The 112790-nt window shown below is 48.1% G+C and carries 126 protein-coding genes and 2 pseudogenes (1 of these 128 running past the window's edge); 93 read left to right on the top strand and 35 right to left on the bottom strand.

Annotation, left to right across the window (positions count from 1 at the left end):
• From fba to AVZ68_RS08715, 9 genes are all read left to right on the top strand, one after another.
• Positions 1-90 carry the end of a class II fructose-1,6-bisphosphate aldolase gene (gene fba, locus AVZ68_RS08755; RefSeq protein ID WP_059104161.1) on the top strand. Its footprint begins 774 nt before the window's first position, so the window shows 90 of its 864 coding nt (coding positions 775-864); the start codon falls outside the window, past its left edge; its stop codon occupies positions 88-90.
• A gap of 479 nt (positions 91-569) precedes the next feature.
• Positions 570-1205 carry a fructose-6-phosphate aldolase gene (gene fsa, locus AVZ68_RS08750; RefSeq protein WP_059104248.1) on the top strand — a complete coding sequence of 212 codons (636 nt, stop codon included), beginning with the start codon at positions 570-572 and terminating at the stop codon, positions 1203-1205.
• A 157-nt stretch (positions 1206-1362) separates the two neighbouring features.
• Positions 1363-2646, top strand: coding sequence for a UDP-N-acetylglucosamine 1-carboxyvinyltransferase (gene murA / locus AVZ68_RS08745; RefSeq protein ID WP_059104160.1), 1284 nt, complete (start codon positions 1363-1365; stop codon positions 2644-2646).
• Between the two features lie 38 nt (positions 2647-2684).
• Positions 2685-3035, top strand: coding sequence for a hypothetical protein (locus AVZ68_RS08740; protein ID WP_059104159.1), 351 nt, complete (start codon positions 2685-2687; stop codon positions 3033-3035).
• A gap of 53 nt (positions 3036-3088) precedes the next feature.
• The gene (glpX, locus tag AVZ68_RS08735) at positions 3089-4054 is read left to right on the top strand and encodes a class II fructose-bisphosphatase (RefSeq protein ID WP_059104158.1); all 966 of its coding nucleotides are present in this window, start codon (positions 3089-3091) and stop codon (positions 4052-4054) included.
• A gap of 339 nt (positions 4055-4393) precedes the next feature.
• Positions 4394-5668: a transcription termination factor Rho gene (rho, locus tag AVZ68_RS08730; protein WP_059104157.1), complete on the top strand. Its 1275-nt coding sequence runs from the start codon at positions 4394-4396 to the stop codon at positions 5666-5668.
• 121 nt (positions 5669-5789) lie between these two features.
• Complete coding sequence (locus AVZ68_RS08725; RefSeq protein ID WP_059104156.1) at positions 5790-6032, top strand: type B 50S ribosomal protein L31; 243 nt, start codon at positions 5790-5792, stop codon at positions 6030-6032.
• A gap of 75 nt (positions 6033-6107) precedes the next feature.
• Entirely contained in the window at positions 6108-6692 is a 585-nt protein-coding gene (locus AVZ68_RS08720; RefSeq protein WP_059104155.1) for a thymidine kinase, read from the top strand.
• Between the two features lie 80 nt (positions 6693-6772).
• Positions 6773-7201 carry a hypothetical protein gene (locus AVZ68_RS08715; protein WP_059104154.1) on the top strand — a complete coding sequence of 143 codons (429 nt, stop codon included), beginning with the start codon at positions 6773-6775 and terminating at the stop codon, positions 7199-7201.
• A 32-nt stretch (positions 7202-7233) separates the two neighbouring features.
• Here AVZ68_RS08715 and AVZ68_RS08710 read toward each other — a convergent pair whose 3' ends face one another.
• On the bottom strand, positions 7234-8547 hold the full coding sequence (locus tag AVZ68_RS08710; protein ID WP_059104153.1) for an FAD-dependent oxidoreductase: 1314 nt from the start codon (positions 8545-8547) through the stop codon (positions 7234-7236).
• 321 nt (positions 8548-8868) lie between these two features.
• Between AVZ68_RS08710 and AVZ68_RS08700 the strand changes: the two genes are divergently transcribed.
• A complete protein-coding gene (locus AVZ68_RS08700) occupies positions 8869-9120 on the top strand; it encodes a GlsB/YeaQ/YmgE family stress response membrane protein (RefSeq protein ID WP_059104151.1) in 252 nt (83 codons plus the stop codon).
• 84 nt (positions 9121-9204) lie between these two features.
• Here the strand turns inward: AVZ68_RS08700 and AVZ68_RS08695 are convergent, their stop codons facing one another.
• Positions 9205-9429, bottom strand: coding sequence for a DUF2651 family protein (locus AVZ68_RS08695; protein ID WP_059104150.1), 225 nt, complete (start codon positions 9427-9429; stop codon positions 9205-9207).
• Positions 9430-9687: 258 nt separating this feature from the next.
• Here AVZ68_RS08695 and prfA point away from each other — a divergent pair, with 258 nt between their 5' ends.
• The 35 genes from prfA to AVZ68_RS20175 all read left to right on the top strand — a co-directional run bounded on the left by prfA (position 9688) and on the right by AVZ68_RS20175 (position 40592).
• Entirely contained in the window at positions 9688-10758 is a 1071-nt protein-coding gene (gene prfA / locus AVZ68_RS08690) for a peptide chain release factor 1 (RefSeq protein WP_059104149.1), read from the top strand.
• Positions 10759-11610 carry a peptide chain release factor N(5)-glutamine methyltransferase gene (gene prmC / locus AVZ68_RS08685; protein WP_059104148.1) on the top strand — a complete coding sequence of 284 codons (852 nt, stop codon included), beginning with the start codon at positions 10759-10761 and terminating at the stop codon, positions 11608-11610.
• Between the two features lie 73 nt (positions 11611-11683).
• The gene (gene spoIIR, locus AVZ68_RS08680; protein WP_059104147.1) at positions 11684-12286 is read left to right on the top strand and encodes a stage II sporulation protein R; all 603 of its coding nucleotides are present in this window, start codon (positions 11684-11686) and stop codon (positions 12284-12286) included.
• Positions 12287-12353: 67 nt separating this feature from the next.
• Positions 12354-12797 carry a GNAT family N-acetyltransferase gene (locus tag AVZ68_RS08675; protein WP_059104146.1) on the top strand — a complete coding sequence of 148 codons (444 nt, stop codon included), beginning with the start codon at positions 12354-12356 and terminating at the stop codon, positions 12795-12797.
• Positions 12798-13002: 205 nt separating this feature from the next.
• Complete coding sequence (locus AVZ68_RS08670) at positions 13003-14034, top strand: L-threonylcarbamoyladenylate synthase (RefSeq protein WP_059104145.1); 1032 nt, start codon at positions 13003-13005, stop codon at positions 14032-14034.
• Between the two features lie 249 nt (positions 14035-14283).
• A complete protein-coding gene (locus AVZ68_RS08665) occupies positions 14284-14826 on the top strand; it encodes a manganese efflux pump MntP (protein ID WP_059104144.1) in 543 nt (180 codons plus the stop codon).
• A 51-nt stretch (positions 14827-14877) separates the two neighbouring features.
• Positions 14878-15324, top strand: a complete 447-nt coding sequence (locus AVZ68_RS08660; RefSeq protein WP_059104143.1) for a low molecular weight protein arginine phosphatase — start codon at positions 14878-14880, stop codon at positions 15322-15324.
• A gap of 129 nt (positions 15325-15453) precedes the next feature.
• Complete coding sequence (rpiB, locus tag AVZ68_RS08655) at positions 15454-15903, top strand: ribose 5-phosphate isomerase B (RefSeq protein WP_059104142.1); 450 nt, start codon at positions 15454-15456, stop codon at positions 15901-15903.
• A complete protein-coding gene (locus AVZ68_RS08650; RefSeq protein ID WP_059104141.1) occupies positions 15900-16457 on the top strand; it encodes a TIGR01440 family protein in 558 nt (185 codons plus the stop codon). Before rpiB ends, AVZ68_RS08650 begins: the two co-directional genes overlap by 4 nt.
• Positions 16458-16564: 107 nt before the next feature.
• Positions 16565-17818, top strand: coding sequence for a serine hydroxymethyltransferase (glyA, locus tag AVZ68_RS08645; protein ID WP_059104140.1), 1254 nt, complete (start codon positions 16565-16567; stop codon positions 17816-17818).
• 189 nt (positions 17819-18007) lie between these two features.
• Complete coding sequence (gene upp, locus AVZ68_RS08640) at positions 18008-18637, top strand: uracil phosphoribosyltransferase (protein ID WP_059104139.1); 630 nt, start codon at positions 18008-18010, stop codon at positions 18635-18637.
• Positions 18638-18741: 104 nt separating this feature from the next.
• Positions 18742-19236 carry a glutathione peroxidase gene (locus AVZ68_RS08635; RefSeq protein ID WP_281176604.1) on the top strand — a complete coding sequence of 165 codons (495 nt, stop codon included), beginning with the start codon at positions 18742-18744 and terminating at the stop codon, positions 19234-19236.
• Between the two features lie 274 nt (positions 19237-19510).
• Entirely contained in the window at positions 19511-21793 is a 2283-nt protein-coding gene (locus AVZ68_RS08630; RefSeq protein WP_059104138.1) for a S8 family serine peptidase, read from the top strand.
• A 409-nt stretch (positions 21794-22202) separates the two neighbouring features.
• The gene (locus AVZ68_RS08625) at positions 22203-22427 is read left to right on the top strand and encodes an AtpZ/AtpI family protein (RefSeq protein ID WP_059104137.1); all 225 of its coding nucleotides are present in this window, start codon (positions 22203-22205) and stop codon (positions 22425-22427) included.
• Positions 22428-22832, top strand: coding sequence for an ATP synthase subunit I (locus AVZ68_RS08620; protein ID WP_059104136.1), 405 nt, complete (start codon positions 22428-22430; stop codon positions 22830-22832).
• A gap of 4 nt (positions 22833-22836) precedes the next feature.
• Positions 22837-23559 carry a F0F1 ATP synthase subunit A gene (gene atpB / locus AVZ68_RS08615; RefSeq protein WP_059104135.1) on the top strand — a complete coding sequence of 241 codons (723 nt, stop codon included), beginning with the start codon at positions 22837-22839 and terminating at the stop codon, positions 23557-23559.
• Positions 23560-23626: 67 nt separating this feature from the next.
• Positions 23627-23857, top strand: coding sequence for a F0F1 ATP synthase subunit C (atpE, locus tag AVZ68_RS08610; protein WP_059104134.1), 231 nt, complete (start codon positions 23627-23629; stop codon positions 23855-23857).
• 101 nt (positions 23858-23958) lie between these two features.
• Positions 23959-24444 (top strand): F0F1 ATP synthase subunit B, encoded by a 486-nt coding sequence (gene atpF, locus AVZ68_RS08605; protein WP_059104133.1) that lies wholly within the window; start codon positions 23959-23961, stop codon positions 24442-24444.
• On the top strand, positions 24441-24980 hold the full coding sequence (locus tag AVZ68_RS08600; RefSeq protein ID WP_059104132.1) for a F0F1 ATP synthase subunit delta: 540 nt from the start codon (positions 24441-24443) through the stop codon (positions 24978-24980). The genes atpF and AVZ68_RS08600 overlap by 4 nt, the downstream gene beginning before the upstream one ends.
• Positions 24981-25020: 40 nt before the next feature.
• Positions 25021-26535: a F0F1 ATP synthase subunit alpha gene (atpA, locus tag AVZ68_RS08595; protein ID WP_059104131.1), complete on the top strand. Its 1515-nt coding sequence runs from the start codon at positions 25021-25023 to the stop codon at positions 26533-26535.
• A 40-nt stretch (positions 26536-26575) separates the two neighbouring features.
• Complete coding sequence (gene atpG / locus AVZ68_RS08590; protein WP_059104130.1) at positions 26576-27442, top strand: ATP synthase F1 subunit gamma; 867 nt, start codon at positions 26576-26578, stop codon at positions 27440-27442.
• Positions 27443-27537: 95 nt separating this feature from the next.
• Positions 27538-28950, top strand: a complete 1413-nt coding sequence (gene atpD / locus AVZ68_RS08585) for a F0F1 ATP synthase subunit beta (RefSeq protein WP_059104129.1) — start codon at positions 27538-27540, stop codon at positions 28948-28950.
• 21 nt (positions 28951-28971) lie between these two features.
• Positions 28972-29376, top strand: a complete 405-nt coding sequence (locus AVZ68_RS08580) for a F0F1 ATP synthase subunit epsilon (RefSeq protein WP_059104128.1) — start codon at positions 28972-28974, stop codon at positions 29374-29376.
• Positions 29377-29687: 311 nt separating this feature from the next.
• Complete coding sequence (locus AVZ68_RS08575) at positions 29688-29924, top strand: DUF1146 family protein (protein WP_059104127.1); 237 nt, start codon at positions 29688-29690, stop codon at positions 29922-29924.
• A gap of 98 nt (positions 29925-30022) precedes the next feature.
• On the top strand, positions 30023-30772 hold the full coding sequence (locus tag AVZ68_RS08570; RefSeq protein ID WP_059104126.1) for a YwmB family TATA-box binding protein: 750 nt from the start codon (positions 30023-30025) through the stop codon (positions 30770-30772).
• Positions 30773-30813: 41 nt separating this feature from the next.
• Positions 30814-32115 carry a UDP-N-acetylglucosamine 1-carboxyvinyltransferase gene (gene murA, locus AVZ68_RS08565; RefSeq protein ID WP_059104125.1) on the top strand — a complete coding sequence of 434 codons (1302 nt, stop codon included), beginning with the start codon at positions 30814-30816 and terminating at the stop codon, positions 32113-32115.
• A 420-nt stretch (positions 32116-32535) separates the two neighbouring features.
• Positions 32536-33603, top strand: a complete 1068-nt coding sequence (gene spoIID / locus AVZ68_RS08560; protein WP_059104124.1) for a stage II sporulation protein D — start codon at positions 32536-32538, stop codon at positions 33601-33603.
• A gap of 438 nt (positions 33604-34041) precedes the next feature.
• Positions 34042-34989: a stage II sporulation protein SpoIIQ gene (gene spoIIQ / locus AVZ68_RS08555; RefSeq protein ID WP_082676422.1), complete on the top strand. Its 948-nt coding sequence runs from the start codon at positions 34042-34044 to the stop codon at positions 34987-34989.
• A gap of 502 nt (positions 34990-35491) precedes the next feature.
• Positions 35492-35779 (top strand): sporulation transcriptional regulator SpoIIID, encoded by a 288-nt coding sequence (gene spoIIID, locus AVZ68_RS08550; RefSeq protein WP_059104123.1) that lies wholly within the window; start codon positions 35492-35494, stop codon positions 35777-35779.
• A gap of 201 nt (positions 35780-35980) precedes the next feature.
• Positions 35981-36985: a rod shape-determining protein gene (locus AVZ68_RS08545; RefSeq protein ID WP_059104122.1), complete on the top strand. Its 1005-nt coding sequence runs from the start codon at positions 35981-35983 to the stop codon at positions 36983-36985.
• 17 nt (positions 36986-37002) lie between these two features.
• Positions 37003-37791, top strand: coding sequence for a flagellar hook-basal body protein (locus AVZ68_RS08540; protein ID WP_059104121.1), 789 nt, complete (start codon positions 37003-37005; stop codon positions 37789-37791).
• A 15-nt stretch (positions 37792-37806) separates the two neighbouring features.
• Positions 37807-38607: a flagellar hook-basal body protein gene (locus tag AVZ68_RS08535; protein WP_059104120.1), complete on the top strand. Its 801-nt coding sequence runs from the start codon at positions 37807-37809 to the stop codon at positions 38605-38607.
• 30 nt (positions 38608-38637) lie between these two features.
• Positions 38638-39441: a DNA-directed RNA polymerase subunit beta gene (locus AVZ68_RS08530; RefSeq protein WP_059104119.1), complete on the top strand. Its 804-nt coding sequence runs from the start codon at positions 38638-38640 to the stop codon at positions 39439-39441.
• Positions 39442-39576: 135 nt separating this feature from the next.
• Positions 39577-40002 carry a 3-hydroxyacyl-ACP dehydratase FabZ gene (gene fabZ, locus AVZ68_RS08525; protein ID WP_059104118.1) on the top strand — a complete coding sequence of 142 codons (426 nt, stop codon included), beginning with the start codon at positions 39577-39579 and terminating at the stop codon, positions 40000-40002.
• A gap of 437 nt (positions 40003-40439) precedes the next feature.
• Positions 40440-40592 carry a hypothetical protein gene (locus tag AVZ68_RS20175; RefSeq protein WP_157404612.1) on the top strand — a complete coding sequence of 51 codons (153 nt, stop codon included), beginning with the start codon at positions 40440-40442 and terminating at the stop codon, positions 40590-40592.
• A gap of 245 nt (positions 40593-40837) precedes the next feature.
• On the opposite strand, the gene AVZ68_RS08520 is transcribed toward AVZ68_RS20175, so the two are convergent.
• The 3 genes from AVZ68_RS08520 to AVZ68_RS08510 all read right to left on the bottom strand — a co-directional run bounded on the left by AVZ68_RS08520 (position 40838) and on the right by AVZ68_RS08510 (position 43923).
• Entirely contained in the window at positions 40838-41833 is a 996-nt protein-coding gene (locus AVZ68_RS08520; RefSeq protein ID WP_245628096.1) for an NERD domain-containing protein, read from the bottom strand.
• 179 nt (positions 41834-42012) lie between these two features.
• Positions 42013-43275, bottom strand: a complete 1263-nt coding sequence (locus AVZ68_RS08515; protein ID WP_059104116.1) for a putative glycoside hydrolase — start codon at positions 43273-43275, stop codon at positions 42013-42015.
• A gap of 9 nt (positions 43276-43284) precedes the next feature.
• Positions 43285-43923, bottom strand: a complete 639-nt coding sequence (locus tag AVZ68_RS08510; protein WP_059104115.1) for a YkyA family protein — start codon at positions 43921-43923, stop codon at positions 43285-43287.
• Between the two features lie 194 nt (positions 43924-44117).
• On the opposite strand from AVZ68_RS08510, the gene AVZ68_RS08505 reads away from it, so the two are divergent.
• A complete protein-coding gene (locus tag AVZ68_RS08505; protein WP_059104246.1) occupies positions 44118-45059 on the top strand; it encodes an agmatinase family protein in 942 nt (313 codons plus the stop codon).
• A gap of 169 nt (positions 45060-45228) precedes the next feature.
• On the opposite strand, the gene AVZ68_RS08500 is transcribed toward AVZ68_RS08505, so the two are convergent.
• Positions 45229-46170, bottom strand: coding sequence for an alpha/beta hydrolase (locus tag AVZ68_RS08500; protein WP_059104114.1), 942 nt, complete (start codon positions 46168-46170; stop codon positions 45229-45231).
• A gap of 299 nt (positions 46171-46469) precedes the next feature.
• Here AVZ68_RS08500 and AVZ68_RS08495 point away from each other — a divergent pair, with 299 nt between their 5' ends.
• Both AVZ68_RS08495 and AVZ68_RS08490 read left to right on the top strand, forming a co-directional pair.
• The gene (locus AVZ68_RS08495) at positions 46470-47759 is read left to right on the top strand and encodes a C40 family peptidase (protein ID WP_059104113.1); all 1290 of its coding nucleotides are present in this window, start codon (positions 46470-46472) and stop codon (positions 47757-47759) included.
• A 484-nt stretch (positions 47760-48243) separates the two neighbouring features.
• Positions 48244-49209 carry an alpha/beta hydrolase gene (locus AVZ68_RS08490; protein ID WP_059104112.1) on the top strand — a complete coding sequence of 322 codons (966 nt, stop codon included), beginning with the start codon at positions 48244-48246 and terminating at the stop codon, positions 49207-49209.
• Between the two features lie 108 nt (positions 49210-49317).
• On the opposite strand, the gene AVZ68_RS08485 is transcribed toward AVZ68_RS08490, so the two are convergent.
• On the bottom strand, positions 49318-50619 hold the full coding sequence (locus AVZ68_RS08485) for an alpha-glucosidase/alpha-galactosidase (RefSeq protein WP_059104111.1): 1302 nt from the start codon (positions 50617-50619) through the stop codon (positions 49318-49320).
• 162 nt (positions 50620-50781) lie between these two features.
• Here AVZ68_RS08485 and AVZ68_RS08480 point away from each other — a divergent pair, with 162 nt between their 5' ends.
• The 6 genes from AVZ68_RS08480 to AVZ68_RS08455 all read left to right on the top strand — a co-directional run bounded on the left by AVZ68_RS08480 (position 50782) and on the right by AVZ68_RS08455 (position 57607).
• Positions 50782-51654 carry an AraC family transcriptional regulator gene (locus AVZ68_RS08480; RefSeq protein ID WP_059104110.1) on the top strand — a complete coding sequence of 291 codons (873 nt, stop codon included), beginning with the start codon at positions 50782-50784 and terminating at the stop codon, positions 51652-51654.
• 223 nt (positions 51655-51877) lie between these two features.
• The gene (locus AVZ68_RS08475; protein WP_059104109.1) at positions 51878-52924 is read left to right on the top strand and encodes a LacI family DNA-binding transcriptional regulator; all 1047 of its coding nucleotides are present in this window, start codon (positions 51878-51880) and stop codon (positions 52922-52924) included.
• A gap of 185 nt (positions 52925-53109) precedes the next feature.
• Positions 53110-54402 carry an ABC transporter substrate-binding protein gene (locus tag AVZ68_RS08470; RefSeq protein ID WP_059104108.1) on the top strand — a complete coding sequence of 431 codons (1293 nt, stop codon included), beginning with the start codon at positions 53110-53112 and terminating at the stop codon, positions 54400-54402.
• Positions 54403-54434: 32 nt separating this feature from the next.
• Positions 54435-55316 carry a carbohydrate ABC transporter permease gene (locus AVZ68_RS08465; RefSeq protein WP_059104107.1) on the top strand — a complete coding sequence of 294 codons (882 nt, stop codon included), beginning with the start codon at positions 54435-54437 and terminating at the stop codon, positions 55314-55316.
• A 31-nt stretch (positions 55317-55347) separates the two neighbouring features.
• Positions 55348-56190 (top strand): carbohydrate ABC transporter permease, encoded by an 843-nt coding sequence (locus tag AVZ68_RS08460; protein ID WP_059104245.1) that lies wholly within the window; start codon positions 55348-55350, stop codon positions 56188-56190.
• A 172-nt stretch (positions 56191-56362) separates the two neighbouring features.
• Complete coding sequence (locus AVZ68_RS08455) at positions 56363-57607, top strand: DNA polymerase IV (protein ID WP_059104106.1); 1245 nt, start codon at positions 56363-56365, stop codon at positions 57605-57607.
• Positions 57608-57802: 195 nt separating this feature from the next.
• Here the strand turns inward: AVZ68_RS08455 and AVZ68_RS08450 are convergent, their stop codons facing one another.
• The 4 genes from AVZ68_RS08450 to AVZ68_RS08435 form a co-directional block, all read right to left on the bottom strand.
• The gene (locus AVZ68_RS08450; protein ID WP_302466624.1) at positions 57803-58084 is read right to left on the bottom strand and encodes a GNAT family N-acetyltransferase; all 282 of its coding nucleotides are present in this window, start codon (positions 58082-58084) and stop codon (positions 57803-57805) included.
• Between the two features lie 18 nt (positions 58085-58102).
• Positions 58103-58693 (bottom strand): NADPH-dependent FMN reductase, encoded by a 591-nt coding sequence (locus AVZ68_RS08445; RefSeq protein ID WP_059104104.1) that lies wholly within the window; start codon positions 58691-58693, stop codon positions 58103-58105.
• Positions 58694-58802: 109 nt separating this feature from the next.
• On the bottom strand, positions 58803-59015 hold the full coding sequence (locus AVZ68_RS08440; protein ID WP_245628093.1) for a hypothetical protein: 213 nt from the start codon (positions 59013-59015) through the stop codon (positions 58803-58805).
• On the bottom strand, positions 59008-59577 hold the full coding sequence (locus AVZ68_RS08435) for an RNA polymerase sigma factor (protein WP_059104102.1): 570 nt from the start codon (positions 59575-59577) through the stop codon (positions 59008-59010). Before AVZ68_RS08435 ends, AVZ68_RS08440 begins: the two co-directional genes overlap by 8 nt.
• Positions 59578-60036: 459 nt before the next feature.
• Here AVZ68_RS08435 and AVZ68_RS08430 point away from each other — a divergent pair, with 459 nt between their 5' ends.
• From AVZ68_RS08430 to AVZ68_RS08370, 13 genes are all read left to right on the top strand, one after another.
• Complete coding sequence (locus AVZ68_RS08430) at positions 60037-60648, top strand: RNA polymerase sigma factor (protein WP_059104101.1); 612 nt, start codon at positions 60037-60039, stop codon at positions 60646-60648.
• Positions 60645-60902 carry a hypothetical protein gene (locus AVZ68_RS08425; protein ID WP_059104100.1) on the top strand — a complete coding sequence of 86 codons (258 nt, stop codon included), beginning with the start codon at positions 60645-60647 and terminating at the stop codon, positions 60900-60902. Before AVZ68_RS08430 ends, AVZ68_RS08425 begins: the two co-directional genes overlap by 4 nt.
• Before the next feature lie 254 nt (positions 60903-61156).
• Positions 61157-62434: a CYP152 family fatty-acid peroxygenase CypC gene (gene cypC, locus AVZ68_RS08420; protein WP_059104099.1), complete on the top strand. Its 1278-nt coding sequence runs from the start codon at positions 61157-61159 to the stop codon at positions 62432-62434.
• A gap of 69 nt (positions 62435-62503) precedes the next feature.
• Positions 62504-63349 (top strand): hypothetical protein, encoded by an 846-nt coding sequence (locus AVZ68_RS08415; protein ID WP_059104098.1) that lies wholly within the window; start codon positions 62504-62506, stop codon positions 63347-63349.
• A gap of 238 nt (positions 63350-63587) precedes the next feature.
• Entirely contained in the window at positions 63588-63947 is a 360-nt protein-coding gene (locus tag AVZ68_RS08410) for a DUF4870 domain-containing protein (RefSeq protein ID WP_437182686.1), read from the top strand.
• A 236-nt stretch (positions 63948-64183) separates the two neighbouring features.
• The gene (locus tag AVZ68_RS08405; protein WP_059104097.1) at positions 64184-65083 is read left to right on the top strand and encodes an ABC transporter ATP-binding protein; all 900 of its coding nucleotides are present in this window, start codon (positions 64184-64186) and stop codon (positions 65081-65083) included.
• Positions 65076-65906, top strand: a complete 831-nt coding sequence (locus AVZ68_RS08400; RefSeq protein ID WP_059104096.1) for an ABC transporter permease subunit — start codon at positions 65076-65078, stop codon at positions 65904-65906. Before AVZ68_RS08405 ends, AVZ68_RS08400 begins: the two co-directional genes overlap by 8 nt.
• A 5-nt stretch (positions 65907-65911) precedes the next feature.
• Complete coding sequence (sigY, locus tag AVZ68_RS08395) at positions 65912-66460, top strand: RNA polymerase sigma factor SigY (RefSeq protein WP_082676409.1); 549 nt, start codon at positions 65912-65914, stop codon at positions 66458-66460.
• Entirely contained in the window at positions 66441-66758 is a 318-nt protein-coding gene (locus tag AVZ68_RS08390) for a YxlC family protein (protein ID WP_059104095.1), read from the top strand. Before sigY ends, AVZ68_RS08390 begins: the two co-directional genes overlap by 20 nt.
• Complete coding sequence (locus tag AVZ68_RS08385) at positions 66755-66964, top strand: CGNR zinc finger domain-containing protein (RefSeq protein WP_059104094.1); 210 nt, start codon at positions 66755-66757, stop codon at positions 66962-66964. The genes AVZ68_RS08390 and AVZ68_RS08385 overlap by 4 nt, the downstream gene beginning before the upstream one ends.
• A gap of 160 nt (positions 66965-67124) precedes the next feature.
• Complete coding sequence (locus AVZ68_RS08380) at positions 67125-68705, top strand: BCCT family transporter (protein WP_245628092.1); 1581 nt, start codon at positions 67125-67127, stop codon at positions 68703-68705.
• Positions 68706-68725: 20 nt separating this feature from the next.
• Positions 68726-69430 (top strand): TetR/AcrR family transcriptional regulator, encoded by a 705-nt coding sequence (locus tag AVZ68_RS08375; protein WP_059104093.1) that lies wholly within the window; start codon positions 68726-68728, stop codon positions 69428-69430.
• Between the two features lie 14 nt (positions 69431-69444).
• On the top strand, positions 69445-71496 hold the full coding sequence (locus AVZ68_RS08370; RefSeq protein ID WP_059104092.1) for a CocE/NonD family hydrolase: 2052 nt from the start codon (positions 69445-69447) through the stop codon (positions 71494-71496).
• Positions 71497-71619: 123 nt separating this feature from the next.
• Here AVZ68_RS08370 and cbiQ read toward each other — a convergent pair whose 3' ends face one another.
• Genes cbiQ through AVZ68_RS08350 form a run of 4 tightly spaced genes read right to left on the bottom strand, consistent with a single transcriptional unit; the run spans position 71620 to position 74347 of the window.
• Positions 71620-72363: a cobalt ECF transporter T component CbiQ gene (cbiQ, locus tag AVZ68_RS08365; RefSeq protein ID WP_059104091.1), complete on the bottom strand. Its 744-nt coding sequence runs from the start codon at positions 72361-72363 to the stop codon at positions 71620-71622.
• 20 nt (positions 72364-72383) lie between these two features.
• Complete coding sequence (locus AVZ68_RS08360; RefSeq protein WP_157404611.1) at positions 72384-73277, bottom strand: DUF4198 domain-containing protein; 894 nt, start codon at positions 73275-73277, stop codon at positions 72384-72386.
• A gap of 31 nt (positions 73278-73308) precedes the next feature.
• On the bottom strand, positions 73309-73734 hold the full coding sequence (locus AVZ68_RS08355) for a hypothetical protein (RefSeq protein ID WP_059104089.1): 426 nt from the start codon (positions 73732-73734) through the stop codon (positions 73309-73311).
• A complete protein-coding gene (locus tag AVZ68_RS08350; RefSeq protein WP_059104088.1) occupies positions 73724-74347 on the bottom strand; it encodes a CbiM family transporter in 624 nt (207 codons plus the stop codon). The genes AVZ68_RS08355 and AVZ68_RS08350 overlap by 11 nt, the downstream gene beginning before the upstream one ends.
• A 180-nt stretch (positions 74348-74527) precedes the next feature.
• Between AVZ68_RS08350 and AVZ68_RS08345 the strand changes: the two genes are divergently transcribed.
• On the top strand, positions 74528-74725 hold the full coding sequence (locus tag AVZ68_RS08345) for a hypothetical protein (protein ID WP_059104087.1): 198 nt from the start codon (positions 74528-74530) through the stop codon (positions 74723-74725).
• A gap of 79 nt (positions 74726-74804) precedes the next feature.
• On the opposite strand, the gene AVZ68_RS20580 is transcribed toward AVZ68_RS08345, so the two are convergent.
• Positions 74805-75179, bottom strand: a complete 375-nt coding sequence (locus tag AVZ68_RS20580; RefSeq protein ID WP_059104086.1) for a hypothetical protein — start codon at positions 75177-75179, stop codon at positions 74805-74807.
• 123 nt (positions 75180-75302) lie between these two features.
• On the opposite strand from AVZ68_RS20580, the gene AVZ68_RS08335 reads away from it, so the two are divergent.
• The 3 genes from AVZ68_RS08335 (at position 75303) to AVZ68_RS08325 (ending at position 77939) form a co-directional block, all read left to right on the top strand.
• Entirely contained in the window at positions 75303-75770 is a 468-nt protein-coding gene (locus tag AVZ68_RS08335) for an Hsp20/alpha crystallin family protein (RefSeq protein WP_059104085.1), read from the top strand.
• Between the two features lie 123 nt (positions 75771-75893).
• Positions 75894-77048, top strand: coding sequence for an agmatinase family protein (locus AVZ68_RS08330; RefSeq protein WP_082676404.1), 1155 nt, complete (start codon positions 75894-75896; stop codon positions 77046-77048).
• A gap of 63 nt (positions 77049-77111) precedes the next feature.
• Positions 77112-77939, top strand: a complete 828-nt coding sequence (locus AVZ68_RS08325; RefSeq protein ID WP_059104084.1) for an ATP-binding cassette domain-containing protein — start codon at positions 77112-77114, stop codon at positions 77937-77939.
• On the opposite strand, the gene AVZ68_RS08320 is transcribed toward AVZ68_RS08325, so the two are convergent.
• The 4 genes from AVZ68_RS08320 to AVZ68_RS08305 all read right to left on the bottom strand — a co-directional run bounded on the left by AVZ68_RS08320 (position 77936) and on the right by AVZ68_RS08305 (position 79315).
• Positions 77936-78466: a bZIP transcription factor gene (locus AVZ68_RS08320; RefSeq protein WP_059104083.1), complete on the bottom strand. Its 531-nt coding sequence runs from the start codon at positions 78464-78466 to the stop codon at positions 77936-77938. The two genes, AVZ68_RS08325 and AVZ68_RS08320, sit on opposite strands and share 4 nt — an antisense overlap.
• Positions 78467-78503: 37 nt before the next feature.
• A complete protein-coding gene (locus tag AVZ68_RS08315; protein ID WP_059104082.1) occupies positions 78504-78713 on the bottom strand; it encodes a hypothetical protein in 210 nt (69 codons plus the stop codon).
• Positions 78714-78736: 23 nt separating this feature from the next.
• Entirely contained in the window at positions 78737-78958 is a 222-nt protein-coding gene (locus tag AVZ68_RS08310; protein ID WP_245628091.1) for a spore germination protein, read from the bottom strand.
• Between the two features lie 129 nt (positions 78959-79087).
• Positions 79088-79315 (bottom strand): spore germination protein, encoded by a 228-nt coding sequence (locus AVZ68_RS08305; protein ID WP_059104080.1) that lies wholly within the window; start codon positions 79313-79315, stop codon positions 79088-79090.
• 162 nt (positions 79316-79477) lie between these two features.
• On the opposite strand from AVZ68_RS08305, the gene AVZ68_RS08300 reads away from it, so the two are divergent.
• The 7 genes from AVZ68_RS08300 (at position 79478) to AVZ68_RS20170 (ending at position 84231) form a co-directional block, all read left to right on the top strand.
• The gene (locus tag AVZ68_RS08300; RefSeq protein WP_059104079.1) at positions 79478-79816 is read left to right on the top strand and encodes a hypothetical protein; all 339 of its coding nucleotides are present in this window, start codon (positions 79478-79480) and stop codon (positions 79814-79816) included.
• A gap of 241 nt (positions 79817-80057) precedes the next feature.
• Positions 80058-80711, top strand: coding sequence for a BRO family protein (locus AVZ68_RS08295; RefSeq protein WP_059104078.1), 654 nt, complete (start codon positions 80058-80060; stop codon positions 80709-80711).
• 217 nt (positions 80712-80928) lie between these two features.
• Complete coding sequence (sda, locus tag AVZ68_RS19770; protein ID WP_082676400.1) at positions 80929-81072, top strand: sporulation histidine kinase inhibitor Sda; 144 nt, start codon at positions 80929-80931, stop codon at positions 81070-81072.
• 258 nt (positions 81073-81330) lie between these two features.
• Entirely contained in the window at positions 81331-81630 is a 300-nt protein-coding gene (locus AVZ68_RS08290; RefSeq protein WP_059104077.1) for a hypothetical protein, read from the top strand.
• A gap of 103 nt (positions 81631-81733) precedes the next feature.
• The gene (gene galE / locus AVZ68_RS08285; RefSeq protein WP_059104076.1) at positions 81734-82738 is read left to right on the top strand and encodes a UDP-glucose 4-epimerase GalE; all 1005 of its coding nucleotides are present in this window, start codon (positions 81734-81736) and stop codon (positions 82736-82738) included.
• A gap of 290 nt (positions 82739-83028) precedes the next feature.
• Complete coding sequence (locus AVZ68_RS08280) at positions 83029-84039, top strand: nuclease-related domain-containing protein (RefSeq protein ID WP_059104075.1); 1011 nt, start codon at positions 83029-83031, stop codon at positions 84037-84039.
• Positions 84040-84069: 30 nt separating this feature from the next.
• Positions 84070-84231, top strand: coding sequence for a hypothetical protein (locus AVZ68_RS20170; RefSeq protein ID WP_157404610.1), 162 nt, complete (start codon positions 84070-84072; stop codon positions 84229-84231).
• Positions 84232-84277: 46 nt separating this feature from the next.
• Here AVZ68_RS20170 and AVZ68_RS08275 read toward each other — a convergent pair whose 3' ends face one another.
• A complete protein-coding gene (locus AVZ68_RS08275; protein ID WP_059104074.1) occupies positions 84278-85747 on the bottom strand; it encodes an MDR family MFS transporter in 1470 nt (489 codons plus the stop codon).
• Positions 85748-85841: 94 nt separating this feature from the next.
• On the opposite strand from AVZ68_RS08275, the gene AVZ68_RS08270 reads away from it, so the two are divergent.
• The 3 genes from AVZ68_RS08270 to AVZ68_RS08260 all read left to right on the top strand — a co-directional run bounded on the left by AVZ68_RS08270 (position 85842) and on the right by AVZ68_RS08260 (position 87866).
• Positions 85842-86057: a hypothetical protein gene (locus tag AVZ68_RS08270; RefSeq protein WP_059104073.1), complete on the top strand. Its 216-nt coding sequence runs from the start codon at positions 85842-85844 to the stop codon at positions 86055-86057.
• A 31-nt stretch (positions 86058-86088) separates the two neighbouring features.
• On the top strand, positions 86089-86553 hold the full coding sequence (locus AVZ68_RS08265; RefSeq protein WP_245628090.1) for a YndM family protein: 465 nt from the start codon (positions 86089-86091) through the stop codon (positions 86551-86553).
• A gap of 302 nt (positions 86554-86855) precedes the next feature.
• The gene (locus AVZ68_RS08260; RefSeq protein WP_059104072.1) at positions 86856-87866 is read left to right on the top strand and encodes an Rpn family recombination-promoting nuclease/putative transposase; all 1011 of its coding nucleotides are present in this window, start codon (positions 86856-86858) and stop codon (positions 87864-87866) included.
• 241 nt (positions 87867-88107) lie between these two features.
• Here the strand turns inward: AVZ68_RS08260 and AVZ68_RS08255 are convergent, their stop codons facing one another.
• The gene (locus tag AVZ68_RS08255) at positions 88108-88374 is read right to left on the bottom strand and encodes a hypothetical protein (protein ID WP_059104071.1); all 267 of its coding nucleotides are present in this window, start codon (positions 88372-88374) and stop codon (positions 88108-88110) included.
• A 382-nt stretch (positions 88375-88756) separates the two neighbouring features.
• Here AVZ68_RS08255 and AVZ68_RS08250 point away from each other — a divergent pair, with 382 nt between their 5' ends.
• The 3 genes and pseudogenes from AVZ68_RS08250 to AVZ68_RS08245 all read left to right on the top strand — a co-directional run.
• Positions 88757-89398, top strand: a complete 642-nt coding sequence (locus tag AVZ68_RS08250) for an HD domain-containing protein (RefSeq protein ID WP_059104070.1) — start codon at positions 88757-88759, stop codon at positions 89396-89398.
• A gap of 22 nt (positions 89399-89420) precedes the next feature.
• Positions 89421-89576 (top strand): PD-(D/E)XK nuclease family transposase, encoded by a 156-nt coding sequence (locus AVZ68_RS21035; RefSeq protein WP_082676398.1) that lies wholly within the window; start codon positions 89421-89423, stop codon positions 89574-89576.
• A gap of 10 nt (positions 89577-89586) precedes the next feature.
• Positions 89587-90036: pseudogene (locus tag AVZ68_RS08245) on the top strand (Rpn family recombination-promoting nuclease/putative transposase); the annotation flags it as partial.
• Between the two features lie 86 nt (positions 90037-90122).
• Here the strand turns inward: AVZ68_RS08245 and AVZ68_RS08240 are convergent.
• Together AVZ68_RS08240 and AVZ68_RS08235 are read right to left on the bottom strand one after the other, a co-directional pair.
• Positions 90123-91262 carry a thiolase family protein gene (locus tag AVZ68_RS08240; protein WP_059104068.1) on the bottom strand — a complete coding sequence of 380 codons (1140 nt, stop codon included), beginning with the start codon at positions 91260-91262 and terminating at the stop codon, positions 90123-90125.
• Positions 91255-92676, bottom strand: coding sequence for an AMP-binding protein (locus tag AVZ68_RS08235; protein ID WP_059104067.1), 1422 nt, complete (start codon positions 92674-92676; stop codon positions 91255-91257). The genes AVZ68_RS08240 and AVZ68_RS08235 overlap by 8 nt, the downstream gene beginning before the upstream one ends.
• Positions 92677-93174: 498 nt before the next feature.
• Between AVZ68_RS08235 and AVZ68_RS08230 the strand changes: the two genes are divergently transcribed.
• Positions 93175-93399 (top strand): hypothetical protein, encoded by a 225-nt coding sequence (locus tag AVZ68_RS08230; protein ID WP_059104066.1) that lies wholly within the window; start codon positions 93175-93177, stop codon positions 93397-93399.
• Positions 93400-93701: 302 nt separating this feature from the next.
• Here AVZ68_RS08230 and AVZ68_RS08225 read toward each other — a convergent pair whose 3' ends face one another.
• Both AVZ68_RS08225 and AVZ68_RS08220 read right to left on the bottom strand, forming a co-directional pair.
• Positions 93702-94073, bottom strand: coding sequence for a hypothetical protein (locus AVZ68_RS08225; RefSeq protein ID WP_059104065.1), 372 nt, complete (start codon positions 94071-94073; stop codon positions 93702-93704).
• On the bottom strand, positions 94054-95232 hold the full coding sequence (locus AVZ68_RS08220; RefSeq protein WP_059104064.1) for a ParM/StbA family protein: 1179 nt from the start codon (positions 95230-95232) through the stop codon (positions 94054-94056). Before AVZ68_RS08220 ends, AVZ68_RS08225 begins: the two co-directional genes overlap by 20 nt.
• 627 nt (positions 95233-95859) lie before the next feature.
• On the opposite strand from AVZ68_RS08220, the gene AVZ68_RS08215 reads away from it, so the two are divergent.
• The 4 genes from AVZ68_RS08215 to AVZ68_RS08205 all read left to right on the top strand — a co-directional run bounded on the left by AVZ68_RS08215 (position 95860) and on the right by AVZ68_RS08205 (position 99756).
• On the top strand, positions 95860-96969 hold the full coding sequence (locus AVZ68_RS08215) for a hypothetical protein (protein ID WP_059104063.1): 1110 nt from the start codon (positions 95860-95862) through the stop codon (positions 96967-96969).
• A 126-nt stretch (positions 96970-97095) separates the two neighbouring features.
• The gene (locus AVZ68_RS20165) at positions 97096-97245 is read left to right on the top strand and encodes a hypothetical protein (protein WP_157404608.1); all 150 of its coding nucleotides are present in this window, start codon (positions 97096-97098) and stop codon (positions 97243-97245) included.
• A gap of 435 nt (positions 97246-97680) precedes the next feature.
• The gene (locus AVZ68_RS08210; protein ID WP_059104062.1) at positions 97681-98664 is read left to right on the top strand and encodes a S8 family peptidase; all 984 of its coding nucleotides are present in this window, start codon (positions 97681-97683) and stop codon (positions 98662-98664) included.
• Positions 98665-98811: 147 nt separating this feature from the next.
• Positions 98812-99756 carry a patatin-like phospholipase family protein gene (locus AVZ68_RS08205; RefSeq protein ID WP_059104061.1) on the top strand — a complete coding sequence of 315 codons (945 nt, stop codon included), beginning with the start codon at positions 98812-98814 and terminating at the stop codon, positions 99754-99756.
• Between the two features lie 380 nt (positions 99757-100136).
• Here the strand turns inward: AVZ68_RS08205 and AVZ68_RS08200 are convergent, their stop codons facing one another.
• The gene (locus tag AVZ68_RS08200; protein WP_059104060.1) at positions 100137-100745 is read right to left on the bottom strand and encodes a TetR/AcrR family transcriptional regulator; all 609 of its coding nucleotides are present in this window, start codon (positions 100743-100745) and stop codon (positions 100137-100139) included.
• Positions 100746-100899: 154 nt separating this feature from the next.
• Between AVZ68_RS08200 and AVZ68_RS08195 the strand changes: the two genes are divergently transcribed.
• Positions 100900-101814, top strand: a complete 915-nt coding sequence (locus tag AVZ68_RS08195) for an ABC transporter ATP-binding protein (protein WP_059104059.1) — start codon at positions 100900-100902, stop codon at positions 101812-101814.
• Positions 101811-103406 (top strand): ABC transporter permease, encoded by a 1596-nt coding sequence (locus tag AVZ68_RS08190; RefSeq protein ID WP_059104058.1) that lies wholly within the window; start codon positions 101811-101813, stop codon positions 103404-103406. Before AVZ68_RS08195 ends, AVZ68_RS08190 begins: the two co-directional genes overlap by 4 nt.
• A 54-nt stretch (positions 103407-103460) precedes the next feature.
• On the opposite strand, the gene tatC is transcribed toward AVZ68_RS08190, so the two are convergent.
• The 8 genes from tatC to AVZ68_RS08150 form a co-directional block, all read right to left on the bottom strand.
• On the bottom strand, positions 103461-104210 hold the full coding sequence (gene tatC, locus AVZ68_RS08185) for a twin-arginine translocase subunit TatC (RefSeq protein ID WP_059104057.1): 750 nt from the start codon (positions 104208-104210) through the stop codon (positions 103461-103463).
• A gap of 70 nt (positions 104211-104280) precedes the next feature.
• Positions 104281-105111: a glycerophosphodiester phosphodiesterase gene (locus AVZ68_RS08180; RefSeq protein ID WP_059104056.1), complete on the bottom strand. Its 831-nt coding sequence runs from the start codon at positions 105109-105111 to the stop codon at positions 104281-104283.
• Positions 105112-105239: 128 nt separating this feature from the next.
• The gene (locus tag AVZ68_RS08175) at positions 105240-106169 is read right to left on the bottom strand and encodes an endonuclease I family protein (RefSeq protein WP_059104055.1); all 930 of its coding nucleotides are present in this window, start codon (positions 106167-106169) and stop codon (positions 105240-105242) included.
• Between the two features lie 25 nt (positions 106170-106194).
• Positions 106195-106419, bottom strand: coding sequence for a twin-arginine translocase TatA/TatE family subunit (locus AVZ68_RS08170; protein ID WP_059104054.1), 225 nt, complete (start codon positions 106417-106419; stop codon positions 106195-106197).
• Between the two features lie 25 nt (positions 106420-106444).
• On the bottom strand, positions 106445-107887 hold the full coding sequence (locus tag AVZ68_RS08165) for an alkaline phosphatase PhoX (protein ID WP_245628089.1): 1443 nt from the start codon (positions 107885-107887) through the stop codon (positions 106445-106447).
• Positions 107888-108245: 358 nt separating this feature from the next.
• Positions 108246-109325 (bottom strand): hypothetical protein, encoded by a 1080-nt coding sequence (locus AVZ68_RS08160; protein WP_059104052.1) that lies wholly within the window; start codon positions 109323-109325, stop codon positions 108246-108248.
• A gap of 88 nt (positions 109326-109413) precedes the next feature.
• Positions 109414-109752 (bottom strand): YolD-like family protein, encoded by a 339-nt coding sequence (locus AVZ68_RS08155; RefSeq protein WP_059104051.1) that lies wholly within the window; start codon positions 109750-109752, stop codon positions 109414-109416.
• Positions 109753-110066: 314 nt separating this feature from the next.
• Entirely contained in the window at positions 110067-111095 is a 1029-nt protein-coding gene (locus AVZ68_RS08150) for a nuclease-related domain-containing protein (protein WP_082676394.1), read from the bottom strand.
• A gap of 207 nt (positions 111096-111302) precedes the next feature.
• Between AVZ68_RS08150 and AVZ68_RS08145 the strand changes: the two genes are divergently transcribed.
• Together AVZ68_RS08145 and tnpB are read left to right on the top strand one after the other, a co-directional pair.
• Positions 111303-111491, top strand: coding sequence for a hypothetical protein (locus AVZ68_RS08145; protein ID WP_059104049.1), 189 nt, complete (start codon positions 111303-111305; stop codon positions 111489-111491).
• A 66-nt stretch (positions 111492-111557) separates the two neighbouring features.
• Positions 111558-112605: pseudogene (gene tnpB / locus AVZ68_RS08140) on the top strand (IS200/IS605 family element RNA-guided endonuclease TnpB); the annotation flags it as partial.
• Positions 112606-112790 lie beyond the last annotated feature (185 nt).

The following is a 112790-nucleotide window of genomic DNA, read 5'->3' as shown; positions in this document are numbered from 1 at the left end:
CCACGTAAATATCTTGGACCTGCACGTGATGCGATTAAAGCAACCGTTGCCGGCAAAATGAAAGAGTTCGGTTCTTCAAATAAAGGCTAATGGTTACTTTGAAAGTTATACTAAAAAGCAGTTCAGTACTGGACTGCTTTTATTATCATGTGTCTAGCTCTGGCGCCCACTCGCTTGAGGGTTCTTCACGCCGCCAGATCAAACCAAAACGGGCTTGATCCTGCCGTCGCTCCAGAACTTGTTGTGAAAAGGGACGCCTGCGCTTTTCGGATTGTCTAGCTCCAGCGGGTAGAAGCTCGGGATTTTTCAGTCCTGAACCGAAATCCAAAACCGGGATTTCTAGTTCAGGCCTTCCAAAATCCTCGCTTCTGTTCAACCCGCCTGCGCTTTTCTTGTCTAGCTCTGGCGGGTAGAAGCGTCAAGATTTTTCGCCCTGACAACGAAATCCAAGATCGGGATTTCTTATGTCAGGCCTCCAAAATTTGTGCTTCTGTTCAACCCGCTTGCGCTTTTCGGGTATAATTGAAACCGTTTCACATCACTTGAACAGGAAAGGTTAGGTGTTTCTTTTGAAATTTTTTATTGATACCGCCAATCTAGCAGAAATCAAAGAGGCTAAAAATCTTGGAATTCTTGCGGGGGTCACAACAAACCCTTCGCTTGTGGCAAAAGAAGGTGCAGATTTCCATGAGCGCATTCGTGAAATTGCCTCACTTGTCCCGGGTAGCGTCAGTGCGGAAGTGATTGCCTTAGACGCGGAAACCATGATTGAAGAAGGAAAAGAGCTAGCGGCCATTGCTGAAAACATCACGGTGAAAGTGCCAATGACGGAAGACGGGTTAAAGGCGGTCCATGCGTTTTCAGAGCTTGGAATAAAGACAAACGTGACGCTCATCTTCTCTGCTCCTCAAGCCCTCCTAGCTGCTCGTGCCGGAGCTACATACGTTTCTCCATTTTTAGGAAGACTTGATGATATCGGTCAGGATGGGATGCAGTTAATTGCGGACATCTCTAAAATTTTCAATGTCCATGAAATTGGTGCTGAGATTATTGCTGCTTCCGTACGCCACCCCGTTCACGTGACAGACGCGGCCAAGTTAGGGGCGCATATTGCTACGATTCCGCTTAAAGTAATTCAGCAGCTCACGAAGCATCCTTTAACCGATCAGGGGATTGAGCGGTTCTTAGCAGACTGGAACAAGTAGGGGCAGACGGGAGAATGGCCTTTTGCACCGCATAAGTTCTCGGCACCAAGCTCGACGCAGAGAGAATTCTGTCGAAATTTGTTCCGATTTCGTTAGTTTTAGTGACACTCTGGCTATACTGGATGCTAGGTATTCAGCTATGAAGGAAGGGATTGCAATGGATAAATTAATGATCGAAGGTGGTCATAGGCTTGAAGGAAGTGTACAAATTAGCGGGGCGAAAAACAGTGCTGTCGCCCTCGTGCCAGCTGCTATACTTGCCGACAGCTCGGTGACTATTGACAATTTGCCCGTCATTTCCGACGTGGATTTGCTTGCGGATCTGCTGCGCGAAATTGGAGGGGATGTGACCCTTAAAGACCAGACGATTAAAATAAACCCGGCAACTATGATGGCGATGCCGCTTCCAAATGGCAGAGTGAAAAAACTGCGAGCTTCGTACTACCTGATGGGGGCCATGCTTGGCAAGTTTAAAAAGGCTGTTATTGGTTTGCCCGGCGGCTGCAACCTCGGCCCACGGCCGATTGACCAACATATTAAAGGATTTGAAGCGCTCGGTGCGAAAGTGACCAATGAACAAGGGGCAATCTATTTGCGAGCGGATGAACTACGCGGTGCGAGAATTTATCTTGACGTTGTTAGTGTGGGAGCAACCATTAATATTATGCTTGCCGCCGTTCGCGCGAAAGGCCAAACCATTATTGAGAATGCGGCAAAGGAGCCGGAAATTATTGATGTCGCTACTCTTCTCACAAACATGGGCGCGCGTATTAAAGGTGCGGGGACCAATGTGATTCGGATTGAAGGAGTGGAATCTCTTTCAGGTTGCCGTCATTCGATCATCCCTGATCGAATTGAAGCAGGCACATACATGATCCTAGCTGCTGCAGCAGGCCAGCGTGTGCTTATTGATAACGTCATTCCGATTCACTTGGAGTCGCTCACAGCAAAGCTCAGGGAAATGGGTGCAGAAATAGATATCAAAGACGACCAGATCATCGTAGGCGGCATTCGCGATAAACGCGGTGTCGACATTAAAACTCTTGTATACCCAGGGTTCCCAACCGATTTGCAGCAACCGTTCACAAGTCTGCTTACTAGTGCTAATGGCACAAGTATCGTCACTGACACTATTTACGATGCTCGTTTTAAGCATATCGATGAGCTTAGACGTATGGGCGCTAACGTCAAAGTGGAGGGGCGCTCAGCGATTATTAATGGCAAAACGGAACTTCAAGGGGCGAAGGTGCGAGCAAGCGACTTACGTGCAGGAGCAGCCCTCATTATCGCGGGCCTCATGGCCAGGGGCGTGACCGAACTTTCGGGCCTTGAACATGTCGATAGAGGCTACGAGCATTTAGAGGAAAAGCTTATGGGGATTGGCGCTGTGATTTGGCGTGAACAAATGTCAGAAGAAGAACTAGAAGAAGTCGAAAGCTAAAAAGAAAAGCGGAGGCGGGTTGAACAGGAGCGAGAATTTTGGAAGGCCTGCCCGAGAAATCCCGGTTTTGGATTTCCGGCAGGACTGAAAAATCTCGAGCTTCTACCCGCCGCAGCTGGATCAGGAAAAGCGGAGGCGGGTCGAACAGGAGCGAGAATTTTGGAGACTTGACAAAAGAAATCCCGACTTTGGATTTCGTTGTCAGGGCGAAAAATCTCGAAGCTCCTAGCCGCCGCAGCTGGATCAGGAAAAGCGGAGGCGCCTCGCTCACGAGCGACAAGTTCTGGAGCGACGGCAGTATCAAGCCCGGTCTTGGCTTGATCTGGCGGCGTGAAGAAAGCTCGCAACTGGATCAAAGAAAGAGTGTGCCTTTAAGTGAGGAGGCATAGGATAGCGTTCGTGCTTGTACACAAATTAAAGATGGAGTGAGGGGAAGCAGGTTATGGAGAGAAGTCTGTCTATGGAGCTTGTACGTGTCACAGAAGCGGCGGCGCTCGCGTCTGGGAGATGGATGGGCTTTGGCAATAAAGAAGAAGCAGACCGTGCTGCAACAGAAGCAATGCGCGATGTTTTTGATACGATTCCAATGAAGGGGACGGTTGTCATTGGTGAAGGCGAGATGGATGAAGCGCCTATGCTGTACATAGGAGAAAAACTTGGAAATGGGTATGGATCGCGAGTGGATGTGGCTGTCGATCCGCTGGAAGGGACAAATATCGTCGCTTATGGTCAGTGGAACGCGCTCGCCGTGCTAGCAGTGGCTGACCATGGCCAGCTTTTGCATGCACCGGATATGTATATGGACAAACTTGCGGTTGGCCCGGAGGCCGTAGGGAATGTTGACATCGATGCCCCAGTGATTGACAATCTCAAGGCTGTGGCTGATGCGAAAAACAAGGACATAGAGGATCTTGTCGTCGTCATTCTTAACCGAAAGCGGCACGAAAAGCTCATCCACGATGTTCGTGAAGCGGGCGCACGTATCAAGCTTCTTCCAGATGGAGATGTTGCGGCTGCTGTGAATACTGGTTTTGACGACACGGGCGTCGATCTCTTAATGGGTTCCGGCGGTGCACCAGAAGGAGTACTTGCGGCTGCCGGCTTAAAATGCTTAGGGGGAGACTTTCAAGGACGTCTCTTGCCCCAAAGTGATGTGGAAATGGAACGATGCAGGAAAATGGGCATCGAGGACGTGAATAAGCTATTTCGTATGGAAGATCTTGTGGGCGGCGATGACTGTATATTTGCGGCAACGGGAGTCACGGACGGTGAACTTTTGACGGGTGTTCGCTACAAAGGTTCCAACGCGGCAACACAGTCCATTGTGATGCGCGCAAAATCGGGTACAGTTCGTTTTGTGGACGGGACGCATAGTATGAAAAAGAAGCCTCGACTCGTGATTCGTTAACTTTCAGAAGGGACCGGGTAGTTTTTCCACCTGGTCTCCTTTCTTTTGCTACGAAAAATCATTTGATTATTTATGGGAAATGTGGGTAGAATAAGAGTATAGTAATTCACCGATCTTCTTACTAGGCGCATAAAATAGATTTTCTCCAACGTCCCTCCTTACACAATTCCGAACGTCTAATTTACGTATGGTCTTTACGATGGATGGCTGTGAGGTCATTTGAACGATATAGCTTTATCGTACTTCACTCGTTTAAGCGTTTAAGCATGCGATAAACGTGTTTTTTCTGCTTGAACGTTGCAGTGTATGTACGCATTTATGAAAAAGCGTGGTGCTAAAATGAGCGTAAGTATTTCCGATTTGGAAAATATGAAATTAAAAGATTTGTATGAGCATGCGAAAGCATTCAAAGTATCCTATTACAGCAAACTCACGAAACGTGAGCTGATTTTTGCGATCTTAAAAGCACAGGCTGAGCAAGACGGTCTCCTCTTTATGGAGGGGACGCTGGAAATCATTCAATCAGAGGGATTCGGTTTTTTGCGTCCGATTAACTACATGCCGAGTCGAGAAGACATTTATATCTCTGCTTCGCAAATTCGACGGTTTGATTTACGGACGGGAGATAAAGTGTCAGGGAAGGTTCGACCGCCAAAAGACAACGAGCGCTATCACGGGCTGCTTCACGTAGAGGCTGTGAACGGAGATGCGCCTGAAACGTCTCGCGACAGACCTCACTTCCCAGCGCTGACGCCTCTCTACCCTGATCAGAAAATCGAGCTGGAAACAAAGCCTGGACGCATTTCCTCGCGAATTATTGATATGATTTCCCCTGTAGGGTTTGGACAGCGTGGGTTGATTGTCGCTCCGCCAAAGGCAGGAAAAACCTCCTTAATGAAGGAAGTGGCGAACAGCATTGCAGAAAATCATTCCGACGTCGAGTTAATGGTTCTTTTAATTGATGAGCGCCCGGAGGAAGTGACGGATATGGAGAGGTCTATCAAAGGCGAGGTGATAAGCTCCACCTTTGATGAAGTGCCAGAGAACCATATTAAGGTGGCTGAACTTGTGTTGGAGAGGGCCATGCGTATGGTTGAACATAAAAAAAACGTAGTGATTCTCATGGATTCCATCACACGCTTGGCCCGTGCGTATAACCTGGTCATTCCACCAAGTGGACGAACGTTGTCTGGGGGAATTGACCCGGCTTCCTTTCACCGTCCGAAGCGCTTTTTCGGGGCGGCTCGTAATATTGAAGAAGGTGGCAGCTTGACGATCTTAGCGACCGCTCTTGTCGATACCGGTTCCCGGATGGACGATGTCATTTACGAGGAATTTAAAGGCACAGGCAATATGGAACTTCATTTGGATCGCCGTCTGGCAGAACGTCGCATCTTCCCTTCCATTGACATTCGTCGCTCGGGGACGAGAAAAGAAGAGCTCCTTCTGCCGAAAGAACAGCTCGATAAACTATGGACAATTCGTAAAACCATGAACGATTCGCCTGATTTCACCGATCAATTCATTCGACGAGTGAAAGACACAAAAACCAACGTCGAGTTTTTTGAGGCGATGCAGCAAGACATGGCTGGAATGAGCACGCGCCGAAAATAGACAGGAAACGTACGAATGAAAAAATACAGTTGCAAAACGCCCTTGTCCTTGATATAATTTCAACCATATGTGAGTAGAAACTCTGTCTCGGAAGATTCAGGGCAAAAGGAGTTGAAACGTTGTGAAACAAGAAATCCATCCAACTTACCAAAAAGTCGTATTTATGGATACAAGCACAGGGTATAAATTCTTAACTGGTTCGACTCGTGGTTCCGGTGAAACGATTGAGTGGGAAGATGGGAACACGTACCCTCTGCTTAAAGTAGAGATTTCGTCGGATTCGCACCCATTTTACACTGGCAAGCAGAAGCTTGCTGATGCAGGTGGACGTGTCGATCGCTTTAAAAAGAAATACAACCTTTAAGCGTTATGCAGGCAGGAGTCTTCTCCTGTCTGTTTTTTCTATTTAAAATGGATCCATAGGTAAAGGGTGAGTAAAATGCCATTTGTTCAGCACTCCGGCTGGGTTGAGGTGATTTGCGGTGGCATGTTTTCTGGGAAGTCTGAGGAACTGATTCGTCGTATTCGTCGAGTAGAATATGGCAAGGGAAAGCTTCAAGTGTTTAAACCAGCGCTTGATAATCGTTACTCAGAAATGGAAGTGGTCTCGCATAACGGTAATAAAATCATGGCGCAGCCGGTGGGACATTCCGGTGAAATTTTCGAATCGGTTGTGTGTGACACAGACGTTGTCGCCATCGATGAGATTCAATTTTTTGATGGAGGATTAATTGAAGTCATCACCAATCTTGCGGAGAGTGGAAAGCGCGTCATTTGTGCGGGTCTCGATCTCGACTTTCGAGGAGAGCCATTTGAGGTAACGGCTCGTCTGATGGCGCTTGCTGAAGAGGTTACCAAGCTTCAGGCCATTTGTGCCATCTGTGAAATGTCGGCCAGCCGTACGCAGCGCTTGATTGCCGGGGAACCCGCTGCCTATAGCGACCCTGTTGTTCTTGTGGGTGCGGACGAGACGTATGAACCACGATGTCGTCACTGTCATACCGTGCTGATTGGAGAGAATTAACGCTCATGTTTCCCCCTGTAAGATGGAACGCTAGAACTGTCGGGTATACACTCGGCGATGTCGGCATGAGGGGGAGACGAATGAGAAAGCAGGTAGCGGGACTAACTGTTTGTGCATTCCTTGCTCTGACAGGGTGTTCAAATGGAATGAACGCCGAGCAGGCGGAAGGGAACGTGAGTTATTGGCGTGGTGCCTTTGGTCCGGGGCCGTTAAACTACGAGCATATGCAAAGCGATCCACATGAGCCGGGCGAAGTCAATACAGGCACGAGCTATAAAAATATGTCCTCCAACAAGCAGTCGCTTGGCGATGATCAGGACCAGGTCAGGGAGATCATTGAAACGCACGGTTTCCGGTCGGGCATGGTTATTTTACATGGGTCGGATGTGTATGTAAACGTGCATAACGATCAGAACTGGGATGCCGGGGAAGAGGAAACGCAGTTGAAAAATCTGCGCAAGGCGCTGCAACGAGAAGTGCCACGCTACGATGTGCATCTCAGGAAATAAAAAACAGAGAACCGCTTTCGGTTCTCTGTTTTTTAACGCCTTCGTGCTGTTTGTTGCAGAGGGTCCCATACGCTGTTGTAGGGTGGGGCATAGCCGAGGTCGAGCTCTTCTAAGTCCTGCATGGTTACACCGTGGTATAAAGCCGTCGCCAAGACGTCGAGCCGCTTATCGGCGCCTTCCTCGCCGATGAACTGACCGCCAAGCACCTGCTCGGTACCGGCATGATATTGCAGACGAATGAAAAGCGGTTTTTTGGTTGGGTAGTATCCGGCAACGTGAGGCAGCTTCGCCTGAACGCATTTGTACGGATGCCCTAACTCATCGAGTTCGCGCGAGGAAAGGCCTGTGCGTGCTAGTGTTAAATCAAAGAACTGATAAATTTGCGTGCCCACAATGCCCTGGAATACGCGGGGGGTTCCGCACATATTTAACCCCGCAATTCGTCCTTGCTTGTTTGCATGGGTGCCAAGCGGGAAATAGGTGTCTTTTTTTGTTAGACGGTGGTATTGTGTCGCACAGTCTCCTGCTGCATAAACAGAAGGAATGCTCGTCTCCATATAGCGGTTGACCTTCACGGCTCCGCCAGAATCAAGCTGGATCCCACTTCCTTCAAGAAAATCGGTGTTTGGTTGGACACCAACAGAAACGATGACGAGATCAGTCTCAAAGGAAGAGAGGTTCGTTTTCACCCCGGTAACACATCCGTCTTCATCCCCTATAAACCCAAGCACGTCCTGGCTGAGTTCCAAGTGGACCCCTTGTTTGAGAGCCTCTTCATGAATGTAATCCGTCATTTCTTTATCAAAATTCATCGCGAGCCGCGGAGAACGTTCAAGGATTGTCACCTCGTGACCAGCACCTACCAGGTTTTCTGCGATCTCGAGACCGATCGAACCTCCACCAATAATGGTGACTTTCTTCTTCTCTCCAAGCTCTCTGTGCAATTGCTCGCCATCAGGAATGGTCTTTAACGTGTGGATGCCTTTGAGGTGGACGTTCTCCCACTCAGGCACAAAAGGGCTTGCCCCTGAAGCAATCAAGAGCTTGTCGTAGCTGAGCTCGAAATCTTTTCCGGCCACCGTCTTCTTGTCGGGGTCAAACGTAGTCACTTCATGGTTAATACGAGCATCAACGCCGTGTTTGGTTCGGTATGTGTCCACGTCCCGGGCAATCAGCTTATCCTTGGACTCAATGTCTCCTCCTATCCAATAAGGCAATCCACACTGCGCGTAGGAGTAATGCTCTCCTCTTTCAAGCGTGATGATCTCCGCTTGGGAATCGTTTCGTACAATTTGCATCGCAGCGCTCATTCCCGCCGCGTCTCCACCAACAATGACGTATCTCACAGTGTTCACCTCTTCTAGTTTCTGCTATGTGTACTATTCCCTGAAAGGCATAAGACAAACCGAAAGAAAGGACAATGGCATTGCAAACAGCTGATGGCCAGTGAAAAGCGCCGGAAAACGCCGAGATCCGGCCGTGGAACGCCGAGAGTGAGAGCGGGAACGCCAAGAACGGGAGGGGAAAAGCCAAGAGCGAGAGCCGGAACGCCGAGAGCGAATGCAGAACGCCAAGATCCAGCTCTGAACTCCAAAGCTCGTTTGCAAAAGCAAGGGGGATAGGATTAATCAGGGAGGAGAGCCTAAGGGAAAATGGAGGTGTAGAAAATGTTTTCGTTTCTCTGGAGCTTGATTATTGGTGGCTTGATTGGATGGGCGGCTGGTGCAATTACCGGAAAAGGAGTGCCGGGTGGAATTATAGGGAATATTATCGCCGGCTTTGTCGGTGCGTGGCTCGGTTCGCTTATTCTAGGAGACTGGGGCTGGACCTTAGGTGGGTTTGCGGTCTTCCCAGCATTGATTGGAGCAATTATCCTAGTGCTGATTGTCAGCTTTATTATGCGTTCTGCGCGGAAATAAAAGGGGGGCCACATTAGGTCCAAAGGGAGTTACTGATCTTTTTTCGCAAAAAAGATCAGTAACAAACAAGAAGGTTAATGACGTTTACTCCTTTAACCTAAATAGAAATCCACTGATAAAGGCGAGGACCGTGTACACGATGACCCATATAAAAAAAGAAGAGTTAAAAACTGTAAACATCAACAGCCCAGAAACGAGGGCGACAATGCCAGGTGCTAAGTAGACATTGCCAAGAAAACGATATCCTAGTAAGCCCAACAGAATTGCTAACAACGGGCCTATAATTAAAAGGGAAAGAAAAGTATTCATTTAATCAGCTCCTTCGCTAGGGACCTTATTGGGCAACTTTTTACTCATCTGTTTGTTATCTAGCATAAGTGTCATGCCTGTAATATTCTTTGCGACAATCAAGATTTCCTTCTGACACTACCCAGAAAGCTGAATGATTAAGGGATATTTCAACGTTTGTTAAAAACCATCTCCATCCCTTCCTCACATTGACCGCCTACAAACCGTATACTATAATAAGACTGTTATACACTGGAATTATACAATGAGGTGAACGGTGTGTTAGAGCGGTTACAAGCAGTGGAGGATCGTTATGATTTCTTAAACGAACAGCTCAGCGATCCTGATGTGATAAGTGATGCAACAAAGCTACGGGAATATTCCAAGGAGCAGTCAGATATCGAGGAAACGGTTCAAGCGTATCGTGAGTATAAGGAAGTGACCGATCAGCATCGGGAAGCGAAAGCGATGCTCGAGGAAAAGCTTGATGATGAGATGCATCAAATGGTCAAAGAAGAGTTGGATGAGCTCACAGAACGTAGCGAAAAGCTGGAAGAGCGTTTGAAGGTCCTGCTTCTGCCGAAGGACCCGAATGATGATAAAAACGTGATTGTTGAGGTTCGTGGTGCGGCTGGGGGCGACGAAGCGCAACTGTTCGCTTCCGATTTGTATAAAATGTACCACCGCTACGCAGAGGCTCAAGGGTGGAAGACGGAAGTGATTGAAGCAACGGCGACAGAGCTTGGCGGTTATAAAGAGATTATCTTTATGGTCAACGGCGCCGGCGCTTATTCGAAGCTGAAGTATGAGAACGGCGCTCATCGTGTTCAGCGTGTTCCGCAAACCGAATCTGGCGGGCGGATTCATACGTCCACGGCCACCGTTGCCGTGCTCCCAGAGGCGGAAGAAGTGGAAATTGACATTCATGAAAAAGACATTCGTGTCGATACGTTTGCCTCCAGCGGTCCAGGCGGACAAAGTGTCAACACGACGATGTCAGCCGTGCGTCTAACGCATCTACCGACCAACACCGTGGTGTCCTGCCAAGATGAAAAATCGCAAATCAAAAATAAGGAAAAGGCGATGAAAGTGCTGCGCGCGCGCATTTATGATAAAGTTCAGCAGGAAGCGCAGGATGAGTACGCGGAAAACAGAAAGGTGGCCGTTGGCACAGGGGACCGTTCGGAGCGAATCCGTACCTATAATTTTCCGCAAAGTCGTGTGACGGACCACCGCATTGGCCTTACGATTCAAAAGCTTGAACAAATTCTGCAAGGCAAGCTCGATGAAATCATTGACGCCCTTATTGTGGAAGATCAAGCAGAGAACATGCAGAAGGCTGCTGAATAAATGGAAACGACGACCATTCACGAAGCTCTTAGATGGGCTTCGTCTTTTTTAAATGAACAGAACCTGGAAGCGACCGCTGGAGAGTGGTTGCTTCGTCATCACATGGATATGGACCGGGCCTTGCTCCTGGCTTCCTTGCGAGAGCCGCTTGCGCCCGGGGTTTTTGAAGACTTCCAAAGCGACGTTCGCGCCTACGCATCCGGGGTGCCGGTCCAGCACCTCACCGGCTATGATGAGTTTTTCGGTCGCCGATTTATGGTGAATCCGGACGTGTTGATCCCTAGACCCGAAACAGAGGAGCTGATTGTCGCTGTTCTTGAGCGGCTGCCCAAGAGAACACGCACCATCCTGGACGTTGGCACTGGAAGTGGGACGATAGCGATTACAGTGGCATTGGAGCTACCCAACGTCGCAGTGACAGCGGTGGATCTATCCAGCAAAGCGCTTGACGTTGCGAAGAAAAACGCATCCGCACTGAATGCGAGTGTGACGTTTAAACAGGGCGATTTGCTTACACCTGTTTCTGCACAGAAATTCGATGTGATTCTCTCCAACCCGCCGTATATTCCAGAAGGGGAGAGGGACTCTCTGGCTGTCCATGTCCGTGATTACGAACCGTCTTCGGCTCTATTTGCTGGAGTCGATGGGCTCGACATTTACAGGCGATTGGTAACGGAACTCCCGACGGTGATGGAGCCGCAAGGGCTGATTGCTTTTGAGGTTGGCGCAACTCAGGGAGAGCGGGTGCGTTCTATGCTTAGTTCAACCTTTTCAAAGGCAGAGACGGAAGTCCGGTACGACATCAACGGCAAGGATCGCATTGTTCTTGCGTATGGCGATATGACCACATAATTTTTGTCGAACGATTCATTGTTTAATTTTCGCGCCCCTGGCCAGACTTACGGGTGAAGGGGCGGTGCAGACGATGAAACCAAACGTTATTATCTATCTATTATTCTCTTTATTTGTAGGTCTTATGAGCTGGGAATCGCAAAATGCACAAGCAGAGAGTCAGTTTCATCAGGACATTCAGGAGGAAGAGGCGATTCGCCTTCGAATTCTTGCCAACAGCGACTCGATTTCGGACCAGGCATTAAAGCGTTCGATCCGCGATGAGGTCAACGAGCAAATTCGTGTGTGGGTAGACGGGATCTCTGACCTGGAAGAGGCGAAAGAGGTGATCGCTTCTGAGGTGCCAGAGATTGAGAAGATCGTAGAAGAACAGCTAGCCAAAAAAGGCATCGATCAGTCGTTTTCCGTTGATTTTAGCGATGTAGAATTTCCGACAAAGTTATACGGCAATATGGTTTACCCGGCGGGTGTGTATGATGCGGTTTTGATTACGTTAGGAGAAGGCAACGGAGAGAATTGGTGGTGCGTACTTTTCCCACCGCTTTGTTTTCTCGATATGGAAAATAGTGAAGCACAGGAACAGGTGGAGGAGAGCGATGAAGCTGAGGAAGAAGTGGAAACGTCCTTCTTCGTTGTCGAGATGGTTGAATCGGTTTGGGATCGACTTTTCGGATAAGCAGTCATGAAAGGTATAAGCCTCGCATATCGTTGAAGAAAGAAACGATTTAAGGAGGACGGGCCTTATGGGAATGGTTGTGCGCAAATCTGAACCAACGGATTTACTTCCCTTGCAGAGGTTGATTGCAAAAGCGAGCAAGCAGGAAGAGGGAATTGAAGAGTCGCTGGACCGGTTTCTTGTGGTGGAAAATGAGGAAGGGGCACTTGTTGGAACCGTCGGAATGGAGAAAACTGGCGCATACGGGCTTTTACGCTCATTGATCGTTGACGGGAACGTTGCCACTGGAGGCCTAATGATTGAATTCTTACAGGTGGCCCTTGCCTATGCGAAGTCTGAAGAGGTTGAGACGGTTTTTGCGCTAAGCGCAAATAATATTGCTCTTTTTGCGCCCCTTGGCTTTGAGAAGGTTGAAGAAGAGAAGGTGCCCGAAGCGATACGATCTTTAACGCATTTTAAAAACGTCAAGACAGCGGATGTTGATGTATGGGCGTATCGCTGTTCGCATTAGTGCAGTCGGGTGTGGATTTGTGGACAAAAACTGTGTAAAACGATAACAAACAGAGGGTAAATGTAGTTTTATTAGGTTATAAACAGGTTATCCACAGTTGTGGGTAACCTGTTTCGCGGTGTTTTTGAACGATCGGTTGTAAAAACAGAGACTGCTATGATAGGGTTCATGTTATGGAAAGAAAAAGAGAAAGGAGGCGAACAGGATGAGTTATAAACATACAAAGATATGGACTGTGGATAAAAATATTGAACGTGAGGAATGTTCCACTTCTATAGAGGAAGCAGCGCTGTGGATAAAAGGAGGGGAGCTTGTAGCTTTTCCAACAGAAACGGTATACGGCCTTGGAGCGAATGCTTTATCGCAAGAGGCCGTAGCGAAAATCTTCCTCGCAAAGGGGCGACCGAGCGACAATCCATTGATCGTACACATTAGTCGCCTGGAACAGCTGGAAGGGCTTGTCATAGATGTTTCAGAAGACGCTCGGAAACTGATGGATGCTTTTTGGCCGGGCGCTTTAACGCTCATTCTATCTGCCAGTGATCAGGTCGCTACGAATGTGACCGCTGGCCTTTCGACAGTGGCTGTACGAATGCCCTCTCATCCTGTGGCGCTTACGTTGCTCGACGCCTGTGGCGTCCCTGTGGCCGCCCCGAGCGCGAATCTCTCGGGCAAGCCGAGTCCGACGACGGCAACACATGTACAACGCGATTTAGACAAACGAATTGCTGGGATTGTAGATGGCGGCCCAACGGGGATTGGCGTAGAGTCAACGGTTCTCGATCTAAGCTTGCCAGAGCCGGTCCTCTACAGACCGGGCGGCGTCACAAGGGAAGAGATTGAAGCAATCGTTGGCCCGATCTCTGTAGACCCTGCACTCACAGACACCGACTCTTCGCCAAGATCGCCCGGTATGAAGTATACTCACTATGCACCAAAAGGAACGCTCACCCTTGTTCGAGAGACGAAGAAGATTCGCGAACTCGTGGAGGCGGATAGAAGAAGTGGGTTGAGGGTGGGCGTCCTCGCAACTCGCGGGGAGAGAGCAGTCTATGAGGCGGATGTCGTTGTCTACGGAAAGGATTCTCGTCATGTCGCTCACTCTCTCTACGATTCCCTGCGGCGTTTTGATGATGCAGAAGTCGATGTGATTTATGCCGAGACACTCCCTGAAGAAGGGATTGGCATGGCGGTTATGAATCGCCTGCGAAAAGCTGCCGGAGGACGGATTCTATAAAGAAAGTGGGTAGACCTGAGGCTTGTGCTTCAGGTCTTTTGCTATTTTTCATTCCTGACTTGAAATCCAAAACTGGGGCTTCTAGTGCAACCCGGCCAACATTCGCGCTTCAGTTCGACCCACCCACGCTTTTTTTGAAGGACTATGAAAAATGGAATGAATGAGGGGACCGATGCTTTTTTAGCCTGTCTAATTTCTCCTGGACGTGCATACATTCGAAAGAGCATGTTTTCTAGGAGGGTCAACCCCATGCATGAGATTCTAACGATAGGTATAATGGCTATTGCTCTCGGAATGGATGCTTTTTCTGTGACGTTTGGAATGGGGATGCTTGGGCTTCGGGCTCACCAAATTTTCAAGATTGGCTTAACCATTGGGGCTTTCCACCTAGCCATGCCGCTTTTAGGGATGGCTGTTGGCAAATGGCTCTCGGGCCATTTTGATGTGATTGCCACCTACATTGGGGGAGGGCTTTTGCTCGTGATCGGCATTCAGATGATGCTTAATTCTTTTTCCCCTTCGGATGAAAAATCACTTAAACCCGTCGGCATTGGGCTTTTCTTTTTTGCCATCGGTGTGAGCTTGGATAGTTTTTCAGCGGGGCTTTCATTTGGGATTCTCGGAGCGAAAGCAGCGTTAACCATAGTTATGATTGGAGCTGTGAGTATGATCATGTCTTGGCTTGGGCTTGTCATTGGCTCACGTTTTCAGTCGTATCTTGGTTCCTACGGAGAATTGCTTGGTGGGTCCGTCCTCATTGGCTTCGGATTGAAAATTATGTTGCCTCTTTAATTATGATAAACTAGGCAAAGAGAAGGCTAAGGCTAACGAGGGGGCTTAAAAATGAAACAGAGGATCCTATTTGTGTGTACAGGCAATACATGCCGCTCCCCGCTCGCGGAATATTTTTTGCGCAAGCAGGACAAAGCGGGCCACTTTGAAGTCGCCTCGGCGGGGATCGTTGCCCAGGAAGGGAGTCCGATTTCAAGCGGCTCAGCGTCTGTGTTAGAAGAGGCATGTATTGAACATGACCATAGGGCTCGTCCTGTCTCGGATAAGTTGGTGAACTGGGCAGACATTATCCTTACCATGTCCGAGAGTCATAAGCGCGTGCTCCAGAAGGATTATTCTAATCAAGAAGAAAAGGTGTTCACGCTGAAGGAGTATGTTCAAGTGGATGGTTCAACAGATATTGCCGATCCTTTTGGTGGAGATGAACGCGCCTATGCACAAACAGCAAAGGAGATTGACCACCAGCTTAAACGGTTGATAAAAGGGGATCATCTGTAGGCGAAAGCGCCCAAAGATTGAAGCGTTTGCGCGAAAGGAGTACAATCGTTTTAAAAGAAAAATGACGAATGCGAGTGGGGCGTCGAGCTCCAGGGTTCGGACTATTTGTATAAAAGGAGTGCTTCTAAAATGAAAGTGGCCGTTGCTTCAGACCATGGGGGAATCCATTTAAGGCAAGAGATCACGAAACTGTTAGAGGAGCTGGACATTCGCTATGAGGACTTCGGCTGTAACTGCGAAGGGTCCGTCGACTATCCAGATTTTGCGTTGCCTGTATCAGAAAAGGTAGCGGCAGGGGAGTTTGACCGTGCGATCTTAATTTGTGGCACCGGCATTGGGATGTCAATTGCGGCGAACAAAGTGAAAGGCATTCGCTGTGCGCTTGTTCATGATGTCTTCAGTGCGAAAGCCACGAGAAATCATAATGATACAAATGTGCTTGCCATGGGCGAGCGTGTCATCGGGGCAGGACTTGCGAGAGAAATCGCTACTACCTGGCTTGGTGCTGACTATGAAGGGGGTCGACATGCGACGCGTATTGGCAAAGTGAGTGATTATGAGGAGAGAGTGGAGCAATGAGTCTTTCGATCAGAGAACAAATCACTCATGTCTTAGAGGACTTGCAAGCTGCAAGACCGCTAAAGCAAGGGGAGGTTCTCGTTATTGGGGCCAGTACAAGCGAGGTGGGCGGCACGCGTATTGGCAAGGGCGGCTCAAGCGATATCGCTGCCTCCCTTTATGAGGGCTTTTCAGACTTTCAAGCACAAACCGGGGTTTTTCTTGCTTTTCAATGTTGTGAACATTTGAACCGTGCGCTCGTGATTGAGCGAGAGCTCGCCCTGCGGTTAGCGGAACCAGAGGTCGCGGCTATTCCTGTACATAAGGCTGGTGGAGCGATGGCGGCCTACGCCTATGAGCAGTTCAAAGATCCGGTCTTAGTGGAACAGATTCAGGCGGATGCTGGCATTGACATTGGCGACACGTTGATTGGGATGCATTTAAAGCATGTGGCTGTTCCGACGCGGGGAAGAGAAACGGCTATCGGAAGCGCGCATGTGACCATGGCGTATACACGGCCGAAGCTGATTGGCGGCGTTCGAGCTGTGTATGAACGTCCGGACGTTACTGAATAATTCTGTTAGATTTCACGGAATCACCTAGGCATGTGCTTTAATTTGAGGTAAGATAAAGAAATAGACAAGCCAAAACCGAATGTTTTCCTGGAGAGAGGGGTTTGACAATGGAACAAGTAAAAGCACAGGATCCACAGATTTTTGAAGCAATTGAACTGGAACTAGGTCGCCAACGGGATAAGATTGAGCTCATTGCCTCCGAGAATTTCGTTTCAGAAGCGGTAATGGAAGCACAGGGCTCTGTTTTGACAAATAAATACGCCGAAGGGTACCCGGGTCGCCGCTACTATGGCGGCTGTGAGTATGTCGACATTGCGGAGGATATCGCTCGTGATCGTGCAAAAGAGATTTTTGGCGCCTCCTACGTGAACGTTCAGCCTCATTCCGGGGCACAGGCAAATATGGGCGTATACTACACCGTTCTTGATCCTGGCGACACCGTACTTGGAATGAACCTGTCTCACGGTGGACATTTAACCCACGGCAGTCCGGTTAACTTCAGTGGCGTGCAATACAACTTTGTGGAGTACGGCGTGAGAGAGGAAGACCAGCGCATTGATTACGACAAGGTACTTGAAATTGCTAAGGAAACCAAGCCGAAGCTTATTGTCGCTGGAGCAAGTGCCTACCCGCGCGAAATTGATTTTAAGAGATTCCGAGAAATTGCCGATGAAGTAGGCGCTCTTCTTATGGTGGACATGGCTCACATCGCTGGTCTTGTGGCGGCTGGCTTGCATCAAAACCCTCTACCACACGCCCATTTTGTCACGACAACCACGCACAAAACACTTCGTGGTCCTCGTGGAGGAATGATCCTTTGTAATGAAGAAACAGGGGACAAGTACGAAAAACAGTTGAATAAATCCATTTTCCCTGGTCTTCAAGGCGGTCCGCTTATGCATGTGATCGCTGCGAAAGCCGTTTCCTTCGGGGAAGTGCTTAAGGGTGATTTTAAAACATACGCTCAAGCGGTCATCACCAATGCTAAGCGTCTTGGTGAAAAGTTACAGTCTGAAGGCGTGGATATTGTTTCAGGCGGAACGGACAACCATTTGCTTCTTCTTGACCTCCGTTCGCTTGGTGTCACCGGGAAAGTTGCAGAGAAGGCGCTAGATAAAGTGGGGATTACCACAAATAAGAACACGATTCCTTTTGATCCTGAAAAGCCATTTGTCACAAGCGGTATTCGTATCGGTACGGCAGCGGTAACCTCACGAGGTCTTGACGAAGAGGCGATGGATGAAATTGGCGAACTGATCGCCATCACGCTTAAAAATATCGAAAATGAGGAAGAACTTGCCAGAGTCAGCGAACGTGTAACTGCGCTTACGAGCAAGTTTCCAATGTATCCGAATCTATAAAGCAACTAGAGCAGTCATCTTTCAAAGATGGCTGCTTTTTGTCAGGCCTTCCAAAATCCTCGCTCCTGACCAACCCGCCTGCGCCTTTCAGTTTAAATTTCCTCTTGAATCCTTCGTGAGTATTCGGGTAAAATCTTTAGGAGTGTGTCGAAAACTGACGAGATGTGATCAATGAAGGAGTTGGAGCAAATGAGCAATGTGCATGTACTTAATCATCCCCTCATTCAGCATAAGCTAACGTATATTCGTGACAAACAAACGGGAACAAAAGAATTTCGCGAGCTTGTGGATGAAGTCGCTGCCTTGATGGCCTTTGAAGTGACACGAGATTTACCCCTTGAAGAGACGACCATTGAGACGCCAGTAGGACCCGCAATATCAAAGCGCATTGCCGGAAAGAAGCTCGGGCTGGTGCCGATCTTGCGAGCAGGAATTGGGATGTCGGATGGGATTCTGCGTATGATTCCTGCGGCTCGCGTTGGCCATGTCGGTTTATACCGCGACCCGGAAACGCTAAAGCCTCATGAGTATTACGTGAAGCTTCCGAGTGATATGGAAGAGCGTGATATTCTTGTCATTGACCCCATGCTCGCCACAGGAGGGTCCGTCGTTGAGGCCATCAATAGCTTGAAAAAACGCGGCGCAAAGAGCATGAAGTTGATTTGTCTCGTTGCTGCTCCTGAAGGGGTCGACTACGTCCAGCGGGAACATCCAGATGTGGACATTTATCTGGCGGCTTTGGATGAGAAATTGAACGAGAAAGGCTATATTGTTCCTGGTCTTGGCGATGCCGGAGACCGTCTGTTTGGAACGAAATGATGAATTCGAAGGGCTGCCCAGTGATGGGCGCCCTTTTTCTTGTTTCATCTTCCCGATGTATGGGTAGACAAGGAGTAGAATGAAGACGCAAGGAGGTCGTTACCGTGGCAGATGTCGATGGTATTTATGGAATTAACGTGAAAAAGGCAAGTGGAGAAGAAAAAAGTTTGGGTGATTACAAAGGCAATGTGCTCTTTATCGTCAATGTCGCTTCAGAATGTGGGTTTACCCCACAATATGAACAGCTTGAAGAGCTTCACGAAACGTACAAAGACAGAGGGTTTCATGTGCTAGCCTTTCCATCCAATGATTTTGGGGGACAAGAGCCGGGTTCCATTGAGCAAATTCAAAACTTCTGTGAGACGAACTATGGAGTGGAATTCGAAGTCTTTGACAAAGTTCACGCTAAAGGCAATGAACAACACCCTTTGTACACTTGGCTGACAACGAAAACAGGTCCAGACAACGAGATTGACTGGAATTTCGAGAAGTTTTTGATCTCGCGCAGCGGTGAAATTCTAGGAAGTTTCAAAAGCAAGGTGGAACCAACCGATCCTCAGATTAAGCAGTTGATTGAACAAGGCCTTGAGCAAAAGTAAACCAGAAATGATCAAAAAGGGCGGTGCGCACCGTCCTTTTTTGCTGTGCATAACTTGTGTGTACTCGCAGTTCTTTTGCTACATATCCACAGAAATCTCGAAAATCACCCACAATTGTGCATGGAACTATAAACGAAAGGCTTTCTTTCGCCGGTGGATTATACACATCATACACAGATTTTATCCACATGACTCAAAAAGAAAAACGGAGAATAATCACTTTCCTAAAGAGAATACTACGAACTATGACACTTTCTGCTTAGGAGAGATTTTTATGAAGAATGTCAGAACAATCATCCACGCTCTCTCCCTTGTTCTTCTCCTCACCAGTCAAACAGGGTGGAACGTCCAAGCGGAAACGGCGCAATACCCAAATCGCCCAGCGGTAGAAGCCTCGAGTGAAACCAATAAGAATGAGCGAAAAATCGTCATTGTCTCCGCTGCTGGTGATGTCGGACAAGCGGTGCAAGAGGTAGAGGAATCGTTGCCGTCAGCAGAAATTAGACAGGTGTATGAGACCGTCTATGGAGGTTTTTCCCTTGACTTGCCTGAGCGAGACATTCCGAAACTGGAAGCCCTTAGCTCAATCGGACGAGTCGACGATGTGGCGATTTATCAAGCGCGCTTAGAAGGAAGTATTCCTTTTGTAGGTGGTGGGCGTGAGAGCGCCAAACATGAGGACGCCGGTGGAGAGCCGATTACGGGAAAGGGAGTAAAGGTAGCGGTGATCGACACAGGGGTTGATTATCAGCATCCAGATTTGCAGCGAAACTTCAAAGGTGGGTATGACATCATTGACGAAGATGAGGACCCGATGGAAACCAAACCAAAACAAGGAATTCCTACACTTCATGGCACGCATGTAGCAGGGATCATTGCTGCGAATGGGCGTATTCAAGGGGTAGCTCCTGATGCTGAGATTTACGCATACCGGGCTTTGGGTCCAGGTGGGCAAGGAACGACCGAACAGGTCCTTGAAGCGATTGAGAAAGCAGTCGAAGATGAGGTTGATGTGCTGAACTTATCGCTGGGTAATACGGTCAACGGGCCGGACTGGCCTACGAGCCTGGCACTAGATCGAGCTGTGGATAAAGGGGTGGTGGCTGTGACCTCGAGTGGAAACAGCGGCCCAAACATGTGGACGGTGGGTTCCCCTGGGACATCAAGCAAGGCCATTTCTGTCGGTGCATCTGTTCCTCCGATTCAAGTTCCTTACATCACCTTATTCAAGCAGGAGCGCAAAATAGAGCTAACGCCAATGACTGGGACCAGGCCTTGGGAGCTTAAGAAAGATGTTGAGCTTGTCAATGTCGGGCACGGACTGGAAGAAGATTTTCAAGCGAATGATGTGAAAGGAAAACTTGTTCTGGCGAAGCGAGGCCGTACAACATTTGAAGAGAAACTGAAGGCGGCCAGAAGTGCAGGGGCAAAAGGGGTGCTGATCTACAATAATATAGAGGGGACTTTCGCTGGGGGGACGCTAGAACAGTTGGATATCCCTGGGGCAAGTATAAGCAAAGCAGACGGCGAGTGGCTACTTGAACAATCTGCAAAAGACGCCAAACCGTCGTATATACGCACGATGTATGAACGAAAACAAGACGTGATGGCGCCTTTCAGCTCCAGAGGACCGGTTACAGAAACATGGGAAGTCAAACCGGATCTCGTCGCACCTGGAGTAGCGATTGAAAGCACCATCCCGAATGGGTATTTAGGGTTAAATGGCACTAGCATGTCCTCGCCGCATGTGGCGGGAGCGGCTGCGCTGCTCGTGCAGCTCCATCCAGAGTGGACACCAGAACAAATTAAGGCGGCGCTCATGAATTCGACAAAAGCACTTGTTGATGAGGATGGGAGAAGCTATATGCCTCATGAACAGGGGACGGGACGGTTGGATATATCGAAGGCGTTAGAAGCGGAAACCCTTGTTTACCCAGGCACACTTACTTTTGGAATCTGGTCCAAGGAAGCGATTCGCACGAAGCGGGAACTCCAGGTAACGATTGAGAACACGTCGGATGCCGCTCGCACCTATCACATTACTCCACCGATTGGAGAGCTTGATGGCGTGCAGTGGGAAACGCCGTATGCGACTGAAATTCCAGCAGGGGAGATGCGGACAGTGCAGCTAGCTGCCGACATTATGCCTGCACTCCTTTCCGAAGGGCTGCACGCCGGTCAGATTGAAATCACTGGAGACAAAGATTCGATCCGTGTCCCGTACGTACTGTTCATGGAGGAACCAGACTACCCGCGAGTGATGGCGTTCCAGTTTGCTCACGGAGATGAGAAAGACTCGTACTACTATGAATACTACTTGCCTGGCGGGGCGGAGGAGTCCGGAATTGCCCTATACGACCCGGATACGTATGAGTTTATAACATATCTTGTTTCGAACACGGATTCAGACCGCGGGATGATCAGTGGGGAACTCCATCACCCAAAACTCAAACCAGGGAGCTACAAAGCGCTTGTATTCGCGAAGCAAGACGGAGTAGAGGATACTGTTGAGGCCATGATCGAAATAGGCGAGGACGTGCTGTTGAACGAGCCATGACTCACCGTCAGTGGGGGTCTCTCCCACTGATTTTTTGTCTAGCTCCGGTGGGTAGGAGCGTCGAGATTTTTCGCCCCGATAACGAAATCCGAGACCGAGATTTCTTTTATCGGGTCTCCAAAATTCTCGCTCCTACCAGCCTGCGCGTTTTGGGGGCTGTCCCTGAGTGTGTATTCCAACCAGTTAAGCAGTCGCAAAACAGAGCAAGGAATGTTCCAATCAACAATTCTCGAAGTTCCTTGTCCAAAATGTGAACAATAGAAAAGGGAAAAAGAAGTACGTGCATTTCCTCATAAAACTCGTTGACATGGGGGGTTCGCTATTGTACGATTACAAAGGGTTAACATGATAAGGGTTACAAGATCGATTTCAAACGGGTTTGCACTTTGTAACGAAGGAGGACCCGCACATGTCTAACAACGATCGGAAGTCTATGCGTGCGTTCGTGTTAGTTTCCACCATTACCTCCTACGTACTTGGAGGCATTCTGGGTGGCGTATTCCTTGGATTGTGGCTCGATAACATGTTTGGGGCAGAACCATTATTTCTTATCGTTTTTTTGTTATTCGGTATGGGTACGAGTACATACGGCATTTACAAAGTAGTTCAGCCCTTTCTAGGAGACGATGAGTAAATGTCGAACACTGGTGACGCTCACTTGCTGCACAAGCAACTGAGGCACTACATACTTTTAACGGTTCTAGCTGTTTTACTATTGCTGATTGGCTATGTTGTGACCCCTTATTCAGCATTTTTCCTCGGTCTCATACTGGGACTGTTTACTAGTCTTCTCAATCTATGGACAACCTATCGTAATGCGCATATCATTGGCGGGACTCACTCGTCCTCCAAATGGCTCTCCATGATTCTAGTAAGCTTTGGCTTCATCTTCAGAATTAGTATGGCCCTCGTAGCTATTTGGTTTGCTCTTGAGTATCCAGAACTTTTTCATGTACTAGCCGTGGTCATTGGTCTTGGGTTGATGTATGTCATTATGATGTTGGATATGTTAGTAAAAGCTTTAAGGCGAAAGAGGTGAAATAATGGATCATCAAGATATGCTCTGGACTGACCCCTGGATAGGACTGACATTTAACCTTACTACTGTTATAACATCAACTATTGCTTTTGCAATCGTATTTGTTCTCACAGTGATAGGTGCTAGGAAACTTGCCATGCGGCCATCCGGTTTGCAGAATTTTATTGAATGGGTCATTGACTTTGTTCGCGGAATTATTAAAGCAAACATGGATTGGAAAGTAGGGGGGCGTTTTATCGTCCTTGCCTATGCGTTGCTCTTCTACGTATTTGTCGCCAACATGATGGGGATTCCGTTTGAGTTAGCCACATCTGATTCCAACCACTATGTTCTTTGGAGGTCCCCGACATCCGACCCCGTCCTCGCTTTAACAATGGCTGGGTTTGTCATTCTCTTAACTCACATTTATGGGTTAAAATTGACAGGGACGAAAGCATACCTCAAAGGTTATGTGACACCAAAGTGGTTTTTGCTTCCTTTTAAGATCATTGAAGAGGTGTCCAACTTCCTGACGCTTGGTATGCGTCTGTTTGGGAACATTTACGCAAAGGAAATTCTGATGATTTTGCTTGTTATGCTCGGAACCTCTGCACTGTACTGGGGAGTATTCTCCTTTGTTCCATTAATGGTTTGGCAGGCATTCAGTATCTTTATCGGCTCGATTCAAGCATACATTTTTGCGATGCTTGCAATGGTGTACATGGCGCATAAAGTTGAACAACATTAACCCGTGCTCATTTATTTGAGCCATTTTAAATAAAACATTAACCAATACAAGGAGGAATATTTACGTTATGGATGCTACAGGGTACGCTTATTTGGCAGCAGGCATAGCAGCAGGTCTTGCTGCGATCGGTGGCGCGATCGGCGTTGGTATCATTGTTAAGGCGGTACTTGAAGGGGTGGCGCGTCAACCAGAACAACGCGGTCCGCTTCAAACGCTAATGTTTATCGGGGTGCCACTTGCTGAGGCGATTCCAATCATTGCAATTGTTGTATCATTGCTCTTAATTTTTGTGGTTTAACACTGAATCGATGGTTTGAACAGAGAGGCGACAGCGTTCTAATTAGAACCTCTCGCCTTTCCTTATGTAAGGTATGACTTCTTTTAAAGGGGTGTAGAAGAATGGAGATTGCATGGGGTTCGGCCCTTTTTCAACTACTAGGGTTTACAGTATTGCTCTTGCTTCTCAGCAAATTTGCCCTCAGACCACTACTCGGCGTCATGCAAAAACGCCAGGACATGGTGAACGAGCAAATTGATTCAGCTGAAAAGAATCGCAAAGAAGCAGAGAAGCTGATTGAAGAACAGCGCAACGAAATGAAGAACGCGCGCGTGGAAGCACGCGAGCTGATTGAAAATGCGAAAAAAGCAGGCGAACAACAAGGCCAGGACATTGTCCGGGCGTCAAAAGAAGAGGCACAGCGGATTCACGAACAGGCACTTGCTGAAATTCAAAACGAAAAAGACCAGGCTGTTGCCGCTCTTCGCGAACAGGTTGCGTCTCTTTCTGTCCTCATTGCACAGAAAGTGATTGAAAAAGAGCTTGATGCAAGCGAACAAGATCAGCTTGTACAAGAGTATCTCAAACAAGCGAGCGAAGAGCTATGAGCAACAAAGCGGTAGCCAATCGTTACGCTGTTGCTCTTTTTGAGTTAGCAGAAGAAAGAGGACAGACAGAAGCATTCGCTGAGGAACTTGAACTTGTGGACGCTGTGTTGATGGAAACGCCTGAATTGCTTGCCCTTCTGGAACGTCCAGGTGTGGCGATGACAAACAAACAGGCTCTTCTGAAACATTCGTTTGGCGAAGGCCTTAGCGAAACCGTATTAAATACGATTATGCTTCTTGTAGAGCGTAATCGTTTCGGAGCACTTAAAGAACTATCGAATGAATTTAAACAGTTAACCTTTGATAAACAAGGGATTGCAGAGGCCGTTTTTTATTCAGCGAAGCCGCTCACAGACGAAGAACGAAGGCAGATTGCGCTTACTTTTGCACCGAAAGTCGGCAAACGAGGCCTAAGTGTGGACAATGTCGTTGACACGAACTTGCTTGGCGGGGTGAAAGTACGAATTGGCGATCGCGTCTATGATGGAAGCGTTCAAGGTCAGCTGAAGCGACTAGAAAAACGCCTGCTAAACTAGAAACATTGCTTGGAAATTGAGAGACAGGGGTGAAAAACGAATGGCAAGCATTAAAGCGACAGAAATCAGCTCGCTGATTAAGCAGCAAATCGATCAATTTGAAGCAACTGTTGATGTACAGGACGTCGGAACGATCATCCGCGTTGGGGACGGGATCGCATTCGCCCATGGCCTGGAAAACGTCATGGCTGGTGAGCTTCTTGAATTCTCAACCGGGGTTATGGGGATGGCTCAAAACCTCGAAGAAGACAGCATCGGGATTATTATTTTAGGACCTTATACAGGCATTCGTGAAGGGGACGAAGTGAAGCGTACAGGACGCATCATGGAAGTACCTGTTGGGGAAGAACTCCTTGGACGTGTGGTCAATCCACTTGGTGCGCCGATCGATGGTCTTGGACCTGCAAACACAACAAAAACACGCCCAATTGAAGGAGAAGCGCCTGGGGTTATGGCGCGTAAGTCCGTGCATGAACCACTTCAAACGGGGATCAAGTCAATCGATTCCATGATTCCCATTGGCCGCGGCCAACGTGAGCTCATCATCGGTGACCGTCAAACAGGGAAAACCTCCGTTGCCATTGACACCATTCTAAATCAAAAAGACCAGGACATGATCTGCGTATACGTAGCGATCGGTCAAAAAGAGTCGACCGTTTCAGGGGTCGTAGAAACGCTACGTCAACGTGGTGCGCTTGATTACACGATCGTTGTATCGGCAGGTGCTTCGGATCCAGCCCCTATGCTCTACCTTGCTCCGTACGCAGGTGTGTCCATGGCTGAGGAATTCATGTACGATGGCAAGCATGTGCTTGTGGTCTATGATGACCTGACAAAACAAGCGGCTGCTTACCGTGAAATGTCCCTTCTGCTTCGTCGTCCACCAGGTCGTGAAGCCTTCCCGGGGGATGTTTTCTACCTTCACTCTCGCCTTTTAGAGCGTGCCGCGAAATTATCGGATGAACTCGGAGCCGGTTCGATTACTGCGCTTCCATTTATTGAAACGCAAGCAGGGGACGTATCCGCGTATATTCCGACAAACGTTATTTCGATTACGGACGGACAAGTTTTCTTGCAATCCGACCTGTTTCACTCGGGTGTTCGTCCAGCAGTAAACCCAGGGATATCCGTTTCTCGTGTAGGGGGAAGTGCGCAAATTAAAGCCATGAAAAAAGTGGCCGGTACGCTGCGTTTAGACTTAGCAGCCTATCGCGAGCTTGAGGCGTTCTCTCAATTCGGTTCGGACCTTGATGCCGCGACGCAGGCTCGTCTAGCCCGCGGTGTTCGCACCGTTGAACTTTTAAAGCAGGATTTAAATCAGCCACTACCTGTCGAGAAGCAAGTCGCCATCATTTTTGCTTTAACGAAAGGTTATGTCGATGATGTTCCAGTAGAGGATTGCCTCCGTTTTGAAGCAGAATTGTTCACTCACCTTGAGGCGAATAACAAGGATTTGCTTGAGCATATTCGCACCACTGGCAACTTGCCAGAGGAACAAGACTTTAAACAAGCGATCGAAGACTTTAAAAAGGGCTTCGTCGCATCAAACGAATAAGTGAGGCTCACATTCTTGAACGTTAAGGTGGTGAACACAGATGGCTTCTTTACGTGATATAAAGAATCGAATTAATTCTACGAAGAAAACCAGGCAAATTACAAAAGCGATGCAAATGGTTTCAGCAGCTAAGCTAAATCGTGCCCAAGAAAAAGCTCAATCCTACGAACCTTATGCGAAAAAGATGCGTGAAGTCGTTACAGGAATTGCCCAGGGAGGGAGCGAGGTCTCTCACCCAATGCTTGAAGAGCGTCCAGTGAAAAAAACAGGCTACATTTTGATCTCTTCTGATACCGGTCTTGCCGGCGGATACAACTCCGGGCTCTTGCGTGAGATGATGAACACGATTAAAAGCCGGCACCAGTCTGCAGATGAATATGCCATTATTGTCCTAGGGCGTGTTGGCCGAGATCTTCTTCGAACTCGAGAGCAGCCGATTATTCAAGAGATGATTGAGGTGCCAGATCGGCCTCAGTTCTCTGATATTAAGAATCTGGCTCGTACATCAGTAGATATGTTTGCGGACGGCGTTTATGATGAACTGTATATTTGGTACAACCACTTTATTAGTGCAATGACGCAAAAAGTCACCGAGCAAAAACTTCTGCCACTCACATCAAGTGAGAGCGAGGCGACGAGTGGACCGACAAGCGTTTATGAGTATGAGCCAAATGAACAAGTCATTTTAGAAACATTGCTTCCACAGTATGCAGAAAGCTTAATTTACGGAGCGCTCCTCGATGCAAAGGCAAGTGAGTTTGGCGCGAGAATGACGGCGATGAGCGCGGCAACGGACAACGCGGATTCATTGATGGATGACTTGAATCTTACGTACAACCGCGCACGTCAAGCGGCCGTTACTCAAGAGATTACGGAAATTGTCGGCGGGGCAGCCGCTCTCGAATAGCATTTGTTCTAAAACAAGGTTGCCGGTTTTCGGTTTCGAAACGGGAAGCTCCTTGTTTTAAGGCAATTAGACATCGTGAAACAGGAGGGAAAAGAATGGCCACAGGGCGTATTTTACAAGTTACGGGTCCGGTTGTGGATGTGAAGTTTCCAACCGGTCAGCTTCCTGAGATTAACAACTCACTAACCGTTGATCAAAAGGGCGCTGCCCACAATGCAGCAGATGTGCGCGTTACTCTTGAAGTAGCTCTTCATCTTGGAAATGACACCGTTCGTACGGTTGCAATGGGGTCTACAGATGGATTGATGCGCGGAACGGAAGTAGAAAACACTGGTGCTCCAATCTCCGTTCCGGTTGGAGAGGCGACACTAGGACGTGTCTTTAACGTTTTAGGAGACGAAATCGACCTGCGCGAAGGGGTTGGGGCAGAGGTTCGTCGTGATCCCATTCACCGCGACGCGCCTAGTTTCGAAGAACTAACGACCTCAACGGAAATTCTAGAAACAGGGATTAAGGTTGTTGACTTACTCGCTCCTTATACGAAGGGTGGTAAGGTCGGTTTGTTCGGCGGTGCCGGTGTTGGAAAAACCGTTCTTATTCAGGAATTGATTAATAACGTCGCCCAAGAGCATGGTGGGATTTCCGTTTTTGCTGGTGTTGGAGAACGAACGCGTGAAGGAAACGACCTCTATCATGAAATGACGGAGGCCGGCGTTATCAAGAAAACGGCGATGGTCTTCGGACAAATGAACGAGCCACCTGGTGCGCGTATGCGTGTCGCCTTGACGGGACTGACAATGGCGGAATACTTCCGTGATGAACAGGGCGCAGACGTACTACTCTTTATCGACAATATTTACCGTTTCACGCAAGCAGGTTCAGAAGTGTCTGCCCTACTTGGGCGGATGCCTTCAGCGGTAGGGTATCAGCCGACACTTGCGACGGAAATGGGTCAACTGCAAGAGAGAATTACATCAACGAAAAAAGGTTCTGTTACCTCAATTCAGGCGGTCTATGTGCCAGCGGATGACTACACGGATCCGGCTCCAGCTACGGCATTTGCCCATTTGGATGCGACAACCAACCTTGAGCGTAAGCTAACAGAGCAAGGGATTTACCCAGCGGTGGATCCTCTCGCGTCAACATCACGTGCCCTTTCTCCAGAGGTGGTAGGGCAGGAGCATTATGATGTCGCACGTGAGGTTCAGCAAACGTTGCAGAAGTATAGAGAATTGCAAGACATTATCGCCATCCTGGGGATGGAAGAGCTCTCTGAAGATGACAAATTGGTGGTTGCGCGTGCGCGCCGTATCCAATTCTTCTTGTCTCAGAATTTCCATGTCGCTGAGCAGTTTACAGGGCAGCCTGGTTCTTATGTTCCTGTCAAAGAAACCATCCAGGGCTTCAAGGACCTTCTTGCAGGCAAGTACGATGATCTTCCAGAAGATGCCTTCCGCCTCGTCGGTCGCATCGAGGAAGTTGTCGAGAAAGCCAAGCAGATGGCTTAAGCCATCAAGGGAGGGTGACTCATGCAAACTGTTCAAGTAAGTGTCGTGACGCCTGATGGCGCAGTATACGAAGACAATGTTGAACTTGTCATCGTGAAAACTGTGGAAGGGGAGCTCGGGGTGAAAGCAAAGCATATCCCCCTCGTTGCACCACTTACAACGGGTGCTGCTCGTTTCCAAAAAGAAGGCACGGAAGAGCAAGTAGCCGTCAGTGGCGGTTTCATTGAAGTGAGACCGGATAAAGTAACGATTCTAGCCGAAGTGGCAGAACGACCTGACCAAATCGATGTTGAGCGTGCACGTGTAGCGAAACAACGTGCCGAAAAACGAACACAGTCAGAAAATCAAGAGCTTGTCAATACTGCACGGGCAAAGGCCGCTTTGCTTCGAGCCACCACGCGCTTGAGAGTAGCTGGCAAGGAATAAACGTGGACCATTCGTTCTATGTATAGCGAGAACGAATGGTCTTTTTTTGTTCCTTGAGCTCATGCACATTTTTTATGATTAACACAACCACTGAGCGGGTAAAGAGTGAACAAGGGAAGCATAGTCATCCTGGCCCGTCTTCTGTGACGAAACGTTCATAAAATAGGTCCGAACAACCAGAAAATAGTGGTCAAAAGCTATAGCTTTTTTGCCGAAAATCCGTTAATATGAGAGATGGATTGCAAGGTTTTCATTGACTTTTTCAGAAGGGCAATCCAAACAAACGTTGCACACAAAGAGGGGTTTTACGATTGACAGGTGGATTTGGTCAAGATGCGTTTGTACATATTGTCGTGAATGTAAGCTGCATCGGCATCGCATGGTGGGCGCTTCAAGCGTTTCGCTTTGACTTGTTTGTCAAAAATCCAAAAAGCAGACAGGCTGTTCTTTTGAAAGTGCTGGTTACACTTGCTCTTGGATACATGATCGCTAGCTTTTTTCTCGACTATTTGTATTCAGCGCGAATGCTTCCGTACATTCTTGACTAAAAAACCTGAAAGGAACTTCAACTTCCATGTATGCTTTCTCTCCAAGCGGAAAAAATGGTACTAACAAAACCATTTATGACTAAGGGGAGAGATTGTACATGAAGGTCATGTTGAAGGCTAGTGTCTTTGCTGTTATGGTGATTCTTTTGGGGGCAGTTTATGTTTCTTCGGAGGAAAAAACTCAAGCTGACTTACTCAACGATCAGATGGAATCCATTCATACGCTTCTTGCACAAGAGGAAGTAGCGTTGGATCAGTTTCAGCTAAGAGCTAGAGCAGAAAGTGGAACGGTAAAGACACAAAAGGCATTCCATGATCATGTACATACTCTGGAAGCAACCCATCCTGAGTTTCAAGCTGAGACGGTGGATACTCAGGGAACGGAGTGGACGGCCTTGCTACGTGTGGACGAGGGAGAAGCGTTGAAGGTCATGGCTCAAGAGACAAGTGGCCCTTCCGCCTTGACGTACTCGTATGAACGTAGTGGGGAAGCGGGCGACGATTCCTTCGAAGAACTTCAAGAAACCTTAACACGTCGTTTAAATCAGTTTGAAATGGAAGATGTACAATTGTTCTACCAGATTTCTGCAAAGAAGACCGATTCTTTGGACGCACCGTTGTATGACGAAGCAAAGCGTTACCTCGATGAGCTTGGCGCCGCAGAGCAAGAAGCGCTGAAGGAAGAAACCTTTGTGTCCTTATCCGCATATAATGGAGAATGGAACGAGAACCTTGTCACAGGTGAAGGAAAAAAGATGAACGTTCAGGTTGCTGTCAGGCAAGATCCAGAAATGGGCTCAAAGGCGACAGTGACAATAGGAACGCCTATTATTACGACTGAATATTGATGATATAGAAGAGACTATAACTTGACGCGGAGGGGAATACGTTGGAAAAAATTATTGTCCGTGGTGGCAATCAGCTACGCGGCTCCGTGAAGGTAGAGGGCGCCAAAAACGCTGTGTTACCCGTAATTGCTGCTTCAATTTTAGCTGACCAAGGTGCAAGTACAATTGAGGATGTACCGGCTTTAACAGATGTGTATACAATGAAAGAGGTCTTACGCAATTTAAATGTCGATGTGACCTACGACGACAACGGTCGTTTTGTGGTAAAAGCGGATCGCCCGCTCAAAACAGAAGCTCCGTTTGAGTATGTTCGCAAAATGCGCGCCTCTTTCTTAGTAATGGGACCTTTGCTCGCTCGTGTAGGAAAAGCGCGCATTGCTCTTCCAGGTGGCTGCGCCATTGGCTCGCGACCAATCGAACAGCATTTAAAGGGTTTTGAAGCCATGGGAGCATCTGTGGAAATAGGCAATGGCTTTATTGAAGCAAGGATTGATGGCAAACTTCAGGGAACAAAGATCTATCTGGACTTTCCTAGTGTAGGGGCGACGGAAAACATTATGATGGCCGCTGTTATGGCTGAAGGTACGACCATCCTAGAGAATGTCGCAGAAGAACCAGAAATTGTTGACTTGGCTAACTACCTCAATGCCATGGGTGCAAAAGTGCGTGGCGCAGGTACTGGCGTGATTCGCATCGATGGGGTTGAAGAGTTGCACGGGGCCACTCATGCGGTCATCCCGGACCGTATTGAAGCGGGCACGTTCATGGTAGCTGCCGCCATCACACAGGGAGATGTGCTCGTGGAAGGCGCGATTGCGGAGCATATGCGTCCTTTGGTGGCCAAAATGAGGGAAATGGGCGTTACGATCGAGGATAAAGAAACGGGATTGCGCGTCATTGGCCCAGAGACATTAAATGCGGTTGATATTAAAACGATGCCACACCCAGGATTCCCAACAGACATGCAGGCACAGATGATGGCCTTGTTGCTAAAAGCAGAAGGCACAAGTGTCGTAACGGAAACGGTATTTGAGAACCGTTTTATGCACGTAGAGGAATTCCGTCGCATGAACGGCAACATTAAAATTGAAGGACGCTCTGCCATTGTTTCTGGACCGAACAGCTTACAAGGTGCAGAAGTTGGTGCTACGGACCTTCGCGCAGGGGCAGCTCTTGTCATTGCTGGGCTTGTGGCGGAAGGTTATACACGGGTGACGGAACTGAAACATCTTGATCGTGGGTATATTCAGCTGACAGAAAAGCTTCAAGCGCTCGGAGCGGACATTGAGCGAGTAGAGGAACAAGTAGAAGAAGAACCATTGAAAGCAGCAGAGCTACTCTAAGTCGTATTTCCGAGGAAATAGTCGAAATGACGCGGGACTGTTCGATATGCGTGAAGCATTCGTGCAGTCTTTTTTTTGTCTAGCTCCGGCGCCCACTCGCTCGAGGTTTCTTCACGCCGCCAGATCAAGCCGAAACCAGGCTTGATACTGCCGTCCTTCCAGAACTTGTCGCTCGTGAGCAGGGCGCCTCCGCTTTTCGGGTTGTCTAGCTGCGGCGGGTAGAAGCTCGGGATTTTTTCAGACCTGCACCGAAATCCAAACCCGGGTTTTCTAGTGCAGGCCTTCCAAAATCCGTGCTTCTAAGCGACCCGTCCTATGTTGTCACATCGAAAAGTAGAACCACTTTTTTGCACGCTCTTAACGTCTATTCTTTTGCTGATCCTCATAAAGTAGAGGAGGAAGAGAGAATGGAGGTCTGCCATGAAGCGTATTTTTGTCTCAGTCGCGGTTCTTTTTTCAGTTGTTCTCGTCATTCCCACCTTGATGGTTGCCTTCGCATCCGGTCAAGGCGAAGGGTCAGGTGGGGTCGGACTAGCTTTGAACCAGCACGCAGCAGGAAGTGAAGCGAATTCTGAGGTGGAGGAAGTTGGGACCGAGGAAAATGATTCCTACAATGAAGAGGATGACATGGAAATAGCCGTGTACCGAAGCAAGACGGAAACAATCGAAGAGGTTCCCTTGGAGAAATATATAATGGGTGTGGTGGCATCAGAGATGTCCCCAGAGTTTGAAGTGGAGGCTCTTAAAGCACAGGCGTTGGCGGCTCGAACGTACATTGTGACACATATGGCGCATAGTGGCGATGGCGATATTCAGGTTCCTGACGGAGCGATGGTCACTGATACAGAGATGCACCAGGTATACCAAAACGATGAAGAGTTGAAAGAAAGCTGGGGAGAGGAATATGAGGAAAAGAAGGCTCGTGTCTCTGAAGCTGTTCTGGCAACGCAGGGAGAGGTGTTAACGTATGATGGGAAGCCTATCACTGCCTCTTTTTTCTCTACAAGCAACGGCCACACAGAGAACTCTGAAGACTACTGGGCCGATGACATCCCATATTTGCGAAGTGTTGAAAGTCCATGGGATGAAGTGTCTCCGAGGTTTGCAAATGAAGTGAGAATGAGTGTGAGCGAATTCCAAGCAAATCTCGGGATTAAGATGCCCGAAGATGGGTCTGTCGGGACCATTGTCTCGCGCACGGACGGGGGCCGCGTCGAGACCGTCCAGATTGCAGACAAAGAATTTACGGGGCGCGAGGTACGAGACGCACTTGAGCTGGACTCTTCCGATTTTCAGTGGCACAAAAGCGGGGAAGAGGTCGTAATTCAAACCAAAGGCTGGGGTCACGGTGTCGGCATGAGCCAATACGGAGCGGACGGAATGGCCAAGGAAGGAAAAAGCTACGAAGAGATCGTGGCGCATTATTACAACGATGTTGTGATTAGTGAGGCGGAGCCGATCTTGGCGCAAGTAGCAAAAAGTGAGTAAACCTTTTATAAAAAGTCTACAAAAAGGCGAGCACCTACTATTTGTAAGTGCCTCGCCTTTTTTTGTTGCAACAGGATCTCCTTTGACGAATGATAGAAAGCAGCAAAGGGGTATTTTCGGATGTAAAACTAGCAGGATCGCTTGGTAGCCGGCTTGTATAGTAGAAATAAAGCAGGTAAAAAAAAGAAGGGGCGTGTATTCGCAAGAGGTTGCGGGTGAATCCTCGAAATCGGCATGTGTTTCTTTAAAATCAGCAGGTAAAACGTTTAAATCGGCAGGTAAACCGAAAAAAAGAGGGATTGATAGGACCTGTTCGCTCAAAAACGCTTTTCATAGACTCTTCTCCCTCCCCGCCGCGAAGCGGATAAAAAATTTTTTCACACCTGATGTATAGATTTCTAGTAATTGGCTCAGAATGGTTGGCAGAGGTGATGAGAAATGAGAGAAGAAGAAAAAAATCAATCTTCTAAGAAAGTGAATGTGCAGAGCATTTTGCGTAAGCGTTGGTTGTTGCCTGCTGTCTATCTGGTTGCTGCTGCTGGAATCTTAAGTTCTGTCTTTTTCATGCAAAGTGGTGAGGACAGTGCTGATCCTGAGGAAGCCAATGATGTAGCCGAGAATGACGCCGAGTATGCCGAAGACCCTTCTGTTCCTGTAACTGCAGGGGATGAAACCTTGCACATGCCAGTTGCTGAAGAAGGAGAAACAGAAACAGTTGGTTTCTTCTATGACAGCAATGCGACGGCTGAAGAGCAAGAGTCTGCCCTAGTGTTTTATGGCAATGTGTATCGTCAAAATAAAGGAATTGATCTAGCAAGTAAGGATCAAGAAGCGTTTCCAGTGACGGCTTCCATGAGTGGAACCGTTGCAAAAGCAATGAAAGATTCTGTGCTTGGCCATGTTGTCGAGATTGATCACGGCAACGATGTCCTTACCCACTACTCTAGTTTAGAAGAGTTAAATGTCGAGCAAGGGGACACGATTGAGCAAGGCGATGTTCTTGGGGAAGCTGGACGCAACGCGTATAATGAAGACGCTGGTGTCCATGTTCACTTTGAAATTCGTCATGACGGAGTAGCGGTAAATCCAAATGATGTGGTTGGGCAAAGCTTGGAAGAGGTTCTCCAGTTGATTGAAGACGAGGCAGCTGCGACAGAAGAGTCAGAGCAAGCGACTGACGAAGGAACGGAAGAAGAAGGTACAACAGAAGAAGAAGGTACAACAGAAGAGGATAGCGCTGGAGAAGGACAAGGGGAAAATGGAGCTAGTGAAGACGAGTCTCCTGAGGAAGACGCGGAAGAAGAGGATGCAGCCGATGAAGATAACCAATCGGATGCAGACACTGACAGCGGATCCCTTGTTGATCCAGCGAATGCAAATTCATAAGATTAAGCACCTGCGCTCTGCAGGTGCTTTATTTTTCTCTTGAAATGTCGTCTATTCCGCGCTAAAAAGAAGCAGTCATGTCCCATCAGTACGAATCATAGTCTGAATAAAGCAGCTCGGGGACAAACTGGTTTCTCGGGCTGTTTTTCTTGTCTAGCTCCGGTGCCCACGCACTCGAGGTTTCTTCACGCCGCCAGATCAAGCCAAACCCAGGCTTGATACTGTCGTTGCTCGTGGTCAGGGCGCCTGCGCATTTCGGATGGTCTAGCTGCAGCGGGGAGAAGCGTCGAGATGTTTCGCCCCGATAACGAAATCCAAGCTCAGGATTTCAAGTCCAGGCCTTCCAAAATCCTCGCATCTAAGTAACCCGCCTGCGCTTTTGTGCAAAAAAAAGCGCTAAATATGAGGAATTATAAAGCATGCGTGAAGATTATGGTATATCTAAAGCGCCTCCCTAATACACTTTATCAATCACCTATACAGAACTAGGGAGGCGAGTCGTGTGCACGATTACATCAAAGAGCGAACCATCAAGATTGGCAGGTACATTGTCGAGACGAAGAAAACCGTGCGAACCATCGCAAAAGAGTTTGGAGTCTCGAAAAGTACCGTACACAAGGATCTCACGGAGCGTTTGCCTGAAATTAACCCTGAACTTGCGAACGTCGTCAAAGAGATTCTTGAGTACCACAAATCTATTCGCCACTTGCGGGGTGGTGAAGCGACGAAGGTTAAATACAGGAAAACGATTGAAATGCTGGATGAACCTATCGTAAAAACAAGGCAATAAAAATTTCGACAAAATCTTCCCTGTAGTGAATTATATGGTACTATTTATACTAGGCATAAGTGCGTATTCACATAGACTCATTATAGCGTTGCTTCCTCTTCTACATAGAAGCAATGGTTATCAGTGTACACTAAGAGAAGTAGCCCTTTTTTAGCGCGCAAACTAGTAGAAATGTTCATTTCAAACAGGGAGTTGTTAGACATGTTTGGTCGGGATATTGGAATTGATTTAGGCACGGCGAATGTTCTCATTTACGTAAAAGGGAGCGGAATCGTGCTGAATGAACCTTCTGTTGTGGCACTGGATACGACCTCAAACCGAGTACTGGCCGTTGGGGAAGAAGCGTTTCGTATGGTTGGACGTACACCTGGAAATATTGTAGCGACTCGTCCAATGAAGGACGGAGTGATTGCCGACTTTGAAATGACGGAAGCCATGCTCTCGCATTTCCTCGGGAAAATTAATGTAAAAGGAATGTTTGCAAAGCCTCGGATTTTAATTTGCTGTCCGACAAACATTACCTCTGTTGAGCAAAAGGCGATTCGAGAAGCAGCGGAAAAAAGCGGTGGCAAGAATGTGTACTTGGAAGAAGAGCCAAAGGTTGCAGCTATTGGAGCTGACATGGATATTTTTCAACCAAGTGGCCATATGGTCGTCGACATCGGTGGAGGTACAACCGACGTTGCCGTCCTTTCCATGGGCGATGTTGTCACCGCCTCCTCCATTAAGGTTGCCGGAGATCGGTTTGATACCGATATTCTCACCTATGTGAAGAAAGAGTACAAGCTTCTCATCGGTGAACGCACAGCAGAGGAAATTAAAAAACAAATCGCTACAGTCTTTCCAGGTGCACGTCAGGAAGAAATGGATATCCGTGGGCGTGATATGGTCAGCGGCTTGCCACGTACCATGACGATCACAACAGAGAAAATGGAAAAAGCCCTCACGGAGGCGATCTCCTACATTGTGCATGCGGCCAAGCAAGTGCTTGAGCGGACGCCACCAGAGCTATCTGCGGACATTATTGAACGTGGAGTGATTCTCACAGGTGGTGGAGCTCTCTTACACGGAATCGACCAATTGCTCGTTGATGAGTTGAAGGTACCGGTGGTTGTTGCGGAAGAGCCGATGCACTGTGTCGCTAAGGGCACAGGCATCATCTTGGAAAATTTAGATAAAATGTCGAGCAAGAAAATACGTATTTAAATGAAGGAGGACTAGTGATGCTACGTGGGTTTTATACCGCAGCCAGTGGGATGCTTGCCGAGCAGCAGCGTCAAGATATGTTGGCTCATAATTTAGCGAACGCCCAAACGCCTGGATACAAGGCGGATCAAAGTGCCACTCGCGCGTTTCCAACGATGCTTTTGCATGCCATCTCTGGTAACGAGCGCCCGGCACCCATTGGCGAGCTTTCCACCGGTGTCTACATGCAAGAGCAGATGCCGAATTTTCGTCAGGGAGATATAAAGGAGACCGGTAACTCTACCGATGTTTCCATCGTGCAAACAGGTGGGGGGGACGAGCAGGTACTGCTTTTTGCCGTTCAGACAGAGGGTGGAATACGCTACACGAGAAACGGTAATCTGCAAGTCGACAGCGAAGGCAGGCTTGCGACGACTAATGGGTGGATCATTCAAAGCACAGACGGAACCCCGATCCAAGTAGACAACGAGACGTTCACGATTGATTCAGAAGGAGTTGTGACGGCAGAGGACGGCACGAACCGAGGGACAATCGAAATTGTGGTAGAAATGGACCCAATGGCTTTTAGGAAAGAAGGAGACGGCCTTTATTCGTTTGAAGGAGAGGCGCCTGAGACCGCCCATGGCAATGCAGAGACACCGTTCATTCTGCGTCAGAATGCCCTTGAACAAAGCAACGTCAATCCAGCACAGACGATGAATGATATGCTCAGTGCTTATCGCCTATTTGAAGCGAATCAGAAAGTAATACAGGCGTACGATCAAAGCATGGACAAGGTTGCCAACGAAGTCGGGCGACTGACATAATGGAGGTGTAGGCAGGTGACTTACTCGCATATAACGTCTAGTACAACCTTAACTCAATTGCAGCATAAGCTTGATACCATCGCTAACAATATCGCGAATACGGAGACCGCAGGATACAAACGGCGTTCCGTAACCTTTGCAGATGTGTTATCATCCGAGTATCTAAATCAACCGAATGAGGAGGGGCGTCTAACCCCTCATGGCCTCCGTGTTGGAACAGGCGCTAGGGCTTCCGCTACACAATTAGGGCTTGAGCAAGGGCCGTTAAAGGAGACCAATCGTGAGCTTGACTTTGCCCTAACGGAAGCCGATCTTTTTTTTCAAGTTCAAACAAATGAAGGCATGAAGCTCACTCGTGATGGCTCCTTTTACTGGTCGACCACACCCGGGGATGAGGGACTGATGCAGCTCGTGACAAAGAACGGGGAGCAGGTCCTGGCAGCCAATGGTGAACCGGTTGCAGTGTCTACAGATACATCCTCTCTCTCTCTCTCATCTGACGGGACACTTCTCGCAACGCTAGCGGATGGCACCGTGGAAAATGCCGGGGCGTTCGCTCTTTCACGAGTGTTGAAGCCGCAACTACTCGAAAGCGCGGGTCAAAATCTTTACACGGTTCCAGATGGGGATGAGGTTATAGAAGGAGCCGCTGCAATAGACGCAGGGATTGAGCAGCGTAAGCTTGAAGGGGCCAATGTTGACCTTGGAGCAGAAATGACGGAACTCATTGCGACGCAGCGACAATATCAGTTTCAGGCGAGAGCCTTTTCTCTCGCAGATGACATGGCTGGTCTAGTCAATGGCATCCGTCGCTAATCACGAAACACGAACTAGGGGAGTAGAACCATGGAGCAACGTCGCGAGGAAGAACAAGCAACAGGCAATCATAATGAAGCTTCGGAAAAACAGGAGGAGCAAGAGCAAGCTTCCTCCGCTGATGGTGAAGACGGCTTCGCTGAGTCCACGAATCACAGACGCGGGGACTCCCCTGCACCAATACTCGAAGACGGGTCACTCTCGAAAGAGGCATCGGAAATCGAAGAGCTGGTTTCAGAGGCGCAGGAAAGCCCGACAGCGTCTGCGGAAGCGTACGAGGGTCCAGTAGAGCCGAGGGAAAAAGGTGAGGCAGAGGAGCCGAGCCTCGAGCTCGAGGGAGATCTCACGGCTTCGGCTGGAGCAGTGGAGCTGAAGAAAGAAGGCGAAGGCGAGTCGGAAGCGGCCCAGTCAGAGGAGCCGAGTTTCGAGCCCGAGGAGGACTCCGCAGCGTGGGCTGGAGCGTCAGTGGGGCTGGAGGAAGAGGAGCCGAGCCCCGAACCTAAGGAAAGCGCCACGGCGCTAACAGCGGCAAATGAGGGAGCAGAAGAGCAGGACGAAGCGCCTGCCAATGTTGCCTCTGCAGAAAAAGGGTCAGCAAAAAAAGAGGACCCTGCTTCGGCTGGAGGGGGAAAGCGGATTGAAAAAGAACGGAGGCGCCGTGTTCGCCTGATTCCGATTTGGTTGCGGCTTCTTGTCATCACCATCTTGGCTGGAGGTCTGATGATCATCGGCTTAATCATTGGCTTTAGCGTCATTGGCGACGGAGGCAATCCATCAGAAGTTCTAGATCCAGACACATGGTATTCGATTATTGACTTTGTCAATGGAGACTGATGGGACGGTGACGTTGATTTTAGTAAAGTAGATAAAGGTCTAGGCCAGTCAACATCCTTGTATTTGGCCTACCTGCGCTTTCCGGCTTGTCTATGCTAAAATGGAGGCATCAAATGCGCCACTGGGAGGAAGTTTATGTTACATATTGAAGAAATTAAGGAACTGATTCCGCACCGTTATCCGTTTCTGCTTGTTGATCGGATTGAGGAGTTGGAGCCAGGAAAAAGCGCCGTCGGTTTAAAAAACGTAACGGCGAACGAGGAGTTTTTTAACGGTCATTTTCCTGAATACGCCGTGATGCCAGGCGTACTCATCGTAGAAGCGCTAGCGCAGGTTTGTGGAATTGCGGTAATGAAGCTGGAGGAGCATCAAGGCAAAACGGGGTTGTTCGCCGGCATTGATGGGTGCAAGTTCAAGAAGCCTGTCCGTCCGGGGGACCAGCTTCGGCTGGAAGTAGAGATTACCCGTATGAAAGGGCCTGTAGTAAAAGCAAAAGGCATTGCAACGATTGAAGGCGAAATTGCTGCTGAAGCAGAAATGACATTTGCCTATAAGAAATAGCGACCAAGCGGCCCTTGAGAAGATCTCGAGGGTTTTTTTGTCTAGCTTCGGCAGGTAGAAGCGCCGAGATTTTTCGCCCTGACAACGAAATCCAAGACCGGAATTTCTTTTGTCAGACCTCCAAAATCCGCGCTTCTGTACGACCCGCCTGCGCTTTTCGGTTGAGGAAGCGCCAAAAACATGATGGAGGGCAGAGGCGACGTTGTGGCATACAGCAAAAGTCAGAAAAGGAACGGCAAAAATCTCAAAAAAGGACTCTCTCAGAGCGCCAACTTGTGGTTAATTGTGGGAGAAGTCGAAACTCTGCTATGACATTTTCAAAAAGCCGCAAAGTCCATAGACGGGGGTGCAGGTCTATTGATACGATGTAAGCAAGTTAACGAGACAGGCAACATCCCGTTAACTTATGGTTACTCAACGAAACGGAGGTTGATATCGTGAAAAAGAAATTGCTCATGACAACAGCCGCATCGGCGTTATCACTAGGCGTTCTCGCCGCATGTGGCGGCGAGGGAGAAGACCCGTCGGAAACACCGGGAGATCCGCCAATGGAAGACCCAGCCGGAGGTGAAGGTGAAAGCGCAGAGTAAACCGTCTTTTTAGATTTGGTTCCCATTCCCCCTTAATATAAATGGAGAACAGAAGCAGCGAACTCCCCCTAGTTCGCTGCTTTTTAGCGTTGGTTTGGGATGACGAGGAAGAAGGGACGTACGGGAGAGCGGGAACGCCGAGAGAGGCCACCAATGCAAAGGGAAATGCGAAAAATACTACGAGTAACGGAAGAACGAGCTCTAGAAAAGCAGAGATGCCACGCTTTGCCCTGGTAAACGCTAGTTTAGTGTCTAGGTACATGATGAGGTGGGGGGAGGAGGTATCGCCTGATTCGGGAGTTTCCTTCTTGTTTTAATTTGAGCTGAGAGAGAAGGTAATGCATGGCCTTTCTGCATTCGATTCCCAGAAACCTCCTTGCTTCTCCATTGGTAACCGTATGGTTCACCAGAAGCGAATAATCCTGTAAGCTCTCAACATACGCCCTATTTGAAGTAAACGAACAGTGTCTGCATTCCCAAATCCCAGAGTAGAGTCTCCGGAACATAGGGAGTTCTTGACAGGATGGGCAGTGAACACCTGCGCGTATGTCATGGTTGGTCAGTTTGTAACGCTTCAAAATGCTAAAGGAATCGGGGGTGTGGGAATGAAGCAGAAGGGAAGACAATTTGGCTAATTCTCCTCCAGATAGCCAGGAGTGCTTGCTGTTTTGCTCCAGTTCTAAGAGGACTTGTGGGAGAGCTTCGGCACGAAGAAGTGATTTAGGAAGGCCGGACTGGGAAACGCTTGGTGCAATGGTTGTGTAGGGGGAGCTGAGCACAACGAAAGGAATGATCGGGAGCGGTGGAAAGTGGTGTCGGTGCAACCAATGGTCGAGCTGAACCTGCTGACGCTGAACCTGGAGGAGTGGATTGGCGAAGCTTTCTTGTTTGCCATTATGGACGCGTCTGAACTGCTGCAAGTTCCCATCAAAATGAATGGTGCCTTGATAATTTTTCACTTCAAGGATGAGGCCAAACTGGGAAGAGAGAAGGAGGGTATCCATTTGAAAAAAGCGTTGCCTCTCCCCTTGTAAACGGAGATCTTGGAGCGCAAAATAGTGGCTGCTTGTTCGCACAAATTCGGACAGCACATAGTCAACGGAACGTTCTCCCCTGTAGCCAGCCTGCCATTTCATTAAATCCTGAAAAATCTGGTCTTTCTTTGCGTGGTGTTCCGGCAGACGTCTAAGCAGTGCCTCAAGGCGAAGCGATTGTAGCGGCAACCCGCGGTTTTTGACCATTTGCAAAGTGAGCTCCTCCTTGATTAAGGGTATTCACGGAATTGAAGTGGGCCTCGCTCTCGCATGCCTCCCCATTTCCGCTATATATAATTTCCACACTTGCGACCAAAACCCTCTCAACCCACATAAAAAACCAGCCACCCCTCAAAGGTGGCTGGTGCTCAATCTCAATCTCAATCTCAATCTTGTTCTTGCTCAGCCTCGACAATATCTTGCTCGGCATCAAGCTCGTAGTCCACACCTTCTGTATAGTCATTAGCCGCGTCCCACAGTAGAAACTCGTGAATCCCATTATCATAGAGGGCTTGAATTTGCGCTTCTACTTCCTCTGCGCCATACTCCTGAAAGTCTCCGTCCGGTAAATAAGAGGCGGTGAAGTCCTGGAGCCAAGGTCTGGAAACCGGTGGTTCCTCTAGGCCGGCGAGAAGCTCATTTTCCACCTTAGAGTATTCATCCACAAGCTTGTAGGGTTCTAAGTCAGGCTTATCGATCCCGAAATAAGGGCCCCAATGGCTTGGGTAAATCATCGACGAAATGATGTCTACGTTCTCGGAGATCTTGCTGAAGTTTTGCCCAATGCCAGGTGTTTCCGGGATGGTCGCGGCATAGCCGAAAATATCGGCGGAGACTTTCACACCGTAAGGCCTGAGTTCTTCGCGCGCGTACTCGACAAAGTCTGTGACCGCTTCGACACGTTTCTGTGTGGACTCGAGGTCGAGGTCTGCATAGTCTCCTTCGGTGTATTCAAGTGTATCTTCCCTTGTTTCAAACCCTTCGGCAAAGCGGATATAGTCAAATTGAATTTCTTTAAAGCCAGCCTTTGCCGCTTCCTTCGCGACTTCAATGTTGTAGTCCCACACTTCCTTAGAAAATGGGTTTACAAACGATTCGTCACTCCCATTGGCCCAGACCTCCCCATCCTCCTGGAAGGATAGATCGGGTCGTTCTTCTGCCAACACCGTATCTTTAAACACAACAATACGAGCAATTGGGTACATTTGAGACTCCTCAAACGTATCCATCATTCCTTCCGGATCGGAAATAAAATCTTTGGTATTGGCCTGAACAAGCTCGTCCTCGGATTCTGTCTCAAAGGTGATGTAGCCGTGATCGTCTTTCACGTCGACGACCATACTGTTTAGGCTGGAGTCATTCACAAAATCAACAAGAGAACCGAACTGGTCTCCACCGGCAGAATAAGCCGTCGCATAGATTCCTTTCACACCGTCTTCTGGGTACTCAATGTCAACGCCGCTATCGTACGTAAACCGGTCCGGCATAAGACGTGGAACGGTGAGCAGCGGCTCGTCGCTCATTGGAAAATATGTCTCTTCTTCGGTGGCTTGTTCCGCATCGTTGTCATCCGTTTCGGCTTGTACGTTTAGGCCGCTTGTGCATACAAAAAAACAGGCAAGTGTCGCAAAGCTGGTTTTGAATTTCATGTTCTCCTCCTATTCTGCATCAGTAGGTAAACTCGATTTAACTTCTGTTAAAGTGGCTATAGAAGCTTCAAGGTCCGCATGAATGTCTTGCATGGCTTTCGTGGTTTCCTGGTGGGACTCATTAATCGATTCGATTCCATTCGCAAGGAATTCAAAATCCGCATTTTCCCCTCCAAGCTCTGTAAAGAAACGTTCCTCTGCCTCCAGTTCTCCCTGGTACTGGTCGACATACGATTCAACATGCGTTTGTAGAGATTCTACTTGCTCCTGCAGATGCTCCAATTCAGTCATGGGCAGGCCCTCCGTTTCCTCACTGCTAGTAGCCGAGGCAAGTTGGTCGTTTCCCTCTTGCATCGCTTCGTTGGCCTTAGCCAATTCCTCAATCTTTTCGCCTCGTTCGGCGACATTGGTAAAGATGTTCGCTTCCCCAGAGGACAAAGCTTCGCCGCTATCCTCGGCCAAATCGCTTTCCATGTCTTCCTGCACGTTCGATTCAAGCGCCACCACCTCATTGAGAGCGGAGACAATGGTCTCTTTTTGCGAATCGATCGCTTCTACAGCCTTGGACGCGTCTTCCGTGGGGCTGCTGCACCCGACAAGCGCGAGTATGGCAGTTATGAAGCCTGTAAAACGTAGAAATCTTTTCATACATATCCTCCCATTGAAACATACGGTTATGTTCATTGTTAAATAGGCTAGGAATGTTTGTCAATCGACACGAATATACAAATTCATTCAGGGAAAAAGGCTCAATGATTTTCCAACGCTTTCATACGTTCAGCGTTTTATTTTACGCTAAAAGAGGAAAGACTAAAGAAGAAGGAATAAAAGGGGATGAGAAGATGAGTGAAGCGATTTATGGGAATACGCCGCCGTTCTTAGGGGCAATAAATGGAGTGAGAAACGATTTCGATCATGCAGATGTTCTCATTTACGGAGTGCCATGGGAAGGGGCGGTGACATGGGGCGATTACACGGGCTGTGAGCTAGGACCAAAGGTGATGCGTCTGTCTTCTGCTCGTTACTCCGGGTATTTGCCGGAACTCGAGCACATCGACGTATTTGAACATTTTCAGCTTGCCGACCTAGGCGATGTTGATGTTGTGCCAGCGGATGTTGGTGAAACCATGAACCGAATTCAGCAGTTCTCTCAACAGGTCTGGTCGAAAGAAAAATTTCCGATTGCCTTGGGTGGGGATCATGGGATTACTTATCCGATTATCGCGGGCCTTGCCAAGCAGCATCCAGAAAAGAAAATTGGCATCCTCCACTTTGATGCGCATTATGACAACATGCCGCATCATGAGGGGCAAAAGTATGCGCGTTCTACGCCATTCGCACGTCTTTACGAGCTTGATGCTGTTGAAAATCAGAGTTTGTATCATATAGGCATTCACGGGCCACGCAACAAACCTGAAACGGGACGCTATGCACAAGAGGCCGGAGCCGAAACGATAACGATCACCGACATCCGTGAAGCAGGAGATATTCGCAAGCTTGCTGCCAGCCTTCACGAAGAAGCGAGCAAGCATGTCGATGTTCTCTACTTGTCCATCTGCAGCGACGTGCTGGATGTCGCCTTTAACCCGGGAGGCCCCGTAGATACAAATGGCCTCACGCCGTATGAACTGTTGACAATGGTCCATGAATGTACGTCCCGAGGCGTAGTGGGCATGGATTTTGTGGAAGTCTATCCGCAGCAAGATCCGAGCGATGTTTCCTCCCACTTTGCCTCGACGCTTGTTCTTTATGCACTGGCGGGTCTCGCCAAGCATCGTGCATGAAAAAGAAGGCCTCCAGCGGTTTCGGAGGCTCTTTTTAGCTCGAGCTGTTTCGCCCTAACAAGCGTTGTCCAAGTTCGGGATTATCTTGTGCAGGGCCTAAATTCTCGCTCCGTACCAACCCGCCTGCGCTTCTCGTGCTCCAGCCGCAAGGCCTCCTCCGCCTTGCAAATCACCCGACATATTTTTCGAGAAAGAGGCGAACGGCTCGCTCGTAGCCATCCGGGTCTTTGGCATAGCTCATACGGTGAGTGGCAGTGGCGACAGCGAATTCTTCCTGAGGCCCTTTGGTGGCGGCCTTAAGCGATTCGACCATCGTATAAGGAACAATCGGATCTTTTTTCCCGTGAATAAATAAGACCGGTATCGTGTTGTTGGCCAGCTGGTTGAGGGGGCTGGCTTGTTTAAAGGAATAGCCATGTTTCGTCTTAACGACGGTGCTTGTTAAAGAAACAAAAGGAAACGCTGGCACGTTGTAACTTGTCGGCAGCAAGTTTGTAAACAGCTCATGAAGACTCGTAAACCCACAGTCTTCGATAATTGCTTTCACGTTTTGTGGCAAGGCTTTTTCGCCAGCGGCACTCATCACTGCCGCAGCCCCCATGGAAATTCCAAAAAGGACCACTTCGCTTTGATCATCCACCCTTGCTTTGATTTCATCCAACCAGGAAAGCACATCCAATCGATCCGGCCAACCGAAGCCACTGTAGTCCCCTCCGCTTTTTCCATACCCGCGAGCATCCGGGAGCAGGACATGATAACCGAGATCATAGAAAAGACGTGCAAACGTAAAGAGGTGCGGTCCGATGCCTGCGTGATCATGACAAAGCATCGCGGTTTTGCCCGTTCGTGAAGCTTCGTTGTAAAGGAACGTTGCGTGGAGAGGGAGGCCGTCCTTGGAGCGGACATGCCATGACATTTTCGTGTGTTTTGCGAACCAGTCGGTGGCACTGCTTGGAAACCGGTGGGCTAGCTCATTGCGTCTGCGCGTTTCGCTTTCGCTGGATTCGTCTTTTCGAACCATCGCTTTGTGGTAGATCAGGCCCGTCCCAACAGCGAGAGTGGTAGCCGCAAGAGTGGCCGAGAGTATCCCGAGTGAATAACGCCGCTTCATTGATATCCCTGCTTTCATGATGTAGTTATGTTTAGTTTAATAGAAGGAGTCTTTGAAATACAAACGTTCTCTATTATCTATGAAAGATAGTAAAGAGTCTCAACAGTGCTTTCTAGATTGGAAAAATTGACACTGATCGTCTTCATCCGTTGTTTCCCAACAAAATAGTTTATTACATTTTGATTACATCGATAGAATCAGACATCGTTTTCGTGTAAAATCTAGTCATATTCACTCTATGAAAACGGAAGACCGTACATACGAATTTCTTAGACAAAGAAAGAGAAGGAGGCATTTTTTTGACACGCTCAACGACCTTACAAAAAGTTCTTTTCTCGTCCACTATTGCTGCTGGGATTGCTGTTGTTGCCCCACAAGACGCGGATGCTGCACTTGGAGATCAAACCCTCCGTCAAGGGATGTCTCACTCTGATGTGACCGAGCTACAAAAGCAGCTTAAAGAAAAAGGCCATTTTACATACAGCGAAGCAACCGGCTATTTCGGACATATCACGCGTGACGCGGTTCGTTCCTATCAGCGAGCCAATAATCTACAAGTAGATGGCATTGCTGGCCCACAGACGCTAGGATCTCTAGTAGGAAAAAGCGCTAGCAGTTCTACCAATCAAGCGAGTGGATCGAACGCTTCGGCAGGTTCGACATCTAGCGTCATGCGTATTGGCAGCCGTGGCAATAACGTCACCAACCTTCAGTCAGAGCTACGTTCGCTGGGCTATTTTAACCAAAGTCCAACCGGCTACTACGGAACGGTGACACGTGATGCGGTTCGGGAGTATCAGCGCGCCAACAATCTAGCTGTCGACGGAATCGCAGGTCCAGCTACACAAGGCTCTCTTAACAGTGGTGGAAGTGCTGCAAGCTCTGGTTCTAATTCATCCTCTTCCACGTCCAATTCCCAAGCAAGTGCCAGCCATTCAAGCAGCGCTTCGGCTGTGATGCGTGTGGGCAGTCGCGGAAATAACGTGACGAATCTTCAAACAGAGCTACGCTCACTGGGCTATTTTAACCAAAGCCCAACAGGCTACTTTGGGACAGTGACGCAAGAGTCTGTTCGTGCTTTTCAACGAGCCAATGGTTTGGCAGTAGACGGAGTTGCGGGCCCTGCTACACAAGCGAAGTTAAACGACAATCCTGCAGCTGTGAATAAGAATGAAACGACAACCAACAATGGCCATTCAACGCAGAACACAAGCACGGCAACCCCCGGCGGTTCTGTCAGTGGCATTGTCGCCGAAGCGCAGAAACATGTGGGTACACCGTATGCATGGGGCGGGACATCGCCATCTGGCTTTGATTGCAGTGGCTTCATTCAATACGTGATGAGTCAAAACGGGGTGTCGGTTCCACGTACGGCGGCTGCCCAATGGAGTGCAGGAACGAGTGTTTCTTCCCCTCAAGTTGGCGATATTGTCTTTTTCGAAACGTACAAACCAGGACCGTCGCATAATGGGATTTACCTTGGAAACAACAAATTTATTCATGCCGGTTCATCCAATGGCATCGTCGTTCAGGACATGAACAACAGCTACTGGGCACCAAGATACCTTGGTGCTAAGCGGGTGCATTAATCGTCCGCCTCCAAGGGTAATTACAGAATAAAGAGCAACGAAAGCCCCTTCCTTCAGGTGGGGGCTTTCGTTGCTCCTAAATAAATAATGATGAGTGATGTTTCCACGAATTTTTGTTTGGTGTACTGGTAACAAAGGCGGTGAACCCTGTGGCCACCATTTCCCTAAAACTCGAGTTCCTGATCATGCTGTTTTTATTTGGACTTTTTGTTCATCCCTCGAGTCGTAACCAAATGCCCCTTTCATTCGTATACATATAGTAGGGAGCGTTCTATCAACTTTTGCTTCAATCGCCTGTTCTGGCAACAGGTCGATCAGTAGAAGAATTCCCCCTGCTCGTCGCGATGACAGCGGGAAAAATACCGTTCTTTATTTTCTTCCTAAGTACTTCTAAGCGTCCTATTTATTGAATAGTGGGATTTTTTATCCTTTTTTTGGCTTTCTGAACGAGATTGCCCAAAAATAGCGAAGGAGGGCGAGCTTTATGCGAAGAAATAAAGGTTTCAAAAGGCTGTTTACTGTCACGGTTGTCTCTTTACTTACGTTTTTATTTTTGTTCGCTTCACTCTCCATCTTGATTGGGTACAAAGTAACGAACCCTCAAACGGACCAATTAGGAAGGAGTCCAGCAGACTATGGGTTGGCATTTGAAGATGTACGCTTTTATAATGAAATCGATCATCTCATGTTAAGCGGTTGGTGGATTCCTACCAGCGATCTAAGCGTATTCGAAACGCAGAAAGCAGTCATTTTTTCCCACGGGTACGGCTATAATCGAGCGAATATGCCGTTTAGCAGTTTGCAGTTAGCGAAGCGCATGCATGAGGAGGGATACCACATCTTGATGTTTGATTTTCGTAATTCAGGGTCATCGGATCAAGCGCCAACGACCATTGGCAGACATGAAAAGCTGGATTTGCTCAGTGCGGTTCATTACGTAAGCGAAGAGAAGCAGGTGAAGAAAATGGCATTAATGGGGTGGTCGATGGGCGCTGTTTCTGCCATATTAGCAGGGGCTGAAGCGGAAGAAGTCAAGGCAGTTATTGCCGATAGTCCTTTTGCTGATCTACATCAATACGCGAAAGATAGTTTTCACTATTGGACGGGTCTCCCCCCATTCCTCGCGACAGGGATGACGAAAATCACAGAGGTGGTGATCCCTGAATTTAAGACAGGTGAGGTTCGCCCTATTTATACGGTAAAATCGTACCCTGAAGACAAAGGGTTGTTTTTAATTCATAGTAAACAAGACGGAGCCATTCCTTATTTAGAATCGAAGCAAATACACAATGAATCTAAGAGTAGTGAACTGTGGCTTTCAGAAAAGGGCGGGCATATGAGAAGCTATTACCATTTTCAAGAAGGATACGAAGAAAAAGTATTAGACTTTCTAGAAAGGATGTTCCAAAAGCACAATCGCTACGTAACTGAGGCGCGGGCCATAGCGTGAACGAGAAGACATTGACAAAAAAGGAAACAAAAGTAGGGACAGCGATGTAGTTCTATGTACCCTCCTTTGCTTACACAAAAAAAGTGGGGTCTCCCCCACTCAACCATTTTAGGAATACGCCGGCAAATACTCCCCATGCGCCTCAATTAACTCATCGCAAAGCTTGACGGTATCATCAATCGACAGCTCGGCAGCGGTATGCGGATCAAGCAGCGCGGCTTGATAGATGTGCTCTCGTTTTTTCGTCATAGCGGCTTCCACGGTGAGGAGCTGCGTGTTGATGTTGGTGCGATTCAAGGCGGCGAGTTGTTCAGGCAGCTCGCCTACATACGTAGGCGCAATCCCGGAACGATTGGCCACACATGGCACTTCTACGCATGCTTTCTCCGGTAAATTGGAAATCAAGCCTCCGGTGTTCAAGACATTGCCGCCGAATAAAAACGGCGCGTCGGTTTCCATCGCTTCGATAATGCGGGACCCATACTCAACGGAGCGTTCATGAGTAATGTTTTGGTTCTCCACAAGCTCTTCCTTCATGCTTTCCCACTTCTCAATTTGATCAACACAGCGGCGCGGGTACTCATCAAGCGGAATGTTATATGCATCAATCAGCTCTGGGTAACGCGACTTGATAAAATACGGGTGATACTCGGCGTTGTGCTCCGATGACTCGGTCACATAGTAGCCGAAACGCTGCATGAGTTTAAAGCGGACCATGTCGTCATGTGTTTCTTTGCTCTTTTCTTTCGCGCGGCGCTTAATTTCTGGATAAAGATCCTGGCCGTCTTTTTTCACTTCAAGCAACCAGGCCATATGGTTGATGCCGGCAATTTTTTCTTTGACTCCCGTAGGATCCATATCGAGTCGCTGAAATAAATCTTTGGTGCATACTTGAACGCTGTGGCAAAGTCCGACATTGTTGACGTTCGTGTGATGCGACATCGCCCCGGTTAGAGTGACCATGGGGTTGGTGTAGTTCAAGAACCACGCGTCCGGTGCGACTTCCTCGATGTCTTTGGCGATATCAAGCATGACGGGAATCGTTCGGAGCGAACGGAAAAGGCCACCGATGCCAATGGTGTCGCCGATCGTTTGCCTAAGCCCGTATTTTTTCGGAATTTCAAAATCAATCATGGTACTTGGCTTGTATCCGCCAACTTGGATGGCGTTGATTACATAGCGAGCGCCTTGGAGAGCTTCGCGACGGTCATCGTAGGCCTTAATCGTAATCTCAGCGTTCACGTTTTCCTTTAAGTGAGAGAGAAGCTGCGCGGACTCTTGTAAGCGAACGGGATCAATATCGTAGAGTGCAAATTCAAATCCTGCTAGAGCGGGTACATGCATACAGTCCCCTAGTACATTTTTGGCAAAAACGGTGCTTCCGGCGCCGATAAAGGTCAGTTTTTTCAATGGTTACCCTCCAGTCAGTCGTTTCGTTGTTCTTAGTATAAATCGCTTTCCATACGGAGTAGTAGAAAATTGCTGTTGTATTTAAGGAAAATATTGCGGTGTTTTTATGATTGAATGACCCTGCTCGGATAGAGTAAGCTTAGGAAGAAGCGGGGGGATTCTATGGCGGAATTAGAACAAAAAACAACGTATGGCTTCCGATTCCAAGACACTTCCTATCCGTTCATGATTAATATTTGGAACGTCGGATGGGAGGTCCAAGACAAACCAAGCTACAGCTGGGATGGCCAGCAACGCAATGACAAAGATAAAGTTGTTTTTCAGTACACACTTTCGGGGACAGGGGAGCTGGAGCTCGAGGGCCAGTTGTATACTATCGGCCCACAGCAAGCGTTCTTTGTTTCTTTGCCAGGCAACCATCGCTATTATTTTCCTGAGAACGCGGGGGAACCGTGGGAATTTATTTATGTGACGCTTGAGGGAGAGGAGGCTTTGCGGATGCATCAGTCGCTGACGCGCCAGTATGGCCCGGTGTTAACGATGAACCGGGACGCTGAACCAATACATCTGCTTTTCCAGCTCTATTTTGATACCGTTGCTGGGAAGGTTGATGATGCGTATCTTGGCTCAAACAAAGCCTACGAATGGCTCACTTCTTTGTTTCGCTTGATGAAGGGACGCGGCGGACGGACGTTGAAAGATCCGATCGCAAAGGCGGTTCATTATATTGAAACGTCGTTTGCCGAACCGTTAACAGTGGATCGCCTTGCCGATCGAGCAGGGCTCTCGAAGTATTATTTCATTAAGCAGTTTAAAGAGGAACTGGATATTACGCCGATGCAGTACGTGGCGATTGTACGGATGAAAAAAGCGGCGGCGCTCCTTTCACAGACAGATGTTCAGGTTGCGGAAGTGGCGCACGCGGTTGGATTCGATGACCCCAACTATTTTAATAAGGTGTTTAAAAAAGTTGTGGGGACTTCGGCAAGTGTCTTTCGGAAAACAAAGGAGAAGAATATTGTTACTGAATGGTAGGGTTGGCCGTGTGCCAACCTTTTGTCTAGCTTCGACGGGCAGAAACTCGTTAATGAACATTTACTAAATAAAAGTTACTATTCGATCTGATTGAAGAATAATTGAAGAATTCATCGAAAAATAATGATTGAAAGCGTTTGATTTAACTGGTATGATGTCTATATATTTAGTAAATATAACGAATAAATTTACGTATAGGTGTTCAAGGAAGGGAGCTGCCGCCGTGGCGACAATTCAAGATATTGCTCTTCGTTCGAATGTTTCTAGATCGACGGTTTCACGTGTGTTGAATAGTGACAAAACACTTTCCGTTAGTGTGGAGACAAGAGACAGAGTGTTAAAGGTTGCTAGGGAGCTGAACTACACGACGGTTCAACAAAGGAAAAGACAGCGAAACGCGAAGGTAAACCTACACGCACGAGTAGGGGTCTACATCGCACTTTCCAAAGAAGAGGAGCTGGGTGACCCTTATTTTCTCTCGATTCGCAAAGCGATAGAGCGGGCTTGTGATGAGCAAGGTCTACTAGTAACAACCTTATTTTCGTTTGCAAATCTTCATGAACGTAAAACCAACGAGCAGTTAGATGGATTTCTTGTCATCGGGCGGATTCCTGAAGAATTGATTGAACGAGTAAAAGATACGAAGACGCCTATTGTTTGCATTGATTATTCTCCAAATGTACGTAAATATGATTCCGTTGTGCTTGATTTTGAAGCGGCAACGAATGAAATCATTGACCACTTGCTCTGGGGAGGGTACAAACGAATTGGTTATATTGGCGGGCGACAGTTTGAACATCGAGAAAAGAAGCTGAAGGATGATGACCCACGGCAGCTGGCCTTTCAACAGCGAATGGAGCGAGAAGGTCTCTTTTGCGAGAATGATATTCACGTGGATCAATTTACGATGAGCCATGGCTATGAATTAATGGGGGCTGCCATTGAGCAAGGGGATTTGGCAGAGGCCTATTTTGTTGCCAGTGACCCCATGGCAGTGGGGGCATTAAAAGCCATCTCTGACGCTGGCTTGCGTGTTCCTGAGGATGTGGCGCTTGTAGGGTTCGATGACATCGAAATCGCGACATTCGCTAGTACGCCCCTTACGACGGTGCGTGTGCCTACAAAAGAAATGGGGGAAATTGGCGTTAAACTCTTGATTGAACGGATGGAAGGTCGAGAGCTCCCTCTGAAGATCATCGTTCCGACAGAGTTAGTTGTGAGAGAGAGTTGTGGCGTAAAGCTAAAACAGGAGAGGGAGGACGGACAATGACCGAAGGGTGGAACTGGGCGGTAGGGCTTAGCCCCTAACGCTTTGTATGCTTATGCTAGGCTGATCGAAGGCGGCCTTATCCGTTTAGAAGAAGATAAACCATTTTTGAAATCGTTATCATTTTTTTGAACCCACTGTTCTTTCCCGAACTGCAAATGCGTCACAATACGTTGAGGAGGGATCGTATGATAAGGAGAGTTTGTCAACTTGGCAGTGTTTTGATGTTTAGCACAGCTTTGGCCGCGTGTAGCACAGAAACAGAAACGGAAACGGAGTCTGTCGATTCCCAGGGAGTCAAGCAGCTAACATTTTCGGCCTGGGGGAACCCGGCGGAACAAGAAGTGTACCAGAGGGCTGTGGATGAATTTAATGAGATGCATGACGATGTCGAAGTCTCCATGACGGGGATTCCAGCCGATAGTTATTTTCGAACGATTATGACTCGGCTCCAAGGAGGGCAAGCGCCTGATGTATTCTATGTAGGAGCTGAAAACATTTCCACGTTAATCGGGAATGAGACCATTGTGGAGTTATCGGACTTTTTAGAAACGGATGCGTCTCATGTAACGGCGGATGAGTTTCCAGAGGATATTTGGGGAGCGGCCAAGCAGGACGATCAGATCTACGGACTATCGGTGGATTCCAACCCCATGTTGATGTACTACAACAAGACGTTGCTTGAAAACGCAGGCGTGAAGTCGCCTCAAGAGCATTATGAAGAAGGCAACTGGAATTGGGAAACGTTTGAACAGGTGACTGGTCAGTTGAGGGATGCTGGATATTATGGCTTTGTGCAAGAAGGAGGTCATGCTGATATGCTCAGCTGGGTCTGGACAAACGGAGGAGAATTTTCCAATGAGAACGATGAGATCGTCGCTGACCAGGATGAGCGTACGCTGGAGGCCCTTGAATATGTGCATCGAATGGTGCAGGAAAACCATTTCATTTTTGCGGGCACGTTGCCACAAGGCCAAGGCGGGGATGCGATGTTTGTCTCTAATCAGGTTGGTTTTGTCGCAGCCGGACGCTGGCTCACGCCCCTTTTCAGCGAGTCTAATTTGGAGTTTGACTATATTCCGTGGCCGACAAATACAGGCAATCAGATGGAGCCTGCAAACATCGCCACCGCTTATATCGCCGCCAATCAAGAAAGCGATCACTTAGAGGAAGCGATGCAGTTTATTAGCTACTATGCTTCACAAGAAGGGCAATCCATTCGTCTCGAGGATGACGGGAATGCCGTTCCTTCGGTTGAAGGCATTGAAGATATTGTTACGGAAGCACAGGTACCAGAACATAGTGAGTACTTGATCGAGGCCCGAGATATCGGGAACGTCATCTCGCTTGAGTACCAGGCAGCGGGTCTTGATGTCGACTTGGCTGACATTTACGAGATTATGCTAATTGGGGACATGGAGCCAGAAGAGGCGGTGGAGCAGGCGGCTGATCTTTCTAGGCTGATGCTTGAGACCGAATAGTGAAAAGATCAAGAAGAGAGGTGTGAAGAACCTTGAATAACCATAAACGAAAATGGTGGGGCTACTTTTTTATTGGCCCTCAGTTGATTGGATTGCTTGCGTTTTCTCTTATTCCGCTTGTGAGCTTGTTTGTTCTCAGCTTCATGGAGTGGGACGGATTTGGGACCGTTGAATTTATCGGCTTTACCAACTATATTCAGCAGTTCAACCACCCGCATTTCATAACGGCGCTCTGGAACACGGTTTATTATTCAATTCTCGTCATTCCAGGAGGGATCATTGCAGCCTTGCTTGTGGCTCTTGCCTTGAACAAGGTGAAGGGGAAAGAAGTCTATCGCGTGTTTTACTTTATGCCGGTGGTGACGAGTGCTGTATCGATTGGTGTAATTTGGATGTGGCTCTTGAATTCAGACTTTGGATTGATCAACCAGCTTCTAGGCTATATCGGGATTGATGGTCCGGCTTGGCTGGTTAACACCGATCTAGTGCTGCCTTCCATTGCCGGTCTGAGTATCTGGTGGGGGCTTGGCACCAATATGGTCATTTTTCTTGCAGGTCTTCAAGGCATCTCGCGCAGTTATTATGAAGCGGCGGAGATCGACGGAGCCAACGCCTTTCAAAAATTCCGTCACATCACCATGCCACTGCTTTCACCGACAACGTTCTTTGTCGCGATTATGGCCGTTATCACCTCGTTTCAAGTATTTGACCAAGCGTATGTGATGACTCAGGGAGGGCCCGGGAAAGCGAGTTACACACTGGTTTATCATATCTACGACCGCGCGTTTGACCGCTTCACGTTCGGAGCAAGCGCCGCCTCAGCGATGGTGCTGTTTGCGATTATCTTAGTCTTCACGTTGATTCAATTCTCCGTATCAAGAAAGTGGGTGCATTATGAAGACGGCGGAAAATAACATCGAACGTCCACTAGGTAAGAAGCCCAACATGAAACCAAAGCAGAAGCGTAAAGTGAAGCCGAGCACGATCCTTTTGCATATCGTTCTTGTACTTGGAGCTCTTGTTATGGCAGGCCCTTTTATCTGGATGGGGTTGAGTAGTTTAAAGTCGTTCGAGCAGATTTTTGCGATTCCGCCGGTCTGGATTCCTGATCCGTTTGTTTGGAGCAACTTCACGGAATCCTTGCAGGCAATGCCCTTTGGCCGTGCCTACTTTAACAGCTTCTATATCTCTGCGATCGTTGTCGGAAGTCAGCTATTAACCTGTTCAATGGCGGCCTACGCTTTTGCTAAAATCTCTTTTCCAGGATCGAAAGTCTTGTTCATTCTTTTCTTGGCGACGATGATGGTGCCGATGCAGGTGACACTGATCCCACTTTATTTGATCATTGACTGGATTGGCTGGCTCGATAGCCATCTTTCCATCATCGTACCCAATGCACTCTTTAATGCGTTTGGCGTCTTCTTGCTTCGGCAGTTCATCATGGGCATTCCAAAGGAAATGGAGGAAGCGGCGATTATCGACGGTGCCAACCCGATCCAAATCTATGCGCGGATTATTTTACCACTGGTCATGCCAGCACTGGCTGCATTTGGGATTTTCTCTTTTATCCAAAGCTGGAACAACTTCATCCAGCCGCTCGTGTTCTTAAGCTCAACGGAGCTCTTTACCGTGCCGCTGATGCTTGAGACGTTCAAGGGTCTGTATGTGACAGACTGGCCTTTAATGATGGCAGGTGCGACGATATCCGTGGTTCCGATCCTAGTGGTGTATGTGATTGCACAGCGTCATATTATTGAAGGGATCGCTCTTACTGGCGTGAAGGGGTAAGCGATAAACAAAAAAACAAGCAGGCTTCGTAGAAGCCTGCTTGTTTTCCGTTCGCCCAGCCTGAGAGGGATGGTTTCATTGGAACTATTTACCGAACATATATTCTTAATACCTCTTGAATATCGAACGCATATTCGTATACACTGAAACAACAGTGAAGGAGGGAAGGGGGATGAAGAAACCAAAAGTGATTTTTCTTGTCGACATGCAGTCGTTCTTTGCATCAGTGGAACGTGCGAATCATCCGCAGTATGAGCGGCAGCCTCTCGTTGTCTCTGGGGACCCGGCACGTCGCAGCGGGGTCATCCTAGCGGCTTGCCCACTCGCCAAGAAAACGGGAATTAAGAACGGAGAACGTCTAGGAGAAGCCAAACAGAAGTGTTCGAATTTGGTCGTGGTCAGCCCGCATATGCAACAGTACATCGATGAATCATTAAAAATTACCCGCATTTTAGAGGGCTACACGGATCAAGTGGAACCATATTCGATTGATGAACAGTTTATGGATGTCACGGGGAGTCAGCGGCTGTTTGGGTCGCCGAGAACGATTGCGAAACAGGTGCAGGCGGACATTTTTGAGAAAACAAAAATTCGCGCAAGGGTGGGAATTGGCGAGAACAAAGTGCTAGCCAAGCTGGCGTGCGACAACTTTGCCAAAAAACGCACCTCAGGCATTTATCGTCTAAGTCAGGATGTGATCGACTTGGACCTGTGGCACTTGCCGATTGAGGATCTGTTTGGCGTTGGCGGGCGGATGTGTACACACCTCCGCAACATGGGCATCCGTACCATTGGCCAGCTGGCAAAGTCTGACCCAGGGCTCATTAAAAAGCGTTTTGGCAGGCATGGGCAAGTGCTGTGGATGAGCGCGAACGGGGAAGATGATTCGCCAGTGACGAGGAAGGCGCATGAGGCACGAAAAGCGTACGGCAATGGGATGACGCTGCCCCGCGATTATGTCACGAAGGAAGACCTTCGAGTGGTGCTATTGGAGTTATGTGAAGAGGTCTGTCAAAGAACACGGAAAGCCGGCCGGATGGGATCCACCGTCACGCTGTCGGTCATGGGAGCAAGCTATGAAGAAAAGAAGGGGTTTCATCGTCAATATACGATGGCGCTGGCGACCAATATTACGATGGAAGTGTATACGCATGTCTGTACGTTGCTTGATAAATTTTGGGAAGGGTACCCCGTACGAAAAATAGCGGTTTCCCTTTCTAATTTACAGAGCGATCAGGACTGGCAGCTTAGCTTATTTGAAGACAACGAGAGCCGAGATCGTCTTGCCCACATTGGCTATGTCATGGACGAGATTCGCGATCGTTATGGAAAAGGGGCGATCACCCGGGGGATTTCGCTCATGGAAGCTTCCCAGCTTAAGGATCGCCATCAAAAAATCGGTGGGCACTATAAGTGAGGGTCACAGCGACGGGCGCTATCAGCCAATCAAAGGGTAAGCATTCCTTGCTCACCCTATCAAAAAGACCGCCCCGCCCGGGAACGGACCGACAGACTCTCCGCAGAAGAGGCCAGGGATGCTTCCACCGGCCTCGCAAATCTCTGTGGATTCGTCCTTGACACAAAATCTCAAAGGGTCTTCCATGGTGGGTGATTAAGTGGCTAAAACATCGCGGTAGTCCGGATGGCTTTCAAACTCTTTTTCGGCAAACGGGCAAGCCGGGACGATGGTCTTGTTTTGCTCCCTCGCATCCGTTACCACCACTTCGACAAGCCGGGCGGCTATCCCTTGGCCACGCAGCGACTCGTCGACAAAGGTATGGTCAATAATAAGGGTATTCTGCTCTCCAGCTACAATCGTTATCTCAGCCACCGTGCGCCCTTGATCATCGTCCAGGTAAAAGCGGTTGGGTTCTTTTTTTACAGTCATCGTCATTTCCTCCTTGTACGTTTGTTAGGGAGAGACGCGCTCGATCCATTCGTCAAATGCTTTCGCAAAATGTTGCAACCGCAAGTGTGTGGCCTCGTCCTGAATGACGGTGCTTCCCTCTGTCCACAGCGTATCGGCGCTGTTGACCAGGATTTTAGGTGAAGGCATAACGTACGCTCCGACATGCGTCAGTACATGCTTCACCTGCAGCTGCGACTGAATCGTACCAGCTGTTCCAGAAGTGGCGCCAGCGACAGCGAACGGCTTCTTTGCAAGCAAGGACGGGTTAGAGGCGCGCGATGCCCAGTCAATGGCATTCTTTACGGTGGCCGGCATGCCTCCGTTGTATTCGGGCGTAACAATTAAAATCCCGTCGGCACGAGAAAATCCAGCCTGCAACGCTCCGACAGATGGCGGTTCACCCGAAGATTCAATATCCTCGCTGAAAAAAGGAACCTCGGACAAATCAATCTCCTCCGTCTCCCAGCGATCCAGCGCTACCTGTTCAATGGTTTCCAGTAATTTGCGGTTATACGAATCTGTCCGTAAACTTCCACAAATAACAGCAATTCTTCGTTTTGTATCTATGGTGACCTCTCTCCTCTCAAAGATCAATCTGAATAGAGTTATCCTTAAGGATAAGAGGCTTTGAAAAGGTTGTCAACGAGAACGAGGCGCCATCCCTCTGTTTAACCATACAGATCATTCCTCCAATGAAGCATGGTTAGCCAGAATCGTCTTGTTTCTCATCAAATTGTTCTTTAAACGTCCAAAACGAGACACGCTCCATTTCGTTTGTAGCCTTGACAAGTCGGGCGTTAATGTCTTGTTCTAAGTCTTCTCGCTCTTGGGGCGGTGTTGCTTGAAGTCCGCTCCTAATTCGACCCTCCATTAAGGCCAACACTTCCATAATCAATTCATTCTTTGTTTTAGCCACGAGCTTGGCCTCCTTTCTGTTGAAGTTGACGAAGGGCATGGGCTTTTAATTTGGAAACATTCTGAGGCGTGCAGTCCAGAAGTCCAGCGATTTCTTTATTCGAAAGCTGGTGAACGATCGACCACTCAAGCACGTTCTTTTTCTTTTCGCTAAACGATTGATAGAGTCGAACGCTTTCTTTATCCGTCAACAAATCAGGAATCCGTCGATCTACCGATTCAGCAGGGGAAGGCTCCTTTGAAGGAAGCTTGCTAAGCTCCGTTTGTGACTCATCTTGATCGAAACCGGCAGGAGCGTCCAGCGTTAGTTGACGATGATTCTTCCTTCGTTTCTGATCGTAACTCTTCACATAGAACGTGGATAAACGATCGATATACCGAATCATGCGAACCTTTAAGAAGAAGTCCTCAAAGCGTTCATCCAACTGTTTTGAGGCGCTCTGATCTCCTTTTTCAACCGTTCTTCTGAGTAAAGAAGCATGGTCTGGTTCGTCAATGAACGATTGAATCAGCGGATTTGAAAAGAAGCGGTGATTGATTTTCATAAAATGTTCAAGGGACATGTGCAAGAGCCACCTTTCATTTCTTGTACCTTCTCCTTTTAAAAAGAGAGAAAGCGAACAAAAAAACAACCAAACAAGAACATTCGTTCCTCTTTGATTCCAAAGGCCTGCTCTTTTTGGCAGGGCATGCAGTTTAGTGGATGTGGGGAAAAGCTAGGGTGGCCGGAATGTAGCGGATGCGAGAGAGCAGGCAGCGAATGTGGGGGAGAAAGCAACGGATGTGAGAGAGAAGGCAGCGAATGCGGGGGAGAAAGCAGAATCGGATCTGCGCGAGAAGGTCTAACTATATGTGAAAGGCTTTCGTAGGACTGACTCATAGTATTGATTTCCCTTAGGGGTAGCGGACAGAGGCTATATGGGTTAAAATAGAAACAGAACATTTGTTTGTGTTTTTTCTGGGTGGAGGTTGTTTTCTAGTAGATGAATCACTCTCTATATAGAAAGGGGGAGGGCTCTGCTATGGAAGATAGAGATCTTCAAATCTGCACGAATAGCTCTGTGTTTCAAGCGTTTGAAGAAAACAATCAGTCGTTTTTACACCAACCAATTGTCCGAGCCTATCTCGAAGATAAAAAGCACTATCTTCTCTATGTTCAAGCCATCTGTCAGCCTACGGAGGCAAATATTCGACAGTTGGACGAGTGTTTTCGAACGTTTTACTTTGAACGGCGAATGGTGAAATACGTCTCCGTGCTGATCTACCATCACGCGAGGGAAATGAATAAACGGTACAACCGTCATTTTGAGAGGCATCTCTACATCTTGGACAAGCCCATCGGGATGGGTATGGAAACGAGCGTCATGGAACGAATTGAAGACAAGAGGGCAAACGTCGAAGCAAGTCTTGAGGACCAGCAGCTGCTTTCTGCCCTAGAAGATCCTGTGCTGTTTGCGGCTCTGAAGGAGCTTTCTCCCAAGCAGCGAGAGGTGTTGGAATTGGTCTTTATGCAGGAGATGGAGTTAAAGGCGGTGGCCAAGCTGTTTGGAGACTCCCCACAGAACATCTCCAACATAAAGAGAAGGGCGCTGAAGAATCTACAAACAAAACTTCGAAAGGGGAGAAACCGATGAGCACTTTTGAAAATGAGCGCCTTTTACGAAAAATGGAGCCGAAAATTAGAAAAACGCTTCGCCACGTTCCGGCCCGTCAGCGTGAAGACGTCGAACAAGATGTGAAATTGAAAGTCATTGAAGCAAGCAGCAATCTTCGCTACAGCGATGTGCCTGGCTTTTTCCGACTGGCTGAGCTTGTGAAGGAAGAGGAGGGGGCGTATTCCACTGACACGCAGGTCCGACCGTCGAAGGAGAGCCCCTTTAGTGAATAAAGGAAGGATCCTTCCATTCGGTCCTTCTTCCCGCTGCCCTTTATATAAGCAGCAAAAACGAATGATAACATACGACGAACGGGGAAGACTAGATCCTATTGCTATGCTCAAACCCCAACGAAAGTCGTTTAAAGAGAGAGAAGAGCTTTGCCAATAAACGCAGCAATGGAAGCCCCTCCCGCGTGATCAACGGGGCATCATTTCTATCTAGGCAGCCAAGACCGATCACTAGTGAACAAGGAGCTGAAGGACAGATGAACTCAAACGCCGAAACACCGAAAGATAAGGGGTTGGATCACACGCTTGCTTTGCTGTCTGAGGGCTTTCAGTTTATCCCAAATCGACGCAAAGAATTAGGCTCCGATGTTTTCCAAACCCGTCTATTAGGGCAAAAGGTGATTTGCATGAGCGGGAAGGAAGCGGCGGAAGTGTTTTACGACGAGGAACGTTTTATACGAAAGGGTGCGGCGCCTCCAAGAATTAAAAAATCGCTCTTTGGAAAAGGGGGCGTTCAGGGATTGGACGATGCGGACCATAAGCATCGGAAGCTGATGTTCCTCTCATTGATGACACCGGAACGCTTAGACGATGTGGTGAACATCACGAGAAAGAACTGGCAAGCGAAAATCCCGGAGTGGGAAGAGGCGGAGCAACTCGTACTTTTCGATGAGGCGGAAGAAGTCATGTGCAAAACGGCGTGTGAATGGGCCGGCGTTCCTCTGGAGGGAAATGAAGTGAACCAACGCGCGAAGGAATTCGGCGAAATGGTCGATGCCTTTGGAGCGGTCGGTCAACGATACCAACGAGGGAAAAAAGCGCGGGAGCGTTCGGAAAAATGGATAGAAGCCTTCATCGAACAAATTCGTGCCAAGAAGGAGCGACCTGCGGAAAACACGGCCGCTTACGTGATTGCCTGGCATCGTGATAGGAAAGGGAAGCTGCTTGACAGGCATACTGCGGCCGTAGAGCTCATCAACATCCTTAGACCGATTGTCGCCATCGGCCGCTACATTACCTTTGGTGCGCTGGCGCTCCACGACTATCCGGAGGTAAGGCAGAAGCTTGAGAAGGAGGAAGAGGGGTATAGCAAGATGGTTGCCCAAGAAATTCGCCGCTTTTACCCATTTGGCCCATTTTTGGGAGCGCGGGTTCGAACGAATTTCAACTGGAACGGACATGAGTTTAAAAAAGGGACACTTGTCCTTCTTGACATCTACGGCACCAATCGTCATCCGGACCTTTGGGAAAAACCGGACGAATTCAGGCCTGAGCGCTTTAAGGACTGGAAAGGGAGCCCGTTTGCCTTTATTCCTCAGGGCGGCGGAGACCACTACATGGGCCATCGCTGTGCGGGAGAATGGGTAACGGTGATGCTCATGCAAGAGAGCCTCGAATTTCTAGCCAATCAAGTCACGTATGACGTGCCTGAACAAGATTTAAGCTACAGGTTAGGAAGGATGCCGTCTATTCCAAAGAGTCGGTTGGTCATCGCGAACGTCCGGAGAGCACATGAACCGTCCCAAACAACCTAGGCGCCTCTACGCATTCCCTCTTGTTTTTCGACTTTCTAATCATGGATAATAAGGGCAGGAGGGATGCATGTGGAACAAACACTGGGCGTGAATGACATAAGGTGTAACTTTTCGAAAAAAGAAAGAGATTCTATAGATACAAGCCAGGCGGAAGAGGAAGGTTCCGCAAATGAAAGGGAAGAATCGACGGCATATGAACCGAGTGACTGGCTACCGCGGAAAAGTCGCGGGCGTAAGAGCGGACGGGGGACGAATAAGAAAGCGAAGGCAAAACGAACCGTTTTCGTTCTTGTCGTCCCGCTCGCGGTGTTTGCAACGATGTTTGCTCTGCTTTTTGGGGAAGAAGAGCAAGAAGAAGCCATGCCCGTTTTTACAGAGCAAGAAGAATATGACACGCCACAAACAGGACTGGTACTCTCTTCCAATGAAGAGTTGGAGGCAGAAGGCTTGCCATTTGGGGCAGAAGTCGAGGTCGTAGCCGAAGGAAGCACTGGGTACTCACTGCAAGGCGGGGAAGTCATTGACGAGGAACATCTCTATATTCCCTCTGAGGCCGAGGGGGCCACAATCGGACTTGCAGAAGTCGCCCAAGCGATGCCAGAGGAGCTCGTTGGCATTTATTCCTATGTGCTTTCACAGATCGGCGAGGATATAGAGGAAGTGAAGAAGTGGCTCGTGGGGTTTGAGGAAGAAGAAACCGATGCTTTCGGATATCGCTACATCCATTACCCCCACGCATCCTTTACCTTTAAATGCGATGAGGCAGGTAGGATTGTGGCTGTACTTCTTGAAGGGATTCAGACAGACGCACTCGCCAGAGATTCCGCAATGATGAATGCGAAAACGGATGGGTATACGGTGCATTTGAATCTCTTGGAAGGGAGAGCAAGTGTCATGCTAGCTGAACAACAGTAGGGAGCCTTAAAAATGGTTATCCGAAAAACGAGGAAGCACCTGACCGCAATTACCCCGGGCGGGACGTTCAAGGATTGTGTCATGATTCAGGGTCCCTTAGGTAGAGGGAAAGGTCGGTGCGAATCATCTAAGGTCACGGTCACCACTCCTTTTGAAACAGCTATGTCACTTGTTTACTAATTCTAAACAAAGAGGTATGCTTACATAATACAACGCTAACAGAAAGGAGGGAGAACCAGTGGCCGATGACATCATTGACTACGAAGAAACCGGAGAGCCTGATGGAAATGAGAAATTTTTTGCGATGTTGATTTACTTGATTAGCTTCATTACAGCTTTTATCGGGCCGCTCGTCATCTGGTTAATAAAAAAAGATCAGTCGGATTTTGTCGATTATCACGGGAAAGAATACTTTAATTTCCTATTGTCGTATGTGATCTACAACATCATATCCGCCATCTTGATGATTGTTTTAATTGGGTTTCTTGGTTTCTTCATCCTGGGCATCATGATGCTGGTTTTTACAATCGTTGCAGCAGTGAAGGCGTGGGACGGTGTAGAGTACCGCATTCCTTTGACGATTAAATTTTTCAGGTAATGTTTTGCGAAAGGCCTGTTCAGCGTTGGCTGGGCAGGTTTTTTGGCGTTAAGAGACAAGGGAGGTGAGAGTAAGAAAGCCGATCTTTGATGATAACTAGCAGCCAGCCTGTGACTCCTATAAAGGGAGGTTCAGGTTGGTTGCTCTAGTTTTCTCTGAAAAAGATTTCTTCCATTGAACCATTTGCCCCCCGCAAACGTCTTATTCATAAACACAAGTAGAAGGAGAGACGCCCGATGTTGCAAGCTCAGAACCTCAAAAAATCGTTTGGCTGTGAGACCGCCATTCAAAACCTTTCCGTTACCATCACCAAAGGGGAGATCCTCGGCCTTCTCGGTCCTAACGGCGCCGGGAAAACAACCATCATTCGCCTCTTCAATGGGTTGCTGAAACCAACAGAGGGGTCAGTCAACATCAATGGAGTTGATCCAATCCAGAGTGGAGAGAAGGTTAGACGAATTTGCGGGACGTTAACAGAACAGCCAGGCCTATATGAAGAGATGACAGGAAAGGAGAATCTGGACTTTTTCGCAAATCTGTTTGCCATTAATCCCAGAGCGCGAATTGATGAATTAAGCGATCTCCTCTCATTAACCTCTTTTCTTGACCGCAAAGTAGGCACGTATAGCACTGGGATGAAAAAGCGGCTTGGACTGGCAAAGGTGCTTTTGCATAAGCCGGAGGTGCTGTTTTTAGATGAGCCGACGAATGGGCTGGATCCGGACGGAACGAACGATGTGCTTGCTTATCTAGAAGGGATTAATCAACAAGAAGGGACAACGATTGTGCTTTGCTCGCATGTGCTTAGTCAACTAGAGCATTTGTGTACGCGCTACGTGTTTTTAGAAAGAGGAGTGAAGCAGGCGGAGGGAACGATTGCGGAGTTGCGGCAAGCGCTTATCAAGGAGCTTGTCGTTCATTTGCACGTGGAAGATTGGCAAGACATCCACCAATTTGCCGAATACGAGCCGAAGCAGTTGGAGAGGAATCTATACTCTTGTAAGGTCTCGGGTTATGAAGCGTTGCCAGAACTCCTTAAAGAAGTGGCCCGTGTTGCCAGTCTATACGGCGCACAGGTAAAGAATGATGGCCTCGAGTCGATTTACTTTCAGGTGAGGAGGGGCCACTATGAATAAGCGGGGCGTGTGGACGCTGGCGAAGAAGGACATGAATGCCGTGAAAGCGAGCGTGCAGCTATGGCTGCCGATGGTGCTGCTTCCAGTCTTGCTTGGGGCGGCGCTGCCCGGAGGTGTTCTTATATGGGTTCGTTTTTTTGATTTGACGTCGATCGGCAATATGGAGGTGCTTCTCCGAACACTGGAAGCGATCGAAGACCCCGCGCTTCAGGCACTGTTTGGCTCGATGCCAAGCTTGACGCATCAACTCGTCTACTTTCTTTCGATGTACTTGTTTGCCCCGCTGTTTCTTTTGATTCCTGTGATGGCAGCGAGTGTGATCACAGCGAATAGCTTTGCAGGGGAAAAGGAAAGGAAGACGCTTGAGGGGCTTCTCTATACACCACTCACGATGGGCGAGCTTTTTCTTGGCAAAGCACTGGCCGCATTCATACCGGCTCTTTTGCTGACGGTGGCGAGCTTTCTCTTATACGGGGTGGTGGTCAACACACTTGCGTATCCGCTGTTTACACGGATGATTTTTCCGAATGGGAGCTGGTTACTGCTTGTCTTTCTTGTCATTCCAGCCTTGTCGATTTTCATTATTTTGCTTAATATCCTCATTTCCGCAAAGGTGAAAGGCTTTCAAGAAGCCTATCAGCTCGGTGGACTCGTGGTTTTGCCTATTGTGGCGCTCGTCATTGGGCAGGCTGTCGGGTTCTTGTTCATTCGACCGCTCTTGCTTTTGGCGATTGCTTTTGCGATTGTTGTGCTTAGCCTCATTTTTTTCAAGCTCATTCGCCGCTTCACGAAGCGTCATGAATTTTTAGAAAAAATGGGGTAAAATGTGTGAAAAAGGATTTTGCTATGGAGGAACGAAAGAAGATTCGACTTGCGAAACGAGGAGATCAGCAAGCGATTGCGCTGCTTCTTGAGAAGAATTACGTCTTTGTAAAAAACTATCTTGTGAAAATCACACTCGATCCTAGCTTTGCGGAAGACTTGACCCAAGAAACGATGATTCGCGCCATTGAACGGATTCAGCAATTCAAGGGAAACGCGAAGTTTTCAACGTGGCTGATTCAGATTGCGACTAACGTGTTTCTTGATGAAAAGCGAAAACAGACTCGTCGGAATACATGGATGAAGGCGTATCAACAGGCCGAGCGCATGCGCTGGAACTCCCGGCATGCTGGCCATGGCCTTGAGCTTTTGGAAGGCCTGGCGGAGCTTCCAGATGAACAGAGAATCGCTTTGATCCTCAAGCATTACTACGGCTACACATACAATGAAATTGCTTTATTTACTGGGGCACAGGAAGGAACGGTGAAATCTCGTGTGTACCATGCGATACAAGCGCTAAGAAAGGAGTCGCACAATGAAGAAGGAAACCAATGAAGTATTCAGATCGAGGTTGAACAAACAGCTAGCAGAACTAGAAACCACCACAGACCAGGAACCGCCCCAGCCGGACTACTTCAAGCAGCTTGTAGCAACGGTTCAAAAAGAAAAGAGGCAACGACTCTGGAAAGAGCTGGCCCTGTTCTGGCTTGTGGCTGCGGTGGTCCTTTCCATTGTGTTTGGCGTGATGAATTATGTACTGATGCCGTTTCTTGTTTTGCAGGTAGCCGGGACGCTTATCGCGCTAGGGGTGTTCTGTTTTAGAAAACGACGTTGGGAGGGACACCCGCGATGACCACAAATCCTGAGACGTTGCCCTGGTACGGCTGGATGGTGATTGTTCTCCTTCTTTTTGCGCAAAGCACGTGGCTTTTCCTTGATGCAGGGAAGAATGGCCATCGTCGCTGGTTTTGGGGGATTTGGGGGCTCATTCAGGTTCCGACGCCGCTTGTGATTTATGTGCTCTGGTCGAAGTGGATGAAAAGGGGGAGAGACAGCTAGTAGTCACTCCTCCGTTTCACGGAAGGAGGTGTGAAGGATCTCGACACGTTTGACAAGTTCAATAACTGTGTTAATATGAACGTGTTCATAAAATGAATAAGTTCATATTAAGAATGTGTTCAATATGGAAGGGGGGAGCAGTTGCTAGAACGACACAACAATGAACAGAAATGAGGTATGTAAACAAGATATGAATCCTAAAATTGATAAAACTATTTTTTGGCCTTCTTTATTATTCATCGTCAGCGCCACCCTTTTATTGGTGATTTACAGAGACACGGCTGGTCCATTCGTAGAGGAAATGATGGCTGCGATCACCTATCGCTTGGACTGGGCGTTTGAATTTCTAACGATCGGATTGTTTATCATTTTAATTTGGTTAATGGTAGGACGGTATGGAAGAGTCAAGTTAGGTGGCGTTGACGATCAACCTGAGTTTTCCCGTTTTAGTTGGGGAGGGATGCTTTTCTGTGCAAGTATGGGGACAAGCATCATGTTTTGGTCAATTGTAGAGCCTCTGTATTATTACACGGGCCCTCCATTTAGAATCGAAGGTGGCTCCACGGAAGCGGCGGAGTATGCTGTCAGCTATGGCTTGTTCCATTGGGGGATCTCCGCCTGGGCGTTATATGCCTTACCAGCCGTTGTGATGGCTTATAGCTTTTATGTGCGAAAAGATCCTTCATTAAGAATCAGTGCTGCCTGCCGGGGTGTTTTAGGTAAGCATGCCGACGGTTTATTAGGCAAAGTCATCGATATTTTAGTAATTTGGAGCATGATCGGTGGATTGGGTACTTCTTTAGGTCTAGGCGTGCCAATGGTTTCTGCAGTGATTGGTAATATTTTTGGCATTGAACCAAGCCTATGGCTAAACATTGCCATTATTATCGTATGGACCTTCATTTTTAGTTCAAGTGCTTATTTCGGTTTATATAAGGGAATCCGAAGATTAAGTGATTGGAACGTTTACATGGCCCTTGGGCTAGCGCTCTTCGTTATTGTTGTAGGTCCTACTTTATTTATTCTGTCGTACTTTACAAATAGTTTAGGACTTATGATAGATAATTTTATGAGAATGAGTCTGTACACAGATCCAATTTCTCAAGGGGGATTCCCTCAGGCATGGACCGTTTTCTACTGGGCATGGTTTGCAGCAACAGCTCCGTTTATCGGTATTTTCGTTGCTCGAATATCGAAGGGCAGAAGCATTCGAGAACTTGTGTTTAATATTTTAATGTGGGGGTCTCTTGGTAGCTGGTTATACTTTGGAGTGTTTGGAAGTTACTCCATGAACCTAGAATTGAGTGGAGAGGTGGCCTTGACCGAACTATTAACCGAACAAAGCGAGCAAGCTGTTATTGTAGCGGTGCTAAACTCTTTGCCACTGTCACTCTTTGTATCGATATTCTTTGTCATTCTTGGCTTTATTTTCTTAGCCACATCCCTTGACTCAGCAAGCTATGTGATTGCCAGTGTCGCAACAAAAGAATTAAAAGGGAATGCAGAGCCCGCGCGCTGGCACCGTTTATTGTGGGGAGTCGTGCTCTCAGCTTTAGCAATTAGCTTAACCATCGTTGGCGGTCTAGGAGTTGTACAAACTTCCTCTGTGTTCGTTTCAGTTCCTATTTTGATCATGTATATCTTGTTATCCATGTCGCTCATTAAATGGTTAAAGCAAGATGCCCATAAGCATGTGTATGTGAGTAGCAGTGGGCAAGAAAATAGAAACAACATCGTTTGATTTTTAGAAAGGTGGGTCTTATGGAGGCTGGAAGAAAAGAAATCCAAAAAGCTCGCATGTGGCGTTATTTTTTAGATGCGGCAACAGAAGTGATCGAAAAAGAAGGAATTGATAAGGTTACGATTCGAAAAATAGCCGATAAAGCAGGGTACACGAGTTCCACTGCCTATAACTATTTTCAGGGTCTTCCCCAATTACTTTTTTTTGCGGCGATGCGATTTACGAAAGGATATATAGAAGACTTGCCTCACTATATGGACAAGGGGGCGAATACAATTGAAAAGTGGTTGTATATGTGGGAGTGTTTCTGTAAACATTCCTTTGAACAGCCGCAAATTTACTCAGTGATCTTCATTAATAAACTAGGCCCGATCCCTGAGGAACTAGTGGAGAACTACTATAAGATCTACCAAGATGATTTGATCGGGTTGCCTGAACAAATAAAGTCGATTGTTATGGAGCAAACATTTTCTATACGAAGCGCTTTATATATACAGGATGCCGTAAACGAAGGGTTTATGGAGCAAAAAGACGTGGAGTTCATTGCCGAGTCCACTATGTTACTCTGGAAAGGGATGATGACGACGGTGATGAATCAGCGTAGGAATTATTCTGTGGACGAGGCGATTGAACGGACCATGTACTATGTATATGAAAGTGTAATGAAAGTCGTTCCACCTGAAAAGCGGCAGGAAATTAATCTCAGACCAAAGAACAATGGATAGAAAGGTTGACAGCATTGGTATTTAACATAAGAGACTCCGAGAAACGCAAGATAAAAACAGAATTTCCAAGGGAAACAAAAAAGATGGATCATGTATGGATTCCGATGTCTGATGGAACGAAATTAGCAGCAACGATCTGGTTGCCAATAGACGCGGAAGAGCATCCAGTTCCGGCAATTTTAGAATACATTCCGTACCGAAAAAACGATTTTACAGCGATTCGAGATTCTATCAGACATCCTTACTTTGCGGGGCATGGCTATGCAAGTATTCGTGTGGATATCAGGGGCTCCGGTGATTCAGATGGGATTCTACTAGATGAATATTTAAAGCAGGAACAAGATGATGCATTAGACGTGTTGGATTGGATCTGTGAACAGCCATGGTCGACTGAAAACGTAGGGATGATCGGTAAATCATGGGGAGGGTTTAGTGGCCTGCAAGTTGCGGCGAGACAACACCCAGCGCTAAAAACCATTATTACGTTATGTTCGACAGATGACCGATATGCAGATGATGTCCATTACAAAGGCGGCACCATTTTAGCTTCAGACATGCTTTGGTGGGCATCTACGATGTTTGCCTACAATGCAAGACCCCAGGACCCATCGGTTGTTGGTGAAAGCTGGAGAGAGAACTGGTTCGACCGACTAGAAAACACGCCACCATTTGTTGAAGAGTGGATGAGACACCAGAGGCGAGATGAGTACTGGAAGCACGGATCGATCTGTGAGAATTACTCCGATATCCAACTACCGGTGTTTGCCGTGAGTGGTTGGCAGGATGGGTATACCAATGCAGTGTTTCGACTGCTTGAAAACCTACCGAATGAAAGCAAAGGGTTGATTGGGCCCTGGGCGCATGAATACCCTGAAGTGGCTACGCCTGAACCGGCGATCGGGTTTTTACAGGAATGTCTGCGTTGGTGGGATCAATGGCTAAAAGGAAAAGATACAGGCATTATGGAAGAACCTAAATTAATCTCGTGGATTCAAGACAGTGAACGGCCAGCCGTCAACTATCCCGAAAGACCCGGCAAATGGGTGGCTGATCATGAATGGCCTTCTGCCAATGTCAAAAAGAAGTCTCTCTGGCTTACAGAAGCAAAATTAATAGAGGAAGTCAAAGAAGCAGAAGAATTTCTCATTCCAAGTGTGCAAGACCATGGTTTTTACGCAGGCGTATTTTGTCCTTTTGGCCAGCCCGGGGACTTGCCATCGGATCAACGTGTAGAGAATGGAAAAGCGGTCGTCTTTACATCAGAACCATTTGAAGAAACAGTAGAACTTCTGGGCCACCCTACGTTTGATGCTGAATTATCATCGGATCAAGAACAGGCATTATTAGCAGTAAGGCTATGTGACAAAGCACCAACCGGTGAATCGACACTGATTAGTTGGGGAATCTTGAATTTAGCCCATAGACATTCTCATGAGCATCCTGAACCTCTAGAACCGGGAAAAAGGTACAAAGTCTCGATTCAACTCGATGCGCTAGGCCAGCAAATACCGAAGGGTCACCAGCTAGAAGTGGCTTTATCACCAACGTATTGGCCTCAAGCATGGCCTTCGCCAAAGCCAGTGACGTTAACGATCTACTCAGGCGAAGATACCCATCTCGCTTTACCTGTCAGAACGCCTCAAAGCAAAGAGGAAGCATGCGAATACTTTGATTACCCAGAAACTGCAAAGGTCATCGATAAGGAAATTATAAGAGCAGAAAATCGGACAAGAGAAGTATCTCATGATACAATTACCGGTATTTGGAAGCTTGAGGACGTTTCTGACGAAGGCGAACGAAAATTGTCTATAAATGGTCTGCAATACGGAAGTATCAACAAGAACACGTATACGATTAAAGAAAATGATCCTTTATCTGCATGTGCGCATTGTGAATGGGAAGTAAAGATCGGCAGAGAGGACTGGCAAACAAAAGTAAAGAGCTTCAGTGAAATGACCAGTGATGAGACGACATTCTATTTGACCAATACAATGAGTGCTATTGAAAATGAAAAAGAAATCTTTACGAAAACGTGGGAAAGGAAAATTCCAAGAGACTTCCAATAACAACCAGCACAGGGGGTCATGATCGGCTGAGCCTTTCAAGAGAACAGCTAGAAAAAGGATAGGCAACCAGTGTGTTTCGATTTCCAGTTGGGACTCACTGGTTGAGTTTTTTGAAGTCGTGGATCACCCCACAAACACTCTCTCTAAAAAAACCAAAGTCACGATCAACAAACAGGCAAAGAGCGTCTTAGAGAGATCGGCGGCTGTCAGTTTGCGTGAGTGCTTAAAACGAAAGGTCCCGTTAAAACAACGGGATGCCATGGCTTCATACACATGGTCGGAGCGGTCGAGGGATTGGACAAGCAAGGCCCCTGTGAGCTGCCCATAAATCTTCAGACGTTTGATGCCAATCCCGCCTCTAAAGAAGCGAGACTTCGCCGCTAGCTGCATTTTTTGAAAATCGTCGAGAAATAAGAAAACATAGCGATAGGAAAGCATTAACACGGTAATTAGCACTGGAGGTACCTTTAAATCAGCAAGGCTATTCATGAATTGCTCAAGCGACTGGGTGTCCAGGATGATGGTAATCACAGTCATGGAGGTGAATGCTTTCAAAATGATCAACACGGCAAAGGCGACATGGTCAAAGGCAAGGAAGGGACCCTGGCTAAAGAACAACGGAACCGTCATCAGCAGAAGAAAAGGAGTGATGATTAAATACCGCTTAAGCAGGACGGCCAGGGGAATCCCCATAAGAAGCGCACCGGCCAAGGAGATAAGGTAGGCAAGGGCAGCGAAAGAAGGCGTCGTTAAACTAATCACTGCAAAAATATAGAAAACGGCCGCTAGAAGTTTCGCTCTTGCCTCCCATACTAAAGCCCATCTCGGAATGCCTGCTATTTGCTCTTCTTCTAAATGATTCGCCATAAGATCCCCACCATTTCACATCAGTCACGATTCTCTTGGCTTCCTTTTTTCTTCAGCACGAATAGCGTAGCGGTGGCACCAACAAGCAAGCCGACGACCAGCATTGCTACAAGAGAAGGCACTTGGGTCTCGGAATTCTCCGTTTCTTCAGCGGCCGCACCCTCTGTTTGTTCAGTGGTAGTGTTCTCCGTTTCTTCAGTGGTCGTATCCACTAAGAGGGTGGTGTTGCGACTGATGGCTTCGTAGTCTTCCCCCTCAAGGGTCCCGGCTTCTTCCTCTGGCAAGTGGGCTTTGATTAACCATTCTCCCGTCGTGTCCAATTCAAAGTCAAAGGTTCCTTCAGAAGAAGAGACGGTTTCTAGCACTTCTCCTTCTGGGCCATAAGCGGTGACCGTGGCGTCTGCAGCTTCATTTTCGGTAAAGAGAACGGTGCCGCTAAATGTACCTGTGGAAAAGTCGTTAATGCTGACAGCTGGGACGATCTCTAGTTCCAGTTCGACAGGCTGACCAGACGTGTCACTTCCACTTCCCACGGGGTAGACGGCTTTTGCCATATGGCTGCTTAGTTGCGTCACACCACCGTCGGGCGTGTATGTACTCGGTTGTTTAACGGCCCAGAAGGTGTAATCGCCTTCCTCAGCAGCCGGCACATAAGCTCTGCCTTGCACGCCAATCGCTTCAAGAGCTAACTCTTCCATTTCTCCACTTGGGTAGCGAACATGAAGCTCGAATTCGTCCACCTCTGCATAATCGACAAAATCTCGGATATGTCCCCAAATCACATCGACGCGAAGCTCCTCGCTTGCCGTGTCCTCCTCAATTTGAATCGATAGCTCATGAGCGAATGTATCGGAGGGGAAAAACAAGAACAAACAGGACAAAGCGAAAATCAGAGAAATCGTTGTTTTTTTCATGTGCACGTTTCACCTCTTATTTTTTGCAAGATTATGATTTGCGACGGTATAGAAAGATGGCCGCTACAAAAAGACAGACGGACACCCCTAAAATCGCACGAACCGGGAGGGGCACGGAGGCTAGCCCTGTTGTTTCTTCGTCTTCCTCATTGACCCACGTGGCACGGTGCCCTAGACCATCATCGGCGACAAAACGATACGCGTCTATGTCTTTGTCGTAATGAAAACGGCCATTTTCATCGACGGTTCCTTCTGCTACAACTTCCCCTTCTTGATTGAACGTGGACACAGAAGCGACACGAGCTTCAGTACCATCGTCATACCGAACGAGCACGATTCCTTCTTCCACTTCTTCAATGATCATGCGATGGGCTTCGGCATACTCTGGATGAAGCAGCGGCCCTATACCCAGACTTACACAAAGAATCATTAGGATATGCCAGATTTTATGGTTCATGTTCTTTTTGTATCACCTCCGTCAAAAGGGTGGGTCTCATCGCATATAAGTGCTTGACGGCAAACCCTGTAAGAACGCCTTCCAACAAAGCGAGCGGCAAGTAAGCCATCATCACCATGCGAATCACGGAAAACGCCCCTTCTCCGTAGCGCGCATCGGATAGGAGTAAAAAAACGACCAGTAAAAGAACCCCGCTCCCGATGGCAAGGAAGCCCGCCGAAAACCCTTTCGCAAACATCGGCATGCCTCGCCCAAGAGGGGAAAGCCAGTAGATGAGAAGGGCTGGAAGCGACATTAATAAGGTGTTGGCTCCGAGCGTCGTGATCCCCCCATGTTGAAACAGGACAGCTTGGAGAAGCAAGCCGATAAAAATCCCTAAAGGCGCTCGCCTTCCTAAAACCAATCCAAGAAAGCCTCCGAGCAAAGGGTGGACAGACGTTGGCCCAATGGGAATATTGATTAACGACGAGACAAAAAACGCACCGGTGAGAAGGCTGATCTTTGGAATGTCCTCTTCTTTAACGCCTTTGATTGAGTAAGCCAGTACACCGACAGCCCCGGCCGTAGTGGCGAGGGCAACAGTGAGACTGAGAACGCCATCAGCAATATGCATCATTCACCTCCCCCATCCCCTAGTAGTGTTGCATTCAAGTGATTTGTATGGGCTTTGGGCATCGATTATGTCCATCAATGGTTGGCAAGCGCCTCTTTCCTGAAAGGCAAAGATCATGAACCATACGAAAGCGGGAGGGCTTACATATAGTGCTAAAAACTAGAGAGAGGAGGATAAGAGATGCATAGGTATGGGCCTCAAACCATTATTCATCATTTACGGATCAATAATGTGTCAAGTGGGGCGTCGATCAATTATGGGCCGTCCATTCACAAAGGGTTGCAGGCCAACATGAAGATCGTCGCAGGAGAAATTGCGATTGGGGACGAGTTCAGTTTTGCTTGTCCGGAGGAGGAAGAGGAAGAAGAGGAAGCATAACTACCGCGTAAGAATGAGGGCAAAACCCGGCCGAGAGGGGATCGGAACCCGGCCGGAAAGAACGAATGGTGCGGAAAGGCTATTTTAAAAAGCTTCCTACCATCTTCCACATCGGGCTTACTTGATGATAGAACCCCATGGCTTTTTGGACGCCACCGCCCAACGTATTCACGTTCGTATTCCCACCCTTTGGGGGCGCACCATGAGGGGGGTGATGGAGGTGACCGCCTGCAGGTGAGTCCTGAAAAAATGGGTGAGCGAAGGGGTGGTGGGCAGATGGCTGTGTATGAAAAGGAAACGAGGGCTGCTTGGCGTGACCGTGCGTTTGCACAGGGGGCTGCGATTTAAAGAAAGGATTGAAAATGGGCGTTTTTAGTGGAAGCTGCTGCCACCCGTACTCAAACGGGTTAAACCCCATCGGGCTCATGGGTGGGGGAAACAGTTGCTGGAACATCTCGACTTCCTCCCTCTTGTTTGTTGTAGTCACCTTAGTGTATGTCAGTCTCCTCAGAACGTGTAACCTTCCCTCTTTATTCCTCATATAAATAGTAGAAGAGCAAAGAGAGGAGGCTGGATGATGCACAAAAGCAGGCCAAACGGGTGGAAGAAGTCATTGCCAAGCTTTTTAGGGGAGGATTTCTTTTCGAGTTTTGAAAACATGGATTTTGAAAGCAGCCCTGGTTCAACGACGAGTTCCACGAGTAGTTCGTCGAGCGTCAATATTTATGAATCTGGGCATGAACTTCTGTGTATCTTCGCCTTGCCGGGCTTAAAATTAGAGGATGTCGACATTTATGTGTATGAAAAAACGCTTGAAGTCAGAGGGACGATGCACATTGATTACAACGGCTTTCACCTGCTGCATCAGGAGTTATACCAAGGGCCAGTCATGCGGACGTTGGAACTGCCATATGCGGTCAGGGACGATAAAGTCGAAGCCTTGTTCAAACGCGGGCTGCTGTTTATTCATTTGCATCGTTTAATCCGACCCAATCAATCGAAAAATAAAATCATCGTTCAAGACATGGATAACCCCAACTTCTAACGGAGGAGTTGGGGTTCACTGTCATACCCATACAATTTGTCGAATACCTATAGAGGTAGCACGTGAAACGTCTCCATCCGGTGAAGGATGCATCGAAGAATTTGAGAACAGGGGTGGTAGGTATTGGGCTTTTTTGATAACCACGGATTAAGTTTTAGGAAGAAAAAAGCGCTTGAAAGCAAGAGAGAGAGCGATCTCCTCGGCATTGAAGCTGCGGAGAAAGAAGCGAAAATTCCGGAAGTTGAAAACGAGAAGCTTTGGCAAAGGTCGGTTGAGTATGGGTTGGAATCGGCTCCTTCCATAGGGGATCGCACCATATCTACATTTACGCGAGAGGGTCGACCTAGCTATGCGGGGATACCGACGTTTATGAGAACGCCGTTTTTAGAAGATGTTCGCAAGGTCGGAGAGTATGATGTCGCCTTTATGGGAGTTCCTTTTGATATTGGAACGACGTACCGGTCGGGCACACGCTTTGGTCCAGAAGCGATTCGGCGCATTTCAAAACTGTACAGTGGCTACAGTTATGAGAAAGGGATCGATTTATTAGAATCGTTAAGAATGTGTGATCTTGGAGACGTCTTTACGATCGCCAATATTGAGAAAAGCTTTGACCAAATCTTCAAAGCGGTCTCTCATGTCTTTGCTCAAGGGACGCTCCCCGTGATGCTTGGGGGGGACCATTCCATTGGTTACCCATGTCTTCGAGCTATTGCTGACAATGTAGATGGAAAAGTCGGGATCATTCATATGGACCGACATTTAGACCTCCAGGAAAAGGATATGGATGAACGCATGCACACGACCCCGTGGTTCCATGCCACCAATATCCCGAATGCGCCGCCTTCGAATCTTGTTCAAGTAGGGATTGGGGGGTGGCAAGTGCCACGAGAAGCCGTTCAGAATGTGCGGAAATTTGATACGACCGTCATTTCAATCCAAGATGTTGAACGCTTGGGAATTGAGAAAGTCGCTGAAATTGCGTTGGAAACAGCTTGGAAAGGAGCAAAAGCTGTGTATTTGAGTGTGGACATTGATAGCTTTGATAGCGGATTTGTTCCAGGCACGGGGTGGCCGGAGCCTGGGGGGTTTCTCCCGAGGGAAGGGCTGGATTTCATTGATATTGTGGCGAGAGAGGGCATTTGTGGCCTAGAAGTGGTCGAAGTCTCTCCTCCTTATGATGTCAGTGACCAAACGTCATTGCTAGCGACACGGGTGATTGCCGATGTTCTTGGGGCAATGGTGGATGAAGGAAAGATTGGGAAGAGCTTTTCCTAAACGAGTGGGCTACATCTCCTCTGTGCTTTGACATGGAGGAGTTTTTAGAGAAAGGAGCCACAGATGAATGCCATTGAACTAAACGAAATTAGCTATGAATATACAGATGGGACGAAAGCCATCGAAACCCTTACATTGAACATTCCTATCGGAGCAAAAGTGGCACTTCTCGGTCCGAATGGCGCTGGCAAATCCACGCTCCTCCATCATTTGAATGGGCTGAAGATTCCAGATGAGGGGTCGATCACGATCATGGGGGAGGCACTGACGAAAAGGAGCGCCAAAGCGATCCGTCGAAAGGTCGGGCTCGTTTTTCAAGATCCTGACGATCAAGTGTTTTCAGGATCGGTGCTGGAGGATGTTCAGTTTGGTCCGCGTAATTTGGGGATGTCAGAGGAGGAAATCGAAGCGGTTTGCCATGCGGCCCTAGGTTCGGTCGGCATGCTAGAGTTTAAAAAGAAGCCGCCCTTTCACTTAAGCTACGGGCAGAAGAAGAGAGTGGCGATTGCTGGGATACTGGCGATGCAGCCAGATATTGTGATCTTGGATGAACCGATGTCTTATCTTGATCCTCAAGGACAAGACGATGTCGCCGCTCTTCTCCACGGCCTGCATTTTATGGGAAAAACGATTCTTCTCTCCACCCATGACGTTAATTTTGCCGCTTCGTGGGCCGATACGATTATTCTGATGAAAGAAGGGAGGCTCTTGGCTAGCGGGGGGACGGAGTTACTCGTTGATGAGGAATCGGTTCGAGAGGCAGAACTGCATTTGCCTGTGATCGCAAGGCTGTTTCGAATGCTGAATTACGAAAAAGAAAAACTCCCTAGAAATGAACAAGAGGCCGCACGCATTCTTTTTGAATCCATGAACAAAGAGGCTCTGACTTAACCATTCGGATCAGAGCCCTCGTTATTATCGTTCAACTGCTGATTTTCCATTTGCTGTTCAAGGTCTTCCGTATCGATATCGTTAAACTGAAGATTCCCTTTGTCGTTCATGAGTTTTTCAACATCCACCGCATCCGCTAAAGAGGTCATTCCAATCATTAACGATCCGGATAGTTCTTGGACGGTCAACTCCTGAATCTTGTAGTTGATGTTCTCGATGTTAATCGTTTTGATGTTCTCCACTTTTTCTTTGAGTTCTTCGTTTTCTTGTTCAACTTTATCCAGTTTGTCGCGAAGCTCTTTCATTTGTTGGGTCACTTGATCAAAAACGTTCGGTGGAGGGTCGTACGTCGGCGCTTCTGCTTGAACGTGAGCCTGATCGTTGTCTTTGGATGTGTACTCCGGTTGATCCGGTTGAACGTAGGGTACGAGAGGCTGCGGGACCGGTTGCTGATACATCGGCGGTGCTTGTGGGTAGTAGGTTGGATAGGGTTCATTAGGATAATAGCGATGATGGCGGTTCGACACTGGCACTCCCCCCTTTTCGTTTACTTCACCCGTCGTGTTATGGAGAGGAGCCGAAAATAGGATCTATCGAAGGAAGGGATTCGTCATTCTCACTCTCTTCCCCGTTTTCCGGCTCCTGTTCTTCATAGTAGGGTTTCGGATAGCGCTTGCTCGAAGACTGATTTTGACTCAAGACCGTTTTACCGATGTTGAGGGACCCTATCGTGCTGATGGAATTGATATGAATCTGCTTAATATTAATTTGCACGGGCTACCTTCCTTTCCAACAAGTTAGACCTGTGCCTGACCTTGATCGGAAACGTCAGGATCGTTGGTCAAATTGGCGTTGTTAAACTGTAACGGTGAAAAGTTGGCGTCGCCTGCCTGCAGGTAACCGACATTTAATTTAACATTGGCCTGATGCCCTTTATGCAACACGTTTCCAAAGTTCATTGAGGCGTTATTTGAGGCGTTATTCACACGAATGCCAAAGATGTTGTTCAAATGCGTCAACAGAAACTCCCCCTAATGGTTTACCTTTACTTTAATCCTATGCGACTTCAGTGAGGATGACACTGTTAAGGGACTATGTAAAAAGAAAAGACAGAAACCACCGGCTCTGTCTTTTCACATGGAACGAAGCTAGACCTGCGCTTGCCCTTGGTCCGTTACGTCGGGGTCATTGGTTAAATTGGCATTATTGAATTGCAATGGAGAGAAGTTCGCATCCCCAGATTGACCATACCCGGCGTTCTTTTTCGAGTTCGCCTGATACCCTTTATGCAGGGCATTCCCTAGATTCATTGACGTATTTTTGTCGGCGCTATTCACCCGCACCCCAAAAATGTTATTTGCATGTGTCCAGAACATCATCATCCCCCTCACGGTCTTGCCCAAACTCAAATTCATGGTCATGATATGACACTCGCTTGAATAGGTGCATGGCCAATAAAAACGACGCGTGGAGGGATTAGCAAAAAAACGGGTAACGAATACGCTGTATAGAATGAAAGTACGAAGGAGGTCGTTCACATGAAAATGCATTTTACAGCTAGACATGAAACGCTTGACGATGTGGCTGCCACATACCAGGTTCCGCTTCACGTATTAAAATCGGTCAATCAGCATATCTACGATCCATCGAATGTGAGTGCTGGGACTCAAGTCAATATCCCGGCAATCATGGGGATGGGAAAACAATCAGTGCCCGACGCACAGAAGGGCAATGTGTGTGCCTATGTGTCGGGTGAGCCAGCCCATTACATCCAGCCAAACATCACACACTGGCCCTCGCAAGATTATACCGTTTTGCATCCGAATTACGGGGCGCACACGCCTGTCATGTGCAAATCAGAGAAGCGATTCTCATAGCGAGGGAGAGCTTCTCCCTCCTTCTGCAATGAGTGAACGTTGCCGCGCTTTAGTGAAGCGTGAAGCAAGAAGAGAAATATTATACATATTGTTAAAAATGTTCCCTAGCTTTAGAAAAACGAGCATTTTGGCTTCAAAAAGCAGGAAAAGGCAGAAGAAGCGCGAATTAGGTTAAAAGTACAACTCTGTCCAGTCTTTGGCGTTTTCGTCAGAGGTACCTGTTGACCAGGGAGGAATGGGTATGCCGTTTGCTCAGTCTAATTTTTTCTCGTACCGAGGAATGAAGGTGCGGTTCCTTTGCATTGAGGACAAGCTATGGTTTTTGGCGCGAGATGTTTCGGCTATTTTAAACGTGAACGAACAGGACAGTCTGGGTAGACTGGCTATTTCGTGCAAGAGGCGCCACTTGGTCCGCAACGATGATGGGAACCTAGAAGCTATGTTCCTTGTAAATAAAGCGGGTTTTTATCAAATGGCGATGACGAGCAATCTCGATGAAACCGGACCGTTCTTTGAATGGGTGGTCGAGGAGATCTTTCCCCGGTTTAGAAATGAAGAACCAAACAAACGAGCCAAGCCCCATGTTGGAAAGCGGGACAATTGGTTTTTGCTTCCCGACGGTATCACCACGACGGAAACCATCGCACGAAGGTATCTTCTTTCTGGGGAGACGGTGGACCAATTATTGGAGTCAAAGAACGTCATTGAAAAAGATGGGAAGGATTGGGTATTGACCAAACGGATTCATGGCGCGGGATATGCTCAGTCGCTCGAGGTTTACTTTACATTCAGAACTGGGAAAATACAACATAGAAAGCTGATCCACTGGACCAAAAGAGGAGAGATACTTGTTGAGCATCTGCTGGAGAGTGTCGGGTTTATTCCTTTTAAATAAAGAGAGTGGGACGGCGCAGCGAGCGCAATGGATGCATGTGCTAGCTAAAAATGAAGCTCCTGGCGAAAAGGCTAGGGGCTTCATCCTATTTCTTCTCAAAGATTCATGTTGAATGCTGAGAGATATTGCCGGAAGTCGTGACAAGAAAATATGTTTGTGGTAAAAATGAAGGAGGACGTACGTCAGATTTTAATCATAAAAGTAGGAGGGCAAGAATATGTTGGAACCATTGCCTAACCGGCTGTTACTGGAGGCGTACCAGAAGTCGTTGGAACTAGAGCTTGAGCCTGATTTTCTTCTCGTTTTAAAACAAGAAATGGATAAACGAGGACTAAGTGATAAAAATGCCGAGCGCGCCTGAGGGCGAGCTCTTTTTTGTTCCGCTTCGACTTGCCTGCGCATTTTGGTATTGTTCCGCTCCGGTGGATAGAAGCGTCGAGATTTTTCAGTCCTGCCCTGAAGTCCAAGTTCGGGATTTCTTTGATCGGGTCTGCAATATCCGCGCTTTGGTGCGACCTGCCTGCGCATTTTGACTGTGTTCTTAGGGGGCTTTAGGTGGTGGAAGCTACATCTAGTGTCTCGTGGTACAATGAACGTATTAGCTTTTGGAGGGGAAACCATGCGGGCAGAAGATATTATTGAGTTCATTCATGCTTCTAAGGAGGAAGCGTTTTCTAACTGGGGAGTGAATGCGTACGTACCTACGGAGTCGGGGATTCTAATACGAGCAAAAACGGCCACAGGGGAGAAGCCGGTGGTGATCAGCGTTGAGAGCAATCGCAAGGAACTGCTTGATGTGGAAGTCACGAAGAATGAAAGCGAAGAGGACAGGCTTGTGCTGGGAGGCGCCTACGATGTTGTCGGGGAGGATCTGTGTGCACGGATCGAGCGGCTGCTTGTGGAATGTGAGTATACGTAGACAGGAGGACAGCTGTGCCGAGGTGCATGAATTTGAAGCCACAGGCACGCTTCGTTTTGTTATAGTACGATAGAGAAAGGGTGCTAAAGAGGGAGGATATTTTATGAAAGTGCTGGTTACGGGAGGCGCAGGCTATATTGGGAGTCACACATGCGTGGAGCTTTTGAAGGCAGGGCATGAGCTTGTGGTTGTGGACAACTTTTCAAACAGCCGTGTAGACTCCTTGGAACAAGTGGAGAAGATCGCGGGTCGTTCCGTTCGCATCTATGATGTGGACTTGCTTGAGAAGGAGAAGCTGGCTCAGGTGTTTGGGGAGCATTCGATTGAAGCCGTGATTCATTTAGCTGGCTTCAAAGCGGTAGGGGAATCGGTCGAGTTCCCGCTGAAGTATTACCGCAATAATTTGATCGGCACGTTGAATCTTTGCGAAGTGATGAGTGAGCACGAGGTCTATCAACTGGTCTTTAGCTCATCGGCGTGCGTGTACGGCATCCCGAAGCAAACGCCTGTGCCGGAAACAGCTAACTTGCAAGCGATCAATCCGTACGGAAATACGAAAAGAATGCTAGAAGACATGCTAGAGGACCTTAGCAGCTCGAATGAGAATTGGCGCGTCGCCGTGCTTCGCTATTTCAACCCAGTGGGCGCTCACCCAAGCGGCCTTATTGGAGAGGAGCCCAAGGGAACCCCGAATAACTTAATGCCATACATCACTCAAGTCGCCATCGGGCAGCTCCCGCGTCTTTCGATTTTTGGCGACGATTATGACACCGAGGACGGAACATGCGTCAGGGATTACATCCACGTCGTTGACCTAGCACAAGGTCATGTCTCAGCCCTGGAGCATCTGAGTACGGGCGTTCACACTTACAATCTTGGCACAGGCAGAGGCTATAGCGTCTACGAAGTGGTCAAAGCCTTTGAAGAGGCCAATGCGCTGAGCATTCCGGTTCAAGTAGTCGAGCGAAGACCCGGAGATGCAGCCGTTTCCTACGCTGACCCGGCCAAAGCCGAACGAGAGCTTGGATGGCGGGCAGAAAAAGGCATTTTTGACATGTGTCAGGACGCATGGAGATGGCAGAAGCATCGTCAAGGGGGGAACGGGTGAGAAGTGAGCAAGGTGGAACTCCTCGACCCCCAGGTGAGAGTTTCATGAAAAGTAGAGATGCTGCTCTCCGCCCGTTTGCGGCGAGCTTGCTTGAGGGTGGCCGTACGCATGAGGCTTCCTATATGGTCCGCGCGAAAAGGCGGTCGTAATGTCTGACTCAGCCTACTGTGGGTACTATGAGGATAGCGGAGATGCTTGAAAAATAAAACAATCGTTCTTATCCTTGAAATTAAAGGGAAATGGCTGCCTGGAATGGAATATAGAAGTCACAAGGAAAAGGAGGGATTCGGTTGATTCATCTAGTGAAAAAACGTCCAGCTCCTGTGCAACTGACTGCGCTTGAGGCACTCACGCGACGGCTGCCAAAGGGGCATCAGAAGCAAGCACAGCTGGATAAGGAGGTAGGCAAGTGGCAGGCTGGGTATTGGGGAGAGAGATCGATGGGTTATTTTCTTTCATGCCTGCCGGATGAGTTGTCCTACTGGCTCTATCACAGTCTCAGACTTCGCGGAGGGAGCCGGTACTTTTTCCAAATGGACACGCTTGTGCTAACGACGCGCTACGCTCTTATCCTAGAAGTGAAAAACTATGCGGGGGACGTTCATTTTGACCAGCGATTGGGACAATTCACCCGCTCAACACTTGCGGGCACTAGCGAGGCTTTTGGTCACCCCCTCGAGCAAGTGCGTCGCCAACAATTGCAGCTGGAACGCTGGTTCTCCCGAAATGGCTGGCCGCCCATCCCCGTCGTGGGACTCGTCGTCTTTAGCTCCTCCTCCACCATCCTCCAAGTAACAGACGCCGGAAACGAATTCGGCCAGTACGTTATTCGAGCTGAAAGCCTTCCAACACGGGTGAAAGCCTTGAACCAAAGCTTCCCGACCAACTACGTAAGCATCTCTGACATCTCCGGATTATCCTCTGCCTTCATCAAACAACACACGCCGCTTCCATTTGACCCACTCAGCAAACACAAAATTCCAGCGACTGACCTTCTCCTTGGCGTCCACTGTCCCAAATGCGAAACACTTCCGATGGAACGAGAAAAGAACACTGGTAAATGGCGGTGCCAAATTTGCAAGCACCGAGCCAAAGACGCGCACATACGGAGCTTGCAGGATTATGCGCTCCTTCTCAATGGTTGGATTACCAATCGTGAGGCACGAAGATTTTTAAAGATAGCCTCTGACAAAGCGACGCATCGTCTTTTAAAAGGCATGAGGTTACAAACGCGCGGCGCGTCGACCAGTTACTCTTACAACCTCAACGAGTTGATTGATGGGAGTAGTGATGAAAGGTGAGAATCGGAATGGGGAGATCAGCCAGCGGATTTGGGGGAGAACAGCGCGGATGCGGGTGAGAAGCGAGTGGATGTGGGAGAGAAAAGCACGGATGCGGGGGAGAAGCGAGCGGATGCGAGAGAGAAAGGAGCGGATGTGGGGGAGAAGTCAGCGGATGCGAGAGAGAACCGGCTTTCTCCAACTGCCTTCTAAACAAAGAACAGCCCCCTCTAGTTCTCAAGAGGGGGCCGTCCGCGTATTAAGAGGGTTCCTTTACCTCATCAGCTGGCCTGCTTCGTTTCACAAACAACGCAATCACGACCACCACACAAGCAATGAGAAAGCCGGTGAAAAAGCTTTGCTGAGAGCCGACTGTCACAGCGGCAATCTGTTGTTCTGGTGTTGGACTATCGATGCCTGCAAGCGCATTGGTGCGCCCGTTTTCCATAATCGAGATAAACAGCGCTGCGCCAATGGCTCCGGAGACTTGCATCAGCGTATTGGCAATCGCTGTGCCGTGCGGATAGAGCTTCTCTGGCAGTTGGTTCAAGCCGTTGGTTTGCGCTGGCATGAGAATCATCGCTACGGAAACCATAAGAACCATATACTGGATGACGACGATCCAAACGTCCACTCCAGGGGTCATAAAGCGGAAACTAAAGACTGTCCCCAGAAGCAAAATCGCTCCAGGTATTAAAATCGGGCGTGGCCCAACTTTATCAAAGATGCGTCCCATAACCGGGGAGAGGGCGCCGTTCACAAGTCCTCCTGGAAGCATGATTAGTCCTGTAACCACCGCACTAAAGAGCAAGGCCGTCTGCATATACATTGGCAAGACGAGCATCATCGCAAACATCGTCATCATCACCATCATGACCATCACAATGGCGAGGGCGAAGTTGCGATAGCGCAAGACGCGGATGTCAAGTAACGGCTCATCCATCTTGAACTGACGCCATGCAAACAACCCTAAGCAAACAAAGCCTATGACCAAAGCAATCATCACCATCGGATCCGTGAATCCCGCCTCGCCTTCGCCGGCAGAGCTAAAGCCAAAGACAATCCCGCCAAAGCCAAGCGTTGAAAGGAGGAAGGAGGGAAGGTCAAGCTTGGGACGTGTAACCCTCGTGACATTTTTTAAAAGGAAAACGCCAAAAAGCAGGGACATCAAAGAAATGGGAATGATAAGGTAGAACAACCAACGCCAACTCAGAGTTTCAATAATGACCCCGGAGACGGTGGGCCCCACTGCCGGCGCAAACATAATCACAAGCCCGATCATCCCCATCGCGGCGCCACGCTTTTTAACGGGAATGACTGCCAAAATCACGTTAAATAACAATGGAATCATAATGGCTGTTCCAAATGCCTGCGTCAGTCGCCCAATAAGTAAAACAGAAAACGTTGGACTAATCCCAGCGATCACTGTACCTAAGGTAAATAAGCCCATGGCCGTGATAAACAGCTGTCTTGTGGTAAAACGCTGGATAAAGTAGGCGGACACAGGAATGAGTGTGCCGATCACGAGCATGTAGCTAGTCACCAGCCATTGGGCTGTACTGGAGGCGATGCCGAGGTCCCCCATGATGGCTTGTAAGGCAACATTAAGAATCGTTTCGTTTAAAATAGCGACAAACGCTCCCGAAAGCAGCACCGCGAGTAACGGGACCACCTTAACATCCGGAAAATTTTGATGAATAGTGGCTTCGCTTGAAGAGGCAACAGCCATATAGGTTCACTCCAATCTATATAAAAATAATGGGGAAAGCGCTGTTCAGCATGAAGCATCTTACCATGAGCTGTAAGGGAAAGCAACGTTTTTTGTGTACGTAGAGAAGGTGAACTTCATTGCCGACAGGGACGTGGTGCTCGGTTATGAAGATGTTGCCAGGCCTTACGTTGAGCGAATCGTCGGAGACTTAGCCATACCGCTTGTAGACGTTGGGGTAGAAAGGGCTGTTCAGAGGACAGTCCTTATTTTCATTCTCCCGGATCTCCACCACCTTAGAGTAAAACGAAAAAAAGAGGACAAAGTATAAAGGAATTACTACGCGAAAGGAGGAGAGAGGATTGACCTACGCCAAAGCGCTACTTATTAAATTTGTCATGATCACTGCTGTACTATGGATTGTGTTAGGGGCTTTTTTTGGGGTCACCTTTGGGGATATTTTAACCACAAGTGTCATTTTAACCGGTGTTTCGTTTATTGGGGACGTATTTATTATGCCGAAAGTGAGCAATACAGTCGCGACGATCGCCGACTTCGGTTTGGCATGGATGGCCATTTATGCATTAGGCGCTTTCTTGTTTGATCCAGCGGTTGCGCTAGGAGCGGCTTCGTTTGTTTCCGCTGCTGTTATCACTGTTGGAGAGTTCATCTTCCACCGGTATATGAAAAATCAAATGTTCCAAGCAGACACGGCCACAACCACCGAAAGAAACAAAGTTGCTTCAGAACCGAAGCTGCAAACGGAATTTGGCTCAGACATGGATGTCGAGGCGGATGCTAAAAAAGGTAAAAAAAACGAAGAGTAACATCAGGGACCCAAGCCGAACGATGCTTGGGTCATTTTTGTCTAGCTCCGGCGGGTAGATCGACCCTCTTGCGCTTTTCGGTCTCGCCATGATTAGTTCCACAGAGTAGGGGTAGCCAAGGAGTAGTCAGAGATTTCTTCTCATGCTATAATGAGCTCAATAACGTACCGCTTGACCCGCATTTTCCGCCCCTTCTCATTCAGCCTTTTAGAACACGTCTCCCAATTTCAAGAATTTCCGTAAACGGTAACAATTTTTCCATTCACTTAATCTCCATCCCATTTCCATAGGAGGCTGATGTAATGCCCATTGAAGAAGTCCAAGGACTAATGGATCTAAAGAATGATGTCGCCTTTAAGCTGATGTACGCAAAGGAAGGCAGGGAGACGTTTTTAATTGAGATGTTGAATGCTTTATTGCCGGAACATTTGGGGTATAGTAAAATTAAAGCTATCCATTTTGCGAATAACGAGCGTATTGGCAAGCGCCCAGAGAGCAAGACAACAAGGCTGGATGTCATTGTAATCACCGATGATGGGCGACGAATAAATGTCGAGATGCAAATTAGAGCACAACCGTCCATGGAAAAGCGAACGATGTATTATTGGGCGGAAGCGTTTTTCTCTCAATTAAAACAGGGCGAGGAGTATCGTCACTTAAATACGACCATAGCCATTAATTTTTTATATTATAATTTGGATCAGGCAAACGAACAGAAATACCATCACAGATTTCGTCTCTTGGAAATGGAAACGCATAAGCCATTATCCGATGCCATGGAAATCCAATACATTGAACTTCGGAAGTTTTCGAATGTATTAGCTAAGCAAGGAAACGAAATAAAAAGCGAGTTGGAATTAAATCTTGCGCCACTTGTGATTCAAAACATGGAGTCACTTAACGAACCTCTATATTTAGAATACCAAGCAAAAGGAGGGGAAATCATGACTGAATTTCTAAAACAATGGAAAAGTATAAGTGAAGATGACAGAAACTGGGCAGATTATTTTGGTCGGAAAAAAGAAATTTATGATGAAATCAATCGTAACGCCTATGAGGAAAGACAGCAAAAGAAGATGGAAGAACAGCAAAAGAAGATGGAAGAACAGCAAAGAGAGATGGAAGAGCGGCAAAGAGAGATGGAAGAGCAGCAAAGGGAAAAGGAAGAGCAAGACAAGAAGCTCGAAGCCCTACAACTTGGTATGCTGAAAATGATGTTAAAGGCAGAACCTGATCAATCAGATGATGATTTAATCGAAGCTTTGCACACAGATCGAGAAACGTTGAAAAAGCTAAAAGAAAAGCTGGACTAAGAACGGTGCTACTATAGGCACGCTAGAAAAACGTCTATGAGCCTTAGGGGCTGTGTTTCCTAAGGCTATTTTTGCTGACCATGAAGCACGGTCATTTTAAGCAGTCGATCTGGCTTCACAGTGTCTCCCGTTTCCGCTCGTACAGCTCCACCACGAGCGATGTCCGCCCCCTCAGAGTCCAATCCTTACAAAAAAAGAGGCAGGAAGAATCAGGTGTTCTGCCTCAGGCTCGCCGCTCTGTTTAACTTGTTTTATCCGAGCGTTGAGGGTCATCTAGGTGCTTTGTTTCGTGTCGTTCCTTTTTAATAAAGAAATACGCCCAATATAGGGAGCCCACCAATCCTGGCAAGGCCGTGACGAAAAACGATCCCCAGATGGAGAAGCCGGCAATGAAGCCGTCCGGCCAGACGAGTGCGATGATGTATCTGAAGAGAATGCCAGCAAGCCCGGTTAGGAGCACGCCGCCAATGGCAAACAAAATAAAGACAAATGCGCGATGCGTTTTCATGGATAAACAAATCCTTTTCAGTAGTATTCCGATCATACCGTATGTATATCTCAGGATAATAAAGTAAAACGTCTTTGGCATAATTGTCACCGAATCTCAAAGGAATTGTTAAAGTTAGACAATTGAAGCGCTAGGTACCGCATCAACGAACGTCAGCAGGCTCTCATTTTCGAAGGAGACAGTCCCTTGTTCGGCAACAAGTGGAGGGGGAGCGCAACCCAGAGCGGCAAGACCAACAGCGAAGAGGTGACCAAGCCGGGTTGGTTTGGTGTGGTTTCTTGCTCTAGAGACGTCTTTTGGGGCTCGACATAAAGGGCATCATCGCCATAAAATAAGAAAAACGAATAGACTGGCTTAAAATAAAGCCAGCAGGGAGGCATAGATGGACATCATTGAAGAAGCCGAGGGCTGGGTGAGGGAGAAGCTGTTGAACGAAACGACCGGGCATGACTATTATCACATTGAACGAGTGACAAAATGGGCGCGGCATCTAGGGGAGAAGGAAGAGGCAGATCTGCTTGTTGTGACGCTTGCGGCCTTGTTCCATGATCTGGCTGATGACAAAGTGGTAGCGAGTGAGGAAGAAGCACGTCTTTCCATCAGGGATTGGCTGCAAGAGCGCGCTGTAGAGGAATCGCAAGTGGATCACATTATGGAGATCATTCAAACCATTTCGTTTAAAGGTGGCCAAGGCGAAAGAGTCCGTACGCTTGAAGCCGAGGTAGTGCAGGATGCGGATCGTTTGGACGCCATAGGAGCCATTGGGATCGCGCGCACCTTTCAGTATGCGGGGGCCAAAGGGCAGGGCTTGTATGATCCGGCATTGCCTGTTAGAAGTGAAATGACGGTGGAGGAATACCGTAACGGGAAATCCTCGGCGGTCCACCATTTCTATGAAAAACTGTTGCTGCTCAAAGATCGTATGAACACGCCAACCGCCCGTGACATCGCGCAAACACGCCATAAGCGCATGGAACTGTTTTTAGAATGGTTTTATGGGGAGTGGGAGGGAGGGGAGCGTTAAGCGCTCTTTTTCCCCTATTTGAGTGACAATAACGTCAGCTCATTGGGCGAAACTTTATGAAGAACAGATGCAAGAAGGCGGAGAATACCGAGATCTTAAAAAGACCATTACGATTAACATCCTGGATTTCAACGTCGTAGCAAATGGTCAGTACCACAATACGTTTCATTTGATTTGAAGATACAACCCATGTCATGTTAACAGATGATATTGAAATCCACATCATGGAGCTTCCGAAATTGGAGATAGACCATTTTCAATTATCGGATCGACTGACAAGATGGCTGCTATTTCTAAAAGGAATCGATCAATCAGAATGGGAGGAACTAGCGATGGGAACACCGGAGTTAAAAAAAGCGATGACGACGCTGGAATTTCTTAGTCAAGACAAAGAAGTTCGCCGACTGTATGAAATGAGTCAAAAGGCATTGCTAGATGAACGCTCGGCATTGGCCACAGCTCGAAGGGAAGGAATAAAAGAAGGGAAAGAGGAAGGGAAAGAGGAAGGAATGAAAGAAGGAAAAGAAGAAAGGGGAAAAGAAATAGCCACTCGTTTGCTAGCTGATGGCATGGATATTTCCAAGGTTTCGGCGCTTACAGGGCTTTCGAAAACAGAAATAAAGAAGCTCAACATGTAATAAGACGAGCATATGCCTCCCAATGACAAAAAAAGCCGCATTCTTTTAGTGAGAAATGCGGCTTTCGCTCGTATGCGCTGCACTCCCTACCCCTGCCGGAACAGAGCCGCGACCCCAAGTCCTCCTGCGCTTGCGAGCGTGGCCAAGCCGAGTTCACCGCCGGTCCGGAGCAACTCTTGCGTGAGACGGCAGACATTGATCGCACCGGAGGCCGCATAAGGATGGCCGAAAGCGAGCGCGCCTCCGCTTTGATTGAGCCGATCCATAGGCAAGGAGAGTTCATGGGCGCAGGCAAGCACTTGCGAGGCGAAGGCTTCGTTGAATTCAATCGCATCCAGGTCTCCCGCCGTAAGCGTTTGCTCCGATAAAAGCTTTCGGACAGCCGGAATCGGACCGAGGCCTGCTAGCCGAGGGTCGCAGCCGGCACTCGCGGCTCCGACAAAAGTGACAAGCGGTTTCAATCCGAGCTCATCGCACTTTTGCCGTGACATCAGCACCAGCGCACAGGCGCCGTCGTTCTTGGCGCAGGCGTTGCCGGCGGTCACCGTTCCTTCCTTTCCACACAGAGGCGACATTCGCTGAAGCAGGCGGTGATTGACGGGGCGGATGCCTTCGTCGGGTACCCCCTTATGAACAGCAATTTTCTCTTCCTCAAACCGGCCCTTCTCTTGCGCGGCCCAAGCTCTTGTATAGCTTCGAAGCGCAAAGTCATCCTGCGCTACACGTGATATCCGGCACTCACGCGCGACGTTTTCTGCTGCTGTACTCATGTCTGGGTCCCCAAACCGCTCAGGAGAAAACGAGGCACGCTCTACCTCCCTTTCAAAACGCAGCTTTCCATGCTCCCGCGACGCCCGGAATTTTTTCGGTTCAAGGCTCGTGCTTTCCACGCCGCCTGCGATATAAACGTCTCCGGCACCGGCTTCAATAAGGCGGGCGGCCAGAATCACGGCTTCAAGCCCGGAGGCGCACTGGCGGTCCACCGTTAGCGCTGGTACACCCACGGGCAATCCTGCTTCGAGCAAGGAAAGGCGGGCGATGTTGCCACCTTCGCCCACGGTATTTCCTAAGATGACTTCGGCGATATCAGCGGGAGGGCAGGGGAGGCCGTCGAGCAAGTCCTCAATCACAAGGGCGCCCAGCGTTTCCGGACGCAGCTGGCTGTGCAGGCCGTGGATTTTGCCAATGGCTGTACGTTTCGCACGAACGATCACGGCTTCAGGCATAGATCGCACCTGCTAGGCGGCGTCGGTCCACTTTTCCGCTTGGGAGAAGGGGAAGCTGGTCACGGAAGTAAAGGCGCCGTGGCCGTTTAAAGACAGGGAGGCGCGCGGCGCAATGAGCCCGAATGTCTTTCTTGCACTCGGCGAAGTCGTTTCGCGACGTTGTGGCAAACAGCACCATTTGGTTGCCCCAATAAGGGTGGGGGATGGCCACCGCCACGGCTTCATCGACAAACTCCAGTTCTTTCACAAGCTGCTCGATTTCCTCTGGATAGACATTCTCACCGCCGATAATCATCATGTTGCCTGAACGACCGAGAATGTGGACCATCCCTTCCTCAGTGACATAGCCGATGTCATGCACTGTCTGCCACTCCTCCATGTTCTTCTCTTGGCCAACGTAACCGCTGAAGACATACGGACTCCGTACATACAGCAAGCCCTCCTCCCCTTGTTGCTGGACTTCAACCTTAGGAAAAGGAAAGCCAGCCGCAGTGGTCGGCCAACTTCTGGCTTTGTGGCTCATGTAGGTAATAAAACTTAACTCGGAAGCTCCGTAAAATTCATAGAGCTCGGCCTTGGGGAATGTAGCCTTTGCCCGCTCAATCTGCCTCTTTGTCCATTTTGCTCCGGAAATAATGACTGCTTTAATCCCATCTAGCGACTCCTCTGCTTCTTGAGCCACGGCCTCACACATGGTAGGCACACCGTAAAGAACGTTCACTTCTTTTCGGGCAAGCCTGGCGTGCACCTCTGTCGACTGAAAAGAAGGCTCCAAATACAGCGTCGCTCCAATATACAGAGTGTGGACGGCGGCAAAAAGGAACAGAGAGTGAGAAAGCGTGCCGGGGGCATAGATTCGGTCTTGCGAATCCAAACCAAACGCCTCACTGGCAGCATTCATGCTTGCTGTCCAGGATTGGTGGGTGCGAACAAAGCTTTTGGGAGAGCCCGTGCTACCAGAAGTAAAGCCCAAGTAAAAGAGATCTTCCCCTTTCGCGATGGGAAGGGGGGTAGACGTTTCCCGGGAAATATGTCGAAGGTCCTTGATGCCAACCATAGGCAAAGGAGAGGGAAACCGTTCATCGGCGATCACCATGTCGATTTGCGCTGTCGTGAGTGCTTCGCTCCGCATAGCGGTGTTCCAGTCTTTATTTAGAGGAGCTGCGATCCATCCGAGGCTTGTCACGGCTAGGAATGCCTGCAATAATTCATCCTGGTTTGGGAGGGAGAGCCCAACACGAACGCGATGTCCTTTTGGGAAATGCTCGTCTGCGAATGCAAACAAAGTGAGTCGCATGGCTTCAACATCGCAATAAAGTTCAGAATACGTTCTGCTCCGTCCATTGTAGCAGAGTGCCAGACGATCTGGATGTGAGCGGGAATGTTGATCCAACGGTTGGGCGATATGTGGCATAAGAAGTCCCTCCATATGAGTATGAAGCCATCGTATGAGAGAATGTTGGATCTGTCAACATATTGATGTTGAATGGTTTACATTTTTTTCGGTGAATCGTATATCGGTAGAAAGAAGGGCAATCGCCGCTTAGGGGAGGTTGATCAACGACATCTACTCTTGGTTTCACTTCCTCTAAAAGAAGAGAAAGGCCCTCTTGTTTACCGTTTGAAAGGTCGTTTTTCTCACACACCGGCAAGGCCTGCTTGACATCCCCCTCCTAATCTTCCGCCTGTTTTCTCAAAAAATGAGCAACTTGTCCCCTTCTTTATTAAAAGTTGATGAAGGTACACCAGAGGAGCTGACCATGCACCTACATTTTTTTTTTCATATATTGTTCTTATACTAAAAGAGAGGAGGAATAAACGGTGAGCTGGGATTATTCAATGGGTAAGAAATGTCGTTGTCGTAAAAAGTGCGGTTGTAAATGTCAGGGTCAATGCAAGTGTAAAAAGAAATATGATCATCAAAAGAAAAGGAAGTGCGATTGCTATGATGATCATAAACGCCATGGCAAATGCAACTGTGAAAAAAGATATTTTAAATACAAAGACCTTGGCAAAGAGAAGCGGAAATATTACGCTTTTGAAAATTCCCCTGTTGACCTTGCGAATGGACCTTCCATTTTCATTACAGCAAAGCGTGACCGATGGTTATATGTTGGACAACGTGTTTAAGGTCTAGCCGACGCTTGTCTTAAAAGTTTCATAGTATCGTAAGTAGACCATTCCAATGTCCCTTTGCGGGGGCATTGGAATTCGCAACCATCGTTATGTAAGATTGACGGCAGTAATATGCGGATGATTGCCCATATCTCTGTTGATGAATTCATGCGTGGGCTTAAGGAGTCGCGCTTTCCGGTTGAAGGGACTGCGTGAACTAGAGGAGAGAGCAGACCCGTTCAACGAACATCCATTAACTTCGCGGCAGACACAATAAAAAAGGCGATGGAGGTTTAACAACCCTCCATCGCCTTCCTCAAATCTTTACCCCCATGTATCATCGTCCCCAAGCTCTGTGCCAGCCCAAGCGACTTTCTCTACCGTCTCTTCCTCCCCGTAATCGTCAAAGGTATCGATCGTTGGTGCGCTTTCCTGAATCGCACGTGTTTCTAGCGTTTCCGTAGACGTCCAAATAGGTGGAGACGGAGAGTCCTTGAGCACCAATTTCCGGGGGAGGATCTCAGAAACATCCATGCGACCGGTTTGTTCATAGAGCTTCGCGGCCGCATACAAGAAAAAGCCGGATTTGTCGCTTTGTTCATTGATCCAGTCAATGAATTCATCAGAGATGCTGTTGGATAAATAGACTTGCAAGCGGTCCCCAGATTTGTAAATCTTACTTTGCTTTTTCGGCATTTGCCGCAACACCTAGGTCTTTGTCTTTGAGCGCCTGAAAACGTGGCGATAGGGCGTAGACCAGTAAGCCAGTGGCGTTTGCGAAAAGAGGGCGTTGGACAAAGGTGACGTTGGTGGTACGTCCTTTTTTATTCAGTGTGGCGTGTAAAGTGTCTTTTAATACAGCTGCGCCTCCACCTATGACAAACACAAATGGGTCGTCCTTCATGTCGTCAATTTTATTAATTATGTCTGTACTCAATTGGTTGGAAAGCTGTAACAACGCTGGCTTTGCGAGTTGAACAAGGCTATTGTGCCTTGGGTGTTCGGAATCAAAAAAGATGTCCTCAAATTCAACCATCGTATCAATCGTATTGCGTGGGTTTTGATGGTTCCAAATCGCTTGAACCTCCATAAGCGTCTCTTTGGATCCGTAATTTAACCCGCTTGATTGTTTTGGAAGGAACTTCACGCCGTGCAATACGACTTTCTCGGTCGTTCCCGCCCCGATGTCGTAGACAAGCAGGGTTTTATCTTCCATCGTTCTCGAAGCGACTTGATTGCCGACCTCTACTTTCCTCTTGGCAAGTTCTCCTTTTTGATTATAAACAATGCCCCAGGCAGCCGCAGCCCCTTCTGGCAGGCATTTGGCGTATTCAATCATGATATGTACAGTCACAGAACGACCGGATGGATGATGATAAACGACGGTATGTGTGCCGGTAAAGCGCTCTGCTTGTCTAGCCGCCGCTTCTGGAGTAATGGTGGCAATGGGCAAAGCGAGGCCAATGTCGTAGTTGACGCGCAACGTGTCTTTGTCAGGTTGCTGCTTCATGGCACTAACCGCGAGTCCTGATAAGGCAACAATGACAGGAATGTCATCGGTCGATTTATCGGATTGCTTTTCGAGTTCGGTCGATTTAAGGTTGTCGGTCAGAATTTTTCTGCCAACGATGTGTCTCATCCCATTGGTGCTAATGGCCGCGGACGTAATCGTAACATCGATGTTATCAATCAATTCTTTTGGCGGGATGTCTTCTTGTTCTGAAGTGAATTGATCAGAGCTTTCGCCAACATATAAGTAGTAGGAGGTGGGGATAATCATCGGTTCTTGATCTTGCACCGCCAACTTTAATGAATTATTCCCAGCGTCTACGCCAGCTTTTAATACTTTTGCCATTTAAAAATCCTCCTGTAATTGTGAGTAAAATGAGTGGCTATGAATCTATTATAAGAGGAGAAAGCGAGATAGGCAACTCATAATGTAGCTACGCTGTATGTATAAACGGTATGTATGTTTTGTGTGTATGATATACACACAAAACATACACATATTGTACGTAGGGTTGATACTACAAAAAAATGGAAAGGCATATAAGAAGGGTATAAATTCTGTCTACTAAGGACTGACTTGGTTATCGCTTGAACACTGATGAGTATAGACAACACATCATGTAGCTACTTTGTATGTATAAAATATGTGTATAAAAAATACATACAAAACATACATACATTATACATACAATGTGTTGATAGAACATGAACGTTCATAGAAACGCGAGTCTCGGAGCGTGGCGATGTATATTGCAAGATGTTAAAGAATTCGCTAAAAAAAGAAGGGAGTTTTACCATGAAAATAGAAGTGTATGGGTGAAAGAGTCGGGGATACGTCAATTTATGGATTGTTAGGCAACCGCTACACACGTTTTGACCCGTGTGTAGTCTGATTGTGGTTAACACATCTAATTTTAGTGTAATTTTTTCAGCAATTTCATGGGGGGAACGTCGCAAGATAAGGAGAATCCTAATGCCTTCGGATGAAATTGATCGATATTTGCGCGTTTATGAGCATGAACTGGAAGGGCTCGTTAACGTCATTCAAAACCATGATGTCAATCGGAAACCAGGTTTTTGGGAAGTAGTAAAAAAAATAAGTGATGCGCTCTTTAGGAAGTGGGAGGCTCTGAATGGATTTGTTCAACTAGGTATCACGGCTATTCCAGTGGGTTCTGCTTTAGGGATTTGGCTGACGGAGGAATGGCGTGTGCTGGGGCAGTTATCATGGTATACCTTTGCAATTGGGGGCCTATTTATTGGGGGTACTGTGATGCTTTATGGGAAGAAGTTGGCGGAAGAATTGATGAGTGACCCCAGTAATGAAGGGGGATTCAACCTGTACATCTACAGAAAGAAACGCCCGCATGAGTACAATGTCCTGAGAAAACTTGCTCTAGAGAAAAACTATCCGTCCACCATCCACAGTCAAATTCGAGAAAAGCTGAACCAAGCCACCTCTGCTATTAGTGAGGTGAATCGTAAGGATGCAGAAATGGAGTTGCACATCAAGAGGTTGGAGGAAAAAGAAAGACTGCTAGACTGGTACGAAGAACGTGTAGAGGATTTAGAGGGATTGTACGAGGAATACCAAGAACTGATTCATAACAATACGGCTTACAGTGAGAGCATCAGGTATATTCTAAGCGTTCTAGATAGCTACAAGGAGAATATGTGGTCGATTACCATCAACGCTTTTGACATTCGAAACTTGGATTTAAAAGTGGCGTATTCTGTTTATAGGAAGCGGGACGAATGTTTCGAGTTGGTGAGTTGCCGTGGTTGGCCTGAACCCTATTTTGAAAAACGGTTAGCGACAAGCTCTTTTCAAGGCGTAGATGAAGAATTTCAATCCATCCATTTTAGAATGAAAAACGACAATGAGAATATTCTTGCGTTCCGATTTTTTATTCAAGATGGAAGTTGCTGGATTTGCCAATTGCATATTGATGAAAACACAAAGTACTTGCTTGACAATTCCGAGTACACGACAATGAAATTAGATGCCATTGGTGACTTCATGATGTTAACATGTGAGGTGGATGCTATCCTAAATGAGTTGCTCCTCTTCAAAGATACCTGATATAGTAGAAGCATCCATCGGCTTATGCTCGTTTCATCTGACCCCTTGGAGGGAAAGGTAAGATACCATTAGGAAGTTTCACTTTAGTGGGACAAGCTATTCCCATTAAGGTAGAAAGGATCATGTATGCCGGAGACTATGAAACCTGACGTCACTTCTTGTAAAAATCGTAAGCTTTCGGAATATGCCACAAAGCAATTAGAGTATAATCGAAAGAAGCAGCAGGAACTTGAAAAGCGCTACGAAGAAATTGTAAAACAGAAAAAACCGATGTAAGTAATTGAAACTGGTCGTTAGCGGCCAGTTTTTTTCGTGTATTTCTGCTTGTATGCCTTTACCTTCTTCTCGAATTTTTTCTGTTGGTTGTTTAATTGATCTTCTGCCTTCTTTATTGAGTGTGGCGACTTAAATTTACCTAGCATGGTGCCCCTACTTTCTTTTTCGGTTACGTACCACCTATTCTGTACGAACAAGTGATGGCTTAAACCTTTTTCTGTTGAAGCAGGTTCTCGCTTTGTTTTTGATCAGGAAGTGTCTTAGAAAATAACCTAATAAATTCCATTTATGTGAGTGAGGGTGTGCGAATCGGTAGCAATGATCTATGGGCAAACGGTACCTTTGATTCAAATCAGAACCTATGCGATTGTTTAGGTTTGAGTTTTCGGAATAAAGGTAAAAGGGAAGTACGTCCATTCTAAAAGGAGGCTAATTATGAAGAACGTTCGTTTGATCCCTTTTAAAAGGGAAGAAGTGTTCACAACGTCATCCGAGGTGCCAGTAGGAATTGAGATGGTAGAAGCCCCTGCCATCTGGGAGTCTGCGGAGAGAGGGGCAGGCCAGGTGGTGGCGGTGATTGATACTGGCTGTCAAATGGATCATCCGGACCTTAAGGAACGGATTATTGACGGAAGAAATTTTACGTCCGATTATGATGGAGATGAAACGAACTTCTCGGACAATAACGGGCACGGGACTCATGTGGCGGGTACAGTCGCTGCCTCTGAAACAGGGAATGGAGTGATAGGGGCTGCCCCTGAAGCAGACCTCCTTATTTTGAAAGTACTAAGCGAAGACGGCAGCGGCCAGATGGAGTGGATCATTGAGTCGATTCGCTATGCGGTCGACTGGAGGGGACCCAACGATGAGCGCGTCCGAGTGATCACGATGTCGCTAGGAGGGCCTCAGGATATAGAGGAGCTCCATGAAGTCATCCAGTATGCGGTGGATCAGGATGTTTCCGTTGTATGCGCCGCGGGCAATGAAGGCGATGGCCGGGACGACACGGACGAGTTCGCGTATCCAGGGGCGTATAACGAGGTGATCGCAGTCGGCGCGGTGAATGTTGAACGAGAGATCACCGAATTTACGAACACGAACGATGAAATCGACCTCGTCGCTCCCGGTGTCAATGTTCTATCGACGTATTTGGACGGGGGCTATGCAAGGTTAACCGGCACCTCGATGTCTACCCCTCACGTTTCGGGGGCCGTTGCACTCTTGATCAACTTGACGGAGGGCGAATTTAACCGTCACCTGTCTGAAGCGGAAATCTATGCTCAGCTCATTCGGCGAACGACTCCGATCGGGTATTCCAAGCAAGCCGAAGGAAATGGCTTTTTAACGCTTGGGCTCGTAGAAAGGATTACGGGACGGTTCCCGACAACGAGACGAGGGGAAGAGGCCGTGAACAGATAAGAGGAGATCAAGAATACGAAGCCAGGAGACCCTTCCTGGCTTTTGTGTGTGTTTACTAAAGGAAAGGCCGTTCTCAGGCCGAGTCTCCCTCCTTATAATAGAAGTATCGTTAGGATAGTAACATAAATGCAGACAAGAGGTGAAACGATGAAGGCAGATGCTGTGTTTGAAGGTGGCGGGGTCCGCGGCATTGCTTTTGCCGGAGCGATTCAAGCGATGGAAGAGGCCGGTGTAGAGTGGCAAAGACTGGCGGGAACGTCAGCGGGGGCGGTGATCGCCGCTCTTTTGGCGGGCGGGTATAACAGCCATGAAGTCCGGGATCTTTTAAGAGAATTGGATTTTTCCAAACTTCGAGGGAGGACCCTCCTCCATCGCATTCCTGTGGTCGGAAGTGTAGTCGAACTTTTCATTCATCTTGGTTTTTACAAAAACGATTACCTGGCAGAGTGGATCGATGGTGTTCTTGCTGAAAAGGGCATCCAGACCTTTGCTGATCTTCCAGAGGGAAAGCTAAAGATTATCGCCTCGGACATTTCAAATGGGCAACTGCTGGTTTTGCCCGATGATTTGGACCGTTATGGCATGACTCCTAGAGATGTGAAGATATCAACCGCTGTCAAGATGAGTACAGCGATGCCATTTTTCTTCCGTCCGGTGATTTGGAAAGCCGATGATGGCAGCAAATCTTATATTTTAGATGGAGGCTTGCTTAGCAATTTCCCCATCTGGATCTATGATACAGACGGGGAACCGCGTTTTCCAACATTCGGGTTCCGGTTCGTCAAAGAGGAAATCGATACAGGAGCTGTGATCCCAACACCGGTCCACCTTTTCACGAATATGTTTAGAACGATGCTCCAAGCCCATGATTTGCGCCACATCAGTGAAGAAACGAAAGAGAGGACGGTTCAAATTCCGACCGGTGACATCAGTGCCACCGATTTTGACCTGAGCGATGAGGAAATGGGTTGTCTCTATCAGTCAGGGTATTCTTCGGCGAAAGCCTTTCTAGCAAGCTGGGATTTTGAACAGCATAAGGCCAAGCGAATGAGAAGAGCAAAGAAGCCGGGGATGAAGGTGCGCGTGCGGTGAAAGGGGGAGGGCCCTTCGCCTCTTGGGCGAGCGTCCGCTCTTTCCTGCCTTGAAACAAGGGAACAGTGTCGGAAGTTTGTAGCAAATGACAGCACCACCGATTGAACAACAAAACAATTCTCCGGGAAATAGTCGGGAGTGTGGTTTAGAGTGGGACGTTCTTGAGTCGGGCATACACCGATGAAATGAGAAACCATGAGAAGCAAAGCTGGCTAAAGCGAAAGAGCTAGGGTTGTTTTAAGGAGAGGGGGAGCTTGTATTCTTTTTAGGGAAATTGACAACTTCCATGTCTAAAGGCAGAAAAAAGCGGAGCATGTCTGAACCAAAGCGCCGAGACTTCGGAACGAACATTAAGAGCCCAGTGGCTTCTCTCTCCGCCTTCACATTTCTCTCCCCTCTGGGCCTTCGTTCCTTTCCCCAGCAATTCCGTAAAAGAATAACTTCGTAATCTCCTCGGTTAAGGGTAGGATCTTTTCGTAGACATCTTCACGTTGGACATAGTCTGAAGCCATGGAAAGATAGAAAAAAATGGCTTCGTTCGATAGTGATTTATCCACATGCCCCTGTGCTCTGCCTTCCTCTAGCAAATCAATCAGATAAGGGACGGCTTTTTCCTCGTAGACCGTCTGTATGTAACCGCTTCCGGTCGTATATTCCTTCATTAAGTATCGATAGAACTCTTCGTTGATCTGCTGTGACGCCTCTCTTTTATTAAAAATGACTTGTTTGATTTTTTCTGGGAAGGGAAGGTCGCTATACACGATGTCTTCGAAGTCTTTGGCTGCTTTGTTGACATAGTAGACGAAGACTTCATGAACCAAATTATGCTTGTTATCAAAATAGTTATAAATCGTGACTTGAGAGACCATCGCTTTCTTGGCAATTTCCGTCATCGCAACCTTTTGAATGCCGTAATCCAGGAAAAGGGTGAGGGCGGCCTCTAAGATTTGTTGTTTCTTCTGTTCTCTGCGTCGTTCAAACCCATCCATTGCATTTTCACCTCTCTTTGAGTGTAATTAAAATAATGAAGAAAAACAAATAAAAGCGTTCATATCTTCTTGTCAAGGGGGCATATATTGTATATTATGAACTATATAGAGCAAAAAAATTCAAAAATAGATTTCTGAGACGAGGAGAGTGCACATGGCTGTCGTAGAAACACGGAAGGTTACAAAGAACTTCGGTTCATTCCAAGCCTTAGAGGGTGTTGACATAGAGGTGAACCAAGGAGAAATCTATGGCTTCATCGGTCCAAATGGAGCCGGCAAATCCACCACCATTCGAATTCTGCTTGGGATGTTAAAAGCATCATCAGGGCAAGCGACGATCTTTGGAAAGGATGTATGGAAGGACACGGTTGAGATTCACAAGCGCCTTGCCTATGTGCCAGGGGATGTGAACCTTTGGCCGAATTTGAGCGGAGGCGAAGTGATTGATTTTTTACTGAAATTGAGCGGCGGAGCGAACAAGTCGCGCGTTGAAGAGTTGATTCACCGTTTTCAATTAGATCCGACCAAAAAATGCCGAACGTATTCAAAGGGCAATCGGCAGAAGGTGGCGTTAATTGCCGCGTTTGCCTCGAATGCAGACGTCTATATTTTAGATGAACCGACGTCGGGCCTTGACCCGTTGATGGAGCGCGTCTTTCAGGATTGTGTGTTCGAGGAGAAAGAAGCAGGGAAGAGTGTCATTCTCTCTAGTCATATTTTATCTGAAGTGGAACGTCTCTGTGATAAAGTCGGCATTATACGTAAGGGGGCGATCGTTGAATCGGGCACATTAGAAGAGCTACGTCATTTAACACGAACGCACTTGCTTGTTGAAACCAAGAACCCGCTCCCGTCGCTAGATAACCTTGAAGGCGTCCATGACATTCAACTCGACCATCATACACTCTCACTCCAAGTAGACACCAAGGCGTTGGGTGCGGTCGTTCAGTATATCAGCCCGTATGGCATTGTGAAGCTGGAAAGTGCACCGCCGACATTAGAGGACTTATTTATGCGCCATTATGAAGAGGAAGGCGGGGCAGCGCAAGGGGCGGGAGGTGAATCATGATGTTCCATCAAATCGGCACTCTTATGCCATTCATTCTCCGGCGCGACCGAGTTCGCCTCCCGCTCTGGATGATCGTCCTAACACTGGTCACCGTCCTGACCGCTTCTTCCTTTTCCGGTCTCTATGCGTCCGACGAAGAAAGGCAGGGCGTCGCGGAAACGATGCAAAATCCGGCAATGGTAGCCATGGTTGGACCTAGCTATGGTCTTGATCATTACACCGAAGGCCCGATGCTCGCCCATCAGATGCTGCTTTTTACGGTCATAGCCGCTGCAATCATGAATATCCTCATTGTGACACGGCATACCCGGGGAGATGAAGAGGAAGGACGAACGGAACTCCTTCGTTCGCGTCCTGTTGGCCGTCTGGCTGGCACGGGGGCAGTCGTCGCCGTCTTATTTGCAGCAAATGGGCTCCTCGCTGGCTTGATGGGTGCAGGACTGTGGGCGTTACAGATCGAAAGCATCGATGCAGCTGGATCGTTCTTATACGGAACGGCTATTGGTGCAACAGGATTTTTCTTCGCGGCGGTCACGGTTTTCTTTGCCCAGCTTAGCGAAAGTGCGAGGGGGGCCACCGGTTTTTCCTTTGCGGTGCTTGGCGTCGCCTATTTGCTCCGTGCCGTTGGCGACCTCTCCAATGAAACCTTGTCAATGCTGTCGCCGCTCGGGTGGATCGTACGAACGGAAGCGTACGTCACGAATCTCTGGTGGCCGGTTGTCTTAACGATTGGGGCGGCACTGTGTATCATCGTCATTGCCTTTTCCTTACACGCAATTCGGGATGAAGGGGCCGGGCTGTTCCCTTCAAAGCGAGGCAGGCATGAAGCTTCCTTCTTTTTGTCCGGCCCGCTTGGACTCGCCGTCCGTCTTCAACGCACTGCGCTCATCGCCTGGGCGGTGGGCTTGTTTGTCCTCGGCGTGTCCTATGGCTCTGTGTTTGGGGACTTAGAAAGCTTTTTCTCCAGCAACGAAACGGTGGCAGCGCTTTTGCCGCCTACGGAAGGGTACACGTTAACGGAACAGTTTTTAGCAATGGTGATGTCGGTCATCGCCATGGTCTGTGCCATTCCGGCAATCATGATGATCGCAAAGCTGAAGGCGGAGGAGAACAAGAGCAGGAACGAACATTTGCTGGCTCAGGCGGTGTCACGGACAAAGATGATCGGAACCTATGTGGGTCTTGCGCTGGTGACGAGCGTGATCATGCTCAGTCTTGCCGTTAGTGGCCTTTGGTCAGCGGCTCTGACAGTCATGGATGAAGCCATCTCTTTCTCAACGATGGCAAAGGCAGCCGCGGTGTATGTCCCCGCAATCTGGCTGATGGTGGCAGTAGCCGCACTTTTAGTCGGATGGCGCCCACAGCTTTCGAGCTTCATATGGCTCTACCTCGGCTATTCGTTTTTAGTCGTCTATGTAGGAGACATCTTGCAGATTCCAGAATGGATGGAAAAGCTTTCTCCGTTTGGCCATATTCCACAGCTGCCGGTTGAGGATTTGAATGTGGCAGCCGTTGCGCTTGTAACGGTTGTCGCGGTAGCGCTCATTGTGGCTGGGGTGATTGGCTATAACAAGCGGGATGTGGCAGGGTGATTGAATTTTAGGCAATGAGAAACCAGAATGGCAGTGTGACAGGAGTCGATCACACTACGAAGCTTGTTCCCAGGCACCTTCCTCTCTTTTTGTTTCAAGCTTTAATCGTTTTCGATAAACGATTCTCGATAATGTCACGCTCGCCTCGTAAAGAATAAGGAGAGGGATGGTTACAAGGATGTCTGAGACCAAATCAGGCGGAGTGATGAAGACAGCGACCAGTACTAGCACGAAATAAGAGATCTTACGCGCCTTCGAGAGCAGCGCAGGGTTTATAACACCTAAAGAGGTCAGGAACATGACGACGAGTGGGATCTCGAATATGAATCCAAATGGCACGGTTAGGTCAAGCATGAATTTAAAATACTTTTCGGCAGTAAACATCATCTCAAAGTTTTCGGCAGAAAGAGCGGATAAGAAGGAAAGGACGGTTGGATAGACGACAAAATAGCCAAACGAAAGGCCCACAATAAATAGGAAAAAGAGGCCCGGGATAAAGGCAACCGTTACTCTCTGCTCTCTCTTTGTTAAGCCGGGGCGCATGAACAGCCACGTCTGGTGCGCGGCAACTGGAATGGTTCCAGCAATGGCTAGCACTCCAGCAATCATAAAATACACCCACAGCACATCGCTTGGTCCGAGTAAAGCTAAATTATGGTGAAGGTCGCGGACGAGCCACCCGTAAATCTCTTCTACGAAAAGAAAGGCAATCACAAAGAGAAGAATAAAAGAAGAAAGTGTGAGGATGAGTCTCTTTCTTAATTCACCAAGGTGCTCAATAAGCGGCAATTCCTGCATGTCCATTTGTGATTCTCCTTTGTCTTGATAGAAGAAACAGGGCTATGTAGCCCTCTTCCTTCTCTTGACGTATGCATTATTCAGGGGAAGTGAACAGCTCCGGGAAATCATTACTTATTCCATCGACGCCGATACCTACTAAGTAATCGGCAGACGCTTGGTCGCGGACCGTGTACGGCCATGTTTTCATATCATACTCATGAATACGGTCGACTGTCTCACGATCCATCAGGGCTTTGTTGGGGTTCACATACTCGGCATAAGCAGAAAAGTTGTCAAGCTGCTCCGCTGTAATCGGACCGCTGTTAACGAGAACGCCTAGGGGGAATTCGGGCAAAATATGGTGGAACATTTTCATCGAGTCATGGTTAAACGATTGTACGATCATCTTGCCGTTGTTGGGTCTGTGCATGTTGCGCTCGATCAGCGCCTTGGCTACTTTTTCTTCAATTCCGGGGTACAGCTCTGGGTTCTTTAACTCGATTAAGACGCCTATTTTTCCGCGGTAGCGATCCAACGTTTCCTCCAATGTTGGAATCTTCTCCCCAGCAAAGGCCTCTCCAAACCAGCTGCCGGCATCCAGTTGACGGATTTCCTCCAGCGTGAAGTCGCTGACACTGCCCGTGCGATCGGTCGTCCGGTCAACGGTCGTGTCATGAATTAACACGAGCTGGCCGTCCTTTGTCATCTGAACATCCACCTCGAAATAGTCAGCGTTCATGTCAACTGCTTTGTCAAAGGCTGCAATGGTGTTCTCCGGGGCATGGCCAGACGCACCTCTGTGGGCAATATTTGTTGTTTTCTTATAGTCCTGCATTGAAGCTTCAGCGTGAGGGTGCAACATTGGGGAAATAACCATGACTAGGGACAAGACGAATACACTCACAACAAGCCTTTTCAAATTCATTAGTGGTCTCCTCCTCATTTTGAAGCTTAGTTTGGCACTTTTGTTGTGCAGGGCAACAAGCATCAATCCCCGGCTCGGCAGTCTTTCCTTGCAGCCCTGCGACATTGTTCGCTGTGCCAACTAGGCGTCTAACCTTGTCTTGTCGATATCATGCCATCCTTCGTTTCCTTTGGAAAGTCAATGAAGGGGTTGCGATTTCCTTGAATTTCATAAATGGCTTGATTGCGGTGTTTTTCGTAAAGGGAAACCGGAAATTGACGGTGCCAATCCAGCAATACTTGTCTATCAATGTCTTCGTTATAGGATGGCTCTAATTGGTCAGGGTATCGCAGTAAAAAATACAGCATAGCCCTTGCAACGTTTCCTTTCGCGTATTCAGGTTCAAATAGGCGATTTTCGGCTTTCCCGCACCCCTCGGTGATCTTATTAGCTCTACTGTTTTCAGGGTGGTACTCTTCAAAGTCGTGGTAAGGATAATTGCTTCTTATGGAATTACATACCGGTTCACAGGTGAACAAGTGATGCAGATCGCCTCGCATCGGTTCTTGTTCATTGAACCAGGACTGAGGGACGACGTGCTCGCAGTTATATTTGAAATCACTCTCAATTTGGGCCATCTTTCTTTTTAACAGATCCGTGTCTGTATCTGGGATCTTCTCCAGTTCTATTTGCCTCTTCATAGAGGTCTCATAATCCTTTGAGAGCACTTCTTCGGGCTGCCGATTCCGGCCAGAGTAAATGCTGGTCAGTGTCCCGTCCGGCTGTAAATCGACCCAGGGGTAAACATATTCTGCCGGGTCGTATCGTACTTGAGTGGTGTGGGTCTCCTTAAGTAGACGCTGTAAGGATGGAAAGAGCTCATCCTGAGTGGATTCGACGTCAATAGCGTTGTAGTATTCTTTGATGGTTTGCTGGTCTTTTTCTTCATCGTAATAGACTTTTTCGTCTTGAAGCAGTTGTGCTTTCACTTCTGCAAGCTGAAACAAAATAGCGTCAAGACGCTGACGATCCTCCGTTACTGTTAAAAGAATTTCCTGACGTAAGGCTGTTGAAGACATATAATCATTCCTCCTGTGGTTGAAATTAACTGCCCGTCTTCCTTTCATTCTCTTCAACGTCTTGGAGTTTCTTTCCTTCACCATTCGCTGATTGGGTGTCGCCGTTGACTAAATCCGTGGTTGCTTTCTTGAATTCTTTTAACGTCGAGCCAAAAGCTCGTCCGATCTCAGGAAGTTTGGAAGGTCCGAAAATGATCAAAGCAATCACTAAGACAAGAATGAGACCTGGAATCCCAATATTTTGTGGCATAAGTTATCCCTCCATCGCTTTTTAATTAAAGAATAGGCATGCCGTGTCGTTCTAAGGCCACTGCTTCCAAAACAGACATTCCTTCGCGCTCGGCAAAAGCGGCAAGCTTATCCGTAACGACAGGAGCAAGATGCGAAGGAGGCGCGGCATGGCTCATGGCCCGCTGTCTTGCGGCATTGCGGCGAGCAAATGGTCCCCATATCGCAAAAGTGATTCCTGGTTGCTGAATATTAACGAAAAGCGTTTTGCCATCGGGAGAGAACGTAGGCCCTGCAAACTCCGAACCATTTAGCTGATTTTCCGCAAAGGTATACGTATTTGCCTCTGGTGTCAGTCCAACGATTCGATCCGTGCCAGGTCCATCTTCAGCAATCCAAAGGTCTCCCCACGGCGTGATGGTAATATTATCAGGCATCTCCAGGTCATTCGAATCGGCCGACTCATAAAAAAGCTCCAACGTATTCGTAGAAGGAATGTAACGATAGATTCGCCCAAGTCGACCGTCCCCGGCGCTGGTATCATCAAACCAAAAGGCCCCGGCAGAGAACCAAGCACCCTCCAAGCGGCTAAACTGAATACAGCCACGATCCCTCGCATCCCCTTTCGCTCGTTCTGGGTTCACTTCTTTCCAAACAAGGCCGAATGTTTGGCCGTTATGAAACTGACTAGTAGAAGCCGTAGGCGATTCGTCAATCGATGCGGCTTCAAGAAGTCCGCCTTTCTGCAAAGCTCCAAGCTTTTGACGACGATCATGTGGGGTGAAACGGTAGAGGAAGCTTGGACTATCATCCTCCGTTAAATACCAAATGCCCGTTGCTGGATCAACGGCACAGGCTTCATGAGAAAAGTAACCCATGTCCCGAATGGGGGTCTTGGACATCTCATTCTCAGGCTCCAGTGGATTCACTTCAAAAACAAACCCATGACCGAGTTCACGAGTCTCTTCACACGTTAACCAAGTCCCCCAGGTCGAAGGGCCGCCAGCGCAATTACGAATGTTGCCGGAATTGGAAACATATTCGTCCGTTACTTTACGATTAGGTCCAACAACCAGTGTCGTAGTCCCGCCGGCTGCTCCTTTGCTCCAAGGTTTTTTTCCATTTACAGGATACTGTGCATTTGTACCAAGTTCATGATTCCGGACGAGAATGGTTGTGTTTTTGGACCCTTGAAACGCCGCCATGCCATCGAGCATTCCAGGAACTAAGTCGCCATTAGGCATTTTCTCGCCTGTTCTTGAGATGATTCGGTAGTGAAATCCTCGCGGGAGATCAAGAATGCCGTCCGGGTCCTTCACCAATGGACCGTATCCGCCAAATCCGCTCGTGGGGTTGCCCTGTGATTGAGCGAACCCTTTTGTTGCACTGCCAAGTGAGAGTACTCCAGTAGCTCCAAGTGTCACTGCTAAGGTACTCATTCCGCCGACCTTCAAGAAGTCCCGTCTGTTAAGGCCCTCATTTCGCTTCATCATCTACCTCCGCGCTCGTTTTTTGAACAAACCACTACTAGTAGGAATGTCTGCTTTAAAGATAACAAACGAATGTTAAAGGCTTGTTAACGAAAGGTAAGTATGTGTGTTTATTTTGTAAATGTTAAGATTTTTGTGTTGGGGGAGAGGGGTGGCAAGGGTATAAGAGGATGATAATTGCGTGTACAAATGCCGATTCGCTGAAGTCATGAAGGGGTAAGGGCTGCGCGAAACCAAGAGGAATGGAAAGACACTCACCATCACATGGATACAACCTTGGGTGGAATTGCGGCGAGGAAAACGAATCAAGCTCTCCATTCAGTCATCCTTGGTGACTGAATGGAGAGCCCGCTTGCCCCTAAGAGGCTCCTGAAAAAGAAACATCAAATTTCAGTGGTTCGCCGACGGCTTCGCCTGTAGTTTGATTCGTGGGCACGTCCGTCACACCATAGAGGGAGTAGATATCCCCGACGCCGAGATCAATACTATCGAGCATATAAATCAGCGTTATTCTGTTTGGCACTTGATCACTGAGGTCGCCGTACCCCTTGCCAGCCCCACTGAACATCTCATGCACATGCAATTCCTGGCCACCGGTTTCAAGCATGGTATTATCGATATGAAATTGAATCGGCTCTGCACTGGTGTTCTGAACCACAACATCAACCTGTACGTATTCCACCTCATCGCCTGCCACTCCGGCTATAGAAGAGTCCGTAACGTTGCCGCTTATAAGGCTCATGTTCTCAAACGTAATGCGAACGGGTCCATTTTGCAGCGGTTCAATATGGTTGAGCGCCTTATGAATCGTGAATGAGCCAGTGTCGGTTTCAACGGTTTCCCCAACCGCCCCATCCACAGCAAATTGTCCCCGAGGGTGGGTATACACGTCCGTCGGGAGCGGCGCGGCCTCCGTCTCGCCGCTCTCGTTTCCTGCGTTGTCCTCGGATTCGACAGGAGCGTTCTCTTCTTCGGCTTCATTGCCTGCGGCTTCGGAAACGTCTTCGCTCTCTTCCTCGGCTTTTGGAGCAGAGGTGGCGTCCTCGTTCTCTTGTTCGGCTTCTGGAGCAGAGGCGGCGTCCTCACGCTCTTCCTCGGCTTCTGGAGCAGAGGTGGAATCCTCGCTCTCTTCCTCCGCACTTGGCGCGGCAACCGCGTCCTCACTTTTCTCCTCGGCGTCCGATCCATCAGCACCCTCGTCGCTTTCTTTCTCAGGTTCGTCAGAGGCTTCCTCCTCCTCGGATTCGTCGGCTCCCTCGTCGTCATCCTCTTCATGATCTTCCTCGTCTTCATCATTGTCAGAGTCCGTTTCTTCCTCATTCTCTGCCGTCGAAGTTTCCGCAGGTGGCTCCTCCTCCGCGTCAGTAGCTTCCCCTTGGTCACAGGCCGTTAAAGCAAGTGCAGATACGAAGACAGATGATAATAGCAATTTCTTCATGATTTTCCCCCTTTTTCTCTCCAAAGAGTAACAAGTTTACTTTTGAGAAACAAGGTTTAAAGAGGGAGCAGCGCCTTTTCTCATTCCTCTAAAACCGCTCCACCTCTCTAATCACATCAAGAGGCAGCCATTCCCTCTCGTCGCCGTACTCAATCTGCATCTTCTTGTTGATCTCATCAAGCCGATGGATGTATCCATCGAGGTTGTAGTAATGGCCGTCGCGCCAGTAGGTGACCCGCACCTTCAACGTATGATGGAGCGCATCCATGACAACTTCCCCGATTAATTGCCATTCCTGCTCATCCAACGGCCCGTGCTTTTCTACTTTGTCTTGCTCGGCATAAAATTGCCTGATGGCCTCTTTGTGCTCCGGCAACATCATCCGACTTGCTTCCCAGCGCGTATTTCCTGATAGCAGGTTTCCCAATGTGAGCAGCTCCTTTTAGAACATTTGTTCCTTCTAGTATAGGCGAATGAATGTTCTTTCTACAACTGGAAATAGGAGCCAAATAGGGGGAGAGCGGTTCGGACGAGAGGAGTGGAAATCCGGACGAGGCAAGCGATAATCCGGACGAGAGGAGTGTTAATTCGGACGAAAGGAGGAGAAATCCGGCCGAGTCGAGCGATAAACCAGACGAGGTGAGCAGAAATCCAGACGAGTCGAGCGATAATTCGGCCGAGAGGAGGAGAAATCCGGATCCGGCAGAGGAGAGCCGGCCCCAACAGGTTTGCTCTCCATCATCACCTTCGACCTTCTAATAATCGGGTCAACTGGTAGACGCGCAGACGCGTAGAGCCTGTATGCTTAAGATGCATGGCTTGTAAAAGGCGCAACGTATACCGCTCGGATGGAATATGCAGGAACGTTCGCGCTTCACGATTGGTGATCCGATCGCTAATAAGCAGAGCGTAATCGCGGAACGTATCGACATAAGCCTCTTTTTCTTTGTGCTGACAGTGAGGACATCGCCAATAGGAGGACCGATGCAAACGCTCCATGGCTAGCCGTTCACATTTGGGACAGTGGATCCCTGTTAGGAGATCGCTTGACGGGATTCCGTAAGTGAAAAGAAGCTGTTTTGTCAAAGGGGTATGAGTGTTCAAGAGCAAGGAGGAAAGGTCCGTCATTTGAGTGGGTGTCAAAAAAGGCGTGGTGAAGTGATCGTTGAATTGACTAATTCGTTTGGGAAGTGCCTCTGCCTTGAGAATTTGCTGATTCAACGCTTTGTCGGTATCACCAGCTGCACTAAGCATGGTGGAGGGCGAGCTAAAAACGACGAGACCAAAGACGGGGACCGGCGGGAAGTGGTGCATGTGAAGAAAATGCTCGAGCTGCATTTGCTGACGCTGAACCTGGTCAATCGGATTGGCAAAACTGGTTTTGTGGCCGTTGTGAAGGCGCGTCACTTGTCCAAATTCATCAAAATGAACAGTACCCGCATAATTTTTCACTTCGAGAATGAGAATAAAGCGCGGCGTCAGGACAACTGTGTCCATTTGAAAAAAGTAGCGCGAGTCGGCTTTCAAGCGGAGGTCGTGATAGATCCAGTACGGCGTTTCGCCTCTCAAACAAGACAAAAAATAATCAAGCGACCGCTCCCCAGCGAAGCCTGCCAGCAAGTTTTTGCGACCCCTTTCAATGTGCTCACGCTTTGGATGCTTCTCCGGCAGCCTTCGCTCAAGCGCTTGGAATGCCTTCAGGCGGACGGGCACGGATCGTATTTTTTTAGATGAATCATGTCTATTCCCTCCTCTATAGGATTGATCCACTACTTCTCCCTACGCCCGTCATTCTCCTTTTACTCTTTGGCTTGACGTTTGCACTTTCTCATAAGGATAAAACATTTTTACTTAAAATTAATGGAAACTTATATAGGATTTGCGGGGGCTTGTGGGTATAGTAGAACTGTATAGGAAGGGCCTATACAGATCGCGAGTCTTGCGGTTATTTTTAAAAAGGGAGGTGAGGTTACGGTAATGCATTCTCATCTGGATCTGCAAGCGGTCGAAAAACGTGCGGAAAGAATCCGCCAGGCAGCCACAAACGAGATTTCTGTGTACTTGAAAGCCATCGAGGAGTATGTGATGAGCAAACGGAAGAGTCTAGGCTTGGATCAAGCGGATCAGCTGGAAACCTCTCTGCTCGTGTATTATGGGTTTGAATAAAATGGCAATGAAAGGCCAAAACGATAGCTAGACAAAGAGGAGTTGTTCTCATGAAGAGAGCAGCTCCTTTCTCTTTGGAAAAAGACCTACAAAGAAACGGGCCAAGGCTTAACCTACAATGCCTGCTATTCGCAACTGCCTCCACTCAAAAAAGAATTGGCTTGGCTAAAGGAAGTCGACAGCATTGCCCTTCAATCGCTGAAACATTCGGCTGATTCGTAATCACGTTATTTCAAGAAGCAAACAAAAGCGCCGCGATTCAAGTCCAAAAACAACAACGTTCAATCGTATACCACAAAGAATACCAACAGTAATATTGCGATTGTTGGCAACAAACTCAAGTTGCCCAAACTCGGATTGGTCCGCTTTGCGAAAAGTCGCGAGGTAGAAGGCCGTATCTTGAGCGCTACCGTTCGACGTAGCGCTACAGGGACATAATACGTTGTTTCAATCTTGGTTGAAACGAACGTCTGCGATCAACCTAGACCCGTTCTTCTGTTGGCATTGACGTAGGATTAAAAGATTTTGCGATCCTCTCGGACGGAACCGTGTACAAGAATCCACGTTTCCTGTGGACCCTTGAAACAAAATTGGCGGATGCACAACGTATCCTATCCAGACGTAAAGAAAGAGCACGAAAAGATGGGAAGCCTTTGTATGAAGCGAAGAACTATCAAAAACAAAAACGGAAGGTCGCTCGTATTCACGAAACGATCGCCAACGCACGGACGGACTTCTTGCATAAACTCTCGACCACGATCATCAAAAACCACGATGTCATTGAGATTGAGGACTTGCACGTATCCCATCTGTTAAAGAATCGCAAAATGGCCAAGTCCATTAGCGAAGTCAGTTGGTCCAAGTTCCGCACGATGCTTGAATACAAAGCCACGTGGTACGGAAAACAGGTGGTCGCTGTGGGGAAAACCTTCCCTTCCAGTCAGTTGTGCTCGTGCTGTGGGTACCGACATCAAGACGGGAAGAATCTCGCCTTACGTGAGTGGGACTGTCCTTCTGTGGCAGCCATCACGACCGGGATCTAAACGCAAGTATGAACGTGAAAAATGAAGCCTTAAGACTTCTAACCGTAGGGACTACGGGGCTAGCCTACTAAACCAACTGGCGGTTACGCTGGTATTCGTAGGAATCCCCCACTTCAAACAGGCCGTTAGGTCATTAAGTGGTGGGTAGTTCAATCTCAATTCAAAAAGGGCGAGACTTACAGAATGAAGAGCGAAGAAAGCCCCTTTCTTCAGGTGGGGGATGAATTCGCTCTAAATTAATACTGTTAAGCGATAC

The organism is Shouchella shacheensis, assembly GCF_001484965.1.
Taxonomy (GTDB): Bacteria; Bacillota; Bacilli; order Bacillales; family Bacillaceae_D; genus Shouchella; species Shouchella shacheensis.
Note: the sequence above shows the minus strand (reverse complement) of the source record. Positions and strands in the feature narration are given on the sequence as shown.

Excerpts from the sequence above, each read along its gene's own strand:
- AVZ68_RS08715 (WP_059104154.1), top strand. The coding sequence starts at position 6,773 with ATGAGAAAGCAGGTAGCGGGACTAACTGTTTGTGCATTCCTTGCTCTG.
- AVZ68_RS08230 (WP_059104066.1), top strand. The coding sequence starts at position 93,175 with ATGATCATCAAAAGAAAAGGAAGTGCGATTGCTATGATGATCATAAAC.
- AVZ68_RS08660 (WP_059104143.1), top strand. The coding sequence starts at position 14,878 with ATGAAACAGAGGATCCTATTTGTGTGTACAGGCAATACATGCCGCTCC.
- AVZ68_RS08175 (WP_059104055.1), bottom strand. The coding sequence starts at position 106,169 with ATGTCTTCAACAGCCTTACGTCAGGAAATTCTTTTAACAGTAACGGAG.
- AVZ68_RS08205 (WP_059104061.1), top strand. The coding sequence starts at position 98,812 with ATGAAGGCAGATGCTGTGTTTGAAGGTGGCGGGGTCCGCGGCATTGCT.
- AVZ68_RS08435 (WP_059104102.1), bottom strand. The coding sequence starts at position 59,577 with ATGTCCCTTGAACATTTTATGAAAATCAATCACCGCTTCTTTTCAAAT.
- AVZ68_RS08390 (WP_059104095.1), top strand. The coding sequence starts at position 66,441 with ATGAAGAAGGAAACCAATGAAGTATTCAGATCGAGGTTGAACAAACAG.
- AVZ68_RS08625 (WP_059104137.1), top strand. The coding sequence starts at position 22,203 with ATGTCTAACAACGATCGGAAGTCTATGCGTGCGTTCGTGTTAGTTTCC.
- AVZ68_RS08325 (WP_059104084.1), top strand. The coding sequence starts at position 77,112 with ATGAATGCCATTGAACTAAACGAAATTAGCTATGAATATACAGATGGG.
- AVZ68_RS08350 (WP_059104088.1), bottom strand. The coding sequence starts at position 74,347 with ATGCATATTGCTGATGGCGTTCTCAGTCTCACTGTTGCCCTCGCCACT.
- AVZ68_RS08455 (WP_059104106.1), top strand. The coding sequence starts at position 56,363 with ATGAAGAAACCAAAAGTGATTTTTCTTGTCGACATGCAGTCGTTCTTT.
- AVZ68_RS08470 (WP_059104108.1), top strand. The coding sequence starts at position 53,110 with ATGATAAGGAGAGTTTGTCAACTTGGCAGTGTTTTGATGTTTAGCACA.
- atpA (WP_059104131.1), top strand. The coding sequence starts at position 25,021 with ATGGCAAGCATTAAAGCGACAGAAATCAGCTCGCTGATTAAGCAGCAA.
- AVZ68_RS08675 (WP_059104146.1), top strand. The coding sequence starts at position 12,354 with ATGGGAATGGTTGTGCGCAAATCTGAACCAACGGATTTACTTCCCTTG.
- spoIIQ (WP_082676422.1), top strand. The coding sequence starts at position 34,042 with ATGAGAGAAGAAGAAAAAAATCAATCTTCTAAGAAAGTGAATGTGCAG.
- cypC (WP_059104099.1), top strand. The coding sequence starts at position 61,157 with ATGAACTCAAACGCCGAAACACCGAAAGATAAGGGGTTGGATCACACG.
- AVZ68_RS08695 (WP_059104150.1), bottom strand. The coding sequence starts at position 9,429 with ATGAATACTTTTCTTTCCCTTTTAATTATAGGCCCGTTGTTAGCAATT.
- atpD (WP_059104129.1), top strand. The coding sequence starts at position 27,538 with ATGGCCACAGGGCGTATTTTACAAGTTACGGGTCCGGTTGTGGATGTG.
- tatC (WP_059104057.1), bottom strand. The coding sequence starts at position 104,210 with ATGGACATGCAGGAATTGCCGCTTATTGAGCACCTTGGTGAATTAAGA.
- AVZ68_RS08195 (WP_059104059.1), top strand. The coding sequence starts at position 100,900 with ATGGCTGTCGTAGAAACACGGAAGGTTACAAAGAACTTCGGTTCATTC.
- AVZ68_RS08380 (WP_245628092.1), top strand. The coding sequence starts at position 67,125 with ATGAACAGAAATGAGGTATGTAAACAAGATATGAATCCTAAAATTGAT.
- atpE (WP_059104134.1), top strand. The coding sequence starts at position 23,627 with ATGGATGCTACAGGGTACGCTTATTTGGCAGCAGGCATAGCAGCAGGT.
- AVZ68_RS08165 (WP_245628089.1), bottom strand. The coding sequence starts at position 107,887 with ATGAAGCGAAATGAGGGCCTTAACAGACGGGACTTCTTGAAGGTCGGC.
- AVZ68_RS08500 (WP_059104114.1), bottom strand. The coding sequence starts at position 46,170 with ATGAAGCGGCGTTATTCACTCGGGATACTCTCGGCCACTCTTGCGGCT.
- AVZ68_RS08405 (WP_059104097.1), top strand. The coding sequence starts at position 64,184 with ATGTTGCAAGCTCAGAACCTCAAAAAATCGTTTGGCTGTGAGACCGCC.
- AVZ68_RS08400 (WP_059104096.1), top strand. The coding sequence starts at position 65,076 with ATGAATAAGCGGGGCGTGTGGACGCTGGCGAAGAAGGACATGAATGCC.
- rho (WP_059104157.1), top strand. The coding sequence starts at position 4,394 with ATGAGCGTAAGTATTTCCGATTTGGAAAATATGAAATTAAAAGATTTG.
- AVZ68_RS08145 (WP_059104049.1), top strand. The coding sequence starts at position 111,303 with ATGCATTCTCATCTGGATCTGCAAGCGGTCGAAAAACGTGCGGAAAGA.
- AVZ68_RS08600 (WP_059104132.1), top strand. The coding sequence starts at position 24,441 with ATGAGCAACAAAGCGGTAGCCAATCGTTACGCTGTTGCTCTTTTTGAG.
- glyA (WP_059104140.1), top strand. The coding sequence starts at position 16,565 with ATGGAACAAGTAAAAGCACAGGATCCACAGATTTTTGAAGCAATTGAA.
- galE (WP_059104076.1), top strand. The coding sequence starts at position 81,734 with ATGAAAGTGCTGGTTACGGGAGGCGCAGGCTATATTGGGAGTCACACA.
- AVZ68_RS08450 (WP_302466624.1), bottom strand. The coding sequence starts at position 58,084 with ATGACGATGACTGTAAAAAAAGAACCCAACCGCTTTTACCTGGACGAT.
- AVZ68_RS08345 (WP_059104087.1), top strand. The coding sequence starts at position 74,528 with ATGCATAGGTATGGGCCTCAAACCATTATTCATCATTTACGGATCAAT.
- AVZ68_RS08665 (WP_059104144.1), top strand. The coding sequence starts at position 14,284 with ATGCATGAGATTCTAACGATAGGTATAATGGCTATTGCTCTCGGAATG.
- AVZ68_RS08700 (WP_059104151.1), top strand. The coding sequence starts at position 8,869 with ATGTTTTCGTTTCTCTGGAGCTTGATTATTGGTGGCTTGATTGGATGG.
- spoIIR (WP_059104147.1), top strand. The coding sequence starts at position 11,684 with ATGAAACCAAACGTTATTATCTATCTATTATTCTCTTTATTTGTAGGT.
- AVZ68_RS08490 (WP_059104112.1), top strand. The coding sequence starts at position 48,244 with ATGCGAAGAAATAAAGGTTTCAAAAGGCTGTTTACTGTCACGGTTGTC.
- AVZ68_RS08540 (WP_059104121.1), top strand. The coding sequence starts at position 37,003 with ATGCTACGTGGGTTTTATACCGCAGCCAGTGGGATGCTTGCCGAGCAG.
- AVZ68_RS08580 (WP_059104128.1), top strand. The coding sequence starts at position 28,972 with ATGCAAACTGTTCAAGTAAGTGTCGTGACGCCTGATGGCGCAGTATAC.
- AVZ68_RS08275 (WP_059104074.1), bottom strand. The coding sequence starts at position 85,747 with ATGGCTGTTGCCTCTTCAAGCGAAGCCACTATTCATCAAAATTTTCCG.
- AVZ68_RS08375 (WP_059104093.1), top strand. The coding sequence starts at position 68,726 with ATGGAGGCTGGAAGAAAAGAAATCCAAAAAGCTCGCATGTGGCGTTAT.
- glpX (WP_059104158.1), top strand. The coding sequence starts at position 3,089 with ATGGAGAGAAGTCTGTCTATGGAGCTTGTACGTGTCACAGAAGCGGCG.
- AVZ68_RS08160 (WP_059104052.1), bottom strand. The coding sequence starts at position 109,325 with ATGAAGAAATTGCTATTATCATCTGTCTTCGTATCTGCACTTGCTTTA.
- AVZ68_RS08480 (WP_059104110.1), top strand. The coding sequence starts at position 50,782 with ATGGCGGAATTAGAACAAAAAACAACGTATGGCTTCCGATTCCAAGAC.
- AVZ68_RS08460 (WP_059104245.1), top strand. The coding sequence starts at position 55,348 with ATGAAACCAAAGCAGAAGCGTAAAGTGAAGCCGAGCACGATCCTTTTG.
- AVZ68_RS08620 (WP_059104136.1), top strand. The coding sequence starts at position 22,428 with ATGTCGAACACTGGTGACGCTCACTTGCTGCACAAGCAACTGAGGCAC.
- AVZ68_RS08170 (WP_059104054.1), bottom strand. The coding sequence starts at position 106,419 with ATGCCACAAAATATTGGGATTCCAGGTCTCATTCTTGTCTTAGTGATT.
- AVZ68_RS08235 (WP_059104067.1), bottom strand. The coding sequence starts at position 92,676 with ATGCCACATATCGCCCAACCGTTGGATCAACATTCCCGCTCACATCCA.
- AVZ68_RS08515 (WP_059104116.1), bottom strand. The coding sequence starts at position 43,275 with ATGAAATTCAAAACCAGCTTTGCGACACTTGCCTGTTTTTTTGTATGC.
- AVZ68_RS08545 (WP_059104122.1), top strand. The coding sequence starts at position 35,981 with ATGTTTGGTCGGGATATTGGAATTGATTTAGGCACGGCGAATGTTCTC.
- AVZ68_RS08425 (WP_059104100.1), top strand. The coding sequence starts at position 60,645 with ATGAGCACTTTTGAAAATGAGCGCCTTTTACGAAAAATGGAGCCGAAA.
- AVZ68_RS08220 (WP_059104064.1), bottom strand. The coding sequence starts at position 95,232 with ATGGCAAAAGTATTAAAAGCTGGCGTAGACGCTGGGAATAATTCATTA.
- murA (WP_059104160.1), top strand. The coding sequence starts at position 1,363 with ATGGATAAATTAATGATCGAAGGTGGTCATAGGCTTGAAGGAAGTGTA.
- cbiQ (WP_059104091.1), bottom strand. The coding sequence starts at position 72,363 with ATGGCGAATCATTTAGAAGAAGAGCAAATAGCAGGCATTCCGAGATGG.
- AVZ68_RS08290 (WP_059104077.1), top strand. The coding sequence starts at position 81,331 with ATGCGGGCAGAAGATATTATTGAGTTCATTCATGCTTCTAAGGAGGAA.
- AVZ68_RS08570 (WP_059104126.1), top strand. The coding sequence starts at position 30,023 with ATGAAGGTCATGTTGAAGGCTAGTGTCTTTGCTGTTATGGTGATTCTT.
- AVZ68_RS20580 (WP_059104086.1), bottom strand. The coding sequence starts at position 75,179 with ATGTTCCAGCAACTGTTTCCCCCACCCATGAGCCCGATGGGGTTTAAC.
- spoIID (WP_059104124.1), top strand. The coding sequence starts at position 32,536 with ATGAAGCGTATTTTTGTCTCAGTCGCGGTTCTTTTTTCAGTTGTTCTC.
- AVZ68_RS08385 (WP_059104094.1), top strand. The coding sequence starts at position 66,755 with ATGACCACAAATCCTGAGACGTTGCCCTGGTACGGCTGGATGGTGATT.
- AVZ68_RS08260 (WP_059104072.1), top strand. The coding sequence starts at position 86,856 with ATGCCCATTGAAGAAGTCCAAGGACTAATGGATCTAAAGAATGATGTC.
- AVZ68_RS08530 (WP_059104119.1), top strand. The coding sequence starts at position 38,638 with ATGGAGCAACGTCGCGAGGAAGAACAAGCAACAGGCAATCATAATGAA.
- AVZ68_RS08215 (WP_059104063.1), top strand. The coding sequence starts at position 95,860 with ATGCCTTCGGATGAAATTGATCGATATTTGCGCGTTTATGAGCATGAA.
- AVZ68_RS08520 (WP_245628096.1), bottom strand. The coding sequence starts at position 41,833 with ATGGTCAAAAACCGCGGGTTGCCGCTACAATCGCTTCGCCTTGAGGCA.
- atpG (WP_059104130.1), top strand. The coding sequence starts at position 26,576 with ATGGCTTCTTTACGTGATATAAAGAATCGAATTAATTCTACGAAGAAA.
- AVZ68_RS08210 (WP_059104062.1), top strand. The coding sequence starts at position 97,681 with ATGAAGAACGTTCGTTTGATCCCTTTTAAAAGGGAAGAAGTGTTCACA.
- AVZ68_RS08295 (WP_059104078.1), top strand. The coding sequence starts at position 80,058 with ATGCCGTTTGCTCAGTCTAATTTTTTCTCGTACCGAGGAATGAAGGTG.
- fabZ (WP_059104118.1), top strand. The coding sequence starts at position 39,577 with ATGTTACATATTGAAGAAATTAAGGAACTGATTCCGCACCGTTATCCG.
- atpF (WP_059104133.1), top strand. The coding sequence starts at position 23,959 with ATGGAGATTGCATGGGGTTCGGCCCTTTTTCAACTACTAGGGTTTACA.
- AVZ68_RS08650 (WP_059104141.1), top strand. The coding sequence starts at position 15,900 with ATGAGTCTTTCGATCAGAGAACAAATCACTCATGTCTTAGAGGACTTG.
- AVZ68_RS08180 (WP_059104056.1), bottom strand. The coding sequence starts at position 105,111 with ATGAATTTGAAAAGGCTTGTTGTGAGTGTATTCGTCTTGTCCCTAGTC.
- AVZ68_RS08200 (WP_059104060.1), bottom strand. The coding sequence starts at position 100,745 with ATGGATGGGTTTGAACGACGCAGAGAACAGAAGAAACAACAAATCTTA.
- AVZ68_RS08305 (WP_059104080.1), bottom strand. The coding sequence starts at position 79,315 with ATGTTCTGGACACATGCAAATAACATTTTTGGGGTGCGGGTGAATAGC.
- AVZ68_RS08335 (WP_059104085.1), top strand. The coding sequence starts at position 75,303 with ATGCACAAAAGCAGGCCAAACGGGTGGAAGAAGTCATTGCCAAGCTTT.
- atpB (WP_059104135.1), top strand. The coding sequence starts at position 22,837 with ATGGATCATCAAGATATGCTCTGGACTGACCCCTGGATAGGACTGACA.
- AVZ68_RS08190 (WP_059104058.1), top strand. The coding sequence starts at position 101,811 with ATGATGTTCCATCAAATCGGCACTCTTATGCCATTCATTCTCCGGCGC.
- AVZ68_RS08255 (WP_059104071.1), bottom strand. The coding sequence starts at position 88,374 with ATGAAAACGCATCGCGCATTTGTCTTTATTTTGTTTGCCATTGGCGGC.
- upp (WP_059104139.1), top strand. The coding sequence starts at position 18,008 with ATGAGCAATGTGCATGTACTTAATCATCCCCTCATTCAGCATAAGCTA.
- AVZ68_RS08630 (WP_059104138.1), top strand. The coding sequence starts at position 19,511 with ATGAAGAATGTCAGAACAATCATCCACGCTCTCTCCCTTGTTCTTCTC.
- AVZ68_RS08510 (WP_059104115.1), bottom strand. The coding sequence starts at position 43,923 with ATGAAAAGATTTCTACGTTTTACAGGCTTCATAACTGCCATACTCGCG.
- AVZ68_RS08355 (WP_059104089.1), bottom strand. The coding sequence starts at position 73,734 with ATGAACCATAAAATCTGGCATATCCTAATGATTCTTTGTGTAAGTCTG.
- AVZ68_RS08670 (WP_059104145.1), top strand. The coding sequence starts at position 13,003 with ATGAGTTATAAACATACAAAGATATGGACTGTGGATAAAAATATTGAA.
- rpiB (WP_059104142.1), top strand. The coding sequence starts at position 15,454 with ATGAAAGTGGCCGTTGCTTCAGACCATGGGGGAATCCATTTAAGGCAA.
- AVZ68_RS08720 (WP_059104155.1), top strand. The coding sequence starts at position 6,108 with ATGCCATTTGTTCAGCACTCCGGCTGGGTTGAGGTGATTTGCGGTGGC.
- AVZ68_RS08300 (WP_059104079.1), top strand. The coding sequence starts at position 79,478 with ATGAAAATGCATTTTACAGCTAGACATGAAACGCTTGACGATGTGGCT.
- AVZ68_RS08430 (WP_059104101.1), top strand. The coding sequence starts at position 60,037 with ATGGAAGATAGAGATCTTCAAATCTGCACGAATAGCTCTGTGTTTCAA.
- AVZ68_RS08505 (WP_059104246.1), top strand. The coding sequence starts at position 44,118 with ATGAGTGAAGCGATTTATGGGAATACGCCGCCGTTCTTAGGGGCAATA.
- AVZ68_RS20165 (WP_157404608.1), top strand. The coding sequence starts at position 97,096 with ATGCCGGAGACTATGAAACCTGACGTCACTTCTTGTAAAAATCGTAAG.
- AVZ68_RS08240 (WP_059104068.1), bottom strand. The coding sequence starts at position 91,262 with ATGCCTGAAGCCGTGATCGTTCGTGCGAAACGTACAGCCATTGGCAAA.
- prmC (WP_059104148.1), top strand. The coding sequence starts at position 10,759 with ATGGAAACGACGACCATTCACGAAGCTCTTAGATGGGCTTCGTCTTTT.
- AVZ68_RS08225 (WP_059104065.1), bottom strand. The coding sequence starts at position 94,073 with ATGCCGAAAAAGCAAAGTAAGATTTACAAATCTGGGGACCGCTTGCAA.
- AVZ68_RS08250 (WP_059104070.1), top strand. The coding sequence starts at position 88,757 with ATGGACATCATTGAAGAAGCCGAGGGCTGGGTGAGGGAGAAGCTGTTG.
- AVZ68_RS08360 (WP_157404611.1), bottom strand. The coding sequence starts at position 73,277 with ATGAAAAAAACAACGATTTCTCTGATTTTCGCTTTGTCCTGTTTGTTC.
- sda (WP_082676400.1), top strand. The coding sequence starts at position 80,929 with ATGTTGGAACCATTGCCTAACCGGCTGTTACTGGAGGCGTACCAGAAG.